General features: G+C 54.0%; 113 protein-coding genes, 1 tRNA gene and 1 riboswitch (2 of these 115 cut by a window edge). Of the genes, 44 read left to right on the forward strand and 70 right to left on the reverse strand.

All coding sequences use genetic code 11. The features are described from left to right. Positions 1-511, forward strand: partial view of an ATP-dependent protease ATPase subunit HslU gene (gene hslU, locus AAC620_RS07560; protein WP_340243958.1) — the final stretch only. It extends 803 nt beyond the left edge of the window; the window shows 511 of its 1,314 coding nt (coding positions 804-1,314); the start codon falls outside the window, past its left edge; it ends in the stop codon at positions 509-511. 3 nt (positions 512-514) lie between these two features. Here the strand turns inward: hslU and AAC620_RS07565 are convergent, their stop codons facing one another. The 3 genes from AAC620_RS07565 to AAC620_RS07575 are packed head-to-tail and all read right to left on the reverse strand — an operon-like array spanning position 515 to position 2,719. Beyond that, positions 515-1,099, reverse strand: coding sequence for a Smr/MutS family protein (locus AAC620_RS07565; RefSeq protein ID WP_340243960.1), 585 nt, complete (start codon positions 1,097-1,099; stop codon positions 515-517). Positions 1,100-1,102: 3 nt separating this feature from the next. Beyond that, entirely contained in the window at positions 1,103-2,038 is a 936-nt protein-coding gene (gene mltA / locus AAC620_RS07570; RefSeq protein ID WP_340243962.1) for a murein transglycosylase A, read from the reverse strand. A 21-nt stretch (positions 2,039-2,059) separates the two neighbouring features. Then, positions 2,060-2,719 carry a Tim44/TimA family putative adaptor protein gene (locus tag AAC620_RS07575; protein ID WP_340243964.1) on the reverse strand — a complete coding sequence of 220 codons (660 nt, stop codon included), beginning with the start codon at positions 2,717-2,719 and terminating at the stop codon, positions 2,060-2,062. A 146-nt stretch (positions 2,720-2,865) separates the two neighbouring features. Here AAC620_RS07575 and AAC620_RS07580 point away from each other — a divergent pair, with 146 nt between their 5' ends. After that, on the forward strand, positions 2,866-3,327 hold the full coding sequence (locus AAC620_RS07580; RefSeq protein WP_340243966.1) for an FxsA family protein: 462 nt from the start codon (positions 2,866-2,868) through the stop codon (positions 3,325-3,327). 56 nt (positions 3,328-3,383) lie between these two features. After that, entirely contained in the window at positions 3,384-3,890 is a 507-nt protein-coding gene (gene secB / locus AAC620_RS07585; RefSeq protein WP_340243968.1) for a protein-export chaperone SecB, read from the forward strand. A gap of 3 nt (positions 3,891-3,893) precedes the next feature. On the opposite strand, the gene dnaQ is transcribed toward secB, so the two are convergent. Genes dnaQ through AAC620_RS07605 form a run of 4 tightly spaced genes read right to left on the reverse strand, consistent with a single transcriptional unit; the run spans position 3,894 to position 6,593 of the window. Next, the gene (gene dnaQ, locus AAC620_RS07590) at positions 3,894-4,580 is read right to left on the reverse strand and encodes a DNA polymerase III subunit epsilon (protein ID WP_340243971.1); all 687 of its coding nucleotides are present in this window, start codon (positions 4,578-4,580) and stop codon (positions 3,894-3,896) included. Next, positions 4,580-5,170 (reverse strand): dephospho-CoA kinase, encoded by a 591-nt coding sequence (gene coaE / locus AAC620_RS07595; protein ID WP_340243972.1) that lies wholly within the window; start codon positions 5,168-5,170, stop codon positions 4,580-4,582. The genes dnaQ and coaE overlap by 1 nt, the downstream gene beginning before the upstream one ends. Next, positions 5,167-6,000: a shikimate dehydrogenase gene (locus AAC620_RS07600; RefSeq protein WP_340243973.1), complete on the reverse strand. Its 834-nt coding sequence runs from the start codon at positions 5,998-6,000 to the stop codon at positions 5,167-5,169. Before AAC620_RS07600 ends, coaE begins: the two co-directional genes overlap by 4 nt. Continuing rightward, complete coding sequence (locus AAC620_RS07605; protein WP_340243975.1) at positions 5,997-6,593, reverse strand: Maf family protein; 597 nt, start codon at positions 6,591-6,593, stop codon at positions 5,997-5,999. Before AAC620_RS07605 ends, AAC620_RS07600 begins: the two co-directional genes overlap by 4 nt. 529 nt (positions 6,594-7,122) lie before the next feature. Here AAC620_RS07605 and rho point away from each other — a divergent pair. The 6 genes from rho to AAC620_RS07635 are packed head-to-tail and all read left to right on the forward strand — an operon-like array spanning position 7,123 to position 13,922. Further along, the gene (rho, locus tag AAC620_RS07610) at positions 7,123-8,394 is read left to right on the forward strand and encodes a transcription termination factor Rho (RefSeq protein ID WP_317657073.1); all 1,272 of its coding nucleotides are present in this window, start codon (positions 7,123-7,125) and stop codon (positions 8,392-8,394) included. A gap of 1 nt (position 8,395) precedes the next feature. Next, the gene (gene mnmE, locus AAC620_RS07615) at positions 8,396-9,697 is read left to right on the forward strand and encodes a tRNA uridine-5-carboxymethylaminomethyl(34) synthesis GTPase MnmE (protein ID WP_340243976.1); all 1,302 of its coding nucleotides are present in this window, start codon (positions 8,396-8,398) and stop codon (positions 9,695-9,697) included. A gap of 10 nt (positions 9,698-9,707) precedes the next feature. After that, positions 9,708-11,582 (forward strand): tRNA uridine-5-carboxymethylaminomethyl(34) synthesis enzyme MnmG, encoded by a 1,875-nt coding sequence (gene mnmG / locus AAC620_RS07620; RefSeq protein ID WP_445322453.1) that lies wholly within the window; start codon positions 9,708-9,710, stop codon positions 11,580-11,582. Next, entirely contained in the window at positions 11,579-12,205 is a 627-nt protein-coding gene (gene rsmG, locus AAC620_RS07625; protein WP_340243980.1) for a 16S rRNA (guanine(527)-N(7))-methyltransferase RsmG, read from the forward strand. The genes mnmG and rsmG overlap by 4 nt, the downstream gene beginning before the upstream one ends. Next, positions 12,198-12,989: a ParA family protein gene (locus tag AAC620_RS07630; protein WP_340243982.1), complete on the forward strand. Its 792-nt coding sequence runs from the start codon at positions 12,198-12,200 to the stop codon at positions 12,987-12,989. The genes rsmG and AAC620_RS07630 overlap by 8 nt, the downstream gene beginning before the upstream one ends. A gap of 9 nt (positions 12,990-12,998) precedes the next feature. Next, positions 12,999-13,922, forward strand: a complete 924-nt coding sequence (locus tag AAC620_RS07635; RefSeq protein WP_340243983.1) for a ParB/RepB/Spo0J family partition protein — start codon at positions 12,999-13,001, stop codon at positions 13,920-13,922. Here the strand turns inward: AAC620_RS07635 and hemW are convergent. Genes hemW through rph form a run of 3 tightly spaced genes read right to left on the reverse strand, consistent with a single transcriptional unit; the run spans position 13,919 to position 16,393 of the window. Beyond that, complete coding sequence (hemW, locus tag AAC620_RS07640) at positions 13,919-15,082, reverse strand: radical SAM family heme chaperone HemW (protein WP_340243985.1); 1,164 nt, start codon at positions 15,080-15,082, stop codon at positions 13,919-13,921. The genes AAC620_RS07635 and hemW overlap by 4 nt on opposite strands. Beyond that, positions 15,069-15,680: an RdgB/HAM1 family non-canonical purine NTP pyrophosphatase gene (gene rdgB, locus AAC620_RS07645; RefSeq protein WP_340243987.1), complete on the reverse strand. Its 612-nt coding sequence runs from the start codon at positions 15,678-15,680 to the stop codon at positions 15,069-15,071. Before rdgB ends, hemW begins: the two co-directional genes overlap by 14 nt. After that, positions 15,680-16,393 (reverse strand): ribonuclease PH, encoded by a 714-nt coding sequence (gene rph / locus AAC620_RS07650; RefSeq protein WP_340243989.1) that lies wholly within the window; start codon positions 16,391-16,393, stop codon positions 15,680-15,682. Before rph ends, rdgB begins: the two co-directional genes overlap by 1 nt. Before the next feature lie 116 nt (positions 16,394-16,509). On the opposite strand from rph, the gene hrcA reads away from it, so the two are divergent. Both hrcA and AAC620_RS07660 read left to right on the forward strand, forming a co-directional pair. Beyond that, a complete protein-coding gene (gene hrcA, locus AAC620_RS07655) occupies positions 16,510-17,574 on the forward strand; it encodes a heat-inducible transcriptional repressor HrcA (protein WP_340243991.1) in 1,065 nt (354 codons plus the stop codon). Positions 17,575-17,584: 10 nt separating this feature from the next. Beyond that, positions 17,585-18,157 (forward strand): nucleotide exchange factor GrpE, encoded by a 573-nt coding sequence (locus AAC620_RS07660; protein ID WP_317657063.1) that lies wholly within the window; start codon positions 17,585-17,587, stop codon positions 18,155-18,157. Here the strand turns inward: AAC620_RS07660 and mutS are convergent. Then, the gene (gene mutS, locus AAC620_RS07665; RefSeq protein WP_340243993.1) at positions 18,154-20,787 is read right to left on the reverse strand and encodes a DNA mismatch repair protein MutS; all 2,634 of its coding nucleotides are present in this window, start codon (positions 20,785-20,787) and stop codon (positions 18,154-18,156) included. The two genes, AAC620_RS07660 and mutS, sit on opposite strands and share 4 nt — an antisense overlap. 119 nt (positions 20,788-20,906) lie before the next feature. Between mutS and AAC620_RS07670 the strand changes: the two genes are divergently transcribed. Next, on the forward strand, positions 20,907-23,168 hold the full coding sequence (locus tag AAC620_RS07670; RefSeq protein WP_317657061.1) for an NADP-dependent malic enzyme: 2,262 nt from the start codon (positions 20,907-20,909) through the stop codon (positions 23,166-23,168). Between the two features lie 29 nt (positions 23,169-23,197). On the opposite strand, the gene dnaJ is transcribed toward AAC620_RS07670, so the two are convergent. The 3 genes from dnaJ to AAC620_RS07685 all read right to left on the reverse strand — a co-directional run bounded on the left by dnaJ (position 23,198) and on the right by AAC620_RS07685 (position 27,306). Continuing rightward, entirely contained in the window at positions 23,198-24,349 is a 1,152-nt protein-coding gene (dnaJ, locus tag AAC620_RS07675) for a molecular chaperone DnaJ (RefSeq protein ID WP_340243995.1), read from the reverse strand. 76 nt (positions 24,350-24,425) lie between these two features. Then, on the reverse strand, positions 24,426-26,324 hold the full coding sequence (gene dnaK, locus AAC620_RS07680; RefSeq protein WP_317657059.1) for a molecular chaperone DnaK: 1,899 nt from the start codon (positions 26,322-26,324) through the stop codon (positions 24,426-24,428). Positions 26,325-26,511: 187 nt separating this feature from the next. Continuing rightward, the gene (locus tag AAC620_RS07685; RefSeq protein WP_340243997.1) at positions 26,512-27,306 is read right to left on the reverse strand and encodes an ABC transporter permease; all 795 of its coding nucleotides are present in this window, start codon (positions 27,304-27,306) and stop codon (positions 26,512-26,514) included. Positions 27,307-27,464: 158 nt separating this feature from the next. Between AAC620_RS07685 and cysQ the strand changes: the two genes are divergently transcribed. From cysQ to AAC620_RS07705, 4 genes are read left to right on the forward strand one after another with little or no spacing between them, the layout of a single operon-like run. Then, positions 27,465-28,262: a 3'(2'),5'-bisphosphate nucleotidase CysQ gene (gene cysQ, locus AAC620_RS07690; protein WP_340243999.1), complete on the forward strand. Its 798-nt coding sequence runs from the start codon at positions 27,465-27,467 to the stop codon at positions 28,260-28,262. Continuing rightward, positions 28,259-29,059, forward strand: coding sequence for a 3-deoxy-manno-octulosonate cytidylyltransferase (locus tag AAC620_RS07695; RefSeq protein ID WP_340244001.1), 801 nt, complete (start codon positions 28,259-28,261; stop codon positions 29,057-29,059). The genes cysQ and AAC620_RS07695 overlap by 4 nt, the downstream gene beginning before the upstream one ends. Then, positions 29,056-29,247 (forward strand): glycosyltransferase family 2 protein, encoded by a 192-nt coding sequence (locus AAC620_RS07700; protein WP_340244003.1) that lies wholly within the window; start codon positions 29,056-29,058, stop codon positions 29,245-29,247. Before AAC620_RS07695 ends, AAC620_RS07700 begins: the two co-directional genes overlap by 4 nt. After that, positions 29,234-29,437 carry a hypothetical protein gene (locus tag AAC620_RS07705; RefSeq protein ID WP_340244005.1) on the forward strand — a complete coding sequence of 68 codons (204 nt, stop codon included), beginning with the start codon at positions 29,234-29,236 and terminating at the stop codon, positions 29,435-29,437. The genes AAC620_RS07700 and AAC620_RS07705 overlap by 14 nt, the downstream gene beginning before the upstream one ends. On the opposite strand, the gene AAC620_RS07710 is transcribed toward AAC620_RS07705, so the two are convergent. The 8 genes from AAC620_RS07710 to AAC620_RS07745 all read right to left on the reverse strand — a co-directional run bounded on the left by AAC620_RS07710 (position 29,434) and on the right by AAC620_RS07745 (position 35,374). Beyond that, complete coding sequence (locus tag AAC620_RS07710) at positions 29,434-29,898, reverse strand: PTS sugar transporter subunit IIA (RefSeq protein ID WP_340244007.1); 465 nt, start codon at positions 29,896-29,898, stop codon at positions 29,434-29,436. The two genes, AAC620_RS07705 and AAC620_RS07710, sit on opposite strands and share 4 nt — an antisense overlap. Before the next feature lie 39 nt (positions 29,899-29,937). Beyond that, entirely contained in the window at positions 29,938-30,504 is a 567-nt protein-coding gene (gene hpf, locus AAC620_RS07715; RefSeq protein WP_340244009.1) for a ribosome hibernation-promoting factor, HPF/YfiA family, read from the reverse strand. Positions 30,505-30,708: 204 nt separating this feature from the next. Next, complete coding sequence (lptB, locus tag AAC620_RS07720; protein ID WP_340244010.1) at positions 30,709-31,470, reverse strand: LPS export ABC transporter ATP-binding protein; 762 nt, start codon at positions 31,468-31,470, stop codon at positions 30,709-30,711. A gap of 3 nt (positions 31,471-31,473) precedes the next feature. After that, positions 31,474-31,968, reverse strand: a complete 495-nt coding sequence (locus AAC620_RS07725; RefSeq protein ID WP_340244011.1) for an LptA/OstA family protein — start codon at positions 31,966-31,968, stop codon at positions 31,474-31,476. 8 nt (positions 31,969-31,976) lie between these two features. Beyond that, positions 31,977-32,570: an LPS export ABC transporter periplasmic protein LptC gene (gene lptC / locus AAC620_RS07730; protein ID WP_340244012.1), complete on the reverse strand. Its 594-nt coding sequence runs from the start codon at positions 32,568-32,570 to the stop codon at positions 31,977-31,979. A gap of 9 nt (positions 32,571-32,579) precedes the next feature. Continuing rightward, positions 32,580-33,191, reverse strand: coding sequence for a ribonuclease D (locus AAC620_RS07735; RefSeq protein ID WP_317657045.1), 612 nt, complete (start codon positions 33,189-33,191; stop codon positions 32,580-32,582). 150 nt (positions 33,192-33,341) lie between these two features. Next, the gene (locus AAC620_RS07740; protein ID WP_340244016.1) at positions 33,342-33,719 is read right to left on the reverse strand and encodes a diacylglycerol kinase; all 378 of its coding nucleotides are present in this window, start codon (positions 33,717-33,719) and stop codon (positions 33,342-33,344) included. Positions 33,720-33,727: 8 nt separating this feature from the next. Beyond that, a complete protein-coding gene (locus AAC620_RS07745; RefSeq protein ID WP_340244018.1) occupies positions 33,728-35,374 on the reverse strand; it encodes a phosphoethanolamine transferase in 1,647 nt (548 codons plus the stop codon). A gap of 207 nt (positions 35,375-35,581) precedes the next feature. Here AAC620_RS07745 and AAC620_RS07750 point away from each other — a divergent pair, with 207 nt between their 5' ends. From AAC620_RS07750 to AAC620_RS07760, 3 genes are all read left to right on the forward strand, one after another. After that, the gene (locus AAC620_RS07750) at positions 35,582-36,094 is read left to right on the forward strand and encodes a helix-turn-helix transcriptional regulator (protein ID WP_340244020.1); all 513 of its coding nucleotides are present in this window, start codon (positions 35,582-35,584) and stop codon (positions 36,092-36,094) included. Between the two features lie 374 nt (positions 36,095-36,468). After that, a complete protein-coding gene (locus AAC620_RS07755; RefSeq protein WP_340244022.1) occupies positions 36,469-36,837 on the forward strand; it encodes a hypothetical protein in 369 nt (122 codons plus the stop codon). A 208-nt stretch (positions 36,838-37,045) separates the two neighbouring features. Continuing rightward, on the forward strand, positions 37,046-37,936 hold the full coding sequence (locus AAC620_RS07760; RefSeq protein ID WP_340244023.1) for a hypothetical protein: 891 nt from the start codon (positions 37,046-37,048) through the stop codon (positions 37,934-37,936). Positions 37,937-38,318: 382 nt separating this feature from the next. Here the strand turns inward: AAC620_RS07760 and AAC620_RS07765 are convergent, their stop codons facing one another. Continuing rightward, a complete protein-coding gene (locus tag AAC620_RS07765) occupies positions 38,319-38,552 on the reverse strand; it encodes a hypothetical protein (RefSeq protein ID WP_340244024.1) in 234 nt (77 codons plus the stop codon). Between the two features lie 567 nt (positions 38,553-39,119). Between AAC620_RS07765 and AAC620_RS07770 the strand changes: the two genes are divergently transcribed. Beyond that, positions 39,120-39,794 (forward strand): endonuclease/exonuclease/phosphatase family protein, encoded by a 675-nt coding sequence (locus tag AAC620_RS07770; RefSeq protein ID WP_340244025.1) that lies wholly within the window; start codon positions 39,120-39,122, stop codon positions 39,792-39,794. A gap of 321 nt (positions 39,795-40,115) precedes the next feature. Continuing rightward, complete coding sequence (locus AAC620_RS07775; RefSeq protein WP_340244027.1) at positions 40,116-40,664, forward strand: recombinase family protein; 549 nt, start codon at positions 40,116-40,118, stop codon at positions 40,662-40,664. Between the two features lie 39 nt (positions 40,665-40,703). Here AAC620_RS07775 and AAC620_RS07780 read toward each other — a convergent pair whose 3' ends face one another. The 5 genes from AAC620_RS07780 to AAC620_RS07800 form a co-directional block, all read right to left on the reverse strand. Next, positions 40,704-41,180, reverse strand: a complete 477-nt coding sequence (locus tag AAC620_RS07780) for a hypothetical protein (RefSeq protein ID WP_340244028.1) — start codon at positions 41,178-41,180, stop codon at positions 40,704-40,706. 68 nt (positions 41,181-41,248) lie between these two features. After that, a complete protein-coding gene (locus tag AAC620_RS07785) occupies positions 41,249-42,394 on the reverse strand; it encodes a hypothetical protein (protein WP_340244030.1) in 1,146 nt (381 codons plus the stop codon). 386 nt (positions 42,395-42,780) lie between these two features. Continuing rightward, positions 42,781-43,461, reverse strand: a complete 681-nt coding sequence (locus AAC620_RS07790) for an outer membrane protein (protein WP_340244032.1) — start codon at positions 43,459-43,461, stop codon at positions 42,781-42,783. A gap of 261 nt (positions 43,462-43,722) precedes the next feature. Next, positions 43,723-45,411: a tyrosine-type recombinase/integrase gene (locus AAC620_RS07795; protein ID WP_340244034.1), complete on the reverse strand. Its 1,689-nt coding sequence runs from the start codon at positions 45,409-45,411 to the stop codon at positions 43,723-43,725. A gap of 124 nt (positions 45,412-45,535) precedes the next feature. Then, a tRNA-Leu gene (locus tag AAC620_RS07800) sits at positions 45,536-45,622 on the reverse strand. A 196-nt stretch (positions 45,623-45,818) separates the two neighbouring features. On the opposite strand from AAC620_RS07800, the gene AAC620_RS07805 reads away from it, so the two are divergent. Then, positions 45,819-46,799: a complex I NDUFA9 subunit family protein gene (locus AAC620_RS07805; protein WP_340244036.1), complete on the forward strand. Its 981-nt coding sequence runs from the start codon at positions 45,819-45,821 to the stop codon at positions 46,797-46,799. A gap of 3 nt (positions 46,800-46,802) precedes the next feature. Here the strand turns inward: AAC620_RS07805 and AAC620_RS07810 are convergent, their stop codons facing one another. Next, positions 46,803-47,606, reverse strand: a complete 804-nt coding sequence (locus AAC620_RS07810; RefSeq protein ID WP_340244038.1) for an undecaprenyl-diphosphate phosphatase — start codon at positions 47,604-47,606, stop codon at positions 46,803-46,805. Positions 47,607-47,820: 214 nt separating this feature from the next. Between AAC620_RS07810 and AAC620_RS07815 the strand changes: the two genes are divergently transcribed. Genes AAC620_RS07815 through gltB form a run of 3 tightly spaced genes read left to right on the forward strand, consistent with a single transcriptional unit; the run spans position 47,821 to position 54,565 of the window. Continuing rightward, the gene (locus tag AAC620_RS07815) at positions 47,821-49,254 is read left to right on the forward strand and encodes an NAD(P)-dependent oxidoreductase (RefSeq protein ID WP_340244040.1); all 1,434 of its coding nucleotides are present in this window, start codon (positions 47,821-47,823) and stop codon (positions 49,252-49,254) included. Positions 49,255-49,293: 39 nt separating this feature from the next. Further along, positions 49,294-49,968: a hypothetical protein gene (locus AAC620_RS07820; RefSeq protein WP_340244042.1), complete on the forward strand. Its 675-nt coding sequence runs from the start codon at positions 49,294-49,296 to the stop codon at positions 49,966-49,968. Positions 49,969-50,026: 58 nt separating this feature from the next. Further along, positions 50,027-54,565: a glutamate synthase large subunit gene (gene gltB, locus AAC620_RS07825; protein WP_340244044.1), complete on the forward strand. Its 4,539-nt coding sequence runs from the start codon at positions 50,027-50,029 to the stop codon at positions 54,563-54,565. Between the two features lie 43 nt (positions 54,566-54,608). Here the strand turns inward: gltB and serB are convergent, their stop codons facing one another. Then, positions 54,609-55,484 carry a phosphoserine phosphatase SerB gene (gene serB / locus AAC620_RS07830; protein ID WP_340244046.1) on the reverse strand — a complete coding sequence of 292 codons (876 nt, stop codon included), beginning with the start codon at positions 55,482-55,484 and terminating at the stop codon, positions 54,609-54,611. 150 nt (positions 55,485-55,634) lie between these two features. Between serB and AAC620_RS07835 the strand changes: the two genes are divergently transcribed. After that, complete coding sequence (locus AAC620_RS07835) at positions 55,635-57,140, forward strand: alpha/beta fold hydrolase (RefSeq protein ID WP_340244048.1); 1,506 nt, start codon at positions 55,635-55,637, stop codon at positions 57,138-57,140. Here AAC620_RS07835 and AAC620_RS07840 read toward each other — a convergent pair. The 16 genes from AAC620_RS07840 to AAC620_RS07915 form a co-directional block, all read right to left on the reverse strand. Further along, entirely contained in the window at positions 57,137-58,213 is a 1,077-nt protein-coding gene (locus AAC620_RS07840) for a lipocalin-like domain-containing protein (protein WP_340244049.1), read from the reverse strand. The genes AAC620_RS07835 and AAC620_RS07840 overlap by 4 nt on opposite strands. Continuing rightward, entirely contained in the window at positions 58,203-60,653 is a 2,451-nt protein-coding gene (locus tag AAC620_RS07845; RefSeq protein ID WP_340244051.1) for an ABC transporter permease, read from the reverse strand. Before AAC620_RS07845 ends, AAC620_RS07840 begins: the two co-directional genes overlap by 11 nt. Continuing rightward, positions 60,650-61,318, reverse strand: coding sequence for an ABC transporter ATP-binding protein (locus tag AAC620_RS07850; RefSeq protein ID WP_340244053.1), 669 nt, complete (start codon positions 61,316-61,318; stop codon positions 60,650-60,652). Before AAC620_RS07850 ends, AAC620_RS07845 begins: the two co-directional genes overlap by 4 nt. Before the next feature lie 64 nt (positions 61,319-61,382). After that, positions 61,383-62,135, reverse strand: coding sequence for a TonB family protein (locus AAC620_RS07855; protein ID WP_340244055.1), 753 nt, complete (start codon positions 62,133-62,135; stop codon positions 61,383-61,385). Beyond that, positions 62,132-62,557 (reverse strand): ExbD/TolR family protein, encoded by a 426-nt coding sequence (locus tag AAC620_RS07860; RefSeq protein WP_340244057.1) that lies wholly within the window; start codon positions 62,555-62,557, stop codon positions 62,132-62,134. Before AAC620_RS07860 ends, AAC620_RS07855 begins: the two co-directional genes overlap by 4 nt. Further along, positions 62,554-62,961: an ExbD/TolR family protein gene (locus tag AAC620_RS07865; protein WP_340244059.1), complete on the reverse strand. Its 408-nt coding sequence runs from the start codon at positions 62,959-62,961 to the stop codon at positions 62,554-62,556. Before AAC620_RS07865 ends, AAC620_RS07860 begins: the two co-directional genes overlap by 4 nt. Next, complete coding sequence (locus AAC620_RS07870) at positions 62,958-63,572, reverse strand: MotA/TolQ/ExbB proton channel family protein (RefSeq protein WP_340244061.1); 615 nt, start codon at positions 63,570-63,572, stop codon at positions 62,958-62,960. The genes AAC620_RS07865 and AAC620_RS07870 overlap by 4 nt, the downstream gene beginning before the upstream one ends. Next, complete coding sequence (locus AAC620_RS07875) at positions 63,569-64,240, reverse strand: adenosylcobinamide amidohydrolase (protein ID WP_340244062.1); 672 nt, start codon at positions 64,238-64,240, stop codon at positions 63,569-63,571. Before AAC620_RS07875 ends, AAC620_RS07870 begins: the two co-directional genes overlap by 4 nt. Next, positions 64,237-65,001, reverse strand: a complete 765-nt coding sequence (locus tag AAC620_RS07880; RefSeq protein WP_340244063.1) for an ABC transporter ATP-binding protein — start codon at positions 64,999-65,001, stop codon at positions 64,237-64,239. Before AAC620_RS07880 ends, AAC620_RS07875 begins: the two co-directional genes overlap by 4 nt. Next, positions 64,998-65,987 carry a FecCD family ABC transporter permease gene (locus AAC620_RS07885; protein ID WP_445322457.1) on the reverse strand — a complete coding sequence of 330 codons (990 nt, stop codon included), beginning with the start codon at positions 65,985-65,987 and terminating at the stop codon, positions 64,998-65,000. Before AAC620_RS07885 ends, AAC620_RS07880 begins: the two co-directional genes overlap by 4 nt. 5 nt (positions 65,988-65,992) lie before the next feature. After that, positions 65,993-66,784: an ABC transporter substrate-binding protein gene (locus tag AAC620_RS07890; protein ID WP_340244067.1), complete on the reverse strand. Its 792-nt coding sequence runs from the start codon at positions 66,782-66,784 to the stop codon at positions 65,993-65,995. A 16-nt stretch (positions 66,785-66,800) separates the two neighbouring features. Next, complete coding sequence (locus AAC620_RS07895) at positions 66,801-68,627, reverse strand: TonB-dependent receptor plug domain-containing protein (protein WP_340244069.1); 1,827 nt, start codon at positions 68,625-68,627, stop codon at positions 66,801-66,803. 143 nt (positions 68,628-68,770) lie between these two features. Continuing rightward, positions 68,771-68,971: riboswitch (cobalamin riboswitch) on the reverse strand. Between the two features lie 73 nt (positions 68,972-69,044). Continuing rightward, on the reverse strand, positions 69,045-69,962 hold the full coding sequence (locus AAC620_RS07900) for a metal ABC transporter permease (RefSeq protein WP_340244071.1): 918 nt from the start codon (positions 69,960-69,962) through the stop codon (positions 69,045-69,047). Then, a complete protein-coding gene (locus tag AAC620_RS07905; RefSeq protein ID WP_340244073.1) occupies positions 69,959-71,137 on the reverse strand; it encodes a metal ABC transporter permease in 1,179 nt (392 codons plus the stop codon). Before AAC620_RS07905 ends, AAC620_RS07900 begins: the two co-directional genes overlap by 4 nt. A gap of 11 nt (positions 71,138-71,148) precedes the next feature. Continuing rightward, positions 71,149-71,940, reverse strand: coding sequence for a metal ABC transporter ATP-binding protein (locus AAC620_RS07910; RefSeq protein ID WP_340244075.1), 792 nt, complete (start codon positions 71,938-71,940; stop codon positions 71,149-71,151). Between the two features lie 16 nt (positions 71,941-71,956). Continuing rightward, positions 71,957-72,904, reverse strand: coding sequence for a metal ABC transporter solute-binding protein, Zn/Mn family (locus AAC620_RS07915; RefSeq protein ID WP_340244077.1), 948 nt, complete (start codon positions 72,902-72,904; stop codon positions 71,957-71,959). Positions 72,905-73,055: 151 nt separating this feature from the next. On the opposite strand from AAC620_RS07915, the gene AAC620_RS07920 reads away from it, so the two are divergent. Further along, positions 73,056-73,892 (forward strand): alpha/beta hydrolase, encoded by an 837-nt coding sequence (locus tag AAC620_RS07920; RefSeq protein ID WP_340244078.1) that lies wholly within the window; start codon positions 73,056-73,058, stop codon positions 73,890-73,892. Here AAC620_RS07920 and AAC620_RS07925 read toward each other — a convergent pair. Next, a complete protein-coding gene (locus AAC620_RS07925; RefSeq protein ID WP_317657010.1) occupies positions 73,889-74,323 on the reverse strand; it encodes a MarR family winged helix-turn-helix transcriptional regulator in 435 nt (144 codons plus the stop codon). The genes AAC620_RS07920 and AAC620_RS07925 overlap by 4 nt on opposite strands. Positions 74,324-74,616: 293 nt before the next feature. Between AAC620_RS07925 and AAC620_RS07930 the strand changes: the two genes are divergently transcribed. Both AAC620_RS07930 and serA read left to right on the forward strand, forming a co-directional pair. Beyond that, positions 74,617-75,771, forward strand: coding sequence for a phosphoserine transaminase (locus AAC620_RS07930; RefSeq protein ID WP_340244082.1), 1,155 nt, complete (start codon positions 74,617-74,619; stop codon positions 75,769-75,771). 78 nt (positions 75,772-75,849) lie between these two features. After that, positions 75,850-77,445, forward strand: coding sequence for a phosphoglycerate dehydrogenase (serA, locus tag AAC620_RS07935; RefSeq protein WP_340244083.1), 1,596 nt, complete (start codon positions 75,850-75,852; stop codon positions 77,443-77,445). A 125-nt stretch (positions 77,446-77,570) separates the two neighbouring features. On the opposite strand, the gene AAC620_RS07940 is transcribed toward serA, so the two are convergent. Next, positions 77,571-78,593, reverse strand: a complete 1,023-nt coding sequence (locus tag AAC620_RS07940) for an asparaginase (protein ID WP_340244084.1) — start codon at positions 78,591-78,593, stop codon at positions 77,571-77,573. Between the two features lie 173 nt (positions 78,594-78,766). On the opposite strand from AAC620_RS07940, the gene AAC620_RS07945 reads away from it, so the two are divergent. Both AAC620_RS07945 and rlmN read left to right on the forward strand, forming a co-directional pair. Then, positions 78,767-79,297, forward strand: coding sequence for an invasion associated locus B family protein (locus AAC620_RS07945; protein WP_317657000.1), 531 nt, complete (start codon positions 78,767-78,769; stop codon positions 79,295-79,297). A gap of 73 nt (positions 79,298-79,370) precedes the next feature. Further along, positions 79,371-80,558: a 23S rRNA (adenine(2503)-C(2))-methyltransferase RlmN gene (gene rlmN, locus AAC620_RS07950; protein WP_340244087.1), complete on the forward strand. Its 1,188-nt coding sequence runs from the start codon at positions 79,371-79,373 to the stop codon at positions 80,556-80,558. A gap of 63 nt (positions 80,559-80,621) precedes the next feature. Here the strand turns inward: rlmN and AAC620_RS07955 are convergent, their stop codons facing one another. Together AAC620_RS07955 and AAC620_RS07960 are read right to left on the reverse strand one after the other, a co-directional pair. Beyond that, on the reverse strand, positions 80,622-80,801 hold the full coding sequence (locus tag AAC620_RS07955) for a hypothetical protein (RefSeq protein ID WP_317656996.1): 180 nt from the start codon (positions 80,799-80,801) through the stop codon (positions 80,622-80,624). Positions 80,802-80,949: 148 nt separating this feature from the next. After that, positions 80,950-81,555 carry a L,D-transpeptidase gene (locus AAC620_RS07960; RefSeq protein ID WP_340244089.1) on the reverse strand — a complete coding sequence of 202 codons (606 nt, stop codon included), beginning with the start codon at positions 81,553-81,555 and terminating at the stop codon, positions 80,950-80,952. A gap of 136 nt (positions 81,556-81,691) precedes the next feature. Here AAC620_RS07960 and AAC620_RS07965 point away from each other — a divergent pair, with 136 nt between their 5' ends. Beyond that, positions 81,692-82,252, forward strand: a complete 561-nt coding sequence (locus tag AAC620_RS07965; protein WP_340244091.1) for a CAP domain-containing protein — start codon at positions 81,692-81,694, stop codon at positions 82,250-82,252. Here AAC620_RS07965 and AAC620_RS07970 read toward each other — a convergent pair. The 6 genes from AAC620_RS07970 to AAC620_RS07995 form a co-directional block, all read right to left on the reverse strand. Continuing rightward, entirely contained in the window at positions 82,223-82,717 is a 495-nt protein-coding gene (locus AAC620_RS07970; RefSeq protein ID WP_340244093.1) for a L,D-transpeptidase family protein, read from the reverse strand. The genes AAC620_RS07965 and AAC620_RS07970 overlap by 30 nt on opposite strands. A gap of 88 nt (positions 82,718-82,805) precedes the next feature. Next, a complete protein-coding gene (locus AAC620_RS07975) occupies positions 82,806-83,663 on the reverse strand; it encodes an SDR family oxidoreductase (RefSeq protein WP_340244094.1) in 858 nt (285 codons plus the stop codon). After that, positions 83,660-84,694: a tRNA epoxyqueuosine(34) reductase QueG gene (gene queG, locus AAC620_RS07980; protein ID WP_340244095.1), complete on the reverse strand. Its 1,035-nt coding sequence runs from the start codon at positions 84,692-84,694 to the stop codon at positions 83,660-83,662. Before queG ends, AAC620_RS07975 begins: the two co-directional genes overlap by 4 nt. Continuing rightward, positions 84,691-85,362, reverse strand: a complete 672-nt coding sequence (gene fzlA / locus AAC620_RS07985; protein WP_317656987.1) for an FtsZ-binding protein FzlA — start codon at positions 85,360-85,362, stop codon at positions 84,691-84,693. Before fzlA ends, queG begins: the two co-directional genes overlap by 4 nt. 57 nt (positions 85,363-85,419) lie before the next feature. After that, positions 85,420-86,133: a monofunctional biosynthetic peptidoglycan transglycosylase gene (gene mtgA / locus AAC620_RS07990; RefSeq protein WP_445322454.1), complete on the reverse strand. Its 714-nt coding sequence runs from the start codon at positions 86,131-86,133 to the stop codon at positions 85,420-85,422. Between the two features lie 98 nt (positions 86,134-86,231). Continuing rightward, the gene (locus AAC620_RS07995; RefSeq protein ID WP_317656985.1) at positions 86,232-86,420 is read right to left on the reverse strand and encodes a YgaP family membrane protein; all 189 of its coding nucleotides are present in this window, start codon (positions 86,418-86,420) and stop codon (positions 86,232-86,234) included. A 121-nt stretch (positions 86,421-86,541) separates the two neighbouring features. On the opposite strand from AAC620_RS07995, the gene AAC620_RS08000 reads away from it, so the two are divergent. Genes AAC620_RS08000 through AAC620_RS08010 form a run of 3 tightly spaced genes read left to right on the forward strand, consistent with a single transcriptional unit; the run spans position 86,542 to position 88,991 of the window. Next, entirely contained in the window at positions 86,542-86,919 is a 378-nt protein-coding gene (locus tag AAC620_RS08000) for a hypothetical protein (RefSeq protein WP_340244098.1), read from the forward strand. Then, the gene (gene cobO, locus AAC620_RS08005; protein ID WP_340244100.1) at positions 86,916-87,536 is read left to right on the forward strand and encodes a cob(I)yrinic acid a,c-diamide adenosyltransferase; all 621 of its coding nucleotides are present in this window, start codon (positions 86,916-86,918) and stop codon (positions 87,534-87,536) included. Before AAC620_RS08000 ends, cobO begins: the two co-directional genes overlap by 4 nt. A 6-nt stretch (positions 87,537-87,542) precedes the next feature. Then, positions 87,543-88,991: a cobyric acid synthase gene (locus AAC620_RS08010; protein WP_340244101.1), complete on the forward strand. Its 1,449-nt coding sequence runs from the start codon at positions 87,543-87,545 to the stop codon at positions 88,989-88,991. Here the strand turns inward: AAC620_RS08010 and AAC620_RS08015 are convergent. Next, the gene (locus AAC620_RS08015; RefSeq protein WP_340244103.1) at positions 88,988-90,544 is read right to left on the reverse strand and encodes a Hint domain-containing protein; all 1,557 of its coding nucleotides are present in this window, start codon (positions 90,542-90,544) and stop codon (positions 88,988-88,990) included. The genes AAC620_RS08010 and AAC620_RS08015 overlap by 4 nt on opposite strands. 288 nt (positions 90,545-90,832) lie before the next feature. Between AAC620_RS08015 and dapE the strand changes: the two genes are divergently transcribed. Further along, a complete protein-coding gene (gene dapE, locus AAC620_RS08020) occupies positions 90,833-91,987 on the forward strand; it encodes a succinyl-diaminopimelate desuccinylase (protein ID WP_317656975.1) in 1,155 nt (384 codons plus the stop codon). 56 nt (positions 91,988-92,043) lie between these two features. Next, a complete protein-coding gene (locus AAC620_RS08025) occupies positions 92,044-94,953 on the forward strand; it encodes an error-prone DNA polymerase (protein ID WP_340244105.1) in 2,910 nt (969 codons plus the stop codon). Here the strand turns inward: AAC620_RS08025 and pip are convergent. Then, positions 94,948-95,937, reverse strand: a complete 990-nt coding sequence (gene pip / locus AAC620_RS08030) for a prolyl aminopeptidase (RefSeq protein ID WP_317656971.1) — start codon at positions 95,935-95,937, stop codon at positions 94,948-94,950. The two genes, AAC620_RS08025 and pip, sit on opposite strands and share 6 nt — an antisense overlap. Before the next feature lie 70 nt (positions 95,938-96,007). Between pip and ubiG the strand changes: the two genes are divergently transcribed. After that, on the forward strand, positions 96,008-96,751 hold the full coding sequence (ubiG, locus tag AAC620_RS08035) for a bifunctional 2-polyprenyl-6-hydroxyphenol methylase/3-demethylubiquinol 3-O-methyltransferase UbiG (RefSeq protein WP_340244108.1): 744 nt from the start codon (positions 96,008-96,010) through the stop codon (positions 96,749-96,751). Here the strand turns inward: ubiG and AAC620_RS08040 are convergent. The 3 genes from AAC620_RS08040 to AAC620_RS08050 all read right to left on the reverse strand — a co-directional run bounded on the left by AAC620_RS08040 (position 96,748) and on the right by AAC620_RS08050 (position 98,298). Further along, positions 96,748-97,203, reverse strand: a complete 456-nt coding sequence (locus tag AAC620_RS08040) for a MarR family winged helix-turn-helix transcriptional regulator (RefSeq protein ID WP_317656966.1) — start codon at positions 97,201-97,203, stop codon at positions 96,748-96,750. The two genes, ubiG and AAC620_RS08040, sit on opposite strands and share 4 nt — an antisense overlap. 63 nt (positions 97,204-97,266) lie before the next feature. Continuing rightward, positions 97,267-97,524 carry a glutaredoxin 3 gene (gene grxC, locus AAC620_RS08045; RefSeq protein ID WP_317656964.1) on the reverse strand — a complete coding sequence of 86 codons (258 nt, stop codon included), beginning with the start codon at positions 97,522-97,524 and terminating at the stop codon, positions 97,267-97,269. An 18-nt stretch (positions 97,525-97,542) separates the two neighbouring features. Beyond that, positions 97,543-98,298, reverse strand: a complete 756-nt coding sequence (locus tag AAC620_RS08050; RefSeq protein ID WP_340244110.1) for a ComF family protein — start codon at positions 98,296-98,298, stop codon at positions 97,543-97,545. A 44-nt stretch (positions 98,299-98,342) separates the two neighbouring features. Here AAC620_RS08050 and AAC620_RS08055 point away from each other — a divergent pair, with 44 nt between their 5' ends. Both AAC620_RS08055 and hemH read left to right on the forward strand, forming a co-directional pair. Beyond that, entirely contained in the window at positions 98,343-99,191 is an 849-nt protein-coding gene (locus AAC620_RS08055; protein ID WP_340244112.1) for a methyltransferase domain-containing protein, read from the forward strand. A 66-nt stretch (positions 99,192-99,257) separates the two neighbouring features. After that, a complete protein-coding gene (gene hemH, locus AAC620_RS08060; RefSeq protein WP_317657299.1) occupies positions 99,258-100,319 on the forward strand; it encodes a ferrochelatase in 1,062 nt (353 codons plus the stop codon). Here hemH and mutT read toward each other — a convergent pair. The 3 genes from mutT to AAC620_RS08075 are packed head-to-tail and all read right to left on the reverse strand — an operon-like array spanning position 100,316 to position 102,823. Beyond that, positions 100,316-100,714 carry an 8-oxo-dGTP diphosphatase MutT gene (mutT, locus tag AAC620_RS08065; protein ID WP_317656958.1) on the reverse strand — a complete coding sequence of 133 codons (399 nt, stop codon included), beginning with the start codon at positions 100,712-100,714 and terminating at the stop codon, positions 100,316-100,318. The two genes, hemH and mutT, sit on opposite strands and share 4 nt — an antisense overlap. Further along, positions 100,711-101,970: a bifunctional glutamate N-acetyltransferase/amino-acid acetyltransferase ArgJ gene (gene argJ, locus AAC620_RS08070; RefSeq protein WP_340244115.1), complete on the reverse strand. Its 1,260-nt coding sequence runs from the start codon at positions 101,968-101,970 to the stop codon at positions 100,711-100,713. Before argJ ends, mutT begins: the two co-directional genes overlap by 4 nt. Positions 101,971-101,992: 22 nt before the next feature. Next, positions 101,993-102,823, reverse strand: coding sequence for a peptidylprolyl isomerase (locus AAC620_RS08075; RefSeq protein ID WP_340244117.1), 831 nt, complete (start codon positions 102,821-102,823; stop codon positions 101,993-101,995). Positions 102,824-103,032: 209 nt separating this feature from the next. Between AAC620_RS08075 and secA the strand changes: the two genes are divergently transcribed. Further along, positions 103,033-105,735: a preprotein translocase subunit SecA gene (secA, locus tag AAC620_RS08080; protein ID WP_340244118.1), complete on the forward strand. Its 2,703-nt coding sequence runs from the start codon at positions 103,033-103,035 to the stop codon at positions 105,733-105,735. Between the two features lie 2 nt (positions 105,736-105,737). Here the strand turns inward: secA and radC are convergent, their stop codons facing one another. Beyond that, the gene (gene radC, locus AAC620_RS08085; RefSeq protein WP_340244120.1) at positions 105,738-106,418 is read right to left on the reverse strand and encodes a RadC family protein; all 681 of its coding nucleotides are present in this window, start codon (positions 106,416-106,418) and stop codon (positions 105,738-105,740) included. Positions 106,419-106,461: 43 nt separating this feature from the next. Next, the gene (map, locus tag AAC620_RS08090) at positions 106,462-107,289 is read right to left on the reverse strand and encodes a type I methionyl aminopeptidase (protein ID WP_317656950.1); all 828 of its coding nucleotides are present in this window, start codon (positions 107,287-107,289) and stop codon (positions 106,462-106,464) included. A gap of 127 nt (positions 107,290-107,416) precedes the next feature. On the opposite strand from map, the gene AAC620_RS08095 reads away from it, so the two are divergent. Both AAC620_RS08095 and AAC620_RS08100 read left to right on the forward strand, forming a co-directional pair. After that, positions 107,417-108,145 carry a competence/damage-inducible protein A gene (locus tag AAC620_RS08095; protein ID WP_340244123.1) on the forward strand — a complete coding sequence of 243 codons (729 nt, stop codon included), beginning with the start codon at positions 107,417-107,419 and terminating at the stop codon, positions 108,143-108,145. A 1-nt stretch (position 108,146) separates the two neighbouring features. Then, positions 108,147-108,896, forward strand: coding sequence for a GNAT family N-acetyltransferase (locus AAC620_RS08100; protein ID WP_340244124.1), 750 nt, complete (start codon positions 108,147-108,149; stop codon positions 108,894-108,896). An 8-nt stretch (positions 108,897-108,904) separates the two neighbouring features. On the opposite strand, the gene AAC620_RS08105 is transcribed toward AAC620_RS08100, so the two are convergent. Both AAC620_RS08105 and dapD read right to left on the reverse strand, forming a co-directional pair. Continuing rightward, on the reverse strand, positions 108,905-109,810 hold the full coding sequence (locus AAC620_RS08105) for a LysR family transcriptional regulator (RefSeq protein ID WP_340244126.1): 906 nt from the start codon (positions 109,808-109,810) through the stop codon (positions 108,905-108,907). Between the two features lie 245 nt (positions 109,811-110,055). Then, the gene (dapD, locus tag AAC620_RS08110; protein WP_340244127.1) at positions 110,056-110,886 is read right to left on the reverse strand and encodes a 2,3,4,5-tetrahydropyridine-2,6-dicarboxylate N-succinyltransferase; all 831 of its coding nucleotides are present in this window, start codon (positions 110,884-110,886) and stop codon (positions 110,056-110,058) included. Positions 110,887-111,022: 136 nt separating this feature from the next. Here dapD and AAC620_RS08115 point away from each other — a divergent pair, with 136 nt between their 5' ends. Continuing rightward, entirely contained in the window at positions 111,023-111,850 is an 828-nt protein-coding gene (locus AAC620_RS08115; protein WP_317656943.1) for an LOG family protein, read from the forward strand. Between the two features lie 11 nt (positions 111,851-111,861). On the opposite strand, the gene mepA is transcribed toward AAC620_RS08115, so the two are convergent. Further along, positions 111,862-112,776 carry a penicillin-insensitive murein endopeptidase gene (mepA, locus tag AAC620_RS08120; protein WP_340244128.1) on the reverse strand — a complete coding sequence of 305 codons (915 nt, stop codon included), beginning with the start codon at positions 112,774-112,776 and terminating at the stop codon, positions 111,862-111,864. A 13-nt stretch (positions 112,777-112,789) separates the two neighbouring features. Beyond that, positions 112,790-113,726, reverse strand: the 3' portion of a protein-coding gene (locus AAC620_RS08125; RefSeq protein WP_340244129.1) for an MFS transporter. The gene runs 410 nt beyond the window's last position; only the last 937 of its 1,347 coding nucleotides appear in the window; the start codon falls outside the window, past its right edge; it ends in the stop codon at positions 112,790-112,792.

Below are 113,726 nucleotides of genomic sequence, written 5' to 3' on the forward strand. Positions count from 1 at the left end.
CGAAGGGGTGCAGCGTGATCTATTGCCTCTGATAGAAGGGACAACAGTCTCAACAAAACATGGGCCCGTGAAAACAGACCATATCCTGTTCATTGCCTCTGGCGCATTTCACATCGCAAAACCCTCTGACCTGTTGCCAGAACTTCAGGGGCGTTTGCCCATACGGGTGGAATTGCAGGCACTCACCGAGGATGATTTCACCCGCATTTTGACGGAAACTGATAATGCCCTGACCCGCCAATATTCGGCTTTGATGGCGACCGAAAAGGTGACTGTTGAGTTCACCGAAGATGGAATCAAGGCCTTGGCCAAAATCGCGGCAGATGTGAATAAATCAGTCGAGAATATCGGTGCGCGGCGCCTTTATACCGTGCTGGAGCGTGTTTTCGAGGAGCTGAGCTTTACAGCGCCTGACAGAAGCGGCGAAAGCGTGGTCGTTGATGAAAAATATGTGCAAACCTATCTCGCCGACTTGGCAGGTAAGGCCGATCTTAGTCGCTATGTGCTATAGTCTCTATTTCCTGAGATAGACATAGAGCGCACCCGCCCCGCCATGACGAATATGCGCCTCACGAATATCAAGGATATAGCCCGCGATTGATGGGTGGCGCAGCCAACGTGGCACGTTTTGCCGCAATACCCCACGGGCGGGCGCAATCGGGTCATAATGGCGGCCGCTAGACAGATTGCCCTTGCCCGTAATCACAAGGGCCAAACGATATCCGCGCGCATGGCAGTCAAGGATAAATCGCTGCAACGCAGGATGGGCTTGGGCCTGTGTCATGCCGTGAAGGTCAATTTTCGCCTCTGGCTGCAACTTTCCCCGAACCATGCGGCCATGCAATTTTTTATCCATACGAACGCCGCGCTTTTCAGGCGGGTTTTGCGGTTTCTCAGATGGGGCTGTCAGCCCAATGTCAAAGTCACTGAGATCCAACTTTGGTGTGAGATCGACAATTTCACGCGGCGGAATTGTCGCCGTGTCGGGTTTTTCAAGATAGAAATTGGCGGCGGCACGTTTCAATGGCTTAGCACTGCGTGCCACGCGATCCCATAAAACGCGGTCTTCACTGCTTAGGTTTTTTGGTTTTTTTGCCATGGCTTATCCTGCCCATCGATTGGGCAAAGCATGACCCTTGGGCCAAAGCACGGTCAAGCTGGCGGGTTCATTTATTGCGCCCGCACTCCTACCCGCAGCATCACCTGATCCACAGAAAATATCGGCGCGCTGCGCGCCTTTAATGGCAGTTCCACAATCTTGGGCAAAATAAATCCGCGCTGCGCGCGTCTCTCCCGCAACCATGACGGGCAGTCCATAAGGGATATATGCAGGATCAATCGCGATCGAGCGGTTCGCGGTCAAAACCTGCCCTGCAGCACCGACCGCGCCATTTTCGTGACGCGGTTCAAAGAAGATATAAGAGGGGTTTTTCTGTAAAAGCGCATCCATTTGGTTTGGGTGGTGTCTGAGCCAATCTTTGACCCAATCTGCGGTGATCTCTTTCGCGCTGATTTCACCCATGGCAACCAATTCAGCCCCAATCGAACGATAGGGATGCCCGTTTTTTGCCGCAAACCCAAAGCGGCGCGTCTCACCATCTGGGTAGGTCACGGCAACAGATCCTTGGATATGGCAAAAATACTGGTCTATGCGCGAGTTGAGATAGGCCAGTTCCAATCCTTGCCCCGAAAGCAAATTGCCCGCTTCGATTTCGGCGCGTGTCGCCCAAATCTCCGGCATATTTTTTGGGGCGGCGTAGAGTGGGAACCTGTATTCTGCATCTGGCGCGGCGCGGGCGGGCAAAACGGGTTCGTAATATCCCGTGATATGCCCAGAAAGAGCGGGGCCAAATCTGAGAGGCTGAAAATTTGATTGAAAAAACGCGCGGGCCTGTGAGGGGCTAACCTTGCGGGCGGCCACAATAAAATCAACTATCGCCAAATCCGTTTGAGATTGGAAAATTGAAAGGATTTCGGCGTAATCCTCGTCATCCCAACCCAAAAGATCGGAAAATCCTATGGGTTGGGGATAAGTCACCACGCAGTCCTTACGCTAGGATCAGGCGCCTGTGGCAACCAAAACCCAATTTGGATTGCGGCTGCCCATTTCGCGGGCGAAGGTCCAAACGTCCCGCTGGCGTTTGATTTCAGTTGCGCTGCCTTCGACAATTTCACCATCGGAATTGCGCACCACAGAGGTCAGTTCTGCAGCGAAACGAACCGTGACCTCACCTTCGCGCGAGGTGGCGTCAAACTGGGCTTCTTGAACAGCTATATCATTGAGACCCACAAAATTTGCTTCAATCTCAAGGCCTTGTGCACGGCGCGCTTCGATAACCTCGTCAAAGCTCTCGGCAACCTCGGGGGATAGGAAATCGCGCACTTCCGAAATATCGCCACGTTCAAACGCCATGAGAATCATTTCATAGGCGCCGCGCGCACCAGTCAAAAATTCTCCCACCGCGAAACTGGGCTCTGCGGATTTCATCGCGGCCAAGGCACGGGCGCTTTCTGATCCTTCGGGAACATGATCGGTGATATCCCGATCAGGGCCGCCCTCGATCACCTCAAAATTACGGGATTGTGCGGATTTTGAGGTTTTTACGACTTCGGGCGATTTCTCAAACCCCTCACGCGTGCCAAGAACGGCGCGCAACCGCAGGATCAAAAAGATCGCGATTGCCGCGAGAACCAAAAGGGAAAGAAATGATGAGTTCATGTGGGTCTCAATCCAATTTTGATACAGGCTAATGTGGCCGCAGGGGTTTTAGACTGCGCTTGAGGTTCATATGTAGGGAGGGAAGGGGGCCAAGTCCATGAAGCTGGGCGCGGTTTTACCGACTATCTGCGGGAAAGGCTGAAAAAATGTGGTTATTTGTTCTTTTTCTGGCGATTCCGCTGATTGAGATTGGCTTGTTCATTCAAATTGGCGGATTTATTGGGTTATGGCCAACCTTGGCTGTGGTCGTTTTAACGGCAATTTTGGGAACATGGTTGGTCAGATCGCAAGGGTCGCTGGCGCTGTCGCAGATCCGCTCCAGCTTTAACGAATTAAATGACCCAACCGAACCGCTGGCCCATGGAGCCATGATCCTAATTGCGGGCGCCCTGTTGCTAACACCTGGATTTTTCACCGATGCGATTGGATTTTCCTTGTTGGTGCCGCCCGTCCGACAATTTTTGATCCTTCAGGTCAAATCACGCATAAAAACCACTAGTTTTCAAAGCCGAGCCAATTTTCGTAGCCAATCTGGCACAATCATAGATGAAGATGGCGAGATCTTGGATACAGACCCGCATGGCCCATCGGGATGGACACGGCATTGAGGCTTTTGGATCGGGCTGTTAAGACGCCTTAAAAATTTGCCTTTGGGAGATGAAAGATGGCGAAAAAAGATGCGGATGCCGCGCAGGACAGCGCAGCACAACAACAACCCGTAATGCCGCAAATGAAAATCTTGGGCCAATTCGTGCGAGATTTGTCGTTTGAGAACATCGCAGCGCAAAAATCGGTTCAAGGTGCGGGTCAGCCCGACATTCAATTGCGTGTGGCGCTCGATGGCGGAAAGCGGCCCACGGAAAAGCAGTATGACGTCATCGTAAAAGTGACGATTGAAGCAAAAACCAAAGGGGACACCCCCGAACCAATCTTTCGCGTAGACCTTGATTATGCTGGCATCTTCCACATCGACAACGTGCCCGAAGAACAGCTCCACCCGTATCTGATGATCGAATGCCCTCGGATGCTTTTCCCGTTCATCCGCCGCATCGTTTCAGACGTCACGCGGGACGGTGGGTATTTGCCGCTGAACCTCGACACAATTGATTTTGTTGCGCTTTATCGCAATGAATTGGCGCGGAAAATGACCGAACAAAAGGCAGATGCCTAAGCGTTAACGCATCCAAACAGCCTTGTCGCCCATCTCGGAGATGAAGTCTTGATGGGCGGCGATTTCTTCATCCGTCAAACGCGGCTTAAGGGGTTCTGGTCGCGCGGAGGCGCGGCGCATTGGCTGCACAACATCACGATCTTTGTCCTGATCATCTGGCGAGAGGGCAAAATCAGGTTGCTTGCCCCCGATCAACTCGAGATAGACTTCGGCCAAGATTTCCGAATCCAAAAGCGCGCCGTGTTTTTCGCGCATAGAATTATCGACACCAAAACGGCGACATAGGGAATCAAGACTTGCGGGTGATCCAGGGAATTTGCGCCGCGCTATAGCCAGCGTGTCGATCGCCTGATCATTTCGCAAAAGTGGTTTGTTCACCCATCCAAGTTCTGCATTCAAAAACTTCATATCGAAGCTTGCATTATGAATGACCAGCTTTGCATCACCGACAAAATCCAGAAAATCTTGCGCAATGGCGGCAAAAACTGGTTTATCAGCTAAAAACTCATCGCCCAATCCGTGGACATTAAACGCCTCTTGCGGCATCGCGCGTTCGGGGTTGATGTATTGGTGATATGTCTTACCTGTTGGCAGGTGGTTCCACAATTCAACCGCGCCAATTTCGACAATACGGTGCCCTTCGGACGGCTCAAACCCTGTGGTTTCGGTGTCTAGAACAATCTCGCGCATCACGTTGCCCTTGCCGTTAAATCGTTGATCAAATCATGCACGGCTTTGCGCGCACCCTCAAAACTATTCGTTTCTATCACATAATCCGCGCGGGCAATTTTGTCAGAATTTGGCATCTGGCGCGCAAGAATTCGATCAAAAAGCGCAGAATCCATTCCCGCCCGTGCCATGACGCGGGCTTTCTGCGTTTCGGCATCAGTTGTCACAACCAAAACGGCATCAAGCCATTGATCCGCGCCTGTTTCATAAAGAAGCGGAATGTCGCAAACAATCAGGGACTGTTCTGCATGGTCGTCAATGAATTCGGCCCGATCTGCAGCCACAAGGGGATGAATAAGTGATTCAAGCCGATTAAGCGCGTTCGGGTCTGTTTTGACCCAATTTTTCAACGCTTCCCGATCCACCGCATCATTTTGGATCAACCCCATATTCAACGCTGAAAGCGGTGCCACCGCAGCGCCACCTTTGCCATATAGCTTAGCAACTGTTGCATCGGCATCCCACACAGGAACACCCGCCTCACGAAACATATCTGCGGTGGTGCTTTTGCCCATCCCAATTGAGCCAGTAAGACCAAGAAGAAAACTCATTTTGCCAAAACCGCGCGACGCAGCTCATCGGTAACAGCGGGCTCTTTTCCGAACCATTTCGCAAAACCAGGCGCGGCTTGGTGCAAAAGCATCCCCAAACCATCAACCGCGCCTGCGCCCATGGCACGCGCTTGTTTTAAGAGATCAGTTTCAAGAGGGGCATAAACAATATCGTTCACAACGGCGGTTTTTGGTAAATTACTCAGATCCACCGCAAGGGGTGGCTGGCCAATCATGCCTAGGGATGTGGTATTGACCAGAAGATTACAATCCCCAAGAAGGTTTGGAAGATCTGACATCTCATGCACAGAAACGCGATCCCCAAATCGGGCAGATAGGTTTTTTGCGCGGTCAAGATTACGGTTCAGCACCCGCACCTGCGGTGCACCTGCCTCTAGCAATGCATAGATGACCGCCTTTGCCGCCCCGCCCGCACCAAGAATAACAGCAGGGCCATCCTTTGCATCGAATGCGGGCGCGTTTTGTTGAATATTGGCAAGAAATCCGTGGCCATCTGTATTATCAGCCTCGATTTTGCCATCTTTGTGAAAGGTTAGGGTATTGGCGGCGCCAATCGCACGCGCGCGATCAGTGACAATATCGGCCAATTCCAAAACAGTTTCTTTATGGGGAATCGTCACATTTGCGCCAACAAACCCCATCCGCTGCATCGCAGCCAGAACCTGTCCTAAGTCGCCAGATGTTACATGCAGCGGCACATAATGGCCCGAAATCTGATAGGCCCGCAGCCAAAACCCATGCAACAGGGGGGATTTGCTATGACCAATTGGGTCACCAATAACGGCCGCAAGTGGCACCGATGCTGTCATCTTTCTATAAACCCTCGCAGTGCCAAGAAGTTCAGAACTTCGGTTAATGGCAGGCCCAGAACATCAAAATAGCTGCCCTCGATCCGAGAAAACAGACGAATGCCCTCGGATTCAAGCATATAAGCGCCAACTGCCTGTGCGATATCGGGCCAATTTCGGAAAAGGTAGGCGTCAAGATAGCTGTCACTAAATTCTGCCATAAAGAGACGCACGACACCGATATGGCGCCAAATTGGCTGCGCCTCGTGATAGATCACCGCGGCGGACATGAGTTTGTGCGATTTTCCACGGAGCATTGTCAATTGCGCGCGCGCGTCTTCCAGACTGTCTGGCTTTGACAGAATATCGCCTTCAAATTCCAAAATCTGATCGCAGCCAATAACAACAGCATCAGGATTTTTTCGGGCAAGTTTGGCGGCTTTGGCCTCAGCCAATTGATCTACCAAATCGCGCGGCGGGGCACCTTCGGCCAACAATGATGTCTTTAATAACGATTCATCGATTCGCGCATTTTCTGCGATAAATGACACCCCAGCGTTCTGTAAAAGCTGCTGTCGGACTGCCGATTGGGACGCCAAGATGATTTTTTGCATTGGATAATTCCGTGGGAAGTCTTGGGGATAAGCCCTTGGATCAAGTGATGACATAGTCACATGCACCCCTTCAACCACAGGTCATTGTAACGTAGCGGAAAATTATCTGTCGGTTATCCACGGGTGTAAGTTCTATCCGAGTGGGTTGGAGAAGATACGACACACACGGAAATATCCCAAAGTTTTCCACAGTTGTTCATTCTTAATTTTTCACTAACTAATTGATATTACTTATTTTTATAGAATTTCGGCTTTTGGGGGTAAATATCATCCCCAACGGAAGGCCTGTTGATAAAGTAATGATAAATAAGTTTCCAAAGTTTTGCACTGCATAACCAAATCATCATCCTTTTCTTAAATTTATTATTTTCATTTTTAACACGGACAAAATTCTACGTGCTGTGCTTCAGATTGACTTGGGTTCCATCTGTGCGTAGAAGACAGACTAAGTGATCGTCCGATCACTATCCTTCCCAATTGTGCAAAAGCCCTTAAACGCGATGCGTCTCAAGAGGCATATGGAACCCTCATGACAGTTAACTCTCTCAATCTTGCTGATCTAAAGGCAAAATCACCTAAAGATCTTCTGTCCATGGCAGAAGAACTGGAGATCGAGAACGCCTCGACCATGCGCAAAGGCGACATGATGTTCGCCATTCTCAAAGAGCGCGCAGAAGAAGGGTGGGATGTTTACGGCGACGGTGTGCTGGAAGTTTTGCAAGACGGGTTTGGGTTCTTGCGCTCGCCCGAAGCAAATTATCTTCCAGGCCCGGACGATATTTATGTCTCCCCTGACATGATCCGGCAGCATAGCTTGCGCACGGGTGACACGGTCGAGGGTGTGATTGCTGCACCCCGCGAGACAGAGAATTACTTTGGCCTCACCAAGGTTTCCAAGATCAATTTTGAAGTGCCAGAAAAGGCACGCCATAAGGTTGCCTTTGATAACCTGACGCCGCTTTATCCTGATGAGCGGTTGAAGATGGAGATCGAAGATCCAACAATCAAAGATCGTTCCGCACGCATCATTGATTTGGTATCGCCCATCGGTAAAGGGCAGCGTGCCTTGATTGTTGCCCCGCCACGCACGGGTAAAACCGTGCTTTTGCAGAACATTGCGCATTCTATCGAAACGAACCATCCAGAGTGCTATTTGATTGTTTTATTGATTGATGAACGGCCCGAGGAAGTGACGGATATGCAGCGCTCGGTTAAGGGTGAGGTTGTATCCTCAACCTTTGACGAACCTGCAACGCGTCACGTTGCCGTGGCGGAAATGGTTATCGAAAAAGCAAAACGCCTTGTCGAACATAAGCGCGATGTTGTTATTTTGCTCGATTCTATTACCCGTTTGGGGCGCGCGTATAACACTGTTGTCCCATCATCGGGTAAGGTTTTGACAGGCGGCGTTGACGCAAACGCCTTGCAACGCCCTAAGCGTTTCTTTGGTGCGGCGCGTAACATCGAAGAAGGTGGATCGCTGACAATTATAGCAACCGCCTTGATCGATACTGGCAGCCGTATGGACGAAGTGATCTTTGAAGAATTTAAGGGCACGGGTAACTCGGAAATCGTGCTGGATCGTAAAGTGGCGGATAAGCGCGTCTTCCCAGCTATGGATATTTTGAAATCTGGTACCCGTAAGGAAGACCTTTTGGTCGATAAGGGCGATTTGCAGAAAACCTATGTCTTGCGCCGCATCTTGAACCCAATGGGCACTACAGACGCGATTGAATTCCTGATTTCTAAATTGAAACAGACCAAAACGAACTCGGAATTCTTCGATTCTATGAACACCTAAGATGTCAGGCTTTATTGCGGATACCATCTTCGCGCTCGCCTCGGCCAATGGTCGGGCGGGCGTTTCCGTTATTCGGGTATCGGGTGCGGAGGCAGTCGATTTATGCTCCATATTTCTTGGCGGCCTTCCAGACGTTGGTCAATTTCGGCTTCGACCTTTCAAGGATAAAGACCAAATTATTGACCATGTTTTGGCGTTGCGATTTCAGGCGCCACATAGTTTTACAGGCGAAGATGTGATTGAGCTCCATTGCCATGGCAGCCCCGCTGTTGTGAAAGCCATACTTGCAGCTTTATCCGAGAGTGGCCGCGCCCGTATGGCCGAACCTGGCGAGTTTACGCGCCGCGCCCTTGAAAATAACAAGCTTGATCTCGCTCAGGTTGAAGGGCTGGGTGATCTGATCAATGCAGAAACAGAGGCGCAAAGACGCCAAGCCAGCCGTGTTTTTTCGGGACATTTGGGAAAGCTGGTTGAAGAGTGGCGGCAGCATTTGTTGCGCGCGACAGTATTGATAGAAGTGACGATTGATTTCGCGGATGAGGAAGTGCCCACTGACGTGACCCCTGAGGTGCAGGGCCTTATCACTCAGGTGGTGCAGAGTTTGGATGTGGAAATTGCAGGCAGTTTGGTGGCTGAACGTATCCGTGACGGGTTTGAGGTTGCTATAATTGGTGCGCCAAACGCGGGGAAATCCACGCTGTTGAACGCTATTTCTGGGCGGGATATTGCGATCACCTCAGAAATAGCGGGAACAACCCGCGATGTGATTGAGGTGCGCCTCGATCTTGGTGGCCTGCCTGTGACGTTACTCGATACTGCTGGCATCCGTGACAGCACAGACACGATTGAATGCATCGGTGTTGAGCGGGCGATTGATCGTGCAAAATCCGCAGATTTGCGGGTTTTTCTGAAATCTAACCCAGAGGAACAGCCGCCCTTTGATTTAGATGCTGATGATATATCCATATTGGGTAAGGCCGACATGCAGCACGGCAGCGGGATTTCTGTGTCAGGACAGACGGGTCAGGGCGTGGATGAGTTGATCGCGCTAATTTCAGCGCGCTTATCGGATCGCGCCGCGAATGTTGCCACCGCAACCCATATGCGCCATCGCCAAGCAATGCTTGATGCGCGGCAAGGTCTGGATGACGCACAGATCGCCCTTGCAAAAGGCGACAGTCACACAGACATAGCTGCGGAATATGTGCGATATGCTATAAGAAAGTTGGATTCGCTGATTGGCCGTGTTGATGTTGAGATGGTCTTGGGCGAAATCTTTTCGCAATTTTGCCTCGGTAAATAAGAATAGCGGAGTGTTTCACGTGAAACATCATGATTTCGATGTTGTTGTGATTGGGGGTGGCCATGCAGGTGCAGAGGCCGCTCATACAGCCGCGCGGGCGGGCGCAAAAACCGCGCTAGTCACATTATCCTTCGATAATATTGGCGTTATGTCCTGTAATCCAGCCATTGGCGGCTTGGGTAAAGGCCATCTGGTGCGTGAGATTGATGCCCTAGGGGGTGTTATGGGTTTGGCTGCGGATCGCTCAGGTATTCAGTTTCGCTTGCTGAATCGCCGAAAAGGCCCCGCGGTTCAGGGCCCGCGCACGCAATCTGACCGCAAACTATACCGCGCTGCGATGCAAGATTTGCTCGCCAGAACAGAGAATTTGTCAATTATAGCGGGTGAGGTGGCCGATTTTCTTGGGACAGACGGGGCCGTGTCAGGCGTTGTTTTGGCGGATGGTGCCGAGATTTCAGCGAAATCAGTGGTTTTGACAACAGGCACATTCCTGCGTGGGGTTATCCATATTGGCGATAAAAGCATGCCTGGCGGACGGATGGGTGATAAGCCTTCGGTGAAATTGGCGCAGCGGATCGACAGTTTTGCCTTGCCACTTGGCCGTTTGAAGACAGGCACGCCGCCGCGTTTGGATGGGCGCACGATTAATTGGGATATTTTGGAAACCCAACCTGCGGATGATGATCCCGTGCTATTCTCTTTCCTATCGGATAAGCCACATGTGCGCCAAATTGCCTGCGGTATCACGCATACCAATGAAAAAACGCATGAGATTATCCGCAACAATCTTGGCCGCTCTGCGATGTATGGCGGGCATATAGAGGGGATTGGGCCCCGGTATTGCCCCTCTATTGAAGATAAGATTGTGCGCTTTGCCGATAAAACCTCGCATCAAGTGTTCCTTGAGCCTGAAGGTCTAGAGGATCACACTATTTATCCAAACGGAATTTCAACCTCGCTTCCCGCTGATGTTCAGGTGGATTATGTCCGCTCGATGGTTGGGTTAGAAGCGGTTGAGATCCTTCAACCAGGATATGCGATTGAATATGACTTTGTAGACCCCCGCGCGCTTGGGGCCGATTTGCAGGTTAAGACTGTAAAAAACCTTTATTTCGCTGGGCAAATCAATGGCACAACGGGATATGAAGAGGCGGCCGCGCAGGGGTTTGTGGCGGGTGTTAACGCAGCGCGTTCCGCGCAGGGGCGGGATGCCGTGATATTCTCGCGCCGTGAAAGCTATATCGGCGTGATGATTGACGACTTGGTGACCCGCGGTGTCAGCGAACCCTATCGCATGTTCACCTCGCGCGCCGAATTTCGTCTTTCTTTACGCGCGGACAATGCGGATCAGCGTCTTACACCGCTTGGTATTGATCTCGGCACAGTGGACGAGACGCGCAAGCGTTTATTCGAAGACAAGATGGCCCAGATTGACGCCTGCTACACCGTCCTGCGGAACCATAATCTGACGCCATCTGAGGGAAAGAAGCACGGATTAAATATGAACCAAGATGGTCAGCGCCGTAGCGGTGTCGAGCTTTTGGCCTTCCCCGACATAGAATTTTCCGATCTTGAGGCCATTTGGCCCGAATTGATCGACCACAGCGTGGCGACAAAGGCGCAGATTAACCGAGAGGCGCAATATGCCGCCTATATTGAACGCCAAGAGCGCGATGTTCAGGCGCTTAAGCGGGACGAGGCGCAATTAATCCCCGAAACCCTTAATTTTATGGAGATCGAGGGGCTATCAACAGAATTGCGGCAGAAATTGACCAAAGTGCAGCCACGTGATTTGGGGCAGGCGGGCCGAATTGATGGCATGACCCCAGCCGCCTTGACGTTGATCCTGACAAAACTGCGCCAGATTCAACGGAAATCCGCATGACCGAAGGCGAGGCGCAGGCATATCTTAGCACCTTTGTTTCACGTGAAACATTGGATCGATTGCAGATTTACGTTGATATGCTGGTGAAATGGCAAAAGGCGATCAATTTGGTCGCCCCTGCAACATTAGCTGATGCGTGGTCGCGCCATATCGTAGATTCTGCACAAATCTTTCCATTGGCGGCAAAATCCAGTGGAAAATGGCTAGATATGGGCAGTGGCGGCGGTTTTCCTGGATTGGTTTGCGCAATTATTGCAGCAGAAAAATCCCCAGATATCAGCTTTCATTTCATAGAATCTGATTTGCGCAAATGCGCGTTCTTGCGGGATGTCGCGCGTCAGGTCGGGATATCTATAAATGTGATGTCCCGCAGGATCGAAGAAGCGCCACTCCAAAACGCTGACATCATTTCTGCCCGCGCGCTTAGCGATTTGTCCAAGCTTTGCATGCTGTCCTATCGCCATTTAGCAACAGATGGGCAATGTTTGTTTTTAAAGGGCCAATCTGCCCCGCAAGAAATCGACACCGCAAAGGAATCGTGGCAGATGTCGATCAAGACTCATCCGAGCGTAACCAGTGACGACGGTCAAATCATAGAAATAAAGGAATTACGCCGTGTCTGAACGCGCCTCTCCACGAATTATCGCGATTGCCAACCAAAAGGGCGGGGTTGGAAAAACAACCACAACAATCAATCTTGGCGCTGCATTGGCCGCAATGGGCAAACGTGTTTTGCTGATTGACCTTGACCCACAGGGCAATGCCTCGACCGGGTTGGGTGTCGAAGATCGTGATCTCTCAAGCTATGATTTGCTCATTGAGGGCGCGAAACTTGCGGATGTGACCCAGAAAACCAAGGTTGATGGCATTGATGTTGTTCCCGCGACAACCGATCTCAGTTCGGCTGATGTTGAACTCAGCGATAATGAAAAACGTATTATCCTATTGCGCAACGCGTTTAGCGCGGCGGATTTGCGCGCCTATGATTATGTTTTCATGGATTGCCCGCCATCCTTAAGTCTTCTGACAGTCAACGCTTTGGTCGCTGCAGATTCTGTCTTGGTGCCCCTTCAGGCCGAATTTTTCGCATTGGAAGGTTTGTCACAGCTCATGTTGACCGTGCGCCAAGTGCGTGAAGGTGCAAATTCGGAGCTGCGCATCGAAGGCGTGGTTTTGACGATGTATGATCTTCGGAATAACCTTTCAAAATTGGTTGAAGATGATGCACGGCAAACCTTGGGGGAATTGGTTTATGAAACCAAAATCCCGCGCAATGTTCGCCTGTCCGAAGCGCCATCCTTTGCGCAAACTGTTTTGGATTATGATGCAACCTCAACGGGCGCTCTGGCCTATAAGGCGCTTGCAGAAGAAATTGTGGCGCGCCACGATGCGGTAAAGTCGCGCTAGGAGAAGATAATGAGTAAACGGGATAAACGCGGTTTGGGGCGTGGTCTGTCTGCATTAATGCAAGACATTGATGTGGGGACGAGCCCAGCCGTGAATGCCACGCCAGCGCAAGATATCGAGGGATCGCAACCCGCCCCAGTGCGCCGTGCGGATACCAAATTGCCGATTGAGCGTATTCGCCCCAATCCCGAACAACCGCGCCGTAATTTCACCCCAGAAGCACTGGAGGAGCTTGCCGCATCGATTAAAGAAAAGGGCATTATTCAGCCCCTTATCGTGCGCGCCGATCCAAACCACGATGGTGATTATCAGATTGTTGCTGGCGAACGCCGTTGGCGCGCCTCGCAAATGGCGCAACTGCATGAATTGCCCGTCATTATTCGGGATTTTACAGATGTTGAGGTTCTCGAGATTGCGATTATCGAGAATATTCAGCGCGCTGATCTCAATCCAATCGAAGAGGCGATGGGGTATCGGCAGCTGATTGATCGTTTTGGCCATACCCAAGAAAAACTGGCTGAGGCGATGGGGAAAAGCCGCAGTCATATCGCAAACTTAATGCGTCTTTTGCAGTTGCCTGATGATGTCCAGGCGATGCTGCGCGAAGGGCGCCTGTCAGCGGGTCACGCCCGCGCCTTAATTACAACGCCCAATGCTTCGGAACTGGCGCGCCAGATCATTGCCAAAGGGTTATCGGTGCGTGAGGCTGAGAAACTGGCAAGTGCGGCAGGCGATAAACCTAAATCACCGCGCCCAACAGCACCGACCAAAGACGCTGATACCCGCGCGATTGAGGCGGATTTGTCAGCCGCTTTGGGCATGAAGGTGGATATCAGCCATGATTCAGGGTCTGGGGCTGGTAAGATTTCAATCAGCTATAAAGATCTCGAAGCGTTGGACGAGCTGATGCGCCGTTTGGGTGGCGGGGCCTAGGCCAATAAGCCGCGTAATACCCCATTCAGCACGGGCCGTCCAGACGCGGTGCAACTCAGCCTGTCTCCATTTAGGTCGATTAATCCTAACTCTTTGAATTCATTTAACTTTTCCAGATTAACCGCAGTATTTGATAGGTTTCTGATCCGTGCAAGAGATACGCCTTCGCTGAGGCGTAACCCCATCATTAGCGCCTCAACGGCTTGATCATACGAGGAAATTTCTTCCCGTGCGGTTTCGCCTAAACCCGTTTGCTTCACTTGACCCAACCACAGATTTGGCGAAAGCGGTGTCGCTGTCGCGTATTTCACACCACCGAGCGTTAAACGCCCATGGGCCCCAGGCCCTATGCCGAGATAATCGCCGTAGCGCCAATAAACCAAGTTATGCCGAGACTGCGCCAAATCGCTGGCATGGTTGGACACCTCATATGCCGGCAATCCCGCATTATCGCAGAGTTCTTGGGTCACATCATACATATCAACGGCCAAGTCTTCAGTAGGTAGGCCATCGAGCTTGCCGATCTTGGCGCGTGCGCCAAAGGCGGTGCCCTCTTCGATTGTGAGCTGATAGGCGGATAAGTGATCCAATCCCAAGGATAGAGCGCGGCGCAACTCTGTGCGCCAATCCTCTAGGCTTTGATGCTGCCGCGCATAGATCAAATCAAAACTGACACGGGGAAAGATGCCGCGCGCGATGTCAAAGGCGCGCAAGGCTTCCTCGGCGCTATGTAGGCGACCGAGTGCTTTGAGATCAGGGTCATTGAGGGCTTGGATGCCCATAGATAGTCTCGAAACGCCCGCTTCGTGATACTGTTTAAATCGACTCGCCTCCGCAGAGGTCGGATTGGCCTCTAGGGTAATCTCTAGATCATTTGCCGCGGGCCAGTGCTGTAAAATGCGCGCGATAATGGCGTTGACCAGTTCTCCATCCATCAAAGATGGCGTGCCGCCGCCAAAAAACACCGACTGTAGAATGCGCCCGCCGCACTCAGCGGCCAATCGATCAATTTCACTCAGATAGGCATGTTTCCAGCGAGATTGATCAATGGACTGCGATACATGCGAGTTAAAATCGCAATAGGGGCATTTGGCCTGACAGAAGGGCCAGTGGATATAAATCCCAAAGCCGCCATTTTCCCAATCGTCACGCTTGTTCAAACAGGCTCACCAATTTCGTAAATGCATCAGCGCGGTGACTGATCTTATTTTTTTCCCAACGATCCATCTCACCAAAGGTGATGTCATAGCCTTCGGGTTGGAAAATCGGGTCATAGCCGTGACCTTGGTCACCACGCATTGGCCAAACCACCTGACCCGCCATCACGCCTTCGAATATCTCATCATGGCCATCGGGCCATGCCAGAACAAGTGCGCAACAAAACCGCGCAAGGCGTGGATGTGGGGCGTTTGCAGCCTCTAACTCATCATGGGCGCGCTGCATGGCCATCACAAAATCGCGCCCGTTCGGTGTTTCGGCCCAATCAGCCGTATAAACCCCAGGTGCATTTTCAAGCGCGTCAATTTCAATACCGCTGTCATCGGCCAAAGCGGGTAGACCTGTTGCCTTGGCGGCAGCATGGGCCTTGATCCGCGCGTTCTCGACAAAAGTTGTGCCTGTTTCTTCGGGTTCAGGCAGATCGTGATCTTTGGCGGATACGGTCTTGATGCCAAATGGCGTCAAAAGCGCCGATATTTCCTCAAGTTTGCCTTGATTATGGGTGGCTACAAGCAAAGTGTTTGAGGTGAATTTCCGCATCACGCAACCGCCGCGTTTTGCGCCAAAACAAGCTCTGCAACGCCTTTTTGAGCAAGTTTTTGCAATTCTGCGAATTCATCCAATGAAAAAGTCGCTGACTCTGCGCTGGCTTGAATCTCGATCAGCTTGCCTGCGCCAGTCATAACAAAGTTACTATCGGTTCCAGCCTCTGAATCTTCGGGATAATCCAGATCAAGAACAGGTTGGCCCGCGTAAATGCCGCAAGAGACGGCGGCGACATTATCCAAAATCGGGTCAGATGTAATGGCGCCAGAGGCAAGCAATCTGTTCACAGCAAGTCGCAATGCGACCCAACCCCCTGTGATAGAGGCGCAACGCGTTCCACCATCTGCCTGCATAACATCGCAGTCGATGGTAATTTGACGTTCACCCAAGGCGGAGCGATCCACGCCTGCCCGCAATGCTCGCCCAATCAGGCGCTGAATTTCCTGTGTGCGGCCCGATTGTTTGCCAACCGCAGCCTCACGCCGCCCCCGCGTATGCGTGGCGCGTGGCAGCATCCCATATTCTGCGGTGACCCATCCCAAACCTGAATTTTTCAAAAATGGTGGCACGCGCTCTTCGATTGTGGCGGAACACAGAACATGGGTATCGCCGCATTTGATCAAACACGACCCTTCCGCATGGCGCATCACGGCAGTTTCAATAGAAATTTTCCGCATTTCATCTAGGTTTCTGCCTGAAGGACGCATAAATATCTCCTTGTGATCCACCCCAGTGGGATAGTCGCAGTAACGGGGCAGTTGCAAGCAGGATTGACCATTTGCGGCCCATGCTGAGAAATAAGGTGATGATTTGGGGCTGAAGAATGAGTGAAACATCACAAATTCTCGCTGAGTTGAACGAGAGATCGCGCGAAGTTTTTCGCCGCGTGGTTGAGGGCTATCTTTCCACCGGTGAGCCCGTTGGATCCCGCAGCCTGACCCGCAATATGACCGAACAAATTTCAGCCGCTACAATTCGCAATGTGATGCAGGACTTGGAATATCTCGGCTTGCTCGACAGCCCCCATATTTCGGCGGGGCGTGTTCCGACCCATTTGGGACTGCGCATGTTCGTGGATGGGTTGCTTGAGGTCACTGAACTCGGCGAAGACGACAAAATCCACCTTGATGCGACAGTGCAAAGCAATTCCGACACGGTTTCAACGGCTTTGGATCGGATTGGCAAGGCATTGTCGGGCATCACCCATGGCGCCAGTTTGGTGCTTGCCCCGAAACACGAGGCGCCGATCAAACATGTTGAGTTTGTATCCCTTTCAACGGAAAAAGCCCTTGTTGTTTTGGTGTTCGCCGATGGCCATGTTGAAAATCGGCTATTCACCCCACCGCCTGGATTGACGCCAAGTGCGATGCGCGAGGCTGCGAATTTTGTGAACGCATGGGCAGAAGGGCGCACCGTTACAGATTTGCGCGCGGTGATGGAGCAAGAGGTCAAAACACGCCGCCGCGAGATTGATGAAATTGCAAAATCCCTAATTGAACAGGGTTTGGCGATTTGGGAAAATTCTGGTCATCGGGGCGAGCGCCTTATTGTTCGCGGGCGGGCGAATCTGTTGGACAATGCGCCAGAAATTGCAGATCTCGAACGGATCAAATCCTTGTTTGATGATCTCGAACGCAAGCGCGACATCGCGGAATTTCTCGATTTGACCGATCGTGGTGATGGTGTGCGCATTTTTATTGGGTCTGAGAACAAGTTATTCTCACTTACGGGTTCCTCTTTGGTTGTCTCTCCCTATATGAACTCGGAACGGAAAATTATCGGCGCTGTGGGCGTGATTGGGCCAACGCGCATCAATTACGGTCGGATCGTGCCGATTGTGGATTACACGGCACAGTTGGTTGGGAAATTAATCTCTGATCGTGCATAAGAGGTGAAAGATGGCAGAGCCACAGGAAGAGCAATTCCTTGATGATATTGACGCGCCTGAGGAAGATATCGACCTTGCCGAAGGCATTGGCGAAGATGTTGATACCAGCCCCGAAGGCGTTATTGCTGCGCTGACTGAGGAGCGGGATCAATTGCGCGATCGATTGTTGCGCGTCATGGCGGATTCCGAAAATCTGCGCAAGCGTGCCGAGCGGGATCGCCGCGAAGCCGAGCATTATGGCGGCACCCGTCTCGCGCGCGATTTGTTGCCTGTTTATGACAACCTCAACCGCGCTTTATCTGCCGTTGGCGATGAGCAACGTGATGTTGCGGGCAGCGTGATCGAAGGTATTGAGCTGACCTTGCGCGAGCTTTTGAATGTTTTCTCAAAACATGGCGTAACAGTCGTGAAACCCGAAGAGGGCGACCAATTCGACCCGCAAATGCATCAGGCGATGTTTGAGGCCCCCGTTCCAGGCACGACAGCGGGCCAGATCATTCAGGTTATGACCGAAGGATTCCTGTTGCATGATCGCCTTTTGCGCCCTGCGCAGGTGGGTGTGTCATCAACACCGAAATCCTAATCTTTCATCAACGCCTTTAGGTCGTAAATCAAATCAAGCGCCTCGCGTGCCGTCATCTCATCGGGATGCACGGCATGGAGGCGATCCTCAAGCGGGGATGATTTGGGGGCTTGTGGCGCAGGCTGCGCGGTAAAGAGCGGCAAATCATCAATCAGCGATTTCTGCGCGCCGCCCTCACGATCATTCTTTTCCAATTTTTTCAAAACTTCTTCGGCGCGATGGATCACCGCAGGCGGCAATCCTGCAAGTTTCGCGACCTGAACCCCATAGGATCGATCCGCGGCGCCTTCGCGTAATTCGTGAAGAAAGACAATCTCACCTTCAAATTCTTTGACTGCCACGGTTGCATTGCGCGCGCCCGATAGGGTGCCCGCAAGCGCGGTCAATTCGTGGTAATGGGTCGCAAACAGCGCGCGGCACTTATTAACATCATGTAGAAATTCTAACGTGGCCCATGCGATCGACAGCCCGTCATAGGTGGCTGTCCCGCGCCCAATTTCATCAAGGATAACTAAGGCGCGATGATCGGCTTGGTTCAAAATCGCGGCTGTTTCCACCATCTCGACCATGAAGGTCGACCTGCCGCGCGCAAGATCATCTGAGGCCCCAACGCGACTGAAAACTTGGCTGACCAACCCCAGGTTTGCCGATCTTGCAGGCACAAAACCGCCCATTTGAGCCAAAATTACAATCAAAGCGTTTTGCCGCAAATAGGTCGACTTACCCGCCATATTGGGGCCAGTCAGCAATTGTATGGCGGCGGCATCACTCTGCGGGGATAGCGCGCAGTCATTCGGAACAAAGCGATCTTTGCTGCCGCGAAGCGCGTCCTCAACCACGGGATGGCGACCTGCGACAATATCAAAATCGCGATCTTTTGTGATCTCTGGTCGCACCCAATCTTGTGCCCGCGCGATATGTGCTAAGGCCAGATACAAATCCGCTGATGCGAGGGCAAATGCGGCACGCATGACGGGATCAAACTGTGCTAAAATCTCGTGGCGCAGCGCCTCAAAGATTTGTTTCTCAATCTCAATCGCCCGCGCGCCAGAATTCAGGATCTTTGTTTCAAGTTCTGACAAGTCGACTGTGGTAAAGCGCACCGCATTGGCCGTGGTTTGGCGATGGATAAACTGCTCGGACAGGGGGGCAGATAGCATCTTTTCCGCGTGGGTGGCGGTCGTTTCTATGAAATAGCCAAGCACATTGTTGTGTTTGATTTTAAGGGATGGAATGCCTGTCGTGCTAATATAGTCGGCTTGCATTTTTGCGACAATTCCACGCCCCTCATCCCGAAGGGCGCGCATTTCATCCAGCTCAGGGTGATAGCCTGACGCAACAAATCCCCCATCGCGGGCGAGTAAAGGCGGCTCCTCAATCAGGGCATCTGTCAGCAGCCCAATCAGGCGTTCATGACCGACCAAATCAGTCACTAAATCGCGCCATAACGAGGAAAGCTCTATCCCGCTAAGCTGTGCTGCCACCTCCTGCGCTTGGCGCAGACCCGAGCGGATTGCTGCCAAATCCCGTGGACTGGCCCGATCCAAGGATAGGCGTGACAGCGCGCGTTCCATGTCAGGCACTTTTCGCAAAATCTCGCGCAGCCTTTCCGAAATCGAAGAATTCGACAGCGCGAAGGTCACCGCATCATGTCGGGCTGTGATTTCGTCAAAATCGGTGGAGGGGGCGGAAAGGCGCCGCTCCAACAGACGTCCGCCTGCGCTGGTCACAGTTTTGTCGATCACCGCCAGAAGGCTGCCTTTGCGCCCGCCCGAGAGCGATTGTGTAATTTCCAAATTTTTCCGCGTTGCGGCATCAATCAACATCACCCGCGTCAAAGATTGGCGCTGTGGCCGCTGCAAGAGGGGCAGATTGCCTTTTTGCGTGATGTCCAAATAATCGACCACCGCCCCCATGGCGGAGAGATCAGGACGCTCAAACTGGCCAAAGGCCTCTAGGCTGTCGACCTTGAACAAATCGGTAAGCCGTGCTTCTGCGGATCTGCTGTCAAAGCTTGACGGTGCAAGGCGTGTCACGCTTGCGCCTGTCTCTTCGATTAAGGCAATGCGGCTTGGATCAAGATTTTCCGAAATAAGAATTTCACGCGGTGCAAGGCGCGCCAATTCTGGGCCAAGCCGTGCGGGGGTTACGGGCATCACCCAAAAGCCCCCAGTCGACATATCGCACCATGCAAGCGCCGCTGATCCGTCCCGTGATTCAAAATAAGCCGTTAGATAATTGTGGCGCCGCGCGTCTAGCAGGCTGTCCTCGGTCAAAGTGCCTGGGGTGACAACCCGCACGACATCGCGCTTAACAACCGATTTCGACCCGCGCTTTTTCGCCTCGGCGGGGTCTTCGAGCTGTTCACAGACGGCAACGCGAAATCCCTTGCGGATCAATGTTAGCAAATAGTTCTCAGCGGCATGAACGGGGACACCACACATAGGAATGTCTTCGCCCAGATGTTGGCCGCGCTTTGTTAGGGCGATGTCCAATGCCTCGGCGGCGGCGACAGCATCATCAAAAAACATCTCATAGAAATCGCCCATGCGGTAAAACAATAACGCATCTGCGTGGCGGGCTTTCACCTCAAGATATTGCGCCATCATTGGCGTGACTTGGCCTGTCATTCCTGCCCCCTTCTTTGGGTTTACCCTACTGTCTCTGCGGCATTGTTTGAAGGGACAAAAGAGATGCGTTGTCGCCACGGTCAAGGGATTGTAAACCGAATGAAAGAGGAGGCGAATTTATGGCAAATAAACCAAAGGTCACGCGTGAAGAGGCTTTGGCCTATCACTTGGAACCCCGCCCCGGGAAAATTGACATTTCCGCGTCAACCGCGATGTCGACCCAACGGGATCTCAGCCTTGCCTATTCGCCAGGTGTGGCTGTTCCCTGTGAGGTGATCGCACAAAACCCCGAAACCGCTTATGACTATACGACCAAGGGCAATCTGGTTGCCGTGATCTCAAACGGGACAGCCGTTCTAGGTCTTGGAAATCTAGGCGCACTCGCCTCAAAGCCTGTGATGGAAGGTAAAGCGGTCTTGTTCAAACGCTTTGCCGATATCAATTCGATTGATATCGAGCTTGCCACGGAAGATGTCGATGAATTCGTGAACGCCGTGCGCCTGATGGGGCCCACCTTTGGCGGGATTAATCTTGAGGATATCAAGGCCCCCGAATGTTTCATGATTGAGCAGCGTCTCAAGGAAGAAATGGACATTCCTGTCTTTCATGATGACCAACACGGAACAGCGGTGATCTGTGCGGCGGGTTTGATCAACGCGCTGCATTTGACGGGCAAAAAAATCGAAGATGTCCGTATCGTTTTGAACGGTGCAGGCGCGGCAGGGATCGCCTGCCTTGAGCTGCTGAAATCCATGGGGGCGCAGCATCAGAATTGTATTATTTGCGACACGAAAGGTGTGGTTTACCAAGGCCGCACCGAAGGGATGAACCAGTGGAAATCGGCCCATGCGGTGAAAACCGATTTGCGCAGTCTTGAAGACGCGATGCGCGGCGCTGATGTTTTTCTTGGTGTTTCGGCAAAAGGGGCGGTCACGCAAGACATGGTCAAATCCATGGCCGAAAACCCTGTGATTTTCGCTATGGCAAATCCTGATCCAGAAATCACGCCAGAAGAAGCCCACGAGGTGCGCCCGGATGCGATCGTGGCCACGGGGCGCAGTGATTACCCCAATCAGGTGAATAACGTTCTTGGTTTCCCGTATTTGTTCCGCGGTGCGTTGGATATTCATGCCCGCGCCATCAATGATGAAATGAAAATCGCCTGTGCGCGCGCCTTGGCCGAACTTGCGCGCGAAGATGTGCCTGATGAGGTCGCAATGGCCTATGGTGAAAAGCTGTCTTTTGGCCGCGATTACATCATCCCCACGCCTTTTGACCCGCGATTGATCTATACGATTCCGCCCGCTGTTGCGCGTGCGGGTATGGATACGGGCGCAGCGCGGCGGCCAATTTTGGATCTCGATGCCTATGCCAATGATTTGCAGGCGCGGATGGATCCGACCTCTTCCATTATGCAGGGCATTTATGCCCGTGCCCGTAATGCGCAGGCGCGTATGATTTTTGCCGAAGGTGACGATATTCGCGTCTTGCGCGCCGCGGTGGCCTATCAGCGCAATGGTTTGGGCAAGGCATTGGTCGTTGGGCGTGAGGCTGATGTCGCGGAAAAACTTTCAGCGGCGGGTCTTGCGGATGCCGTGCGCGAGCTTGAGATCGTGAATGCCGCAAAAACGCGTCACTTAGATGCTTATAAAGATTTTCTTTACAACCGCCTGCAACGTAAAGGCTTTGATCGGCATGACATCCATCGTCTGGCCGCGCGAGATCGTCATGTGTTCTCGGCTTTGATGCTTGCACATGGGCATGGGGATGGTCTGGTCACAGGGGCCACGCGAAAATCCGCGCATGTTTTGGGCTTGATCAACCATGTATTTGACGCCTCCGCCAAGGATGGCGCGGTTGGTATCACGGTGCTGATGCATAAGGGCCGTGTTGTTTTGGTGGGCGACACGCTTGTCCATGAATGGCCCGAAGCCGAGGATCTGGCCCTGATTGCCAAGCGCGGGGCAAATGTTGCGCGTATCTTGGGCCTTGAGCCGCGTGTCGCTTTTGTCAGTTTTTCAACATTTGGCTATCCAGTCTCTGAGCGCGCGGTGAAAATGGGGGATGCTCCCGCGATTTTGGCGCGCGAAGGGGTCGATTTCGAATTTGATGGTGAAATGGCGGTGGATGTTGCGCTTAATCGGGACGCGATGCAGCAATATCCATTCTGTAAACTATCTGGCCCTGCCAATGTTTTGGTTGTTCCTGCGCGTCACTCCGCCTCGATTTCCGTGAAATTGATGCAAGAAATGGCGGGGGCTACGGTCATTGGCCCGATTTTGACAGGGCCAGATCGGCCTGTGCAGATCTGTTCAACTGTGTCGACCGCGAATGACATTTTGAATATGGCTGTCATGGCGGCGTGCGAAATCGGAAAATAAAAAAACCCCCGCAACAGCGGGGGTTTACGTTAGTTTTTCAGATCATCGAAAAAGCTTTTGACCTTGTCGAAAAAGCCTGACGCGTGGGGGTTATTCCCCTTATTCAGGCTTTCCTCGAATTTCCGAAGCAGGTCTTTTTGCTCGGAATTCAAGTTCACAGGCGTCTCAAGCGCCAATTCGATATACATATCCCCTGTGCCATTGCCGCGAAGTGCGGGCATACCTTTGCCGCGCAAACGCATTTGGCGACCAGACTGGGCGCCTTCGGCCACCTTCACGCGGCTGCGTCCGCCATCAATGCAAGGCACCTCGACATCCCCACCCAAGGCTGCGGTGACCATCGACACGGGCACGCGGCAGTAAAGATCAATGCCATCGCGTTTGAAAATTGGGTGTTCGGCCACTTCGATGAAAATATAAAGATCACCTGCTGGCCCGCCGCGCAGACCTGCCTCACCCTCGCCCGAGCGGCGAATGCGTGTTCCTGTTTCAACACCAGGGGGCACTTTGATGGAAAGATGACGATCTTTTTGTTCGCGACCCGCGCCCCCGCAGGATCGACAGGGGTTTTTCACAATTTGACCCACGCCTGAACAGGTGGGGCAAGTGCGTTCCACGGTGAAAAAGCCTTGTTGCGCGCGGACTTTGCCCATGCCCGAACAAGTGGGGCAAGTGACGGGTTCAGATCCGCCCTCTGACCCGCTGCCCGAGCAGCTTGAACACGTTACGGCGGTGGGAACGGTAATTTCGCGGCTGAAACCCGCATAGGCTTCTTCCAAGGTGATCCGCATATTATAGCGCAGATCAGAGCCGCGCGTGCTGCGCTGACGCCCACCGCGGCCACCGCCACCGCCCATGAAATCGCCAAAAAGGTCTTCGAAAACATCCGAAAAGGCGCTGGCGAAGTCGCCGCCTGCGTGAGGGCCGCCCGCACGGGGGCCGCCTGCCATACCGCCATCAAACGCCGCATGACCAAAACGATCATAAGCCGCTTTTTTGTCGGCATCTTTCAGAACTTCGTAGGCTTCATTCGCTTCTTTGAACTGCGCTTCCGCATTCGGATTGTCAGAATTGCGGTCGGGGTGCAGTTCTTTCGCCTTTTGACGATAGGCTTTCTTGATTTCCTCAGGCGAAGCGCCACGCGCCACACCCAAAACATCGTAATAATCGCGCTTCGACATCGGTAGACACCCTTTTCTTAACGCATAGACCAGCCAAGGCGCACCCCAGCTGGTCTATCGGGATCAAATTTCCCGATTAGGAGCGCTTTCTGTCGTCCAGATCTTCGAAATCGGCATCTACGATGTCATCATCGACACCAGATGGCTCATCACCGCCTTCGCCATCCTCGGCTTGGGCTTTGTAAATCGCCTCACCAAGTTTCATTGCAGCTTCGGTCACGTTTTGGATGCCAGATTTGATCTTGCCCGCATCATCGGTCGCGATCTGTTCTTCCAAGTTTTTGATTGCCAACTCGATTGCTTCGACTGTGGTCGGATCAACCTTGTCGGAGTGTTCTTCCAAGGATTTCTGGGTCGAGTGGATCAGGCTTTCCGCTTGGTTCTTGGTCTCTACCAATTCCTTGCGCTGCTTATCGGCATCAGAGTTTTCCTCAGCCTCTTTGATCATGCGATCAATATCCTCATCGCTGAGGCCACCCGATGCTTGGATGGTGATCTTTTGTTCTTTGCCTGTGCCTTTGTCTTTCGCAGAAACCGAGACAATCCCGTTCGCGTCAATGTCAAAGGTCACTTCGATCTGTGGCATGCCGCGCGGTGCCGGTGGGATATTTTCCAGATTGAACTGGCCCAACATTTTGTTGTCAGCGGCCATTTCCCGCTCGCCTTGGAAGACGCGGATTGTCACCGCATTTTGATTGTCCTCAGCGGTCGAGAAAATCTGGCTTTTCTTGGTTGGGATGGTCGTGTTGCGGTCAATCAGACGAGTAAAGACGCCGCCCAAGGTTTCAATCCCAAGGCTTAGTGGGGTGACGTCCAGAAGAACAACATCCTTCACATCGCCCTGCAAAACGCCGGCTTGAATGGCCGCGCCCATGGCTACAACCTCATCAGGGTTCACGCCTTTATGGGGCTCCTTGCCAAAGAAGTTAGACACTTCTTCGATGACCTTGGGCATACGGGTCATGCCGCCGACCAAAACCACCTCGTCAATATCACCTTTTGAGAGGCCCGCATCTTTCAACGCGGCTTGACATGGTTTCAACGAGCGTTTGATCAGATCACCTACAAGGCTTTCCAATTTCGCGCGGGTCAGTTTCAGCACAAGGTGCAAGGGCTGGCCGTTTGACCCCATCGAGATAAACGGTTGGTTGATCTCGGTCTGGGTCGAAGAGGAAAGTTCAATTTTTGCTTTCTCCGCCGCTTCCTTGAGACGCTGAAGCGCCATTTTGTCTTGCGTCAGATCGACATTGTTTTCTTTTTTGAATTCCTGCGCGAGGTAATTCACAATCGCCATGTCGAAATCTTCACCGCCAAGGAACGTGTCGCCATTGGTGGATTTTACCTCAAACAGGCCATCGTCAATCTCAAGAATTGTGATGTCGAATGTGCCGCCGCCAAGGTCATAGACCGCGATGGTCTTGGTGTCTTTTTTGTCCAACCCATAGGCCAATGCGGCCGCTGTTGGCTCGTTGATGATGCGCAGCACCTCAAGGCCTGCGATTTTACCCGCGTCTTTGGTCGCCTGACGCTGTGCATCGTTGAAATAGGCAGGAACGGTGATCACGGCCTGCGTCACATCTTCGCCCAGATAATTCTCGGCGGTTTCCTTCATCTTGGTCAGGATTTGTGCAGAAATTTGGCTGGGGCTGAATTTCTCGCCCTTTACCTCGACCCATGCGTCACCATTGCCGCCGTCAATGATTTTGTAGGGAACAAGGTTCTTGTCCTTTTCCACTTCGGCATCGGTCAAACGACGCCCGATCAGACGTTTTACAGCAAAAATTGTGTTTTCAGGATTGGTAACAGCTTGGCGCTTTGCTGATTGACCCACCAGACGTTCGTCATCGGTGTAGCCAACAATCGATGGGGTGGTGCGCGCGCCTTCAGCGTTCTCAATCACGCGCGGTTGCGCGCCGTCCATAATCGCAACACAGGAGTTTGTGGTGCCGAGGTCAATGCCAATTACTTTAGCCATCTTTTCTGGTCCCTTTTCTTCAAGCGAACATGCGGCAACGGCCCGATCTCGGCTCCGTCACTGCTTATGTATAGGCCGTTCAGAACAGCCTGTTTCGGTGGCTATATAGGCAGGCACATCGCCCCCTGCAAGCAGCGCAACGCTAGGAATTTGGGAAAGATCACAAGGAATTCTAAGAAATTCTTGGCTAGCGCCCCATATCCCACGACATTGAGGCCCGCTTGGTTGTGAAAAACTCAGCCATCAGGCCAACAATCAACAGGCCACAGGCCACATAAAGCGGGTATTCCCAATTCGTATGATGCGGAAAGTAATTCACGAACACGGCGCCGCGCATTTGGTCGACAATGTGAAACAAAGGGTTCCAATCAAACATCGAAATAATGAATCCCGGCACCATATTGGCGACAAACATCTTGCCTGACGCGACCATATTGATCCGCATATAGGCCTGTCGCGCAAATCGCGTTACTTCGGGCGACCATGGGCGCATCGCGCGAAACACCAGCCCAACGCCAAAGCCAGAAAACCACGCCAAAAGGTAAATCATCAAAGCGGCTTTCCAGTTGTGGAAGGTCACCGTGCCGCTGAACGTGTGCAGCGCGAATAAAATCACCAAGAGCGAAATGGTTTGCACGTAAAATGCCGAGATCAGTGAGGATGCAATCGCCACAATTGGATTCATCGGCCCATGTTGCATCAGGGATGAGGTGCCGCCTTCTGCGGCAGAGACAGCAGCCACCGCGCGGATATGGCAGAGATATAGATAGATCCCAGACAAGAGATACATCATGAAATCGCCGCGCAGTTTTGCCTCGCGCGCGCCGATGAAATAGAACATCAGATAAAATCCGCCGACAAACATGCCCGCCTGTAAAATGCTGGTCATGATGGCCCAAACGGCGTTGCGGTGCGATGAACGCACCTTTTGAACCGAGGCGTGATAGGTCACCTCAAGCATGGAAAAGAGGCTACGCCTCATCGTGTTCGTTTGTCGCGCTTCAAACATGGATGCTGGCCTTGATCCATAGATGTCGGTTTGTTTGGCAAGATATATATGATCTACTTGCCCCATCCAACGAGATTAGGATAACCGCAAACGGCCATTTAAGGCAATCTGGTTAAGGAAATTGTTACAAAATGGATTTTGACAAGATCGAGCGCGTGTTTCGAAGCCTCGCCTTGGGGGCAGGCGAAAAAATCATGGAGGTTTATGCCTCGGATGATTTTGGTGTTGAAAGCAAATCAGATGACAGTCCCGTAACCCGCGCTGATCAGGCGGCGGATGCCTATATCTCTGCGGGTCTGCGCGCAGCCTTTCCCGATCTTGCGCTTGTGACCGAAGAACAGGCCGAAACCCATCGGCAATCCTTGCGGGATTTCATCATTGTTGACCCGCTTGATGGCACAAAGGAATTTGTGCAGCGCCGTGGGGATTTTACGGTCAACATTGCCCTTGTTTTGGATGGCCGCCCTAAGCGTGGTGTTGTTTATGCGCCCGCGAAGCAGCGATTGTTTTACACCCGTGCGGATGGCCAATCGGTTGAAGAATTCACGCCCTTTAACCACGATGAAATTGGCCCGCAGAAATTGCTTTCCGTGGCAGAGGCCGACAATAGCGCCTTGCGCGTAGTCGCCTCAAAATCACATCGCGATGCCGCCACGGATGCCTATATCAGTGCCTATGAAATTTCCGATTTGCGCAGCGCAGGCTCATCCTTGAAATTCTGTTTGGTTGCTTCGGGTGAGGCGGATTTTTATCCGCGTCTTGGCCGCACGATGGAGTGGGATACGGCCGCGGGCGATGCAGTGTTGCGCGGTGCGGGCGGCCAGATGGTGGAGTTTTCGACCCATCAGGAATTTACCTATGGCAAGGCAGGTTTTGAGAATAGCTTCTTCATCGCCTATGCCCCAACCGTGGAGTTGATCGAGCCATGAGCGTCATTTGTGTCATACCCGCGCGATATCAATCCTCACGCTATCCGGGCAAACCCTTGGTGCAGCTGCGCGGGGTTTCGGGCAAATCTATGAGCCTGATTGAACGCAGTTGGCGCGCCGCTTGTGCCGTAAGCGGTTTTGACGCGGTCTATGTAGCCACGGATGATGATCGTATTCGAGATGCTGCCCAAGGTTTTGGCGCGCAGGTTGTGATGACCTCGTCCGATTGTGTAAATGGGACGGAGCGCTGCGCAGAGGCCCTCAATAATCTTGGACAAAATGTTGAGATGGTGGTGAACCTTCAGGGGGATGCGCCGCTGACGCCTGCATGGTTCTTGGAGGAGTTGATCACAGGCCTGCGCGCTGATCCGTCTGCGGACATTGCTACGCCCGTTTTGCGCTGTGATGGTGAAACCTTGGCCGCATTCAAAGCGGATCGTAAGGCAGGCCGCGTTGGCGGAACCACGGCCGTTTTTGGCAGCGCGCACCAAGCACTCTATTTTTCAAAGGAAGTGATCCCCTACACCACGGGTATTTCTGAGGACGCCGAAGAAACCCCCGTGTTTCATCATGTGGGTGTTTACGCTTATCGCCCCGAGGCGCTATTGGCCTATCCGACATGGCCGACAGGGCCGCTAGAGACACTTGAGGGGCTAGAACAATTGCGCTTCCTCGAGTCTGGTCGGCGTGTGTTATGTGTCGAGGTCGAAGCGCAAGGGCGCAAATTCTGGGAATTGAACAACCCTGAAGATGTGTCACGGATCGAAGCCATGCTTGCGGAGATGGGCCAAGAATGAGCCAGCCGCGCATCAGCGTGATCGTGGTCAGCCACGGACGCCCTGATCTTTTGTGTCGCGCCGCGCTGTCTGTATTTCATCAAAACTACCGCCCTGTGGAATTGATCACAAACGGGCCTTCCTGTCGATCCTGCTTGGGCCAGCCAGACTGTAATTTTGCAAGGTATGGCGCAGGTGAAATTGCCTGATATTTTGTTGCGGGCCGAAGAATTGCCAAATGCCCTTCCTGCTTTGGCGGGGCAAGATCAGGCCTTCGTTCTGCCCAATCCCTGCGATCCAATTTCGCTTTCCGAGATATACACGACCGAAATTGAGGATGTCTGCGCCGAGGCCTATCGGCGCGACTATGTCAGTTTTGGATCTGGGTCTTGGGCCTAGGCCGCTTGGCTTTCTGCGCCGCCTGTCAACAAGGTGTGCAGTGTCATTGGGTCAGAATTTGCCCGCAGTTTTTCGCAAAGATCCGCATCCCGCAATGTGCGCGACACGCGCGCCAGCGCCTTGAGGTGATCCACGCCCGTATCGGCAGGCGCAAACAGCGCAAAAACCAGATCAACAGGCTGTCTGTCTGCAGAATCAAAGTTGACGGGACGTTCAAGACGGAAAAATACGCCTGTGATTTTCGTGAGCGCCGACAAACGCGCATGGGGCAAGGCCACGCCATGCCCCACGCCTGTTGGCCCTAGGCTTTCACGCTCCTGCAGAGCTTCGAAAATTTCCGAGGCGTTGACGTCAAGAAAACCCTCAGCCACATCTGCCAGAGATTGCAGAAGCCGCTTTTTGCTTGTCACATCAGAAACAACCTTCACGCCTTGCGGCTCAAGGAGCATCGAAAGTTCCATTCGCGTGTATTCCTTACCCGATAGGGTCTTTATTTCGGTCTAGCGGGGATCAATCCAGCCGATATTTCCGTCTTCGCGGCGATAGACGATGTTTACGCCTGCGCTCGCTTCGTTTCGGAATACCAAGACAGGGGCGCCCGCCAATTCCATCTGCATTACCGCCTCACCCACAGAGAGCGAAGGGATTTTAGTTTCGGTTTCTGCGATGATGATGGGCTGCAAGGTGTCATCCGCATCATCTTCGTCTTTGTCTGTTGCCGCGAGGATATACGAGGCCGCAGCGAAATGTTCAACGGGTTCTGCGCGTTCGCGGTGATGATCTTTCAATCTGCGCTTGTATCGGCGCAGTTGCTTTTCCATTTTCTCACAGCACTTATCAAAGGCCGCGTAGATTTCTGTATCGCTGCCCTTGGCAGATGCGCTGAGTCCAGTGGAAAGGTGAACATTGGATTCGCATACGAACTCATGTCCACTTTTTGAGAAAACGACATGTGAATCCGTTGGTCTTTCAGCATATTTTGCAACTGCCGCGCCAAGCCCGTCTTTCACATATGTTTGGAGTGCTTCGCCAATATCGATTTGTTTCCCACTGATTTGATAGCGCATGTTACCTCCATTACGTAAAGATAGCGTTGAAGCGAGGCTGCAACGCTACACTATAAAATAAGATGTCAGGGATACCGCCTGCCCAAATCTATTTCTGCCTGCGGTCAGCAGCGCGACAGGAAAGAAGAGGGTGTTGGCTCTGTCAAACATCACCCCTATTTGGCGACGAATCTCCGCCATCTGTCAACGTAAAGCAGAAGACGATCAGCCGATTTTGAAATTTTGGCCCAAATAGACGCGGCGCACATTCTCGTCTTGCACGACATCTTTGGAGGTGCCGCTCATTAAGATTTTGCCGTCATGCAGAATATAGGCGCGATCCACAATTTGCAGCGTCTCGCGCACATTATGGTCGGTGATCAAAACACCAATGCCGCGCGTTTTGAGATCGGAAACAAGGCTGCGGATATCGTTCACAGCAATCGGATCAACGCCCGCGAAGGGCTCATCCAGCAACACATAGCGCGGATTTGATGCCAAGCAGCGCGCGATCTCCACCCGCCGGCGTTCCCCACCTGACAAGGATAGGGCGGGCGCGCGGCGCAAATGTTCAATCGAGAAATCACTCAGCAAATCTTCAAGCCGTTTGCGCCGTGTTACGGCGTCTTTCTCGGATATCTCCAAGATTGATAGAATGTTTGCCTCAACTGATAGGCCGCGGAAAATCGACATTTCCTGTGGCAAATATCCGATGCCCGCCCGTGCGCGGCGATACATTGGCAAACGCGTCACATCGTGGCCATCCAACATTACTTTGCCACCATCAGGCGTGACCAAGCCCGCAATTGCATAGAAACTTGTGGTTTTGCCTGACCCGTTTGGGCCAAGCAAGGCCACGACCTCGCCTCTGCGCAATTCCATGGAAACATCACGAATGACGGGTCTGCGGCGATAGCTTTTGCGGAGGTTTGAAACGATCAAACCCGCTGCGCCCTCTTCGACCTTTAATGACACTCGCTTTGCCATGACTTACTGGTTTGCCCCCTGCAAAGTTGTGCGCACACGCCCATCCACCGTGCCTTGCCCCGTGGCAATATCCAGTAGCATCCGCTCGCCCGCAATAACACCGCTCTGTTGACTGACCAAAACATTGCCAACCATTTCCATTTCGTTGCGAGCGACGAAATAGGTGGCGGTTTCGGCCTCGGCCGCGTCCACACCGCGGGTAATCAAAACCCCACCCAGAGCTTGCACTTGGTCGATATCGTTTTGACCGTCGGTTTCGGCATTGGTTTGATAGAGGACGTGGATTTCAGCCGCAGAGATGCGCAAATCGCCCTGCACAGCAATCACATTGCCGCGAAATATTGCATTTCCGTTAGTGTCATCGACCTCAAGACTGTCGGAGACAACTTCGATTGGGGCGCTGCTGTCATGCGGGGTGCCGCCAAAGCCCACTTGTGTCTGCGACTGCGCAGGCAGGCCTATGGCCATCAAGAAAATAGCGATGAAGAATTGCCGCATATGCCCCCCTATTTCCCTTCGTATAGCAGCCGCACGCCACCCTGAAAATGCACAACCTGATGATCTGACGGGCCAGTGATTGCCATTTGCCCCGCTTCAAGGCGAATCCCGTCCGATGTGATCAAAACCGCCGCAGGCGCGATAATGTCACCAGATGCGGCATTTATAGATAATTCCTCAGTATCTAGCCTATAGCCTTCGGGTGATGTTGCAACAATATTTCCAGTTAATCGTGTGTCAGAGCTTTGGCTATTCCATAAGGCTTGATCAGCCGTGATTTGATCGCGCCCGCCCGTTAACCGCGTTATTTCTGCCGTTACATTGGTGGCAAGAATTTGATTGGCATCTCCATCACTTGGCTCTGCGGAAGATGCGATCAATTCCACCGCATCGCCAGATCCTGTAACCATCCTAAAGCGGGGGTTGGTCATCCCTTGCTGGCCCAATTGGCCATCGGCGCTTCGCGCGGCAAGAGGCAAAGCTTGGTTCGGATCAGGGCGCCCCGAAAATAGAAACATCAGAGACAAAACCACCAAAGCGGCAAGCGGAAGAACCAACTTGCTGAATGTTATGATCCGAGAATAGGTGGTACCTTGGCGCATGGGGTTGGATCAATGCGCAAAGATGTCAATCTCTGGCCATCCCGCCAAATCAAGCTTGGCACGGGTTGGCAGGAAATCGAAGCAGGCCTGCGCCATCTCTTGGCGGTTCTCACGGGCGAGCATGGCGTCAAGTTTATCTTTGATCTGGTGCAGATACAGCACATCTGAGGCCGCGTAATCCTTTTGGGCATCGGTCAAATGGCTTGCCCCCCAATCGGAGGTTTGTTGATATTTTGACATATCCACGCCAATCAATTCTTGGGCGAGGTTCTTCAGACCGTGCCGATCTGTGAAGGTGCGCACCAGTTTTGAGGCGATTTTTGTGCAATAGACAGGGGCGGCCAAAGCACCAAAGCGATGATACATCGCCGCGATATCGAAACGTCCGAAATGAAATAATTTCAGCGTGTTCGGATCCGTCAAAAGCGCGCAAAGATTTGGGGCTGCTGTTTGATCTTGGGTGATCTGCACCAGATGCGCGTTTCCATCCCCGTCAGACAATTGCACCAAACACAGGCGGTCACGATGTGGGTTTAACCCCATTGTCTCGCAATCAATCGCCACAATCGGCCCCAGTTTTAGACCGTCAGGAAGGTCGCCAAGATAAGTATGGATGGTCACGTGTCTAGCCTTTCACGGGCGGAAATGGTGATGCCCTCTTGCGGCCATCTTTGCCCATTTCCCATCTGATTACGAATAAAAATTGGGTATAGGCGGTGCCCATTGGGGTCAAGGCAATGATCTGTGAATTTATGCCCAGTGATGCAGAGGTTACAGGCTGAGGAAGATGAACGCGATATAGCCAGCCACGACCAAAGACACGAGGCCAACGGCGAGCGATCCCAAATCCTTGGCATTGCGTGCAGCCAGCGACCATTCTGGAGAAATGCGATCAACAATTTCTTCAATGGCTGTGTTCAGGGCCTCTGTCGCGAAAAGCATTAAGAATAAACAGCCAAGTGTAAAAATTTGCGCAGACGCCGCGCCAGAAAAACCAACCGCCCCAATCGCAAGAACGGCAGCGCCGACCTCTAATTTAAAGGCGGTTTCGCGCCAAAGGCGGCGCAACCCCGCCATAGAAAAACCCGCTGCGTCAATGATATGCAAAAGACCCTGTCGGTTTTGGATCTGTTTTTCAGGCTTTTTCATCGATGTCCTCATCCCGCATCTGCACTGCACGCTGTCGTGATATCAAGACGTGGGTTGCGCGCTTCGGTGTCCAAATTCAACAGGCCGAGCATAGAGTGGAAAACCATATCTTGAGATGTGCCTGAGGTGCGGTTGCTTTCCAAACAAGTCTGATCAATTCCAAAGCGCGATTGATAGGATTGCCCAAGCCAAACAAGAAACGGCACATGGGTCTGCACATCAGGGGCCATGAATCGGGGCAACCCGTGCAAGAATACGCCACCCTCGCCAAGACTTTCGCCATGATCGGAAATATAGAGCATGGCTGTGTCGACATTCTGCGCTTGGCTCAAGCGTTCGATGGCACCTGCAAGGACATAATCCGCTTCTATGATGGTGTTATCATAGGCGTTGATAATCTCTTGGTCCGTGCAATCCGCAAATTCAGCAGATCGGCAATCTGGTGTAAACTGTGCGCGACTTTCTGGATAGCGCATGAAATAGGCGGGGCCGTGGCTGCCGATCATGTGCAGAATCAACAAGGTATTGCCCGTGGCAGTCTCTAAAACCTGATCAATGAGGGGCAAAAAGATGGCGTCTGTGCATTCGCCGGCTGCACAGGCATCGGGGTCCCATGTTGCGTCAACCTTGGCCCAGTCTAGGCGCTGCATCACGGTTTGATCGCCCGTGTTATTGTCCCACCATTGCACATCGAACCCCGCGCGCGAGATCACATCCACAAGGTTTTCCGATGCAAAATACTGATCCCGCGAATAGTCGTCTTGGCTGAAGGGCGAAAACATACAAGGCACAGAAACGGTCGTGACGGTGCCGCAAGATGTGGTGTTCGGAAAATAAATTACATCCTCGCGAGCAGCCAGATTGGGCGTTGTGTTTCGTGCATATCCTTCAAGGCCGAAATTCGCGGCCCGTGTCGTTTCACCAACAAACAGGACAAAAACCAGTGGTTTGTTCGAATTTGAAAGCTGCGCCCCTTGCGCCACATCTTCGCCAAGGGGGGCGACCTCAATTCTGCCCGTAGCATATTCATTTTTGATAAACTTAGCCACCGATAGCAGCGTTGCCCCTGGCTGATAGGATTGCATCAGCGCATGATTTTCCCGCAACACGGATGAGTAGTTTTTATAGTTGGTAAAGAGAAACCCAATCACCAAGGCAAAGCTAACAACGACCCCGAGAGGATATCGCCAAAGTTGATGGATAACCCGCGCCCGCCGCACGGGAATTTTCCACAAAACCACAACGGGCAGGACGCCTGTCAGCCCGATCTTCAGAACCATAGATGCCGTTATAAGATGGCGCGATTCTGTGACTGTCGTTTCCAAAGTGCTGCGCACCATTTCTTCATCGATGAAAACGCCAAAGGTCGTTTGGAAATAATTTGCTGAGGCGGAAATCAGGATCACGACCGCCAAAATGGGCTTTTGCAGAACGCTTGGCCCGATCAATTCAAGCAGCAATAAGGTCAAGGCGCCCACAGCCGCGGCCAAGCCGATGGCGGCAAGAAGATCTCCCTCGAACAGGGTCATCAGTCTTTGCAAAAAGGCGGTATTGAGCAGCGCCATAATATAGGTCGCCCCAGCTAAGTTGAGGGCAAAATGGGGAAGGCCGTTGCGCAACATAGTATTGCGCGTCTCTGGTGTCGGGTCTTGCACGGGCTGCACCTTGCGTGGTCGTTTCAGGATGGGGCGTGTCGCAGGCTTGCAGATACTTATGGCTTTTGGTCACGCCAACTGAACCACGGTCGTAAAACCCATGGATTATATCTTTGGTTTAGTCCGATCTTAGGCTACCGATGGCGGCAAGATTTCAGTATACAGAAGACGTCGCACAGAGTTTCGGGATCCCTTATGCCAAAACCCATGTTTCAAGAAGAAAAGACCCTGAAATTTACGTCTTTATTTCTGTTTGGTAGCGTTTTGTTTTTCCTATTCGACATCGTAAGTGACCTTTATGAGCGGTTGATAGCCCGCAACGCGCCGAGTTTTCTTGATTTGGTGCATCTCACCTTCGAAGTTGCATCGGCGGCCGCATTGATCTTGGCCATTCGCGTTTTGTTGCGGCAGCTGCGCCTGATGCAGGAGCGTAATATCGCTCAAACAGAATCGCTGCGCTTGCTACGCGGTGAAATGGATCATTTCGTGCGCAATAAATTTACGCATTGGGGGCTTAGCCCCGCAGAGCGTGATATCGCGATGTATATGCTGAAAGGTTTGAGTATTTCCGAGATTGCCACCGCCCGCGCCACCGCTGAGGGCACAATCAAGGCGCAAAGCTCGAGTATTTTTCGGAAAACAGGCGTAAATTCCCGCACCGAATTGATGAGCCTGTTTATGGACGAATTTCTAGACGTCGCACCAGAGAGCAATCTCTGAGCGATTTGCGGCATTTCAATTTTTGGGATTGGTGCCCAGGAGAGGCATCTAGCAAACTATCATAAGCTTTATAAATAGGGGAATCATGCGCCTACTATCCAAGCGTTGTGTAGCAATTTGCAAAACGTTGTGTAGCAAAAAGCTTGACATCAGATAGCATTTGTGATATAACTATACGCATAAACCATCCCCCTAAATCGCTATAACTAAGGAGCCTCCCCCATGAGAGCTTTATCAGTCGATTCCTTTGCTGATGCACTTGCAGTCAGGCGCCAATTTCCGAACTGGTTTTACACAAATCGCTACCAACAACTGATCGTTGATGCAGCCAAAACTAACCCAGCATTCTTTGAGTTGAACAATAAGGAGAACGAATGAACATAGTCGCAGCAATTCAACAGGCTCAGGATAGAGCCGCTCTGAAACCCGCCTTCGCAGAAAAAGTGGAAATCGTAACCTGTCTTCTTCGTGCCAAACAGGTTTTGCCTTTTCGCAGATCAATACAGAACGGACACAGGCATCATGAACTCGCAGGCGCTATAGCCCTTGCCCATGAGCTAAACACAACCCTTGATATTCGACATCGCTCTGCCGCCCTGTATCACGCTGATGGTCAGAGTACGATGATACCTAAATGGCTTACTCGATGCCTAGAAACTGGAATTCTCGAAGCGGATAATGACAACAACGTGCCGCACGGAAAGCTGAAAGTTACTAATCTTGTCAGCAGGTTTATTGCCTGACACGGCTGTCAAACATTTGGCCTATTTGGACAGAACACCGTGAAGCCGTATTCATCTGTCCACTAAGTTACATATCAAACATATCTACTTAATCTGCCTATTATCAGTAGTCTTTTGCTGCTGTCTTCGCACCCTTTGTTTTAGCAGCTCTGGTGCAACCCCTCCCCCCCCCACAACACAACAAAGAAAGGCCAGAAGAATGGCTATCATGAGCAAACCAACAGGCACTCCCTCCCCGTCAATCATCGAAGACTTGCGTACTCGCTTGGCTTCAAATGTGTCACGTGATCCAGAAGCACTCTTGCAGGCCATGAGTGAAAGTGAACGCAACGTGGTGCTGCATGTGGTCAAACAGATCGACCAATTAAGCCGTGTTTCGGGCGCATCACCTGCCGCCATCCTCAATCAGTATTTCCCTCATATGGGCATGGAGCGGCGCAAAGTCTTTCTGGCCATCTTAGGAGCACAAGAAGAACGTCCTGATTACTCCGCTCAAGATGCGGCACGTGAACAGGCTTGGGCTGAATGGGATAAGCTCAGGCCAATCGAAGAAGTGTTAGCTGCAGGCAGAGCTTCCCGTGAACGCCTGAATGCCCAGACACAAGCTGCGCTATCAGAGCCTGAGCAACTTAGCTTCCTTGATCAGCTAATCCCGCCAGAACAGCCTCACAGCCCTGCTACGGGGCAGTCAGACTTTATGAGTTCCCTAATGCGCAGCGAGTCAGGCGGACGTGCTGATGCTGAGTATGTGACACGGGATGGACGCAGACATGTCGGGTTGCTGCAATTCTCTGATGCACGGTTGCAGGACTATCGCAACGCTACAGGCGAGATGTTCACGCAGGACGAGTTCGTGCAGGATGTTGAGCTACAAAGTCGTGTTGGACGGTGGCATGTAGCGTCCATTGATGCCGCCATTGATGATCTTGGAGAAGCTGCTGCTGGCTTAGATCGTGATGGCCTTCGTGCTGTGGCGCATCTAGGTGGAGAGGCTGGGATGCGCAGGTTTGTCAGAACCAATGGCGGCTACAACCCATCTGATGAACTTGGCACATCATTGTCTGACTACTACGCTAGATTCAGCAGTGGTGCGTCCTGATGAAACACGAAGCAAACTTTGAAGCTGAGTCCGTCCATGAATGCTCACCGTACTATCATGACGTAATCTTGGAGCGTAACGGTTACAGGATAATCAGAGGCAGAGAGACCAGAGATTATGCTAAACAATGGATCGTACAAAGGCGGCAAGGTCATGGGTATCGCAGCATCTCTTACCATTTAGACTGGCATTCAATAGGTAAGGTTCACGGCCCGTGGTTAATCAATCCTGACAGTGGTGGGCCTACCCCTACACTGTAATGGCCTCGTAGAGACTCTCAGAGGTATCTATACACGGTAGTAGAGCATTTCAGGTAGGGTGACGGCCCAGAGCGTGTAAATGTACTCAGAACTGCATTATATTCAGGGGCGATACTGGACAGTCAGTTTCTTCTGCCTTTGGCGATCTTGGCGAGCAAGCCAAGAACAATACTACCGACAATGTATAATGCTCCACGATCAACCGCTTCACCAGAAGGGCTACCTAAATAGCGCATAGAAAAGAACATCCATTCTGTTGGATCATCAAAGGCGAAACCCACCCAAAGCCCTACCCCAACTTGGTAAAGCCCTATTGCAATCAGGATTGCCGCTATGACGTTTGCAACTTCTACCATGCTTGGATGTTAGAGCTTAGGTCAGGCTCCAGCAAGTCGTTATAAGCGGCAGAATTCATCTCGCAATAATGTAGCTGCTCAACGCTTGACCCGTGCCTAAACTACGCCCAAGCTGTGGTGAAACAGGAGCCACGCTATGAAGCACCTCATCTTAGCCACAACCATTGCAGCCAGCACTTTGGCAGGAGCCGCTTCTGCTGAGTTGGTATGCTAGGATGCCCAACCCTTATGGTTTATCAGAAGAAGCATTAGCTAAACTTCGAACACGTGATCGCCTATGCGTGTATTGCCACAAAGAGATGATCTATCCGTTTGACACTAAGCGTAGATCAGACTCTGCAACGATAGAGCATTTCAATCACGAGCCACCTTGGAACAACATTGAGACTGTGGCCTATGCTTGTGGCTCTTGTAACAGCAGTAAGGGTGCAATGCCTCTTATAGAATGGCTACAAAAGTCTTACTGCGCTGAGCGCAACATAACGTTGGATACCGTTGCTCAGCCTGTACGTGAGTATTTAGCTAATCACACCAGCAACCAAGCAGATCAAAAGCGAAGTTGAGTAAATGAAAATAGTGTCTTGGAATATGAACAAGAGGAAATCAGGTTGTTGGGAGTGGCTGCTTGAAACTCACAACCCTGATTATGTTCTTGCTCAAGAAGCCAGTCCGATTCCGCAAGGCCTCACCGCTACGATCCAAACAACAACTAAAAAGAGCAATAGGTCAGCATTCTATTCCAGAAATAGCGACCACTTGAAAATCAAGATTGATCGTGATCATGGCATGGGCCTTGTTGTCACCGAAGCCAACGGTATTCACTTCATTTGCGTGTATGCAAATCTTGATTTCAAACCAGTAAATCCCCCACTACTTGGCATGATTGCGTCATCAGTTAGTTACCTGCGGAGGTATAGGTCAGCTAACGAAATACTCATTGCTGGCGATTTCAACATGGATCGGCGCATGGATGATAATCCAACTGGTTCAGTATTTGCGCTCAAAGACACATATCCGCACAATAACTTCTTCAATGCTATTGAGGATATGGGCTTCCACGACTGCATGAGGAAGTTCCGTTCAACACCAGTCCAAACACATCGAAATGCGAGAAGCGATTACCCTTGGGAGTTAGACCATATGTTTGTGACTGAGGGTCTGTATTCGAAATTAATCAAGATAGATGTAGTAAGTGCAGACGCTTTGAGTGATCACGATCCAATAATTGCGGAGTTTGCCTGATAGCAGCAGAGTTAGGCAGCTAAACACGCCAAGCCTTGTAGCTATCTGAATGCAAAACCTCGTGCGTGTGTGACAGCGTATATACATATCCGTGTAGGGGTGGGTGGCCCATGCGTGGCTCCCTTGAACCCAACTGAACGCTCCAGATAAGCAGCAGGTGTTACTACTAAACCTGTGTCTTATTTGAGTATGCTCACACGAGAGACTGTCAACGCTGAGCTAATATGTATTACTTGAATGTCTTGTAATGTCTTATATAAAGTTCTATTTAGACTCTAAAACCATATAACCCCATATGCAGAGACACGTAAGGATACACCCATGATAATAGGCTACAGGCGTATTAGTTCTGCAGTTGGACAGAAGTTAGATAGGCAAGAGCTTCCTCAAGCAGAGCGTATCTATGAAGAGACAGAGAGTGGTGCAAAGAGAGACAGGCCAGCCTTACAGGAACTGCTTCGTACATTGCGTGAAGGTGATGAAGTCGTAGTGCATGAACTTTCACGGTTAGCTAGATCACTTCGTGACCTTCAGGAGATCGTATCCACGATACTTGAGAAGGGCTGCAGTATCACATTCCTAGCTGAGAACCTGACCTTCAAACCTAATAGTGAAGACATCTTTGCTACCTTCCAGATGCAGGTGCTTGGTGCATTTGCTGAGATGGAACGCAAGCTCACACATCGTAGGCAGACTGAAGGTATAGCCAAAGCAAAAGCTGCAGGACGCTATAAAGGGAGGCAAGCTAGTATTGATGGTGACAGAATACTTGAACTTCAGGCTAAGGGGCTGTCAGCTACTGAGATAGCCAAGTTTATGAGTATCTCACGAGCTAGCGTCTACAGGTACTTGGGGCAACAACAGGTGTAGGGGGCAAAAATTACAGAATTTGCCCCCTTGAAAAACTGATTAAAAAGTTTCGAGGCGCAAAGTTGCATCACAATATTGCCCGTCATAGGTACCAACCCAAATGTCCATGTAACCGTCTGATGGACGAGTGAGGATGATTTTTGGGTCTAAGTTCCCATTGTCATCATCATCATAGTACCAGTTTGCACTCCCTGTATTTATGAGAAGTGCAGAGTCGCATTGGCTCACCACGCTAATGTGAAGTTCATAGCCTCTCATGCCTCTTAGATCGAAGGTGAAGTCTGGCGCAGTTGTGAAATAACCTGGCCCTCGGTCCGTTCTGGGGTTTATGTGTCTGCAGTTTTGCAGATAGTTTTCTCCCCCAGCGACAACATTAAAAAACTGCGGCTGATAGAGTTGATTGCCGCTGGCGCTATAGCTTTCACGGCCCCACTGTGAGTAATCAGGACATGCTAAAGCTACGTTTGCCATAAGTGTTATTGCGGCAGCGATACTGAGTGATGCTAATAATTTCATTGCCATCTCCGTTCTTCTTTTATGATCGAACACCAAGAAGTGTAGCTCATGGGATGGTGATATCCAAACTAAATGAGAGTTTGGTTGTTTATTGACCCATACCAAACTCGATGCCTCTCTCTCCACGCTGACACATCATCATCAGCTTTAACGATAGCTTCTACATCCAAGCTGGCAGGTTCTTCTGCCGTATCATCTTTGCGGTAAGACCAAGAGAGTATCTCAGTATCTACTTTGCTGATGTGTTCACCTACTTCCTCAAAGTAGGCTCTACGCATGATCTCTTCTACCTCACCTGTCCATGCATAACCGTGATGCACGATGAAGCTGTCATGCACAGGTAGGGCAGGTGCATCCATATCCGTGAACTGCAGCATGACCTTCTCAGCAATACAGCTATCCTTAAACTGTAGCTTAGTGCCAATGCCCTTGAAGAACTGATCTGCTATGGGCTTGTGTGCAGCAAGGATTGCATCACGCAAGTCAGCCCATCCTATCTCAGCTTCAGATAAGTTTATCGTTCTTGGACACGTCTTCAGGAAGCTGTCTGACATAAGCATCGCATTGAAGGCTTGCTTAACTAGCTGGCGATGATCGCCTTGTAGAACACGGCTGTAGGCATCTTCTGAGCCTAACTCTTTGTAGCAGCTCTGGTAGAGCAGGTGAGGGTTAAGCTGAGAGAAGTCCACCTCTGCAGTACGCTTCTCGTCTATCGTGATGTATTGCCTGTACTCACTTGGTACGTTCTGCCACCAGCCACGATAGAAGCGTCCACCCTCTTTGAATGAGCCATTACTGAAGATACGCACCAGAGTTCTGTTAGCAAAGTCTACAGGCTCTTTATCGGTATGGTTAGCTACATGATCAGCAAGCTTTGGTAGCTCAGCATCTTCAACTTCTAGGTCAGCCCAGTGGCGTAACAGGCAAGAGTTTATCTTAGCTAGATTGCCACGATAGCGGTCAGTAGCAGGTGTGTCCTTGTACTCTTGTAAGACCCTCTTACCATCCACCCAGTTACGCAGAATGATAGTCTCACCAGCAGTTAGGCGAGGGGCTGATATAGCAGGATGACCTTCTAGTTCAGCCAGTCTCTCCTGCAGTTCATCTTTAGCTACAAACCTTGTGAGTTCACCCTTGCCAGTCTCACGATCTAGGTAGCCTTCTCTTGTCACCTCTATGAAGCCTAGCCTCAGTAGACCCTCATAGGCAGCCATAGTTTGCTTATAGGTTAACAGAGGGTCACGGTATCTAGGGTTCTCTGAGTAGTAACCACTACGCTTGGAGATGGAGCATTCTCTTGCTGGTATTGAGTAAGCTGACTTCCATAAGTCTAGAAGCAGGAGCATTACAGCATGTTCAAAGCTAGCCTGTGCTTTAGTGTCTCTTGAGCGTGTCCTACCCTCAGTAGCTTCAATACGCTTGATGGTTTCTTCTACTAGATCAGTAAACATGAGATCAGCTTAACTAGGATGGGTGTTACATTGGTAAGCTATTGAATAGCATGGACATAGGTTAGTTAAACTACCAAGCCACGCTCCAAGCTACCCTATACTAGTAACGATAAGGTCTGGCAGTGTTGGACAAACAACTGAGGGTGTTTTTAGAAGTGATAACGAATGCCGACACTGACGCTTCGTACATCAGGGTCTATCCAAGTTGGGCCGCTAAATATTGATCCTTCATAAAGCTCTTCATTGATTTCAGTGTGACTAACTTCAACACGCAGCGATAGGTTGTCAGAGACCTTTTGATCCATGCCAGCAACAATAATGTGACCAGTCAACGTGTCAGCATGGTTGTAAACTGTTCCAGCCCCAACCCCAAAAAGAGTTGTTTCTCGAAAGCTGAAGTGAACTTTGTTAATGCCAGCACCCACATAGAATAGCGAGCTGCTGGAGGGAGCTACGGCGATCTTACCTAACAGCCGCAAACTTCTCTCAGCGTCTACTCGCCATCGGCTAACGTCGACATTTAGGTTGTTATATTGGGTAATGCCCTCAGGAGCGTTAACGTTGTGAGCGTACATTAGCTCTATGCCAGCTAAGATGTTTGGTGTGAGGGATGCCAAATATTCTAGAGACAGGTCTATTCCCATCTCGTTGCCAGTTGGCTCAGCATGTAAACCTGGTGCAGGGAAAACAATTCTATTCGCCAACTCTAGCTGCGAAACATTGACACCGAAACTGAGACCTTGCCACTCGTTAGCTGGATTTTCTTGTGCGGTTACGGCTGCTGCGCTGATAAAAGTCGTAAGTGTAAACGCTATAATGTGCCTTATCATCTTAAGTTCTTTGCTCCGTTTAATCTAAGCCGCACACTATCAAGCTTGAGTTAGCGTTAGACATTCCCATGTTTCCTAAAGCTCACCATAAACATATTGAGACACCAAACGCTAGACGCAAGCTGCGGTGGAAACCGAAGAGCTAGAGTTCATAGCGGTGGACGCCGCTTTACACTTCTACCGATGCTGAGAAGTCTATATGGGCTATGAGGCAAAGGCTTTTCAAGGAGCGGCTTTAGCCGCGCCACTGAATAGTCGAACCTATTGGCCCTGCATTTGGTCAATCCTGCTTTGCAACGCTGCGTCCATATCCGCATCGCCCCACGACTTGGCAGCATGAGCCTTCTTCAATCCATCAATGAGCGCTTCAGGCGGTATGCCGTGCTTTACATATTCAGATTGCTTGCCGACCAACCCTGTAAGTTTCCATCCACTGATATAACCTGCGAATTGCGTGTTCTGCCCAGCCGCTAAATACTTGTGTTGCAGCGTGTGGCGGAAGCTGTGGAAGGTTAGCTTTAGGTCGCCATCACGCAGATGATGAATGTGTTTCTGATTAATGAGATTGCTCACGGCATCTGAACCTTTTTGGCCTCTTCCATATCGTGGGAATAGGGCCGCATTAAGGATGTCACTATCATCTGCGCGAAGCGCACTGATCCGCTTGTCGTGATATTCAATCAGCCTATCAAGAACATCACCAAACAAAGGCACACGGCGTTGAACGCCGTCTTTTGTAAGCTGCCTAATAGTGTTGTCACGGAAGAAGATAAACGGAATGGGGTGCTCATTATTTGGATGCAGATAAAGATCGTTCATCTTCAAACCAGCCGCATCGCCAATACGGCAGCCAGTATGATTGCCAATAAGCGCTATTAGCTGAGCTTCTTCGTTCATGCGTGGCAGGTGTTCAAACATGAATATCTCAAGCTCATGTGGTGAGAATGGTCTACGATCCTTGTCAGGTACGAGCCCTGCCTTCTTTTTGTCATCGTGCTCTTTGTTCAGCTTTGACCGCTTTTTTGCAAAAGGGCTCTCAGTCTTTACGTCAGTAGGCCAATCTTCTTTGCGCTCCTCATACGCCATGTTCCAGATCGAATTCATGGTTTGCAATTCACGCCCAACGGCTGAGGGTGATTTGGGAATGTCAGAGCCATTCTCTCTAATGGCCAGACGAGCCAAGAATTGTTTCACATCGCCACTGCGTATGGATGCTATAGAGCGCTGTAGCCCAGCTTTTGGATCACCGTTGCCCAACACAAAAGCAAGGTGGCCAACTATCCGCTCCACTCTTCTAGATTCATCTTTTTTGGCGTCAGTGCTTTTGGCTTTATTTGCGATGTACTGAAGGTATTCTTCCTTGGCGACACCGATGGTTGGCACACTGATTTGAATCCCAACATCTTTAGTTTTGCCCAGTGTAATGTTCAGCTTGTAAACCGCATCGTCCAGCTTTTGTTTGGTAGCGGGGTCGCCTGAGTGATCATATTCCATCGCAAGTTCGTGGACTTCGTCATACAAACCGCCTTCGAATTGGCCGTGTTCGCCATCTATCTGAATCCATGATCCGTATGCAAAGGCTTGCCTATCACGCAGAAACTGGCGGATTACCTCTGGTGGACTGTCGATACTTGGTACTTGCGAATGGTGAAGGCCAGCTTCCCTGAGCCGATGCTCGAAGTACTGAAAGTTTCGTATTCTTGTTTCATCAAGGCTCTCACTGGCAGCAAGCTCTTCTTCTTTGAGATTAAGCTTGTCCTCAAAAAGCCTATCTTCAAACTTGGATCGCCTCTTTGCTTCAGCTTCGTCCTTCGTTTTGAGTGCGAGAATATGTTCTGTCTGGCGACCACCATGATCACGCCACACGCCCTGTAAATGCTTCGGGATTCGCCTGCGGTAATACCACCAGCCGTTTGCTCTTTGCGTGGGATTCTCGTGTTTCTTCGGCATAGTGAAACATCTATCACGAACAACGTTGTGTAGCAATTCGCAAAACGTTGTGTAGCATTAAGCATACCTAGGGTGTTGATATACTCAATGTTTCGAAATATGCTGGGAAAAGTAGCACTGATAGTGGTGCCCAGGAGAGGACTCGAACCTCCACGTCCATACAGACACTAGCACCTGAAGCTAGCGCGTCTACCAATTCCGCCACCTGGGCCAGTGTCGTGAGGCTGTCTGTTATATATCGGCATGGGTGCTGTCAACGGCTGTTGCATGGCTGTGGCGGATTTGGATGGGGGGATGTGGATTGCGCGCATGTGACGCTTGAGCGTGATATAATTGCGCCTTGTTTCGCTTGGGTTTGCCGCGTATCAATCGCGCAAATCCAGACCAGACGACCGAAAGGCAGAACGATGTCCAAGCTTGTGACAATTTTTGGCGGCTCAGGTTTTGTGGGGCGCTACATCGCAAGACGTATGGCTAAGGAAGGTTGGCGCGTGCGTGTTGCCGTGCGCCGCCCTAATGAAGCAGGTTTTGTGCGTCCTTATGGTGTGGTTGGTCAGGTCGAGCCTGTCTTGGCCAATATCCGCGATGATGCTTCGGTGCGTGCCGCGATCAAAGGGGCCGATGCGGTTGTGAATTGCGTGGGTATTCTCGTTGAATCAGGGAAAAACAGGTTTGATGCCGTTCAGGCCGAAGGGGCTGCACGCATTGCGCGGATTGCGAAAGAGGAGCGCGCCGCGCGGCTTGTCCATGTGTCCGCTATCGGTGCGGATGCAGACAGCGATAGCCTTTACGCGCAATCCAAAGCCCAAGGTGAAGCAGGCGTTAAGGCGGCTTTCCCAAAGGCGGTGATCTTGCGGCCTTCGATTGTGTTCGGGCCTGAAGATCAGTTTTTTAACCGCTTTGCAGCGATGGCGCGGCTGTCGCCTTTCGTGCCTTTGATGGGGGCGGGCAGCAAATTTCAGCCTGTCTATGTGGATGATGTGGCCCAAGCGGCTGTGACCGCCATTCTTGATGATCGGTTTAGCGGAATTTACGAATTGGGCGGGCCAGAGCAGCTGAGCTTCCGCGCGTTGATTGAAAAGATGCTCAAGGTGATTGGTCGCCGCCGTGTGATCTTGAGTTTCCCAAGCCTTGCTGCGGCGCCCTTGGCCTTTGGCCTTGATATGGCGCAGGCGGTGACATTTGGCCTTTTCACCAATGGTGTCCTCACCCGTGATCAGCTGCGTCAGCTCAAGCGGGATAATGTCGTGTCACCAAAGGCAAAAACCTTGGCAGATTTTGGCATTACACCAACTGCGCTTGATACGGTTTTGCCAGAATATTTGTGGCCTTATCGCGATGGCGGCCAATATGCAGCAATCCGCGATAGCGCATCTAAGCTGCGATAAGCCCTAGCTATACGCGATCATCAACAGCACCACGCCCAAGATCACCCGATAGATCACATAGGGCGTGTAGCTGATGGTTTTCAAAAGGCGCATCATCACAGACAGGGCCAAAAGTGCCGCAACAAAGGCGAACCCTGCGGCGATGGCACCATCGCGTGCGGCGGCCATGTCAGCTGTGCCAATCACCTCAAGCCCCAATAGTGCGCCTGAGGCGATGATCACTGGAATTGACATGAGCATCGACAACCGCGCCGCATCTTCGCGCCCGTATCCTAGTTTTCGTGCGGCAGTGATGGTAATCCCTGAGCGGGATGTGCCAGGGATCAGTGCAAGAATTTGCGCACACCCCATAACCAGCGCATCTTTTAGCGTCCATGCCGTGGCAGGCTTCGTTTCTGTGCCTGTGCGGTCTGCCCAATAAAGCACAATTCCGAATCCGAGCATCGTCCACCCGATGACCGCCGTTGAGCGCAGCAGGTCAGAGAGGCCTGTAAGCTTGAACACCAATCCTGCCAGAACCACGGGCACTGTGGATATGATGAGGCACAGCGCGAGAAACGCGCCGCGCGTGTCAATCTGGCCGCGCAGGAGGCGGAAAAATCCAAACAGCGCCTCTTTTACATCGGCCCAGAAATACAAGATCACGGCGCCCAATGTGCCGACATGCACGGCCACATCAATCACCTGACCTTGGTCGGCATGATTCATCAGCGCGGGCAATAGAATCAGGTGACCAGAGGAGGATATCGGCAGAAATTCCGTGATCCCTTGGATGGTAGCGAGAATAAAAAGATAAAACAGGCTCATGAGTTCTATGTCCCAATAAAAACGAGTCTTCTCTAAAGACTTGAATTAATGTGATATTTTTCAGAATAGGTAATGATGCGATACCTATTTTTGTAAATCAAAGTTGCAAATTGGCCGCCAGAAATGAAAACAGCATTATATAGGTCAGTATTGCTGTCTTTTATGTGGTGCGCTTTCGGAATATGAGAAGCGCGTTGAAGATGGGAGTAGTTCCGTGGCTAAGCAACCGATGTTAAAATTTGTCTCCGTGGCTAAAGAAACGCCCGAGAAGAGATCCGCCGAAGAACGCCGTGCGGATTTTCGCGAGATCTATGCCGAGTATGCCGAGCAAAAAGCCGCGGAGCAAGCAGGCCGTTGCAGTCAATGTGGCGTGCCCTATTGCCAGTCGCATTGCCCGCTTCACAACAATATTCCCGACTGGCTCCGCCTGACTGCCGAAGGGCGCTTACGCGAGGCCTATGAGATCAGCCAAGCCACAAACACATTCCCTGAAATCTGTGGGCGTATCTGCCCGCAAGATCGCCTGTGCGAAGGCAATTGTGTGATCGAACAATCTGGGCATGGCACCGTCACCATCGGCTCGGTCGAGAAATACATCACCGATACCGCATGGGATGAAGGTTGGGTGATGCCCATTGCCCCCACAACTGAGCGGGCAGAATCCGTGGGCATCATTGGCGCAGGGCCAGGCGGTTTGGCTGCCGCAGATCGTCTGCGCCGCGCAGGGCTTCAGGTGACAGTCTATGATCGTTATGACCGCGCGGGCGGGCTTTTGACCTACGGGATTCCAGGGTTTAAATTGGAAAAACCCGTGGTGATGCGCCGCAATGAGCTTTTGGAAAAAGGCGGGGTCAAGTTCGAGTTGAACACCGATATTGGCCGCGACATCACCTTTGAGGCGCTGCGCGAAAAGCACGACTTCATCGTGATCGCGACAGGCGTCTATAAATCGCGCGACTTGGACGTTGCGGGGCATGAGGCTTCGGGGATCGTCAAGGCATTGGATTATCTCACCGCGTCCAACCGCAAAAGCTTTGGCGATGCTGTGCCTGATTTTGACACTGGCGCATTGAATGCCGAAGGCAAAAAAGTTGTCGTAATCGGCGGTGGTGATACTGCGATGGACTGTGTGCGCAGTGCGATTCGACAGGGTGCGACCTCTGTGAAATGCCTGTATCGCCGTGACCGAGCGAATATGCCTGGCAGCCAGCGCGAAGTTCAGAACGCCGAAGAAGAGGGCGTGGAATTTGTCTGGCTGTCCGCGCCAAAAGGTTTTGTTGGCAATCCTGTAACAGGTGTCGAGGTTCAGAAAATGCGCCTCGGCGCGCCTGATGCGACAGGCCGTCAAAGCCCCGAGGTGATAGAGGGTGCCGATTATGTTGAGGACGCGGATTTGGTGATCATGGCCTTGGGCTTTGAGCCAGAAGATCTGCCCACGCTTTGGAATTGCGCGGATTTGCCTGTCACCCGTTGGGGGACAGTAAAGACCGACTTCCGCAGCCATGAAACGGCATTGGAAAACGTCTATGCTGTTGGTGATATTGCGCGCGGGGCGAGCCTTGTTGTTTGGGCGATCCGTGATGGCCGTGAAGCAGCGGATGCGATCCTCGCAAAAGTTGCAGGCCACGGCGTGATTGCGGCTGAGTGATCCGATATGGCCCGTCTTGCGCATAGCATCGCACGTCACTTGACCCTTCTCGCATCGGCGGGCGGGGTCATGGGTGTTGCGGCGATGGCGCAAGCGGCGCAAATCACACCGCCCGCGGGGTGCGAAGCCTTCCTCACGGTTCAAAGCCGCGGATGCATGGTCTCGCATTATTGGACCTGTGAAGGTGATGCTGCGGGCGAGCATTGGCGCCTCAGCCTAGATGTCGATGGGCCCATGTCATTATCCCATACGGATCGAGAGTTTCGGTGGCTTGAATCGCTTGATCTTCGCACGGGCCTTCGGTCGCGTTTGGTCCAACCTGAAATTGACCCTGCAAGCCTTAGCGAATTGCTTGAGACGGGGCGGGACAGTTTCACCTTTTCGCTGTCTGTCTCAGAAGGGGACGCGCCCTTTACCCGCGATTACAGCGGTTTTGACGCTCTTACGGGCGACACAGTTGAGATTGACGGTGAGGTTTTGGCACGCACGGAATTTGCCTATACCGAAACCACGCCAGACGGCGCACGCAGCACTGTGGGCAACCAATATGTAAGCCCCTCTTTGCGGATGTTCTTTGGCGGCACCGAGACGCTGACCCTGCCCAGCGGGGAGGAAATCTCCTATGACGCAAGCCCCGTTGATTTTGCCCGTCCCAATGAGGCGGGATTTCTGAATGCACTGCCGCTTTATGATTGCGGTGATGTTTTATCCTAGGGCTTTGGCCCGTTTCGCGCATCCCGATGATGCCCCTTCCGAAAGAAAGGTATGAGTGATGACCAAGTTTGATGCCGAATGGGTGGCCGCAGAAGAGGCCAAGCGCGCGTTTATGGCCGAGCATGGTATGTATTCCCTTGAGGAGGAACATTCCTCTTGTGGTGTAGGTTTGGTCGTTGCTGTCGATGGCAAACCTTCACGCCGCGTGGTGGAAAACGGGATCAACGCGCTTAAGGCCGTTTGGCATCGCGGTGCTGTGGATGCCGATGGAAAGACAGGCGATGGCGCAGGCATCCATGTGCAAATCCCTGTGCAGTTTTTCTATGATCAAATTCGCCGCACAGGCCATGAGCCTGCTTCTGACAAATTGATTGCAGTCGGTCAGGTGTTCTTGCCGCGTTCGGATTTTGGTGCGCAAGAGCGGTGCCGCACGATTGTCGAAACCGAAGTTTTGCGGATGGGGCACTATATTTATGGTTGGCGCCATGTGCCTGTTGATACCGCTTGCCTTGGTGAAAAGGCCAATGCAACACGGCCAGAGATTGAGCAAATCTTGATCCGGAACGAAAAGGGCATCGATCACGAACAATTCGAGCGTGAGCTTTACGTCATCCGCCGCCGTATTGAAAAAGCTGCTGCGGCCGCAGGCGTGGGGCAACTTTATCTGTGCTCTCTTTCCTGCCGTTCCATCATCTACAAAGGTATGATGTTGGCGGAACAGGTGTCGGAATTCTATCCCGACCTTCAGGATGCGCGGTTTGAATCCGCCTTCGCGATTTACCACCAGCGATATTCAACCAACACATTCCCACAATGGTGGTTGGCGCAGCCATTCCGCATGTTGGCCCATAATGGCGAAATCAACACGCTCAAGGGCAATGTGAACTGGATGAAGAGCCATGAGATTCGCATGGCATCCACCTATTTCGGGGATATGGCCGAAGATATTAAGCCGATCATCCCGCAAGGGTCGTCTGACTCTGCCGCTTTGGACGCTGTGTTCGAGGTTTTGGTGCGCGCAGGTCGCAATGCGCCAATGGCAAAAACCATGCTCGTTCCCGAGGCTTGGAGCCAAACCGCCAGCGAATTGCCGCAGGCATGGCAGGATATGTATTCCTATTGCAACTCCGTGATGGAGCCATGGGATGGCCCCGCTGCCCTTGCAATGACCGATGGTCGTTGGGTTTGTGCGGGTCTTGACCGAAACGGTCTGCGTCCAATGCGCTATGTGGTGACGGGCGATGGGATGCTGATTGCGGGTTCCGAGGCGGGCATGGTGCCTGTTGATGAGGCGCGCGTGATCGAAAAAGGCGCGCTTGGGCCTGGTCAGATGATTGCGGTCGATATGGAAACGCAAAAGCTATTCCACGATACCGAGATCAAGGATGCCTTGGCCGCGGCGCGCCCGTTTGGCGACTGGGTTGGCAAGATCACGGATTTGGCCAAGGAAACCGAAGGCCTTACGGAAACAGCGATTTTCTCAGGCGAAGACCTGCGCCGCCGTCAGGTAGCTGCGGGCTATACGATTGAGGAATTGGAACATATCCTTGCACCAATGGCCGAAGATGGCAAAGAGGCCTTGGCCTCTATGGGCGATGATACGCCAAGCGCGGTTTTGTCGAAGAAATATCGTCCCTTGAGCCACTTCTTCCGCCAGAATTTCAGTCAGGTGACGAACCCCCCGATTGACAGTTTGCGCGAATATCGGGTGATGAGCCTTAAGACGCGCTTCGGTAACCTGAAGAATGTGTTGGACGAAGATAGCAGCCAGACAGAGATTTTGGTTCTCGACAGTCCTTTCGTGGGCAATGCGCAATTTGACGCGATGGTAAAGCATTTTGGCGATGCCGTGGTGACGATTGACGCGACCTTTGCTGCGGGTGCGGATAAAAATGGCTTGCGTGATGGGCTGGAGCGCATTCGCCAAGAGGCCGAGGATGCAGTGCGTTCGGGTGCAGCGCATATCGTGCTGACCGACCGTTTCCAAAGCGCAGACAAAGTCGCGATGCCAATGATCTTGGCGACAAGCGCGGTGCATTCGTGGCTGACGCGCAAGGGCTTGCGCACATTCTGCTCGCTCAACATCCGATCAGCGGAATGCATTGACCCGCATTATTTTGCGGTTCTGGTGGGCTGTGGGGCAACCACAGTGAACGCCTATTTGGCCGAGGATTCGCTAGCAGATCGCATTGAGCGCGGTCTGTTGGAGGGCACTTTGACCGAAGCGGTCGCACGCTATCGCAACGCGATTGACCAAGGCTTGTTGAAAATCATGGCCAAAATGGGGATTTCGGTGATTTCCTCATATCGTGGTGGTTTGAACTTCGAGGCTGTGGGTCTGAGCCGCGCCATGGTTGCGGAATATTTCCCCGGCATGACGAGCCGCATTTCGGGCATTGGCGTTTCGGGCCTTCAGAAAAAATGTGAAGAAGTTCACGCGCTTGGTTGGTTGCAGGGCGATGGAATCCTTCCAATTGGCGGTTTCTATAAATCGCGCCGTTCGGGGGAAACCCATGCTTGGGAAGCGCAGTCGATGCATATGATGCAGATGGCCTGCAACAAAGCCTCGTTTGAATTGTGGAAACAATATTCCGCCAAGATGCGCGCCAACCCGCCCATTCATCTGCGCGACTTGTTGGACATTAAGCCTTTGGGTCAGCCCATTGCGATTGAAGAAGTGGAATCCATCACCTCAATCCGCAAGCGATTTGTCACGCCGGGCATGAGCCTTGGGGCGCTTAGCCCCGAGGCCCATAAGACGCTCAACGTGGCGATGAATCGCATTGGCGCGAAATCCGATAGTGGTGAAGGCGGCGAAGATCCCGCACATTTCACACCAGAGCCCAATGGCGACAACCCAAGCGCCAAGATCAAACAGGTCGCATCGGGCCGCTTTGGCGTTACAGCGGAATATCTGAACCATTGCGAGGAGTTGGAGATCAAGGTCGCACAAGGCGCCAAGCCGGGTGAAGGCGGTCAGTTGCCTGGTATGAAGGTGACAGATTTGATTGCGCGCCTTCGTCACTCGACCAAAGGTGTGACGCTGATCTCGCCGCCGCCGCATCACGATATCTATTCAATCGAAGATTTGGCGCAGCTGATCTATGATCTCAAGCAGATCAACCCCCGCGCGAAAGTCACCGTGAAATTGGTGGCCTCATCGGGCGTTGGCACGATTGCGGCGGGTGTCGCCAAGGCAAAGGCGGATGTCATCCTAATCTCGGGCCACAATGGTGGCACGGGTGCAAGCCCCGCGACCTCGATCAAATATGCGGGTCTGCCATGGGAGATGGGTCTGACCGAGGCGCATCAGGTCTTGTCGATGAACAACCTGCGCGACCGAATCACCTTGCGCACCGATGGTGGCCTGCGCACAGGTCGTGATATTGTCATGGCAGCCATGATGGGGGCCGAGGAATATGGTATCGGCACGGCTGCGTTGATTGCCATGGGATGTATCATGGTGCGCCAGTGCCAGTCGAACACCTGCCCCGTGGGCGTTTGCACGCAAGACGAAAGCCTGCGCGCAAAATTCACAGGAAACGCAGATAAGGTTGTCAATCTGATCACCTTCTACGCGCAAGAAGTGCGCGAGATTCTGGCAGAGATTGGCGCGCGCAGTCTTGATGATGTCATTGGCCGCGCCGATTTGTTGACACAGGTCAGCCGTGGTTCGGCGCATTTGGATGATCTTGATCTTAACCCCATGCTGATCACAGTCGATGGGGCGGATAAGATTGTTTATGATCGCAATAAGCCGCGCAACTCTGTGCCTGACACGTTGGACGCACAGATCGTGGCGGATGCAGCGCGCTTTTTGCAAGATGGCGAAAAGATGCAATTGTCTTACGCTGTGCAGAACACGCTACGCACCATTGGCACGCGGACATCTAGCCACATCGTGCAGAAATTCGGGATGCGTAACAGCCTTCAACCAAATCACCTGACGGTGAAATTGGAGGGTTCGGCAGGGCAGTCCTTAGGGGCCTTTGCAGCGCCTGGATTGAAGCTTGAGGTGTCGGGTGATGCCAATGACTATGTGGGTAAGGGCCTGTCGGGTGGCACGATTGTCGTGAAACCCGCTCAAGTCAGCCCTCTGAAGGCCTCTGAAAACGTCATCATCGGCAACACTGTTCTTTATGGCGCCACCGATGGCTATCTCTTTGCAGCGGGTCGCGCGGGTGAGCGCTTTGCGGTGCGTAACTCAGGCGCCAAAGTCGTGGTCGAGGGCTGTGGCTCGAACGGGTGTGAATATATGACGGGCGGCGTTGCCGTGATCCTTGGGTCAATTGGGGCCAATTTCGGCGCGGGTATGACGGGCGGTATGGCCTATCTCTATGACCCAAGCGGCGAGGCTTTGATCAATATGAACCTTGAGACATTGGTGACTTGCCCCGTCACAGTCGCACATTGGGAAGAGCAGTTGCTTGACCTGATCACCCGCCATCATGCGGAAACGGCCTCGCAGAAAGCGGATATGATCCTCAAGAATTGGGAGAGTGAGAAGGCAAACTTCTTGCAGGTTTGCCCCAAGGAAATGCTCAATAAGCTGGCCCATCCGATCAGCCTTGAAGCGGCGGCTGTGCCTGCTGAATAAACCAAAAAAACCGCGCGCAAAGAGATTTGCGCGCGGTTTTACTTTAGGCCTTGATAAAATCTGTTGCGGCGTAGCCTTGCATGTAAAGAAGCGCCGTTAGATCACCGTGATTGATCCGATGCTTGGCTTGCGCTTGCACTGTAGGTTTCGCGTGTAATGCGACCCCCGCCCCTGCAAGTTGCAGCATCCCTAAATCATTTGCGCCATCGCCGACCGCCAAGACATCGGCAGGGGTAATCCCAAGCCGTGCTGTGATGTCATTCAAGGCCTCCACTTTGGCCTCGCGTCCCAAGATTGGGTCAGTCACCTTGCCTGTCAGCTGAGCGCCTTCGGCGCAAAGCGTGTTTGCGCGGTGTTCGTCAAACCCAAGCCTATCTGCAATGGCCGCCGTGAAGGCCGTAAACCCTCCAGATACAAGCGCGGCATAGGCGCCATTTGCCTTCATAGTAGCCAAAAGAACGGGGCCGCCCGGCATAAGGTGAATGCGCTTTTCCAAAACATGGCTGATCACCGCGACATCGAGGCCCTTGAGCAGGCTCACACGTTCGCGAAGCGCGCCTTCGAAATCCAATTCGCCATTCATCGCGCGGGCGGTAATCTGAGCCACGCGCGGGCCAACACCCGCCTCGGCGGCCAATTCATCAATGCATTCTTGGCGGATCATGGTCGAATCCATATCCGCGAGCAGCATTTTCTTGCGCCGCCCCTCTTGGGGTTGCAAAACCATATCTACACCTTCGGCCTGAAGGCTGGCCCAGATGTCTTCGAAATTGGTGGGCGCCTCCGGAATAGTGAATTCTGCCGCTGTGTTTGGGTTCAACCACACTGCATCACCGCCGCCCAATGCATTGCGGAGGCTTGCCACCAATTCTGGTTCCAAATGGATTGCGGGATTGGTGATTAATGTGACAACAAACATGGCTTTGTCCCTTTGGGGATATGGCGAAAGTCCATTGATCCTATAGGAAATGTCCTTGGTCTTGGCCAGTCAACAATCACTTTGGGTGCGCAAGCGGCAATTTTGCGTTAGCTTGGGCCAAAGATTGGCTTGGTAAGGGGCAGACTTGGCATGATCCGCGCTGTGATTGGCCTGATACTGGGCGCGCTTCTCGCATTGAGCGCCGTGATCTTCCTCGAGCGGGATCGCGCAGATATCGTGCAGCAGCAGATGCTATGGGGTGACACCCCAGTGACTTGGATGCAGCGCCCTGCATCCACGGGGCCGGTCATTATACTTGCGCATGGTTTTGCAGGGTCACGTCAACTGATGCAGACCTACCAAATATCTTTGGCCAAAGCGGGTTATGTAACTTTTAGCTTCGATTTTGAGGGGCATGGCCGCAATCGCCAACCGATGCGCGGCGATGTCACCGCGATAGATGGCACAACCCGCTATTTGATGGAGGAACTGGCCCGCGTCACGGATCGCGCGATTGACGCGGTCGGGCGGGCAAACGGGCTGGCCTATTTGGGCCATTCCATGGCCAGTGATATCATCATCCGCCAAGCGATAGAGGATCCGCGTGTTGCGACCACCGCTGCATTATCGGTCTTTTCCTTGGCGATTACGCCTGACGAGCCGCGCTCGCTCCTGATGATCAATGGCCAATGGGAGGCAGGATTGCGCGCGGCTGCGCAATCAGTGATGCAACAAATTGGCGCCAGCGAAGGTGATCGCATTCGTGATGTGACAGGTTTCGCCCGCGCGGCCCTTGTTGCGCCGATGACCGAGCATGTTGGTATTCTCTATTCCCGCGCGGCCATTGCCGAGGTGATTGCGTGGTATGATGTAGAATTTGGCATCACCCGCGCAAGCCCGCCCTCTATCGCGCCTTATGGCGCAATAATTTTGGGCGGGTTTGCGGGGATTGTGATGGCCCTCGGCGGGCTTGCGACCTTGGGATTTAGCGGCAAACCAAGGCGGGTTTTGCCAATTGCGCCGCGTGCCTTTTGGTTGGCGGCGCTTCTGCCCGCGCTGATAACGCCTGTGGTTTTACGGGGGGCATCTCTGCCATTTTTGCCTGTCATTCTTGCCGATTACCTTGCGCTGCACCTTGCCCTTTATGGGGGGCTTGCGATTGCGATTTTGCTGATCACAGGTCATGGTTCGGTGATTTTTCCAACCCCGCGCCGGGTTTTGCGCAGCCTGTGGATTGGGATCGGGTTTGGCGCTGTCGCACTTGGTCTTATGGGTCTTTATCTTGATCGTTATGTCGGCAGTTTTTGGGCAGGGGGCGCACGCCTGCTGCCATTTGTGATGATTTTAATCGGCGCATTGCCCGCGATGATTGCGGATGCGGCGCTGATTTCCGCCGCCCGCGCGCCAATATGGAAACGGATTTTGGTGCGTTTTGCCTTTTTGGCATCGCTTGGCCTTGCGGTCGCATTGGATTTTGATCGGATGTTGTTTTTGATCCTGATCTTGCCTGTGATTCTATTGTTTTATGCCAGTTTCGGCTTTGTCTATGGCCGATTGGGGCGGGGACAGGCGGCAGTTCTTGGCATGGGTTTGGCGCTTGGGCTGTCTTTGGCTTGGGCGCTTGCAGCCAGCTTCCCGCTGTTTCAGGCGGGTTAATACCCCGTCATCTCCAGATATCCGCGCCCTAGATGGCTGCCTGTGCTAAAAATCGGCCCTTCCCAATAGGGGATTGTGCCGCCCATCCATGCATCGGGGTTGAGCGCGTTGGTGCGGATATCTAGTCTCTGTTCTGGCAGGGTGATGTGCCACCCGACAGGTAAAACCCGCCCTGCCACCTCATGTGTCACAATAGGCGTCATGCGCAGTGCGCCATCACCATAAGCGGTGGGTTGGCCATTTGCCGAGATCCATGTGGCCGAGGTAAATCGGGTCTCATCGCGGCTGCGCAATGAGAACCCCATGAGCTTTTCACCCGTTTCAAAATGAAGCGACACCCAATCCCATCCCGCTTGATCTGCCGCCAATGGCTGCGATGACCATTCGCGATCAAGCCATGCTTGTCCTGACACTTGTCGTGCCCCATCGGGCAAGGTGATGGTTCCGCTGACCTCGTAAAACGGTTGGGAGTAGTAATAGCTTGCCTGACCTTCATTCGATTTCACTGAAAACCCATTCACCCCGTGGCGCACGAGCGGGCCATGAGCCGTGAGGGTGAGGTCATATGCAAACGTGTCGCCGCGCGCGCTGACAATGATCTGGTCAAGTGCATCTGTCTCTGATGCCGAGTTCAGAGACTGCAATCCCCAATCATCTATCCAGACCTCAAGCAGATTTTCGGTTAGTAAAGCCCCAGCTTGGCCTGTGCCGCCACGGGCATAGCGTTCGCCGTGATAATGCTGATCAGGCAGGGTGACAGCGGCATGGCCGAGCCAGATTTGCCCGTCTTCCCACGCATTGCTTTGGCCATCGGCGGGGCGGGTTGCATTGCGAAACACAGTCCATTGCGCCCCAAGCGGGTTTCCTGCGGCATCGGTTAGATTGGCGGTCAGATACCACCACTCGATTCGATAATCGGGGTGAGCCGTGTGATCCTGTGGAAATGTGATCGGTCGGTTCGGATCGACCGCCGCATATCCTTCGGCGCTGAGGCCAAGCCCCGCGAAACCCTGAGCATGGGCGACAGGGGCAATCCATATAAAAACCAATGCAAGTAGCGATCTAACGTTCATGGGCGAATAGTCCAAGCAACCGATGGGGTGAGAGACGCGCCAATTGCCATGCGGGCCATAAGGCTGCAATCGCCGCAGCCCCTGCCGACAAGGCGCATAGTTTGATCAGATCCGCAGGGAAGATTTGCAGTGGCAGGCGCCATCCAAAGGCCTCAACATTGATGATCGCCAAAAGGTAATGTGCCAAAGCAAGACCCAGAGGCAGCGCAAAAATGGCGCAGAAGCTCGCAAAGGCGATAACCCGCAAAAATTCGGCCCAGGCAAGGTTCCGCCGCCGCTGTCCTGCAGCCCAGATCGGGGCTATTTGCGCAAGACGCATTTCAGACAGGGTCAAGAGGCTTGTGAACATGGCGAACCCTGCCACCCCAAGGGTCAGCGCATTCAGCGCGTAGGTCACTTGAAAAGTTTGTTCGAACACCCGCAGCGAGATGTCTTTCACCGCCGCTTGATTGATCATGGATTGCGGAGAAAGGCCTGTAGCCTCTGTGATGTCAGCCGCTAAATCTGTGACCGTTGCAGGATCAGTGCGCAGCGCAAAGCGCAAAGGCGGGGATTCGGGGAAGAGCGTCTTAAACAGATCAAGTCCAATGATCGCCTGCCCCTCGGGGTTTCCATAATCTGAATAAATCCCAAGGATTGGCAGGGTTAGGCTTGGGGTTACATTAAAATCCTGACCCAGTTCCAACATTTCGCGGCGGGCGAGTTGTTCGTTGATCACAACAGCTTGGCCTTTGGCCATCTGTGACCACGCGTCAGGCAGGGCCTCGAGAAATGGCCAGTGATCCCGATATGTGGCGTGATCCACCAGCCCATGCAATTCGGCGGGCAATCCACCAAATCGCGTGTCTACTAGGGCGAAGGGCAAAATCGCGTCAACACGCGGTGTAAGATAGTCGGTGACACGCGCCGCTTGTTCGGGGGAAGCGGTGGTCAAATACAGCTCGGACGCCAACCGTTGATCCAACCAGCCTGTAAAGGTGGCTCGAAACGAGCCAACCATGGTGGATACGCCAATATTCGTTGAAAGCGCCAATAAAAGCGCCATCAAAGATAGGGATAAGGCAGGCAAAGACAGACGCATATCAGCTAAGGCCCAGTGCATAAACGGGGCCCTGACCCGTGTTGCGATGCCCGCCAAAAGCACCGATAGGCCAAAGGGCAAAACCAATGCGCCCCCCAATAAGAGCGCAGCCAAACCGATAAAACCCATCATTAGGCCGCTGCCAAAGATCACAACAAGGCCAGATAGGGCCAAAAGGCCTAGGCCTAAAAGGGCTTGGATAAGGCGCAAGGCGGCACTGGTTTGTGCCCATGAATTCGGTGTCGCTGATCGCAAGATCGGCAAGCGCGCCACCCGCCAAAGCGCAGATGCCCCCGCAATCGCGGCCCCGATCACAGACATGGCTAGGGCAGCAACGGCCCACATCGGATCAAATTGCAGCACTGCGCCGATATCGGCGCCGTATAGCCCTCGAAGGCTTGCGGAAACCTCTGGCAAAAGAGTTGCGGCCAAACCATATCCTAAACCAAGACCAAGGATGCCTGACACAAGTGCGAAAACCCCAAGCTCTACAGCCAAAAGCACAATCAACCCACCCAATGGCACGCCAAGCGCGCGCAAGGCCCGCAGGCTTGTGCGGCGTTGCTCAAAGGCCAGACCAATGGTGGCGTGGGTGATGAACAAACCCACGGCAAAGGCAAGAAAGCCAAAGGCCGTCAGGTTGAGATGAAAGCTATCTGTCAGCCGTGCCAGATCATTGCTGGTTTCGGCCTGCTGAAGGATCAAGTCACCGCGTGAGGCAAGCCAAGTGTCAATCGGCGCAAGGCCAAAAGGCTGGGGTGCTGAGACAATCAACGCGGTTGGCCCCATCTTACCCACAAGCTGTGCGATTGTTGCGATGTCGCCGATGACCAAGCCCGTTGCGAGCGTGTCATCATAGCGGGCATTGCCCAAGATCCTGCGCGCGTGTTCGGTCAAATCAGGGGGCAGGCCGCGGGATGCCGTGTCTGATGTCATCAACACCTGACCGTCCAAAAGGATATCCGTAACGGCGATGCTGCCAGATTGCAGGCGTTCGGGAAGTGCCGCGACTGGCAGGGTCAGAGGATCAATTCCAAGCACACGTAAGGCATTCGGGCCAGAGCCAAGCCGTGCCTCAAGAAGCGGTGAAACAAGATAGCCCGCGCGGCGCAGTTCGGAAAAGATCGCTTGATCCATCGCGCGGCCATCTTGGCGCAAGATGCGGTCAAATTGATCTTGTCCCAATAAATTCGCGGCGCGGGCATAGCTTGCGCGCGCTTCAGCGTTGAGGGCCTGAACCCCCGACCACAGTGCCGTTGCCAGTGCAAGCCCCGCAATCAGCGCAAAAACCTGCAAGGGATGTCTGCGCCAATGGCCCAAAAGTGCCGATAGGGTGGTCAGGATCAAGGCGCGGTTCATGGATCGAATGCCTGCAACTGCCCGCGTGAGAGATGTCGGCGCGTCTCGCAGGCGGCGGCAATGCGCGCCGAATGGGTGACCATCAAAAGACCCGCCCCGCTTTCCGCGATCAGTCGTAAAAAAAGTGATAGCACTGCTTGGCCATTTTCTTCGTCAAGGTTTCCCGTTGGCTCATCCGCAAGGATAAGGTCAGGGCGCAGTGCCAAGGCACGGCCAACGGCAACCCGCTGTTGTTGTCCGCCTGAAATCTCCTCTGGATAGCGCGCCAAAAGCGTCTCTAAGCCTAGGTTTTGTGACAGATGCGCGATCCAATCGCGATCATATCGACCCGCGAGCCGCGCTTGAAAGGAAAGGTTGTCACCAATGGTCAAAGCGGGGATCAGGTTGAACTGTTGAAAGACCAGGCCAATCGACTGACGCCGAATGGCCGCCAAGCCCCCATCATCCAATTTCGTAATATCTTGGCCCTTGATCAGAATCTCGCCCTGATCGGGCCGTTCCAGACCTGCCACCAAGTGAAGCAGGGTAGACTTTCCCGCCCCGCTTTCCCCCGTCAATGCAAGGCTCTGGCCTGCGCCCAGTTGTAAGGACAGGTCGCTCAAGACGTTGACCTGACCTTCACCGCTCTCAAAGGATTTTGAGACATTGCCCAGTTCTAATAGCATAATTCACCCGTGAGCTGTCGTGACAAAACATAGGCCGTTTTGCCCCGTTGCACAGCGCGGCGGGCTAGCGCAGGCGCAAGGGCAGATCGAAATTATATCGTGCGGCGCTAATCCCGTCTGGTGCGGGTGGATATGGGCTTGCCTCTGCCACAAAAGCCAAGAGGGCTGTGTCCAAATCAGCTTGGCCCGTGCCCGCCAGAATTCGAACATCATGAAGGCGGCCATCGGCATCAATCACAAGCCGCAAGGTTGCTGCGCCGCGCCCGCGTGGGCGGCTGGGGCTGCGTTCTAATTGACGTAAAATTCCGCTGCCCCAATGGGACATCAAGCGCATGATCACATCCTGATCTTCGCTGTTTGTGACGGCGGTTGTGGTGGTTGGTGCGGCCTCGGCCCCACCGCTTGCGCGTGTTGCAGGGCGCGGTGCGGGGGCGGTGGGCGGTGGTGCGTTTGGAACCTCAGGTTCTAGCGCAGGTGCCACCTCTTGCAGTTGCGGTGCCAAATCAGGACGGCGTTCGGTCAGGTTTGGCGGTGCAAGCGGTGCAATTTCTGGGCGCATGGGCGCAAATGGGGCAGCCATCGGTGGGACGTCTGGTATGACTTGGCTGAGTTCGGGCGGCCGTGACCATTGATCAACAAGGGCCGCCAAATCTTGCGGGGCCGCCGAAAGCGACAGTTGCGCATGCCCGTGATCGCCTGCCGCTTCATCCCCGACCATGTTTTGCGGCGCCCCTGCGCCAATCCAAGTGGCCGCACCCAGATGCAGCCCAAGCGATAGGGTAAGAAACCCAAATATTTGCGCGCCAAGTCGGATCATGGGGCACCCCCTGCGCGGGTGATGAGGTCGACACGCCCCACACCAATCGCGGCAAAATCCGCCAAAGCGCGCGCCAAATCTTGGGCGGGTAAGGTGGCATCCATCGCTAGTTTCAGGGTAAATTCAGTCTCTGCACCTTGTAACAGAGCCGATTGAAGTTCCGCCAACACAGCCTCGCGGCCCTGTTCGGCCCCATAGTGCCACTGACCATCCGCCGCGATATACAGCACCGCATCGCGCGCGGGATCTGATGCTTCGGCTAAGGGTGACACGGGCAGGGTCAGTTCCACAGGCGGCTTAGCGCGTAAGGTTGCGCTGGTGAGAAAGAAGATCAAAAGCAAAAAGACGACATTGATCATCGGCACCATATCAAGATCGGCCAAGTGTCGTCTGCTGCGGCTTTGTGGGGGGGTAAGTCTCATTCAATCACCGCAAGATTGTCTAAACCGCCTGCCCGCAATGCGGCCATCAAGGATAACAACTGTTGAACCGTTGCACCCGCCTCAGGACGCAGAATGATTTTTTGTGCGGCTTCGGATCCATCTTCTTGGATCAGGTTGTGCAATGCGGGGATGAGATCAGCGGCATCTATGACCTGCCCGTTTAGCATCAGATGATCGGCCCCGAGTGTAACCAAACGCGGTGGGCCTTCATAAATCATGGTGGTGCTTGCGTTGGGCGCGGCGGGACGCATAGATACGGCGCTGTCGCGGCCCATTTGTGCGGCGAGCATGAAAAAAATCAATAACAGGAACACCACATCAATCATCGGCGCAAGGCTAGCCTTGCGTCTGCCGATGCGGGGTTGGTGAAAGTCTAACCTCATGCCGCGGGGCCTTTGATTGCAAAAATACGCGTGGCGATATCTTCAAAGCTGTGGCGCATTTTGTCATGGATGGTGTCGAACCATGTCAGGCACATCGCAACTGGGATCGCCACGGCCATGCCTGCGGCGGTGGTTAAAAGGGCGGCCCAAATCCCCCCTGCAAGCGTGGCAGGGTCGGCATTCCCTCCCTCAAGCTGAAGGGCTTGGAATGCGTCAATCATGCCCAAAACCGTGCCCAACAGGCCCAAAAGTGGCGCAATCGTCACAACCAGTTCCAAGGCACGCAACCCTGCGCTGATCTCTTGAAGCCGCGCGCGGGCGATGCGGGCAATTTCTTCCTTGCGGCTGCTTTCATCCCAGTCGGCGCTTTCGCGCAGGCGGATCGCATCACTGGCAAATTCTGCGCGCATCCCGCTGCGCGCCGCAAGCACGGCGCTGACATCCTCACCTGCGCACCACCGCGAGATTGCCGCATCGGTGTTTTGCCCTGAGCGAAGCGCGCCAAGGCGCAAAAGCTGACTGATCTTCCACAGGATCACCGCAAGGCTGACCACAGAAAGCGCTGCAATCAACATAAGGATTGGGCCGCCTTTGAGAAGTAATTCGATCATGCCGTTGCCTCTTCGCTGAGATAGGTGTCGCAGGCTGTCCGCACAGCATCATAAACCACGCGTCCCAATGCGTGACCGATTTCTGTGTGCAGTCCTGCATAGGCGTGTTGCAGATCTTCGCCTTGGACGCAGGCCAAGGTCAGGCAATCCGTGCCTGTTCCTGTGGCAATGACGGGCGCGCCGCTGACCATGACCTCATAGCGCGCCTCCATGACGGCGGCTGTGCGCGCCTCGGCCATAATGGTCAGTGCTTCAATCATCGCGGTTTCGCTTAGGCACTGATTGAGACGGGCAGCAATGTTGATCGTGCCATACTCTTCAGGGTGGGCAAGGCGGCGGTGGCCGATGCGTTCAGCATTTGAAAGGCCAAGGGTCACCAATGCCTCTGCTTTTGTCTCACCAACCACTGCCGTGTCAAAATGGTGAAAGCGGATATCGCGCGATGTCAGCATCGCGATTGCCTGATCCGCGTGGTCAAGCCTCTCGTCAACCTGGCCCTCCAGCCACGAGATCACATCAAAATCGGGCGGCAAATCTGCATTGCGCACCTCGCGCCACGCAATCTGTTGGGCAGAGACGAAACCGCCCCGATAGGGGGCAAAGCTGAGACAGGCATGCGGTTTGCCGAGATCCCAAATCAGCCATGGATGAGTCAGGGTCGCGGTCATTCGACAACCTCCAAGGCTTGGAAGATCAGGCCCTGTTCTGATTGGGTGATATGCGCGGTGATGCCGAAAACGCGGCGAAGATGATCTTCGGTCAACACATCCTCGGGCGGGCCTTCGGCAATTTTTTGGCCGCGATCCATGAGGATCAATCGATCACAAAACCGCGCCGCAAGGCCCAGATCATGCAGCGAGACCAGCGCGGCCTTGCCGCTTTGCGTCAGGCTTTGCAGATGGGCAAGCGTGGCAATCTGGTGACGCGGATCAAGCCCTGCAACGGGTTCATCGGCCATGATTAGTGGGCAGTTTTGTGCAAGTGCCCGCGCCATAAGCACGCGTGCCTGCTCACCGCCTGACAAGGCCGTGGCAGGGCGGGTGGCAAACCCTGTTAAATCCATTGCGGCCAAGGCCTCAGAGACGGCGGCGTGATCATCGGCCCGTGGGGATTGCCCCGCGCCTAAATGTGGAACGCGGCCCAGCATCACCAAGGTTTCCACTGATACAGGCCATGCAATTTCGCGGGTTTGCGGCAGCCATGCGACAGCGCGGGCGCGCGCATTGGCGGGCAATGCGCTCAGCGATGAGTGGCCTTGATGCGGCAAAAGTCCAAGCGCGCCACGCATCAAGGTGGTCTTTCCTGCGCCATTGGGGCCAATCAGGCCAACCAAATCGCCTGCCCGCAATTCAGTGCTGACCCGATCCACAACAGGGCATTCCCCGCGATGGACCGTGAAATCCTGCAAGCTGAGACATGATGTGGTCATAGCTCGGCCCGCCTTGTGCGATAGATCAAATGCAGGAAAACGGGCGCGCCGATGATGGCCATGACCACACCCAATTTTAGGTCACGATCAGGCAAGATGATGCGCGCAGCGATATCGGCGGCCAAGACAAGTGCTGCGCCCCCAAGCGCCGATGCGGGCAAAAGCCGTGAGGGGCGTGCGCCCACAAATGGCCTAAGGATGTGCGGGACAACAAGACCAACAAATCCAATCGCCCCAACCACGGATGTCGCCGCCCCTGTGCAGGCCGCGACCCCTAAAACCAAAACCCACCGCAAGCGGGTCAGGTTGATGCCCAAAGATGCGGCCGCATCTTCGCCCAAGATCAGCGCGTCTAGCCCGCGTGACGTGGACAAGATCAATATCCATCCCAACACCATAAAGGGCAGGGCAATGGTGATATGAGAAAAGCTGCGATCTGCCAATGATCCCAACATCCAAAAGACGATTTCAGACGTTGCAAAAGGGTTTGGCGACAGGTTCAACACAAGTGACGTCAGGGCCGCAGCCAAAGCGCTGATTGCGATCCCCGCAAGGATAAGGGTAAGTGACCCACCCCGTGGTCCCGCCAAAAGCAGCAGCAGCACCACGGCAACGCCTGCCCCGAACAGGCCAAAAAACGGCAAAGCAAACATCACCTGTGCGGCCAGACCCGTTTGCAAAGTGACCACTGCCCCCAATGCGGCCGAGGAGGATACACCGATCAATCCAGGTTCGGCCAAGGGATTGCGCAGATAGCCCTGCAAAGCCGCTCCTGAGAGCCCCAAACTTATCCCAACCATGATCGCAAGTAAGGCGCGAGGTAGGCGAATTTCTTGCATCACAAGGCTGACAGCATCGCCTGTGCCGCCGAAGAGCGCGGAAAGGCTGTCGGAAATAGAAAACCCAGCGGGGCCGATCAAGAGCGAGGCCAAAGTCAAAAGCCCCACCACCAGGCCAAGACCTGTGAAAAGCAGTTTTTGCGACACCCCGCTCATCCTTCCATCCTCGCGCGAAGGGCGCGCAAATCTTGGATCGCGCGCAGGACGACAGGGGTGCCACAGACCCAATCCGCATTGGATTGCGTGCGCATCGCGCCAAGATGGGCGAGGGCGGGATGTGACATGACCTCTTCGGAACGGGAGTTGCCTGAATAAAGCTCGGCATGGATGAGCAGATCGGGCTGCGCCAATGTTAACAATTCCAGATCAAGCCGCCCTGATCGGCTGCGTCCCATTTCTTCGGCAATGTGACGAAACCCTGCAATCGTGATGATTTCATGGCTGAGCGTGCCTGTGCCAAGGCTATAGCTGTTGGGGTAGTAAAACGCTGCACGCGGGCCAGTCGGGGCCGCGCGCAATCGTGCCAAATCTGCCTCGAATGCATCTGCCAACTCGCCCGCGCGGGCAGTTTGGTGAAGAATTTCCCCCATCTCGCGGATGCGGTCGCTAACCTGATCCAGATTGGAGACAATATCAATCTGCGCTGTGGCAATGCCAAGCCGGCGTAGCATATCCAAGACCACAGGATCGGAATATCGCCCCGCCACAACCAGATCAGGACGCATGAGGAAGATTTCCTCTGCCTGCCCGTGGTTGATGGGATAGGCCCGCGCCGCCTCTGCCATAGGTGACATATTGGGATCGGTCGCAATATCGGACACCGAGATCAACTGCCCCTCATCGGCAAGCATCATGGCCAGTTGATCGGTGCAAAGGTTCATAGACACCACACGCAAAGGTGCGGTTTGGGCATCGGCGGCACTGGTAACCATCAGCGCCGCCATGCAAAGCGATATGAGCCTAAAACGTGCCACGAACCCCGATATAAAATGCGCGGTCGGAAGCACCGTAACCGCGGGTGGTTTGGTATTGCTCATCTGTTAGGTTATCAATGCGCATGAACAGATCAGCACCATTGGCCAAGGTATAGGTCAGGTTAGCGTTGAGAACTGTGTAGTCTTCAAGCGGTGTTGTCGTATCAAGGCGATCAGAGACTGATTGCAGCGACAGGCCCGCAGTGGTTCGTTGCCCCAAGGGCGTGGACGCGCTCAACGATACATCATGGCGCGGCACGCGGGCGAGCCTTGCGCCATCTGCCGCGCGGGCATCTGTGGATGTATAATTCAGATCAATTCCTGCATCATTCAGGAAGATGTAAGAGAGGCCCAACTGATACCCATCGGTGCGACTTGTTCCAGGCACTTGGTTATAACCTGTTGTATATTGGATCAAATCCGTAATGCGGGTCTGAAACAGCCCTGCTTCAAATGTTACTCTGCCTATCACGTGTTCAAATCCAATTTCAGCGGATTGGCTGGTTTCTGGCTGCAAGGCGGCGTTCGCGCCAAATGGCCCATATAGCTCGTTTAATGAAGGTGCGCGGAACCCCGTGCTAAGGGAGGCGCGCAGAAGGCTTGATGGGCCCGCTTGCCATGCAATCGCAACGCGACCAGTGGTTTTTGACCCATAGTGGGAATTGTCGGTCAACCGCGCAGAGATTGAGATATCAAGGTCTGTCAGGGGTGAGGTGAGCCATTCTGTAAAAACAGAATTGCTTTCGTAATCGGCGTGGATGGGGCTTGTATTATCGGTAGAAAAATACCGCTCCGTCATGGCCTCCGCGCCAAAGCTGATCGTGTCACCATTGTCTAGCGATTGCACCCCCAAATAGGTTAGCTTCTCGCGCTGCCCCTCAAACAAGAAGCGCCGTCCAGCGGGCGCAGAGGGATCAGTGCGGGTTGTGCGCGAGGCTTCAATTCCAAATTCATGGGTGCTGCTGCCAAAATCAGCGAGGGCAAAAAGACGCGCCGCAAGCAGTTCATACTCGCTGAAACGTGCAGCGTCCCCACCAACACCGCCCGATGCGTCAAATTCAAAATTGGCATTCTGCGCCAAAACACTGGCGCCAAATGTTAGAGTATCTGTCGCCTGATACTCGCCGCGCAGGTTCAAGTCGGTCGATTCAAATCCATCCGCCTCCGCGTTGCCTGCGTTCTCATCTGCGGCTGAATAGCCTTCTGTATTTGTATTGCTCAGGCTCACGGCTAAGAACCCGCGCTCAAATCGGGTTCCATAAGTCAAACCTGTGCGCATTGTTTCGAAGCTGCCCACCTCAAGATTGTAACCAATTTCGCTACCAATTTCGTCAGGCGCATCGACTGTCGTGATGTTAACCGCGCCGCCAATGGCCCCAGAACCAAGAATTGCAGACTGTGATCCGTAGAGAACCTCAGCCGAGGCGATGCCAGAAGAGGTCAACTTTCCAAAGTCAAATTGCGTCTGCGTTGAGGACGGATCTGTCACGTCAATTCCATTGATCCGGACAGGGATATATTTGCTGTCCAAACCACGAATGCGGAGGGTTGCGCTGGTTCCGATGGGGCCTGATTGCGTTACGTTGACACCGGCCAGCGTTTCGAGAAATTCAGAGAATTGCAGACGACCTCCATTGGCCAAGTCGCGCGCGGTTAAGCGACTCACTCTAACCCCCGTCCGATCCCGCGCGACATCGGTGAGGCTTGCGGAAAAGACCAGTTCATCAAGGGTGAATACATTTTGTGCGGCCAAGGGTGTGGCGGCGAGACCTGCGCACAGCGCGGCGAGGCTCAGAGTGGAAGAGGGGCGCATTTTTGCTCTCCAATTACGAATGGGTGGCAAGGCACATGCCTTGCGCAAAAGTGAATGGTCATTGGAGGGTTGGCCCTTCCGCAGACGGCGATTTGTGCCACCACTACGGAATTGTCCGTTGCCCGCTGCGCCCACCGCGCTTGGACAGGGTGATCACCTCGGCAGGTCTCCTGACTCGCGGGTCGTTGTTTGATCGGGCCTTCCCGTGGCCCATCTGGGGCCGCAGTGGCATATGCCAATCGCACTCGCCGCTTACAGTTGCGGGGGCAGTCGCGGATTTACACCGCGTTCCCTTTTCACCCAATGTTGTCACCAACACTGAGACCGAAGCGAGATCGGTGTAACCTTTGGGGCCCTGCAACTCAAGGGTGAAAGCGACTGTCTGCCTCGGGAAAGCGGCGGCAAACTGTCTTAGGCTTAGGCGGTGGCTGCGCGCCGTTTTGGGCCGAACACGGCGGTAAGCGCCAAGATCAATCCCGAAACTGCCGCAATCATACCAGCGGCGCTGACGGAGTTCTCGAGGCCGATCCAAAGCGGGCCATATCCCGCCAAAACATATCCCAAACTTGCCGAGAGCGTGGCAAAACCCACGCTCCACCAAATTTGACTGCGCAAACGATCCGTCATCAAACGTGCGGCGGCGGCGGGGCATATGAACATTGCGATCACGATGATAGAGCCCACGGCATCAAAGGCCGTGACGGCGGCCAAAGCAGCGACCATCACAAGGCCAAGACTGATGGCGCGCACGGGTAAGCCAAGGCTTTCGGCATAGCCTTCATCAAAGGTTGATAGGGTCAAAGGCCGCCAAAAGATGATTAAAAGCACCACAATCAGCACCAAAGTCAGGGCCAGGCGGGGTAGTTCTGGTGGCAGGCCCGCAAGCGCCACAGGATCAAGCAGCGAGGCCCATCCCCGTGCCTCAAGCCAGATCAGGCTTTCAAGGTTTCCCATCAGTGCGTGTTCGACATCCAAATGAACCGAAGACGCGCTGCTTTGCTCGAGAAGTAAAACACCAAGCGCAAATAAGGTGGTGAAGACCACGCCCATGATTGCGCCCACCTCAATGCGCGAGACACGTTTGATCACATCAATCATCACGACCGCGAAGAGGGCCGCAGCACCTGCACCCAAAAGCATCGCCCAAGCGTCTAGGGCTTGTGTCACCAAAAAGGCCAGCACGATCCCAGGCAGAACCACATGGCTGATGGCATCGCCAATCAAGGCCTGCTTGCGCAGCACCAAAAAATTTCCAGGCAGGGCACAGGCGATTGCCGCCAAGATGCCGATGAGAATCGGCGGAAGCGAAAGGGGCACGAATTCAGCGCCGTTCATGACGCGTCCTCCAATCTTGTGTCGATATGGGCTAACTCATCGCGGGTGAAGGCGCGGGATAGGTCGCTCAACCCGTCATGGCGCGACAGAAATTCGGCATAATCGGGTTTGCTGCGCAAATAGGCCAGACGCGCCTCATCGCGCTGTGCTGCTATGGCTGCAGACTGGCCGCGTTCGGTCATCACCCCATCGGCGCGCACATAACCTTCGCGCTGTAAAAGCTTGCGGGTATAGGGCTCCAGAATGCGATAGCCTTGGGCCAAGGAAAGCAAGCCCTGTCTGCGATGCACACGGCGTTGAAATTTGCGGTGCCGCATCGCGGAGGCCAAGACCCCGCGTGCGGGCGCAACCAAAAGCGAAATGAGAAAAAATCCCGCAGCCACCAAAACGATAATGGCGCCAGTGGGCAAATCGGGGGCAAGGCTTGAAAGGCCCGCGCCAATCAGGCCCGATGCCCCGCCAATTGCGCCCGCAATGGGCCAGATATAGGCGGCGCGGTTGCTCCAGAGACGCGCGGTGACAGGGGGGATGATCAGCAAGGCAACGATCAAGATCAGACCCACGATTTTCAACCCCGCAACGGTTACGGCTAAAACCAATGCCATGGCCGCCGCATCAATCAGGGGCACGTTCAATCCCAACGCGCGGGCAAAGTTTTCATCGAACGCCGTGAGGGTCATCGCCCGATGCAGAACAAGACCCGCCATGAAAACCAACGCTGCCCCGATTGCAATCATTTCAGCATCTTCACGCAGCATTGCAGCGGTTGAGCCGAGTAAGAGTTGGTCTAAGCCTGCTTGGCGGCCCGCGCTCATGTTTTGGATCAGGGTCAACATGACGACCCCCAACCCAAAGAAACTCGACAAGACCGCGCCAATTGCGGCGTCCTCGGATAATCTTGTTCGAGATTTCAGGAAATTAACCGCCAATAGGCCAAGTGCCGCGCTGATCGCAGAGCCAAGCAATAAGCCCTCTAATGCGCGCCCAGTGCCGCCCAAGGCGACCATCACCATAAACCCCCCGCAGAGGCCAGGTAGGGTGGCGTGGCTGATCGCGTCCGATAGCAAGGCGCGTTTGCGCAGAAACATAAACGTTCCTGTCACCCCTGCGGCAACGCCCAAAACGCCTGCGCCAAACATGACCAAAGCGACATTATAGTTCAGTGTGAAGGCCATGATACCCATGTCTAATAGTGACCCGCTTCCCGCAATCGATCAATTTGCGCTGTCGCCAATCGCCCGCCATAGGCCTCTTGCAAATGGGCGGTGGTAAAGGCTTGGTCCACAGGCCCTTCTGCAATGAGGCGTGTGTTGATCATCGCGACATGGTCAAAATATGTGGTTACAGTTGAAAGATCATGATGCACCGCAACAACCGTTTTTCCCTCATCTTTCAGCTTTTTGAGAACGGCAATGATGGCCGCTTCGGTCGCAGCATCAACGCCTGCAAAAGGCTCATCCAAAAGGTAAAGATCAGCATTTTGGGCCAAGGCGCGGGCCAGAAAGACCCGCTGTTGCTGTCCACCTGACAATTGGCCGATTTGACGATGAGCAAAATCCTGCATCCCGACCCGTGCCAAAGCATCTTCGGCTATGGCCTGATCGTCACGGCTGATACGGCGCAGAAGCCCTATTTTTCCATAAAGGCCCATCAACACCACATCGCGCACATTCGCAGGAAAATCCCAATCGACACTGGCGCGCTGTGGCACATAGGCAATGCGGTGGCGTTCAGAGGCCAGTGCGCGTCCGAAAATCGACACTTGCCCTGAGAGACGCGGAACGACCCCCAGCGCCGCTTTAAGCAAGGTCGATTTGCCCGCGCCATTTGGCCCGATGATGGCCGTCATCGAGCGGGGCGCCACCGTAAGATCGACCGAGAAAAGCGCGGGCTTTTCCCCATAGCTGACGCTGAGGCCGCGTATGGCCAGCGGGCTTTGCGGATCGAGGGGTTGGTCGTTCTGATGAAGCCGTAACATGGCCAATTCCTTGCCGCTAAGGGGTTAATGCGCCATTCATCCCACCTTCAGGGGCTGTGCCCCCAAGGGCGCGGGTGATGGTGGTGATGTTGTGATCCAACATCCCGATGTAGGTGCCTTCATAGCTGCCTGCTGGCCCCATCGCGTCTGAATAAAGCTCGCCCCCGATGGCGACCGCGTGACCTTGGGCAGCCGCACCTTCTTGGAGGGCGCGAATATTGCGGTCAGATACAGAGCTTTCAACAAAAATGGCCCCAATTTGGCGCGCCACCAGCGTGTCGACCAAGGTTGAGATTTGCAAAAGCCCGGCTTCTGATGCGGTCGAGATGCCTTGGATGCCCAAAACCTCGAAATCAAAAGCGCGGCCAAAATAGCCAAAGGCATCATGGGCTGTGACCAGAACCCGTGCTGCTTCGGGAACGCTTGAGAGGCTGCTTTGGGCATAGGTGGCTAGGCGATCAATTTCGGCCAAATGCTGTGCGGCATTCGCTTCGAAAATCGCCGCGCCTGCGGGATATGACGCACTCAATGCATCGCGCACGGCTAAAACAACTGTGCGCCATAGGGTCGGATCCATCCAGACATGGGGGTCAAATCGATCCTCATACTCTGGATGACTGCGCAATCTGTCTTGTGGGATAGCCTCTGCCACCGCGACAACAGTGCGGGATTGCCCAAGATCAAGCAGGAGCGGCTCAAGTTGCGCCTCAAGATAAAGCCCATTCCATAGGATTAGATCCGCATTCATTAATGCAAGAATATCCGAACGGGTTTGCCGAAAAGAATGCGGATCAACGCCCGCACCCATGAGGGTCTTTAATTCGATCAAATCCCCCCCGATCTGACTGGCGGCATCTGCGATCATCCCTGTGGTAGCGACCACTTTGATGGGTGCAGATTGCGCAAGGGCGGGGGCGGCCAGAACGGGCAGCATCATCATTGTCAAAATGCGTAGGAAACGCATGAAGGCTTCTCCAATATCGAAAGACATAGGCCCTTGCGGGCAATCATTGCTGCCACGAAGATGATATTGATAATCATTCGCAAAAAGTCAAGAAGTTGCGAATGACTCGCAACTAGTGCTTGCCCTTGCCAATTTCTTATCCTGTGCAAAAGTGAGGCGAATTCACGCAGACGAGGCGGCCATGGTTAAGATTACAGATTTCGATGATGCCTATCAAAACGGGGCCTATATCCCTGATGCAGATGGGTTCATCACACGTTGGACAGAGGCCGCAGCCAGTTTTCGCGCGGCATATCCGCCCGTCACGCATCACTACGGGACAGGCCCGCGCCAGTATTTTGATCTATTCATGCCTGATGGCGCGTCCAAAGGCCTGACTATTTTTATTCACGGTGGCTATTGGCGGCGGTTCTCGCCGCGCGAATTTAGCCATTTGGCCCGCGCCCTGCGAGACGCGGGGCAAGCCGTGGCCCTGCCGTCATACACACTCGCACCCGAGGCGCGGATTTCTCAAATCACCGATGAAACGATGCGCGCTGTTTGCCATGCGGCGGGTTTGGTGGAGGGGCCAATCCGAATCACGGGCCATTCGGCAGGCGGGCATTTAGCCACCCGTATGATGTGCGAAGGCGTTTTGCCTGACGCGGTCGCCTCTCGCGTGGTTCAGGTGATGTCAATCTCGGGCGTGCATGATTTACGGCCTTTGCTGAACACAGAGATCAACCAAGACCTGCGTTTGACCTTAGAGGAAGCCATGCGGGAAAGCCCCGCATTGTTGCTGCCGCGAAAGACCGCGCGATTCGTTGCCGCCGTGGGGGGCGATGAGCGGCCCGAATTCATCCGTCAAAATGATCTTTTGGCGAATATTTGGCATGGCGCTGGTGTTGAAATTGAAGCGATGCATCTAGCGGGCTTGCATCACTTCGATGTGATCGAGGAATTGGAGCGGCCAGACGGGCGGCTGTTGCAGAAAATCTTGGCTGATTAGCCGCGCGCGTAAAGATCAGAGACGACTGTGCGCAATTGGGCGCGTTCATCTGGGCCGAGGCGGTCTAGAAGATCGGTTTCCGCTTCTAGAGCGGCGGCTTGAAGGCGGCGGATTTCCTCATTCCCTTTTTCGGACAGGCGCACCACCAAACGGCGGCGATCCACGGCATCGGTCGAAACATTGATCATATCGAGATCTTCGAGGCGACGCTGTGCGCGGCTGACGCGTGCGGCATCCATCGCGGTCAAAATGCATAGATCATGCGAGGAACAGGGTTGATTCTCAGGCAAAGCCATCATGATGCGCCATTCTGGAACCTGTAAATCTGCATCCCGCATCAGGTTCTGAAACAGGGCGCTTGCGATGACAGCCATTTGGAAAGGCACAAAATCCTTGAGGCTGAACTGGCGTGTTTGTGAGAAATCTTCCACTTTGCACCCAAGGCGTGAATAAGCATCTACCGCTCATCTTTAGCGCGAAATGCCCCGTTGGTGCAAGGAAAACCTGTAAATTAAATCTGACATATGATTGTCACAATTTAAAGACATTGGCTTACTTGTTTATTTTTGCGCTGCGCATCTCCGCTTTTGGCCGTTTGAGGCAGTCATCAACTGCGACTCTTTTGATTTATTTTCCGACTTGCGCGCCGTGCAACATAGGTATAGCAGCGCAGGTGGGACACCCCTCCCCAACGAGGGGCATATATCTGTGAGGGTATCACATCATGGCTTTGACCACTCCGGCAACGCGGCCGGCTAATCCGCGTTTTTCGTCTGGCCCCTGCGCCAAACCCCCCGTCTGGACATTGGATAAACTGGCTGACGCCCCTTTGGGTCGGTCGCACCGCGCTGCGATTGGCAAGGCAAAGCTTGCTGCCGCGATTGACCAGACTCGTGAAATTCTGGGCGTGCCTGCTGACTATCGCATTGGCATCGTGCCCGCTTCTGACACAGGCGCGGTTGAGATGGCCATGTGGTCGCTCTTGGGTGCGCGCTCCTGCACAATGGTCGCTTGGGAAAGCTTCGGTGCAGGTTGGGTCAGTGATGTTGTCAAACAACTGAAACTCGATGCGACTGTTCTGAACGCCGATTATGGCCAGATCGTTGACATGGGCGCGGTCGATTATGACACGGATGTTGTGTTCACATGGAACGGCACGACCTCGGGTGTAAAGATGCCCAATGGCGACATGATCCCTGCCAATCGCGCAGGCTTGACCATTTGCGATGCAACCTCGGCGGCCTTTGCGCAGGATTTGCCGTGGGACAAGCTCGATGTCACCACCTTCTCTTGGCAGAAGGTCATGGGCGGTGAAGCGGCTCATGGCATGTTGATCCTCAGCCCGCGCGCGGTTGAGCGGCTTGAAAGCTACACACCTGCATGGCCGTTGCCCAAGATTTTCCGTATGACAAAAGGCGGCAAATTGATTGAGGGCATCTTTAAGGGGGAAACGATCAACACCCCGTCCATGCTCGCCGTTGAAGATTATTTGGTCGCGCTTGATTGGGCCAAATCCATCGGTGGATTGCCTGCCTTGATGGCACGGGCCAACGCGAACGCGCAGGCGATTTTCGATTTCTGCGCGTCTCGCGATTGGATTGACAATCTGGCCGAAGATCCCGCGACACGCTCGAACACGAGCGTTTGCCTGAAATTCACGGATCCGCGCATTACGGATGGCGCAGCCTTCGCCAAGGCGGTTGCAAAACGTCTCGAAGGCGAAGGTATCGCGCTCGATATCGGGGCCTACCGAGACGCACCTGCGGGTCTGCGTATTTGGTGCGGTGCCACGGTGGAAACCGCCGATATCGAAGCCATGCTGCCATGGCTTGATTGGGCGTTTGAAACTGAAATCGCGGCGCTTTCTGCTGCGGCTTAAACCCCTTTTTCTGGCCGCAATGCGGATGTGATCCCTGCGGCCAGACCCTTTCCCATTTCGAACATATGAGGCCCTATCATGGCTCCTAAAGTATTGATTTCCGACAAACTCTCCGATGCAGCCGTTCAGATTTTCAAAGATCGCGGCATTGATGTGACCTTTGACCCAAGCATTGGCAAAGACAAAGACAAGCTGCTTGAGGTCATCGGCCAATATGATGGTTTGGCAATTCGTTCTGCGACCAAAGTTACGGAAAAGATCATCGCGGCTGCCGATAACCTAAAGGTCATTGGCCGCGCAGGGATCGGCGTAGATAATGTGGATATCCCCGAAGCCTCGAAAAAAGGCATCATCGTGATGAATACGCCGTTCGGCAATTCCATCACCACCGCAGAGCATGCAGTTGCGATGATGTTTGCCGTTGCCCGCCAAATCCCCGAGGCCAACGCCTCGACCCATGCGGGCAAATGGGAGAAATCCCGCTTTATGGGGGTTGAGCTGACAGGCAAAACCTTGGGCGTTATTGGCGCGGGCAATATTGGGGCGATCGTCTGCTCACGTGCGCTTGGCCTCAAGATGAAGGTTGTGGCTTATGACCCGTTCCTCTCTGAAGAACGCGCCACGCAAATCGGTGTCACCAAGGTAGAACTGGACGAGCTGTTGGCGCGCGCTGATTTCATCACGCTGCATGTGCCCTTCACCGAAAAGACGGCAAATATCCTATCGGCTGAAAATTTGGCCAAAACCAAGAAAGGGGTGCGCATCATCAACTGCGCCCGCGGTGGTTTGGTGGATGAGGCTGCTTTGGCTGAATTGATTAAATCAGGCCATGTGGCAGGCGCCGCCTTTGACGTTTTCAAAGAAGAACCTGCAACCGCGAACCCATTGTTCAATCTTGAAAACGTGGTCGTGACCCCGCATTTGGGCGCTGCCACGACCGAGGCACAGGAAAATGTGGCGCTGCAAGTGGCCGAACAAATGGCGGATTACCTGCTGACAGGTGCCGTAACCAACGCGCTGAACATGCCCTCTGTGACAGCGGAAGAAGCGCGTGTCATGGGGCCATGGTTGAAGTTGGCCGAGCATTTGGGCAGTTTTGTCGGTCAGCTGACCGAAGACGCGATTGAGACAATCGAGATCACCTATAATGGCGTTGTCAAAGATATGAACCTCAAGGCGCTGAATTGTGGCGCGATTGCAGGTGTCATGAAGGCGACCAACCCTGACGTGAATATGGTGTCTGCACCAATTATCGCCAAAGAGCGCGGCATTGAATTGTCGACTGTTACACAGGATAAATCAGGTGTGTTTGATGGCTATATTCGCCTCAATGTGAAATCAGCTTCGAAAGAGCGGTCTATTGCAGGCACGGTGTTCTCGGATGGCAAGCCACGTTTCATTCAGATCAAAGGCATCAACATTGATGCCGAGATCGGTGAACATATGCTCTATACCACCAATGAGGACGTTCCAGGCATCATCGGCACATTGGGCCGCACGATGGGTGAGATGAACGTCAACATCGCTAATTTCACCTTGGGCCGTGCCTCAAAAGGGCATCAGGCGATTGCGATGCTGTACCTAGACGAACAACCCCCCGTTGCTGCGGTTGACGCACTCAAAGCGACTGGGTTGTTCCAGCAGGTGCGCCCGCTTCGCTTTAGCGCACATTAATTTGCATCAGATATCAGAAAATTGCTGTCCCGCCTCCCATCTTGGGAGGCGGATTTTTCAGTAGTTTTTTGTATAAATCTGCACAATCCAACGCGGATGGTTTTTCCTAAAAATTGGGCAAAGACTTAGGATAATCGCCAATCTCGCACGCTTGCGACAGGGCGAATAAAACCTGTTTCGACATCACGGCGATTGGTGATTGGGCCATGGGTTAAGCGTTTTGCAACGGGGCTGGCTGCATCCAACACACCTGCCCCGATCAGCAATTGCGTGATCATGGCTTCTGAGGCGCGGGTGCCGCCATCTTCGATTTTCAGGGCAATGCCGATTTTCTTTTCGGGAATGATTGCCACAAAAACGGCCTCGGCCCCGGTTTTTACCGCAACGCGGCCCCCCATCGCCGCCATCAGGTCGGTGCAGGCGCGCCCTTCACCCGCAACCAAAATGGGGTGGGTGGCCATAGCGCGATGCAGTTTTGCCATTGCCGCCTCGCGGGCCGCGCCATTAGGGTTTGCACCTGCATAACGCGCCATCGCCCGACCAAGCCCCAAAAGGGAGCAGGCAAAATTTGGGGCAGAGCAGCCATCAATCCCATAGCCTGCACTGGTTTCGCCTGTCACATCTTCAAAGGCTTCAAGAACCGCTTTTTGCACAGGATGATCAGCTTCAATATATTCGCTGCCGCCGCCCAAATGTTTGTTGAGCGTCAAGAATCCTGAATGTTTGCCCGAGCAATTATTGTGCCCTTGATCTGGCGCACAGTCGCATTTGATCAAATCCTCTCGCGCGGCGCGATCATCGGGCATTTGTGGGCCACAGCGCAAATCTGCCTCTTGAAGGCCCAAATGATCCAACCATGCTGCGACCATATCTGTATGCACCTTTGCCCCGTTATGGGAGGCACAAGACAAAGCCAGCTGCGCTTGGCTCAGGCCAAAGTGATCCGCCGCACCGCTTTCAATGAGAGGTAAGGCTTGGATCATCTTGCTGCTTGAGCGGGGCAAAATAATTTTGGACGGATCGCCCCACGCCCCCAAAATTGTCCCTGCATGATCCACCACAACAGCATGGCCGCGATGTTGGCTTTCGGCAAAAGGGCCGCGATGCAATTCAACGAGAATTTCCGCCGTATCATCTGGCTGGGGCATGAGCGCTTCCTTTTGATCAAGATTTTGGAGTTTCACGCGCGAAGGGCTTTCCCGGGATCGTGATTTCAGGTTATTCTGCGTCCGAGTAATGGTAAAGGCGCAATAGAAGGGATGATGGCGACATACATCTCGCGCTTGAGGCAGTAACAAGCAGATCAGGAGGCGTATCGGCAATGGCTGGTCGTAGAATAGCAGTTTTGGTGGCAGCAGCATTGGCTTTCACGCCCGCAGCCATCGCACAAGAGACATCGGATAACCGTGTTAACGCGCAAACGGATTGGAGTGTCTTTGTCCAATCTGACCCTGCCGTGTGTTGGGTTGTGAGTGCGCCGCGCGAAACCGTCAATACGCGTGACGGAAACCCAGTTTCGGTGAACCGCGGCGAAATTTTGCTGTTTGTCAGTTTCTGGCCGAATCAAGATCGCCGGTTTGAGGTATCCTTTACTGGTGGCTATCCTTTTGCCGAAAATTCCACTGTTGAGATGGAAATTGGCGATGCGTCCTATTCGCTGTTTACCCAAGGTGAGATGGCATGGGCCGCGTCCCCGCAGGATGATCAATCCATTGTGACCGCGATGAAGCGCGGCGCAGAAGCGGTTTTGACCGCTCGTTCTAGCCGCGGCACGCAGACAGAGGATACATTCTCGCTCTTGGGCTTTACCGCTGCGGTTGAGGATGCGGAAACACGCTGCCAAGGCAATTAAGCCAAACATGTTCTTTGATTTGCTTTGAGGCGGATTTGCGGCTATGTGTGCGCCGCCTCAAAGGACAATGAAAATGACCCAAGCCAGCGCCCCGATCACGCAGGATGTTTTGACCATTCCGCGCAAACTGCCCGAAACAGGCCTGACGAATATCGTTGGCCTCAGTCGTGATGCATTGCGCGCGGCGTTAATCGCAGCAGGCACGCCCGAGAAACAGGCCAAGATGCGGGTTAATCAAATCTGGCAATGGGTCTATGTCTGGGGGGCGCGGGATTTTGACGGGATGACCAACCTCGCCAAGTCTTATCGCGCTGAATTGGCGGAAAATTTTTACATTGGCCTGCCTGACATGGTCAGTCGTCAAATCTCAAGCGATGGCACGCGGAAATATCTGGCGCGGATTGCGGGCGGCCATGAGGTTGAGGTCGTCTATATCCCCGAAGAAGATCGCGGCACATTGTGTATCTCAAGCCAAGTTGGCTGCACCCTGACATGTTCTTTCTGTCACACGGGCACGCAGAAATTGGTGCGCAATCTGACGGCGGCTGAGATTGTTGGGCAGATCATGATGGCGCGCGATGATTTGGATGATTGGCCGCGTCCAGGCGAGGCCTATGGCGAGCGGCCGCGTTTGATCTCAAATATCGTGCTGATGGGCATGGGTGAGCCGCTCTATAATTTCGATGCGGTGCGCGATGCGATGAAAATCGCAATGGACGGCGAGGGGATCAGCCTCAGCCGCCGCCGCATTACCCTTTCGACCAGTGGCGTTGTGCCAGAAATTGCACGCTGTGCCGAGGAAATCGGCTGTATGTTGGCCATCAGCTTTCATGCCACGACAGACGAGGTGCGCGATCGTCTTGTTCCGATTAACAAGAAATGGCCTATCGCGGAGCTGCTTGAGGCCTTACGGCAATATCCAAAAGCCTCAAATTCTGAGCGGATTACGTTTGAATATGTGATGCTCAAGGATGTGAATGATAGTGACGAAGATGCGCACCGGTTGATCAAGCTGATCAAAGGCATCCCCGCGAAGATCAATTTGATCCCGTTCAACGAATGGCCTGGCGCACCTTATCAGCGGTCAGATTGGGCGCGGATCAAGCGGTTTGCAGATATTATTTACAAGGCGGGCTATGCCAGCCCCATTCGCACGCCCCGTGGTGAAGACATCATGGCGGCCTGTGGTCAGTTGAAATCTGCGACTGAACGCGCGCGCAAATCCCGCGCTGAAATTGCCGCCGAGATTGGCGAAGCCTAAGGCACAAAAAAAGACGGCTCCCTGACCAGGAAGCCGTCCTTTGTTCTGCAGCCGAAGGCTAAATTAGTTTGCAGCTGCTGCTGCAAGCAAAATCAGAGCAAGAACTGGAACGAGAACGCCACCAGCAGAAGACGAAGTGTCGCCTGCGATAGTTGCGGGTTCCATTGCCGGAGCAGCGGTGCCACCAGCGAAAGCGCCAGTTGCGGCAACCGAGAGAACGGCGGCGAGTGCGAGTTTCTTCATTGTATCCTCCAAGATACGCCCAAATGCGCATTATTGCGCGTTATACGGGCACCCAAGACTGTACCTCGTAAATATGTCTATATTCAGGATTGCACGCAAAATGCAATGGAATCCGCATCTGTTCGTCTTTGCGATTTTTGTGGTGTCATCAAATTAGCAACACTTGCGTGCCAATGCGCGCCAAATTGTAAAGTTCCGCAATATGTTCGTTATAAAGCCCAATACATCCGTTTGACGACCGCCGACCAATCTTGCGCGTGTCATGCGTTCCGTGGATGCGATAGAATTGCCACGACAGATAAAGTGCGTGTGTTCCTAATGGGTTATCTGGGCCAGGTGGCACATAATCGGGCCATTCTGGGTTGCGTTCCTTCATGGCTGGGGTCGGGCTCCAATCGGGACCTTCGACACGGCGCACCACCTCCGTGCGACCACGGCGGGTCAGGTCTTCGCTCATTGGAACCGATGTTGGATACAGCCGATAGATAGATTGATCGGCGCTCCAGAAGTGCAGTGCGCGCGAGGTCAAATCCACCAAAATCGCCCCGTTTTGGGTATTGGTGAAATAGGGCCGCCAATCCAAGGTCCGAAAACTAGAGATATTTCGTGGCACAGAATGCGAGATATCCGCTTCAATTTCGGTGCTATCCGCAAGGCTTTGCGCCAAGGCGGGATTACCTGCGCTCAGCGTCAATGCGCTTGCGCCAAGCCCCACCATAAATGGCCTTCGTTTCATAGGCTTTGACTTTGCCATGATGCTCTACCTCTTGCGAAACTGCTTATTTATATTTTAGGTATGATTTACTTCTATTTTTGCAATTTCGAGATCGCATTTGTGACCGATGTCGCGCTTTTGCGAAGCTTGGGATGATTAAAAGGCCGCAGGCGTGATGCGAATAATCTTCCTCATGGGGCTGACAGTGTTGGTTGCGGGCTGCCAAATTGGTGCGCCCACGCGGCCTGACCCAAACTCGGTGCGGATTTATCGGCTGGATCAGGCGGATCGTGCTGAAGTGCAGTTTCGGGTCTTGGACGCGGTCAATCTTCTGCACGCCTCCGCTCAAGCCCCTGCGCTCGGGCTTGATAGTGGGTTGATTGCAGCCGCATCGACCCATGCCCGCGATATGTCTGTGCAAAATCGACCATGGCATTTTGGCTCGCACGGTTCATCACCCATAGATCGCGCAAGGCGCGCGGGTTATGCGGGGGCGGTTTTGGGTGAAAATATCTCGGAAACCTATGAAGGCGAGCTTGAAACCCTGCGGGCATGGATGGCGCAGCCTGACACAAGGGCCGTCATTCTTGACCCAAGTGGCCGCGACTTGGGGCTTGGGTATTTCCAAGAAGATGCTGGAAAATTTGGTGGGTGCTCATGGTCGGTGACAGCCGCCGTGCGGCCTTTGGCCCCCGTGGGTGACGGATCACGGATAGATGTCAATCGGTGTGCGTAGGTTCACCATTGAATAAATCTCACGCATTTCGGCGTTTGAGACAGCAATACACCCCGCCGTCCAATCATTGCGAAACATCACGCTCGCCGGGGTCCCGTGGATGAAAATATCGCCCCCAGGTGATCGCCCACGCGCGCGCGCGAAGGCGCGGTCTTGGGCGTTCGGATAACTTAGCCCGATTGACAGGTAAAAGGCTGAATTGGGATTGCGGCGGTCGATGTAATATCGCCCTTCTGGCGTGCGACCATCGCCTTCGAATTGCTTATGCCCTTCGGGTGCAAAGCCCAGTTCCACATCATAGCTGCGCAGCACTTGGTCATTATGTAACAGCGTCAATTCGCGCTCGTTTTTGTCGAGGACAATGCGCGTTACCTCAGGGCCTGTATAAGTCGGAATTGATTTTGACACACACCCGCTCAGGGCAGTGGCAAAGACAAACACGATAAAACCGCGGCGTATACTCATGACGGGCCTGAAATATGAAAAGCTGCTCTTGTGGCTGCGCATACTTGAATTTGGGCGCTCGCAAAACTGAAATTTTGCGCGCTAAAGATTACCCGCCTGCCGCAAGAATGGCCTTTAGCCCTGATTTATAGTCGGGATAGAGCCATGAAAGGCCAAGATCAGCTTTCACATGGTCATTCTTGACCCGCTTATTTTCTGAATAAAAACTGGTTGCCATCGGCCCCAAATCGGCGTGTTCAAACGCGATTGCAGGTGGAATTGGCAGGCCCAGTAACTCGGCCCCATAGGCAATCACATCTTCGGGAGGGGCGGGCATGTCATCGCATATATTGTAAACAGCCCCGCGCTTTTGCGCCGTCATCGAGGCCTCTAGCGCCATCGCGATATCCTCAACATGGATCCGTGAAAACACTTGTCCCTCTTTGATAATGCGCCGCGCTGTCCCGTTTCGCAGTTTTTCAAACGGGCCACGATGGGGGCCATAAATTCCTGCCAGACGGAAAATATGTAACGGCGCCTTGGTTTGGCGGCAAACGGCGGCCCATTCGCTTTCCGCCGCAACGCGGGCGCGTCCGCGATCCGTGTTGGGGGTGAGCGGGCTGGTTTCATCCACCCACGCCCCCCCGTGATCGCCATAAACGCCCGTGGTCGACAGATACCCAATCCATGCTTTTTCATCCAAGCAAGGTGCAAGCGCCCCGCCCCATGCGCCCAAAACAGGATCGCGCCCGCCCTCAGGGGCAATGGATGATAGAATATGAGTAGCACGCGCGATATCGGCAGAGAGATCATCACGCCCCCAAACCCGTGCAGATAACCCCCGCGCGCGCAGTGCCTCTGCCTTTTTGGGGTCGCGTGTCGTGGCGATAATCTCCGAGCCTTGTGGCAGCAATCGCTGTTCAAGCGCGCTTGCGCTATAGCCGTGGCCAAAAGACAAGAGGATCATGGTCGTTGCTCCAAAGCCCATTTGGCGGCATCCGATACGGCCGCGTCAGGATCATCCACCAAACTGCGCGCCATTTCAATCAAGCCTGCATCGCCACTATTGCCAATTGCATAAAGCACATTGCGCACAAACCGATCCCGCCCAATGCGTTTAATCGGTGATCCTGAAAACCTATCGCGGAACCCTTGATCATCAAGCTGCACCAACTCCGCTAAATTGGGCGCGCGCAGATCATCGCGCGGGGCATAGCGCATTTCAGTCGCTGTTTGAGCAAATTTATTCCACGGGCAAACGGCAAGACAATCATCACAGCCATAAATACGATTTCCCAAAGCCGATCTCAGGTCAGGATCAAGCGGGCCTTTATGTTCGATTGTGAGGTAAGAAATGCACCGCCGCGCATCCAATTGGTAGGGCGCGGGGAAGGCTTTTGTTGGGCAAATATCAAGGCAGGCTGTGCAACTTCCGCAATGGCTGACTTCTGGGCTGTCTGGTTCGAGAGGAACCGTTGTGAAAATCGCACCCAAGAAAAAGAAATTGCCCAAATCCCGCGCCAAGAGATTGGTATGTTTGCCCTGCCACCCCAGCCCTGCAGCCTGCGCAAGGGGTTTCTCCATCACGGGGGCCGTATCAACAAATACCTTGATCTGATGGTCTTCGCCTGCTTGTTCCAGCAGCCACCGCCCGAGGCGTTTGAGCCGTTTCTTGACGACATCATGATAGTCTTTGTTTTGCGCATAGACCGAAATCGCAGCGCGGGATTTCTCTTGCAAAATCGCAAGCGGGTCATGGTTTGGCGTGTAAAGATCAGCCAACATGATCACCGATTTCGCTTCAGGCCAAAGCGCGCTTGGATCAGAACGCCACGCAATGCGATCTGCCAACCATCCCATTTGGCCATGATGCCCTGCCGCCACAAACGCGTGCAACCGCGCCCCTGCTTCAGCGATATCTGTGGGTCGACAAACACCAATTTTGGCAAAACCTATGGCTTTGGCCTCGGTCGTTAGGGTTTGCTTCAGCGCGCTCAAAAGTCCAAATTCGCGTAATGGGGCGGCTGCGGGAAACCCGAGATTTGATCCGCCAAAATGGAACGGAATGCAGGACGCGATTTGACCTTTGCATACCAGTCTTTGACGATCTCAGATCGGTTCCAATCTACATCTGAGATGTAATCAAGACAGGATAGGTGCGCCGCTGCGGTGAAATCGGCCAAGGTCATGCGATCCCCCGCCAACCAACGGCGATGATCCAACAGCCATGCCATATAATCCAGATGAAACTTGATCTGGCTTGCGCCAGTTTTGACTGCCCGCCCATCGGGATATCCCGCGCGCATCAGCTTTTTGTTCACGCGTTCATAGACGAGGTTCTTGGTCACATCATGGTGGAATTTATCATCAAACCAGAAACACAGGCGGCGCACTTCGGCGCGGGCTTTGATGTCTTCTGGGATCAGTTCTGGCTCAGGATGTTTTTCCTCAAGATATTCGCAAATGGCTTGGCTTTCACTCAGGAAGACGCCGTCAATCTTGAGAACGGGCACCTTACCTGCAGGGTTGCGGCGCAGGTGATCCGGCGAGCCTTCCCAATAGCGTTCTTCCACCAACTCAACTTCGATTTTTTTCTCCGCCAAAACCAAGCGCACTTTGCGGCAAAAGGGCGATAGGGCGAAGTGGTAGAGGCGCGGCGTGTTCATTTGGGTTTTGCTCTAACTCATTGGTTGCGAAGGTTTTGCCCTGTCTGGGTGGGGAATTCAATTCGCAAAGCAATCATCACGCCCATCATTGGCGATGGTCGCCGCCCCATCGGCAATGCTTGCAGCGCGCTCCAACAGCCATGGGGAGGGGTTTGCAGCAGATCGATCCTTTGGCGCTGGCAGCACCGCTGCGAGGCGCGCGGCTTGTGCCAATGTCAAATCAGCGGCACTCACCCCAAAATAATGCTGTGCGGCGGCCTCTGCCCCGAAAATGCCCGCATCAAATTCTGCGATATTGAGATAGACCTCTAACACCCGCGATTTTGGCCAGATCAGCTCGACCACGGGGGTCAGTGCCGCTTCAAGCGCCTTGCGCCCCCAATTTCGGCCATGCCACAAAAACGCATTTTTCACAGTTTGTTGGCTGAGCGTGGATGCGCCGCGCTGTGCGCCATCTGAAATTGCGTCACGAATTGCGCTCATGTCGAACCCCCAATGGGCGCAAAAATTTGCATCCTCTGCCGCGACCACGGCCCGTTGTAAATTTGGGGAAATCTCTTCTAGCGGGCGCCATGTCTGGTCGATTGTGCCGATGCGCCGCGCCTCGCTGACCATATAGGCCGTGGTTGGCACAGGAAGAAAGCGATAGGCAATGATCCACAGCAGCACCAGGGCGACCGCCAAAAACCCCACACGCCACAAAACGCGACCCACGCGCCGCGTCAGGCCACGATCCTCGTGGGATTTTTTATCTTTGCGTTTGCGGGCCAACCTGCTTGCTCTGCCAATTTATCTGGTTTTTGACAAACTACGCGGATCAGCCCGCAAGGTAAAACAGTTTTACCTTGTCCCGTCTGGCGGAAAACGCCTTAGCAGGCCTTACAGGTCTTGATGCCCAAGATCGTATAAAGAGGGCAATTGCCTACCAAACCTGTCAAGAGAGGCACCAGACCCACCCAACCCCAAGCGGTTTGCGGGCCAACAAATACAATGGCAATAAGAGCCACGCCTAAGATCACGCGAAGCGCGCGGTCGATCATCCCAGCATTGCGAGTCATATCTAAACTCCTTTCTATAGCCGATCACAGATCATCGCATACTGGCCCCTGATGGTCTGTGACCATGTCACATGTGCTGGTTTGCTTGACTTGTGCTGTGAAATCAGGCCATGCCGCAGCCATGAGCAAAGACAATACACCAAAACCAAGCAAAGATGCCGCTGCCAAGCCTAAGCGCGCGCAGGATGTTTATACGCTTGTTGTTGAACTAGGTCGCCGCGAGGGGGATGGCCTGCCTGCCAGCGCAACGGGGGCGGGGCTGTTGTGCTATGCGTCAGGCGTGGACGAGGCCGAAGCGGTGCGCGAGACGGTTGCAGTGCTGAAAACGGCGGATATGAACCCGCTTGAGGTCACGGGCTATGGCACCTTGACCGAACGCGAGGCGCAGGGGCTTGAGATTGATGAAGAAGAGCGCTCTTTGATGATGCGCGCTTTGGAAGAAAACTCGGTCATAGTCGCGCAGATGACACCCTATTTTGCCGAGGATGATGAGACATGAGCGAGGAAGACCTTAACGCGCGCCACAAGGCAAAGATGCAGAAGATTAAGGCCGCGCGCGATCGTATGATGGCGGAGAAAAAGCGCGAGAAGAAAGGTCTGGTGATTGTTCATACAGGCAATGGCAAGGGCAAAAGCTCGTCTGCTTTTGGGATGATTATGCGCTGCATCGCCCATGGGATGCCTTGCGGTGTCGTGCAATTCATCAAAGGCACATGGGTGACAGGCGAAAAGGAATTCCTTCGCAAAAATTTCGCGAATGAATGCAAGTTTGTTGTGTCGGGCGAAGGATTTACGTGGGACACCCAAGACCGCGAGCGCGATATTGCAGCGGCGCGTGCGGGTTGGGAAGAAGCCAAAGCGATGATCAAAGACCCCAATATGTCATTGGTTGTTCTAGACGAGATCAATATCGCTCTGCGCTATGATTATCTTCCGATCCTAGAGGTGGTAGAGTTTTTGGTCACAGAGAAGCCAGAAATGACCCATGTTGTGTTGACGGGTCGCAATGCCAAGCCCGAATTGATTGAGATTGCCGATCTTGTGACCGAGATGACCGAGGTCAAGCATCCATTCCGTGAGCAAGGCATTGTTGCGCAAAAAGGCGTGGAGTTCTAAGCTCTTATGCCCGCTGTCATGATCCAAGGCACAGGGTCGAATGTGGGCAAATCATTGCTTGTTGCGGGGCTTTGCCGTGCTGCGCGCAAGCGCGGGATCAATGTCGCGCCGTTTAAGCCGCAAAATATGTCGAACAATGCGGCTGTCTGCCCTGAAGGGGGCGAGATTGGTCGCGCACAGGCCGTGCAGGCTGAGGCCGCAGGTCTTGCGCCTCATGTTGATATGAACCCTGTTCTGATCAAACCCGAAAGCAGCACAGGCGCGCAGATTGTGGTGCAAGGCGCGCGTCTGACCCGCGCCGAGGCGCAGGATTACCAAGGGTTGAAGCCGCGCCTCTTGGCGGCCGTGCAAGACAGTTTTGCGCGGCTGTCCGCGCAGCATGATCTTGTGATTGTCGAAGGGGCAGGCAGCGCTGCCGAGGTCAATTTGCGTAAAGGTGATATCGCCAATATGGGCTTTGCCTGTGCTGAAAATATCCCCGTGATCCTCGCAGGCGATATTGATCGTGGTGGGGTGATTGCACAGATCGTTGGAACGAAAGCCGTATTGGACGACCAAGATCGCGCTCAAATTGCGGGGTTTTTGATCAACCGCTTTCGGGGTGACCCGCGCCTCTTTGATGACGGCTATCGCTATATTGCCGAGCAAACAGGATGGCGTGGGTTTGGAGTGGTGCCTTGGTTTGGCGATGCTTGGAAATTACCCGCCGAGGATGGCGTAGATCTGGGCAAAACCCCGACCCATGCTGGCGCGTTTCATGTTGCGGCCCTCGCATTTCCACGGATATCAAATTTCGATGATCTTGATCCGATTGCCCAAGACCCCAAGCTGCGCCTCACTTGGGTTGAAGCGGGGCGTGTGATTCCAGCGGATGCTGATTTGGTCATCCTGCCTGGATCAAAAAGCACGCGGGCCGATTTGGAATTTTTGCGCGCGCAGGGTTGGGATGTTGATCTGGCCGCACATCGGCGGCGCGGCGGCGCGATCTTGGGCCTATGTGGCGGCTATCAAATGCTTGGCCGCAGGATCAGCGACCCTGAGGGGCTTGATGGCGCGGTTGGGGTCACCGAGGGCTTGGGTCTGTTAGAGATTGAAACCCTGATGCGCCCCAAAAAGCGTCTGGCGCTCAGCGCGGCGCACCATGTTCCAACGGGGGCCGCCGTTTCGGGCTATGAAATCCATATGGGCGAAACCTCAGGCCCTGATTGCACGCGTCCCTTTGCTGCTTTGACCGGCCACAAGGATGGCGCGATAAGTGCCGATGGGCGGGTGATGGGCAGTTACCTACACGGGCTTTTCCAAGAGGATGGGTTTCGCACCGCGTTCTTCGCGGGTCTTGGTGCCGAGATTAGCGCGGTCGGCTATCGGGCGCAGATCGGTGCAGTCTTGGATGATTTGGCACAGCATCTGGAGACGCATTTGGATGTTGATGCCATTTTTGATCTGGCCCGCTAAGCCATCATGGCCCGCGCCTCATAGCTGCGCAGCGGCATCCGCACTAATTCGCCATAACCCGCGCCACAGCTGTCTTGCAGGGCAGGAAAGAGGTCGAACAATTCGGCGCGGATTGCATCATCAAATTCGGGCAAGACCTGTTTTCCGGGGTAAAAGCTTTCGGTCAAAAGCCCCTCGGATGTGATGATCTGGTGGTGGTCAAACAGGATGTGAAAATATTCCACATCCCCGCCTTCGCGGCGATAGATCGTGACATCATTGATCAAGTCCTTGGCCGCAACCAAGACCTCCTCCTCGCCAAACATCAATTGCGCGCGAATATCGCGGACAAGCACACGGTGTTGGGGCGATAATACCAGCGTGCCGTGAAACCCAAGGCTGCCTTTCTCAATGACAATCGGGGCGTGATTGCCGATCGCGGGCACTTTGCGGCTGCCAATCCAACGGATTGGCTGCGGGCCACCATCATGGGTTTCGACCATCATACCGACCCTCAGATATTCAATCGCGATATCCCCTTCGGTCGTTCTGATTTTTGTGCCGCGGGCAAAGCAAGGCACAGTGGTGATTGTGACAAAGGCGGTGTCGGTGATGCCGTCTGAATTGGTCGCGGTATAGGTGAAATTACGGATAACTGTGTCACCCCCAGGAAGGGCGGGTGCTGTGACCGACAATCTGCCATCGGGCAAGAGTGTGATCTGATGACCAGAGGCAAGGGTTATTGTTTCCCCCGCGCGAATGTCTTGGCCGTTGATTTGGGTGACAGCCATTGTTGCGCTGTCATTGGCCAAAACATCTAAAGTGCTGGTGGCGCGCTGTGCGATGCGCAGGCTGTCATCAGCACTCAGCGCCATGCCTTGAATACTGCCACCCGCAATGAGGATTGCTGAATCAAGGGTTGGATCACCAACATCGGTGATGCCAATTTTGAGCGTGTTGATCGCACCGACCGAGACAGGAAAACTCACGCGAAGCGTGGCGGTGAACCCATCCATTTCGGTATTATAGGTGCCGCTGGCATTGTCGATGTAGAGCGTGCTGTTAGAGTTGTCAGAAACAGAATTGATTGAGGCCAAGGTAAAGACAGGGGACGTAACTTTGGTGCCGTTGATCCAAATGCCGACCTGATCATTGAAGATCGAGCCTACAAATTCGGGATATTCTTCTGAGGCGAAGGTAAATTGCAGCGACATTTGCGCATTGTCGGGGATAAAATCCACCTCCAAGATGCTTGCGTCATATGTGCGCCGCGCGGCGATGGTTTCAAAATCGGAATCACGCCCGCCGCCCGTTATGCCTGTCGTATCAAGGGATTGGTTGGTGGCCCCTGAGCCATTGGTTAAATCGCTGACAAAGCCCGTAGACAGAACAACGCCCGTATCGGATGGGGTCAGGCGCGATGAGGTGCTGTCACCCCCCATCCAAATCGCTGACGAGGCATTATTGCCATAATAGCGGGCATCCACGATGGAAACGTCATCGTGGAAGATGGTATACGCCATCCTGAGCGCAGATGCGCCTGTATTGAGCGCCAGTTCCTGTGCGCTTTCCATTCCCCTAGCCCATGCCCCGTGCCAAGGCATGGTAAATTCAGGCAAATCAGGCGCCCCTAAGCACCTTCATGTTCGTCTGATTTACAGCGGATTTTCCGCTCGGCCTGCCTCGGCTTATTGTTATTGGCATGATGCTATCACAAAATTATCTCTATTGTTAATATATTTATGCGATGCGCCCTGCAATTCTTCTGCATATAGTGGTTTGACCAAGATATCGGTTTTCTGTTTGTCTCTTGGCCAAGGGGCGCGTAACCCTAGCGCCTGACGCCTTTGGAGAAATCGGATATGGCCGACACCCGCCTTGATCCCGTTCTATTGACCGCAGATTTGCTGCGTTGCCCCTCTGTCACTCCAGAGGAAGGCGGCGCATTGGTGCTGTTGCAAACTGTGTTAGAGGCGGCAGGGTTTGAGTGCCACCGCGTAGATCGAAATGGCACAGCAAATCTTTTTGCACGCTTTGGGCCCAAAGGTCATGCGCGCAGTTTTGGATTTAATGGACATACCGATGTTGTGCCAATTGGGGCCGAAGCGGATTGGAGCCACCCGCCCTTTGGCGCGGTGCGCGAGGGGGATTGGCTTTATGGGCGTGGCGCGACCGATATGAAATCGGGCGTTGCGGCCTTTGTCGCGGCTGCGGTCGATATGGTGCAAACCGCCCCACCTGATGGTGCGATTATTCTGGCCATTACGGGCGATGAGGAAGGCCCCGCCACGGATGGAACAGTGGCGCTTTTGGAGTGGATGGAGTCTCAAGGCGAAGCGATGTCGGTTTGCCTTGTGGGCGAGCCGACCTGCCCAGAAACCTTGGGCGATATGATCAAAATCGGGCGGCGCGGGTCAATCAATGCGCAAATTACAGTGGCGGGGAAGCAAGGCCATGTCGCCTATCCGCATAAGGCGCAAAATCCAATGCCTGCCATGGCCGCGCTTGCGGATCGTCTGTCGCGCCATGTTCTGGATGAGGGGACAGCGCATTTTGACCCGTCCAACCTACAAATTACGGCGATTGAGACAGGGAATCCCGCCAGCAATGTGATCCCTGCGCGCAGTGAAATGCGGCTTAACATTCGTTTTAATGATTTGCATTCAGGCGCATCTTTGGATGCATGGTTGCAACGTGAATGCGCCGAAGTTGCGGCTGTGCATGGCGTTCAGATTGCCTGCGAAACCCGTATTTCGGGCGAGGCGTTTTTGACCGAGCCTGGCGCGTTCTCTGACCTGATCGCGGCGGCAGTGGCGCAGCACACTGGACGACAGCCCGTTTTGTCGACCACAGGCGGCACATCGGATGCCCGATTTGTGCAGCGCCATTGCCCCGTGGTGGAATTTGGTCTTGTCGGCCATCGGATGCATGAGGTTGATGAGCGGGTATCTTGTCAAGATATCCAAGGCCTGACCGTGATCTATTCCGACATTTTGCGCCGCTATTTCGAAGGCTAAGGCTGGCCTCAAAAAACCCTCTCGAAAAAAGAACAAAACGTGAATATCCTTGCGGTATGGGATTCGCAGAGCTTGCCGCATTGTCCAATTTTTCTTTTCTTCGGGGTGGATCGCATCCTGAAGAATATGCTGTGCGCGCGGCGGATTTGGGGCTTCATGCTTTGGCGATTGCCGATGTGAATTCGGTTTCGGGCATCGTGCGGGCGCATAGCGAATTGCGCCGTATCGCGCGTGAGATTGCGGCGCGGCGCGCGGCGGATGCTGATTTGCATGGGCCACCGCGCCCCGCCCATATTCCCCCCGCCCCGCGCGCACCAATTTTCACCTGTCCGCGGCTTTTGCCTGCCGCGCGATTGGTTTTCCCTGATGGGCTAGAGATGATTGCCCTCGCCCGCACGCGGGAAGGTTGGGGAAATCTGTGCCGTATTCTGTCCAAGGGCCAATTGCGCGCAGAAAAAGGGCAGTGCTTGCTTGCTCTTGAGGATTTGCTGTCGCATGCAGCAGGGCTGGAATTGGTTGTGCTCAGTGATCGAAACGCCCATTTCCCACCGCATCATGCAGGGGCTTGGCATAATGCGCTGCCCCAATTGGCGGCGCGGTTCGCGGGGCATATTTGGCTTGCCCTTACCCCCTATTATGACGGGCAGGACGCGTTACGTTTTGCCGCGATTGCACGGCGGGCAGAGGCGCTATCCCTGCCGCTTGTGGCCTCTGGTGCGCCGATGATGCATCACGCCCGCCGCCGCCGTTTGGTGGATGTCCTTAGCGCCATTCGCAAAGGCATTCGTTTGGTTGATCTCGGACGTCATGCGCAGGTCAATGCCGAACAGCGGTTGCGCAGCTTGTCGCAGATGCGCCGCTTGTTTCACGATTATCCCCGCGCTCTTGCGGCAACGCGCTTGATCGCGCGGCGCTGCCAGTTTCAACTGGATCAATTGCGCTATGAATACCCATCCGAGATTTCTGATGGCGAAACCCCACAGTCCCGCCTTGAGAGATTGGCTTGGAAGGGGCTTGCCTGGCGCTATCCAAGGGGCATCCCTGAGCGTGCGCAGACCCTCATGACCCATGAATTGGCGCTGATCGACAAGCTTGGTTATGCGCCCTATTTTTTGACAGTGCATGATGTTGTCGCTTTCGCGCGCGGGCGTGGGATTTTGTGCCAAGGGCGCGGGTCTGCGGCCAATTCCATCACATGTTATGCTTTGGGCGTGACCTCTGTCTCTCCTGAAATTGGCACGATGGTGTTTGAGCGATTTGTCTCAGAGGCTCGTGATGAGCCACCCGATATTGATGTTGATTTCGAGCATGAACGCCGCGAGGAGGTGATCCAATGGATTTACACCCGCTATGGTCGTCACCGTGCAGGGATTTGCGCCACAGTGATCCATTATCGCGGCAAGCGTGCCATTCGTGAAGTTGGCCGCGCAATGGGTTTGAGCGAAGATATCCTATCCGCGCTTTCAAGCCAGATTTGGGGATCATGGGGGTCAGGTGAATTGCAGGATGCCCGACTGCGCGAAATCGGTCTTGATCCTGATAACCCGCATTTGCGCTTGGTGATGGATTTGGTGGGCCAGATTATCGGCTTCCCCCGCCATCTCAGCCAGCATGTGGGGGGATTCGTGATTACCGAAGGGCGGCTTGATGCGCTTGTGCCCATAGAAAATGCCACGATGGAGGATCGCACCATCATCGCATGGGATAAGGATGATATTGACGCCTTGGGCATTTTGAAGGTCGATGTTTTGGCCTTGGGAATGCTCAGTTGTTTGCGCAAATCCTTTGATCTTTTGCGGGGTCATTATGGACGGGATTTTGATCTGGCCACCCTGCCCGCTGAGGATGGCCGCGTCTATGATATGCTGTGCAAAGCAGACAGTCTGGGTGTGTTTCAGGTGGAATCGCGCGCGCAGATGAATTTTTTGCCGCGTATGCGCCCACGTTCTTTCTATGATCTGGTGATCCAAGTGGCGATCATCCGACCTGGGCCTATTCAGGGCGATATGGTGCATCCCTTCATTCGCCGCCGCAATGGGGAGGAGGCGGTCGAGTTTCCCTCTGATGCGTTGGGCGCTGTGTTGCGCAAGACCTTGGGCGTGCCCTTGTTTCAAGAACAGGCAATGCAAATCGCAATTGTCGGGGCCAGTTTCACCCCGACCGAGGCCGATGCGCTGCGCCGTGCCTTGGCCACGTTCAAGAAAAAGGGTCATGTCTCGGAGTTTCGGGCGCGGTTTTTGCGAGGCATGCAGAATAACGGATATGATCCCGATTTCGCCGCGCGCTGTTTTGCGCAGATCGAAGGGTTCGGTGCCTATGGTTTCCCTGAAAGCCATGCCGCAAGTTTCGCGCTTTTGGTTTATGCCAGCGCATGGATCAAATGCCATTACCCTGCCGTTTTTGCCTGCGCTTTGCTGAACAGCCAACCGATGGGGTTCTATTCGCCTGCACAGATTGTGCGTGATGCGCAGGCGCATGGGGTGGAGGTGCGACCTGTCTGCGTCAATCTCAGCGCATGGGATCACACGTTAGAACCAGATGGGACGGGCGCGCTTGCACTAAGATTGGGGCTGCGGCAGATCAGAAGCCTGTCCGAGGAGGACGCGCATTGGGTCGTTGCCGCGCGTGGCAATGGCTATCTCAGTCCGCGTGATTTATGGCGTCGTGCGGGTCTGTCGCAAAAACCTTTGCGGGCCTTGGCCGAGGCAGATGCTTTTGCCGCGCTTGGGTTTGATCGCCGCGCGGCACTTTGGGAATTGCGCGGGCTTGGCCCTGCACAAGATTTGCCGCTTTTTGCCCGTGACCTTGAGGGCGAGGCGCATAACGAGGCCACGCCAAATTTGCCACAGATGACCGAAGGTGAAGCCGTGATCGAAGATTACGCGAGCCTGCGGTTGACGTTGAAACGTCATCCCGTTGCGTTTTTGCGTGGAAAACTGAGCCCAAATTGGGTGGCGCGCTTATAGGCCGAATTTTGTGGCGTGCTCGCCCACAGATTTCATCACCCGCACCAATTCTTGGCTGATACCAGGCTCGGACAGGGCATGGCCCGCAGCCTTGACCATCTGCAAACGACCCGAAGGCCAACGCGCGGAAAGGCTATAGGCGGATTGGGGCGGACAAATCATGTCATAGCGCCCTTGCACGATCACACCGTGAATATGGGCGATACGATGCATATTCTTTAAAATCTGTCCGTCTTCTTCGAGAAAGCCGCGATTGACGAAATAATGGTTCTCAAGCCGCGCGAAGGCACGGGCGTAATCGGCGGGGCAATCGCCCCCTTGGCCATCGCTTTCGATAGAGGCCAATGCGTTTTCCCATGCGGCCCAAGCCCGCGCATAACGGGTTTCCACCATCATATCGCCTGAGAAAAGGCGGCGGTTATAGGCGGCAATTAAATCGCCACGCTCATCTTCGGGGATCAGCGAGACAAAGCGCTGCCATTGTTCTGGCCAGAATTGACCCGCGCCGCCGCCATAAAACCAATCCAACTCGCGTTGCATCGACAAAAATACACCGCGCAAGGCCAAATAGGCCACGGATTGCGGATGGGTTTGCGCATAGATCAAGGCAAGGGTCGCACCCCAAGAGCCGCCAAATACGGCCCATTTCTCGATGCCAAGCGTATTGCGGATGCGCTCAATATCTTCGACCAGATGCCATGTGCTGTTGCCCCGAATAGCCGCATGGGGCCGCGAGCGGCCACAACCGCGCTGGTCAAACAGGATAATTCGCCAGACCGAAGGGTCAAAATAACGCCGCATAGCGGGGCTGCACCCGCCGCCTGGGCCGCCATGCAACACCACAACGGCAGGGCCGTTTGGGTTTCCGCATTGCTCCATATAAATCTGGTGACCTTCGCCAACATCCAACATGCGCTGATCGAACGGGTCGATCGGCGGAAAGAGATGCTGCACTGCGCGCTTTTGGCCCGTGAACTTATCCATAAGCTTCCTATATAGGACGTAAGACCCAACCTAACAGCCCCAAACCCCTTGGCAAGGCTTTGAGCATAGAATGACGGACAAGACTGGCACAATTGACCCTGCGGAAATCGCAAAATTCGAGGCGATGGCCGCCGAATGGTGGGATCCAAACGGGAAATTCCGACCGTTGCACATGATGAACCCTGTGCGGCTTGACTATATCACGCGCCAGATCGCAGCCGAATTCGGACGGGATCTAACGGCTGAGCGACCCTTTGAGGGGCTGCGTCTCTTGGATATTGGCTGTGGGGGTGGGCTTCTATCTGAACCCATGGCACGGCTTGGCGCCGATGTGGTGGGCGCAGATGCGGCTGAGCGCAACATTCCTGTGGCACGGGTTCATGCCGAGCAATCAGGCCTGACGATTGATTATCGCCACACAAGCGCTGAGGCCCTTGCCGCAGCAGGTGAGCAATTCGATGTCGTCCTCAATATGGAAGTGGTTGAACATGTGGCCGATCCGCAGGCCTATTTGACTGCTTGCCATGATTTGCTGAAATCAGGCGGGCTAATGCTGTGCTCAACCATCAACCGCAATCCCAAAAGCTTTGCCATGGCGATTGTGGGCGCGGAATATATCATGCGTTGGCTGCCAAAAGGCACGCATGAATGGTCAAAATTCATCACGCCCGATGAGTTATTCAAAATGATCGAGATTGCAGGGCTGAGGCCCGTGGATCGCAAGGGCTATGTGTTCAATCCGATTTCTCGGGGTTGGTCGATCTCGGATCGTGATTTGTCGGTGAATTACGTCACCGCATCCATTCGCCCCTAACCGCGTAGGTCGGCATCATCTTCAAGGCGCACCCGCATCTCGCGCAAAACAGGCAGGGCTGCGCGAACTTTGGCCGCACCGATGGCTTCGATCGTATCCGACAAAATAGGTGCAATCGCCTGTAGCGCTGCATCGCGCGCGGAACGCCCCGCGGGGCTGATGGTCACAAATTTACGGCGGGCATCGTCCCAATCGGGACGGATATGGATATGTCCCGCCCATTCCAAGCGGTTCAGCGTGTTGGTCATGGCACCACGGGTGACGTGAAACAGCCGCGCAAGCTGAGCAGGTGTGCGTTCCTCATTGGCACGGGCCAAGTGGTTCAGCACAGAAAAATGGCTCAATTCCATACCTTTTGGCAGGGCTTTAGACAGGCGGTTTCGGGCCAATTGATCAGCCATGAACAATTCGCTGAACAGCGCGATAGAGAGGGGATCACTGGTGTCACTCATGGCGCGGACTAGACCCCATGCCAGCCTTTTGGTGCAAGGGAAATCGTTAAAAACACTAGAAATTTACGCAGAAAGCAACGGATCAAGCTTGCCCTGACGTTCAAGTGCCGCAAGATCATCGTAACCGCCTATATGTTGGTCATTGATAAAAATCTGCGGCACAGTGTGACGACCATGGGCGCGTGCCATCATATCTTGGCGCAGTTTTGGGTCACGGCTGACATCAGTCTCGACAAAGCTGACATCCTTGCTTGCCAAAAGGCGTTTGGCAGCGTGGCAATAGCCGCAAAGTGGGCTTGTGTAGATTTCAATCTGTGCCATCTGCCTGTCTCCTATCTGCTACGCTGCTTTTGTCGCGCGGGCCATAACCAGCACATATATCGGCCCTGCGCCGCCCAAGCGCAAGGCGTGGGTTGCAGACCATAGGGTCGCGCCTGAGGTCATCACATCATCAATCAAAATGACGGCCCGTCCCCGCAGTCTTTCACCATGGCGCGGGGTTAGGGCCAGCGCCTCGTCCAAATTGGCAAAACGGGCTTCCGCGCCCAGCCCATCTTGGGGGGCCGTTCTGCGCAGACGAGATAACGCATCAGGCAGGCAGGTGATTGCGTGTTCACGGAACTGGGGCGTTCTACAGATATGCTGCGCGAGGAGAGCGGATTGATTGAACCGCCGCTGCAGCAAGCGCAGCGGGTGTAGGGGGATGGGAACCAGAAGCGGGTTTTGATCAAGCCAATCTTGTGCCTTCTCGGCCATCCAAGAACTGGCCGCACGGCAAATATCGGCGCGGTCGCCATGTTTGAGGGCAAGCACAAGTGCGCGTCCTGTCCCCTCATATCGCAGCACGGCGCGGCCTGCATCCCATGGCGGTGGGCGCATGAGACATGCATCACAAAGATCACTAGGCGCAGCCTCCTCGCCAATCAATTCATCGCCGCAGGCGTGACAGCAGGATTTGCCAATAAATTGAGCCTCCGCCCAACAGGGGCCACAAAGACCATAAGGGATTTCAACCCTGTCACCGCAGCGCAGGCAATCAGGCGGAAAGGCCCATGTTTTGGCCCGATCAAGGATTTGCAAACGGGACGCAAACACTTACATAAACCCCCTAAGTTTTCACAAAGCCTGAGCCCATAGTCGTGACTGAACCCTTTCCGCCAAAATTGACCGACCCGAAGGCCTTGGCCCGTGCCCGTGCGCGTGCGCGGTTGGATCGGGCTGGGTTCTTGCATGACGAGGTCAAGCTTGAGCTTGAAGAAAGACTGGCAGACGTTAACAGGCGCTTTACCGCGCCCGTTTTGATCGCGCCTTTTTTGGAGTATTGGGCAGATTTTATGCCCGAAGCCCCCCGCGTTTTGCCCCAAGATGACTTGGGCTTGACCGAAGGGGCCCATGATCTGGTGATCCACGCAATGGCGTTGCATTGGGCCGATGACCCCGTGGGGCAACTTGTGCAAGCGGCCCGTGCGCTGAAACCTGATGGGCTGTTTCTCGGGGTGTTTTTTGGCGGCGAAAGTCTGACCGAATTGCGAGATGTTCTGCGCCAAGCCGAAATTGCGGTAATGGGCGGCTTGTCGCCGCGCGTGGCCCCGATGGGGGATTTGCGTGATATGGGCGGGCTCTTGGGGCGTGCGGGGTTTGCCCTGCCTGTGGCCGATACATTGCGCAAAACCATCAGTTATCGGGATATTTTTCATCTGATTGGCGATTTGCGCGATATGGGGGAAACCAATGTGCTTGACGCGCGTCACCGCGCCGCCCCCCCGCGTGATTTATTCACGCGCGCCGATGAGATTTACAAAAAAACTTATCCGTTCGAAGAAAATCGCATCCGATCCACGGTTGAGATCGTATTCCTTTCAGGATGGAAACCAGATGCCAGTCAACAAAAGCCGCTTCGACCTGGATCGGCGCAGGCGAGATTGGCAGACGCGCTTGGCGTGACCGAATTTGATGAAACCGCCCGACCCGTGGAAAACGGGTCGTAAAAGGGTGGCCGTTTTTTGTTGTCTGGGTTAGTCAGGCTGAAGAAAGAAGTGCGATAAAAGATGAATATGATGCAAAACGCGACCGAAGCTGCTCTGCCCCATGCGCCCGCTGATCACCCAAAGGTGAAGTTCGGCAAGATTGGTGTGCTTTTGGCAAATTTGGGCACGCCAGATCATTATGATTACTGGTCAATGCGCCGCTATTTGAACGAATTCCTCTCAGATCGCCGCGTGATTGATTACAGCCCGTGGATTTGGCAACCGCTTTTGCAATTGGTGATTTTGACCAAGCGTCCCTTTTCTTCGGGGGCGGCTTATAAATCTATTTGGAATGAAGAGCAGGGCGAAAGCCCGCTGATGACCATTACCAAAGATCAGACCGCAAAGATTAAGTCTGAAATGGCGGCGCTTTATGGCGATCAGGTCGAGGTGGATTTCTGCATGCGGTATGGCAACCCATCGACCAAGTCCAAAGTGGATGAACTGGTTGCAAAAGGCTGCACGAAAATCCTGTTTTTTCCTCTTTATCCTCAATATGCGGGCGCGACATCAGCCACAGCTTGCGACCAATTCTTTCGCGCACTGACGGATATCAAATGGCAACCGACCGTGCGCACAGTCGAGGCCTATTACGAGCACCCGCTCTATATTGAGGCCTTGGCGCAGTCGGTTGAGCGGGCCTATGCAAAGATTGAAGACCGCCCTGATGTCTTGGTGGCCTCCTATCACGGCGTTCCCAAACGGTATTTGATGGAGGGCGATCCCTATCATTGCCAGTGCCAAAAAACCTCACGCCTGCTGAAAGAGCGTTTGGGTTGGTCTGACGGTGAGATTGTCACGACATTCCAAAGCCGTTTTGGCCCCGAAGAGTGGCTCAAGCCCTACACAGTCGAAGAAGTGGCGCGATTGGCCGAAGCGGGCAAGAAAAAGATTGCGGTGATTGCCCCTGCATTCTCGGCCGATTGCATCGAGACTTTGGAAGAGATCAACGAAGAAATCCACGAAAGCTTTGAAGAGGCGGGCGGCGAGCAGTTTACCTATATCCCCTGCCTCAACGATGATGATGCGCATATCAAGGCCTTGGTTGCTGTCGCGCAGGATCACCTCAAAGGGTGGATTGGCGGCTAAAGCCAGTCGCGCAGGATCGGAATCAAAGGGATATCTGCAGGTGGCATCGGGTAGTCGCGCAAATCTTTTGCGCGGACCCATTTCAGCGCCTGCCCTTCGCGCGATTGCGGGATACCGCCCCATTTGCGGCAGGCAAAAAGCGGCATAAGCAGATGGAATTTCTCGTAGCTGTGGCTGGCAAAGCATAACGGCGCAAGGCAGCTTTGCCACGTTTCAATGCCCAATTCCTCGTGCAATTCTCGGATCAAGGCGGCCTCGGGCGTTTCGCCCTCTTCGACCTTACCGCCCGGAAACTCCCAAAGACCGGCCATGGATTTCCCCTCAGGCCGTTGCGCCAAAAGCACACGGCCCTCGCCATCAATCAACGCCGCTGCAGAGACAAGCACCGTTTTCATGAGCGATAATCCGCATTGATGCTGATATAGCCATGGGTCAGGTCACAGGTCCAAACTGTGGCCGCCCCCATGCCAAGGCCCATATCCACGGCGATCCGCAATTCCTGCTGTTTCATATAGGCGGCCCCTTGTTCTTCGCGGTAATCGGGGCTGACCCAGCCATTTTCGGCCACCAAAATATCACCGAACTTGATGGTCAGGCGGTCACGATCCGCGACTGCGCCAGATTTCCCGACCGCCATGACAACACGGCCCCAATTTGGGTCCTCGCCCGCCGCCGCGGTTTTCACAAGTGGGCTGTTGGCAATCGCGCGGGCAACACGATCTGCATCCGCGTCATTTGCCGCGCCTGTGACCTGCACTTCAATCAGTTTGGTTGCGCCTTCCCCATCGCGCACCAATTGCAAGGCAAGGTCTTTGAGAACCGCCTCAAGGGCCGCATAAAATGCCTTTGCATCTGTGCTGTCCAAATCGGCAATTTGGGGATTACCTGCCTTGCCTGTCGCGGCCACCATCAAACTGTCCGAGGTTGAGGTGTCGCTGTCCACTGTCACCGCGTTAAAGCTGCGTTTGGTGGCTTGCGATAACATGGATTGCAGCGCGGCACGCGAAATTGCGGCATCGGTAAAGACATAGGCCAACATTGTGGCCATATCTGGCGCGATCATGCCCGAGCCTTTGGCAAAGCCCGCGATCTTCACCTCATGGCCCGAGAGGGTCAGGGTTTCTGTCGCGCCTTTGGGGAAAGTGTCGGTGGTCATAATCGCCCGCGCCGCACCATCCGCCCCGTCAGCATCCAGTTTGCCCGCCAATTCCGCCAAGATATGCGTAATTTTTTCGGGGGCGAAGGGCTCACCAATCACCCCCGTTGACGCGCTGAACACATGAGCGGCTGGAATACCCAGAACACGGCCCGCTTCGGCGGTTACCGCCTCGACCGTTTGATCACCTGCGCGGCCTGTAAAGGCGTTGGAATTTCCAGAATTTACTACAATTCCAAAGCCTTGATCGCTGCTTTCCGTCAAAGCGGCCAACTTGCGCTCACAATCAAGGACAGGTGCGGAGCGCGTGGAGGATCGGGTAAAGACACCTGCCACTGACGCCCCTGCACAAATCTCGACCAACATGACATCGGTGCGGTTTTGATACCGCACCCCCGCCGCGCCACTGGCAAAGCGCACCCCATCAATGCGGGGCAATTCAGGAAACCCACCTTTTGGGGCGAGGGGGGAGACAGGAAGCGGGGCTTTTGCCATGATCGGGCCTATGTAAGAGGGGTTACTGTGTTAAAAGATCAATGTTGCGGATGAGGCTCATGTCAATCTCAACCTCTGGCCGCGCGATCTCGGCCGCTTCGGTCAATTCCGCAAGATAGGCGTCAACGCGCTGACGGCGCAATTCTTCCTCAAGATCGGCGCGCACATCTTCTAGCGCGGGGGGCGCACTGATGCGCGACTCGTTCAATTTCACAACGTGCCAACCAAATTGGGTTTGGACAGGCGCGGAAATTTCCCCCGCCTCTAGGCCTGCTACGGCAGTTTCAAATTCTGGCACCATCATGCCCGTGCCGAACCACCCCAAAGCGCCGCCATTTGGGCCAGAGGGGCCTGTTGAGAATTCTTGCGCCAAAGCAACGAAATCAGCGCCATCATTCAATTGGTCAATCAGGTTTTGCGCCTCTTCTTCGGTTGCGACCAGAATATGGCTTGCATTCCATTCCAGATCACCGCCTGCATCCGCGAAATTTGCGTCATAGAGGGTTTGGACATCCGCATCTGCGATTGTGTCAAAGGCAATCGCATCAATGGCGACACTGGCCAAAAACGCACGATCTTCGTTTTCCATAGTCAGTTTGGTGCGCGCGTCTTCCGAGCCGCGCAGCGAGTCTGCGACCACCTCCTGTTGGATCAGCTGATCCAACATTCCATTATAAAGAACCTCGTCTGGCAATTCTTGATATTGCGCGGGCAGCATCGCGCGCATTGCAATCAAATGACCCAAAGTGATGTCGGTGCCGTTGACCGTTGCCAAGACCGTGCTGGCGTCTTGCGCCGCCACTGGGGCTGCGAGGGAGAGGGAAATTGCGGCGGAGACAAGCAGGCGTTTCATAGAACAGTCCTTTTATTACGGGCGTAATCCTTCGCGCCCACGTTGACAGGCCAAAAGCGGGCGCTTATGTCCCATTGCGGTTGGGGACGTTGGCACAGCTTCCTTGATGGGTCTTCTAGACCGCCGCGCGGATGCAAACAACCCGAGCGGAGATCACATTCTATTGGGTCTGCCACAGCGTGGATCAATTCTGACATAAGGCGTTTTGCATGCTTGGGCTTGGATCTATCGCAAAGAAGATTTTTGGCAGTTCAAATGATCGATTGGTCAAGGCTCAAAGGCCGCTTATTGCAAAGATCAACGCACTTGAGCCCGAGTTTGTCGCGCTCGATGATGCAGGGCTGATCGCAAAGACCGAAGAACTTCGCCAGCGCCACGCCAATGGTGAGAGCCTTGATGCGCTATTGCCCGAGGCCTTTGCCAATTGCCGCGAAGCCGCCAAGCGCGCTTTGGGTTTGCGCGCCTTTGATGTGCAGTTGATGGGCGGCATTTTCCTTCACCAAGGGAATATTGCCGAGATGAAGACAGGCGAAGGGAAAACTTTGGTTGCGACCTTTCCCGCCTATCTCAACGCTCTGAGTGGCGAAGGTGTGCATGTTGTCACTGTGAACGATTACCTTGCACGGCGAGATGCGGAATGGATGAGCAAGGTTTTCGCCGCGCTTGGCATGACAACGGGCGTGGTTTATCCGCGCCAGCCCGAAGCCGAAAAGCGCGAGGCCTATGCCGCCGACATCACCTACGCCACCAATAACGAGCTTGGGTTTGATTATTTGCGGGACAATATGCGCGGATCGCTGCCTGAGATGGCGCAACGCGGTCACAATTTCGCGATTGTGGACGAGGTCGACTCGATCCTCATCGATGAGGCGCGCACGCCATTGATCATTTCTGGCCCATCTCAAGATCGTTCCGATCTTTATGTGGCGATTGACAAAGTGATCCCTGAGCTGACCGAAGAGCACTATACGCTGGACGAGAAAACGCGCAACGCGACCCTGACCGAAGAAGGCAATGACTTTCTTGAGCAGCGCCTTGCAGAAGCGGGCCTCTTGCCTGAGGGGCAAAGCCTCTATGACCCTGAAAGCACATCGCTTGTGCATCACGCGACCTGCGCGTTGCGGGCGCATAAGGTGTATCTCAAAGATCGCGATTATCTCTTGCGCGGTGATGAGGTGGTCTTGGTCGATGAATTCACGGGCCGTATGATGCCGGGTCGGCGCCTGTCTGATGGTCTGCATCAGGCCATCGAAGCCAAGGAAGGCGTTGCGATCCAACCTGAGAATGTGACCTTGGCTTCAGTGACATTCCAAAATTACTTCCGCCTCTACAAAAAATTGGGTGGCATGACGGGCACAGCGGCAACCGAGGCCGAAGAATTTTTTGAAATTTACAAACTTGGCGTTGTTGAGGTTCCGACCAACCGCCCTGTGGCGCGGATTGATGACCATGATCAGGTCTATCGCACCGCCGCCGAGAAATATAACGCCATCGTAGAGTCGATCCGCGAAGCGCATGAAAAGGGCCAACCTGTTTTGGTCGGCACAACCTCGATTGAGAAATCCGAGATGCTGAGCGGCCTTTTGACCAAGGCAAAGTTGCCGCATAATGTTTTGAACGCGCGTCAGCACGAGCAGGAAGCGCAGATTGTGGCAGATGCGGGCAAATTGGGTGCGATCACTATTGCGACCAATATGGCGGGGCGCGGCACCGATATTAAACTGGGCGGCAATGTCGAGATGAAGGTGATGGATGCCATCGCCGCAAATCCTGATGCTGACCCTGAAAAACTGCGCGCTGAAATTGAAGAAACCCACAAAGCCGATGAAGAGGCCGTGAAGGCCGCAGGTGGTCTGTATGTTTTGGCAACAGAGCGTCATGAAAGCCGCCGTATTGACAACCAGTTGCGCGGTCGTTCGGGCCGTCAGGGCGATCCGGGTCGTTCAGCGTTTTACCTGTCGCTCGAAGATGATCTGATGCGGATTTTTGGGTCAGAACGTCTTGAAAAGATGTTGACCACGCTCGGTCTGGCCGAGGGTGAGGCCATTGTGCATCCTTGGGTCAACAAATCCCTGGAGCGCGCGCAGGCCAAGGTTGAAGGGCGCAACTTCGACATCCGCAAGCAGTTGCTGAAATTCGATGATGTGATGAATGAACAGCGCAAAGTCATCTTTGGCCAGCGCATGGATATCATGGCCTCCGATGATATTGAGGATATCGTCAAGGATATGCGCTATGAGGTGATCGCCGATATGGTCGACACTTATATGCCACCGCGATCCTATGCAGATCAGTGGGATGTTGAGGCGATGGCACAGGCTTGCCGTGAGACATTGTCACTCGATCTTCCGATCCCCGCATGGGCCGAAGAAGACGGCGTAGATCAGGACGTGGTGATTGAACGGCTTGAGGAAGCCGCCGATAAATTCATGAACGACAAAGCCACTGCCTTTGGTGCCGAGCAGATGCGCAATATTGAAAAACAGGTATTGTTGCAGACAATCGACCAGAAATGGCGCGATCACCTATTGAAATTGGAACATTTGCGTTCAGTTGTGGCATTCCGTGGGTATGCGCAGCGTGATCCTTTGAACGAATATAAATCCGAGGCGTTTCAATTGTTCGAGGGCCTGTTGGATGGGCTTCGTCAGGAAGTGACGCAGAAACTTGGCCGCATCCAACCGCTCAGCCCCGAGCAGCAGGCAGAATTGATCCGTCAATTGCAGGCACAGGCCGCAGCGCAGCAGCAAGCCGCCTTGAAAGCCGCGGATGAGGCTGAAGCAAAAGCAAGCGGTGATGATACAGGCTTTGATGAGACGCGCCCAGAAACATGGGGCAATCTTGGCCGCAATGATGCCTGCCCCTGTGGATCGGGAAAGAAGTTCAAGCATTGTCACGGGCGTTTGGCCTGATTTTAAATCAGACCCTCCGCGCGAAAGCTAACCTCGCCGCTTGGCGTGATGATGATGTGGTCATGCAGGGTCAGACCCATCATTTTGCTTGCCTCACCCAACTGTCGGGTCAGGGCAATATCGCCTGTGCTTGGGGTCGGGTCGCCTGACGGATGATTGTGAACCACAACCAGTGCCGAGGCGCTCATCTCAAGCGCGCGCTTGATAACTTCGCGGGGATAGAAGGGCGCGTGATCCACGGTGCCGCGGCTGTGCTGTTCGTCTGCGATCAGGTGGTTTTTGCGGTCAAGGTAGAAAACCCGCACCTCCTCAACATCACGGTGCGCCATGGTTGCGCGGCAATACTCCATCACCGTTTGCCATGAGCCCAAGATCGGGCGGTGATCAAGCTGTTTGCGGGTAATCGTTTCCGCCACAGCCTGCGTTAGGCGTAAATGGGCAATCGTATCTTCGGTCATATGGCTGACAGATTTCAGGCGTTGGTCACTGGCGCACAGAACGCGTGCAAGGCTGCCATGTTGTCGTAATAGCGTGGCCGCCATCCGCGCAGAGGGTGCGTTTGGCGCCGCCGCCGCCAATAGCCGCGCGAGAAGATCATGCTGTGCGGCATCAACCGCAACCCTGCGCAATTTCGGCAGGGGCGCGGTGCGGCTATGGGCAAGGGTCAACTCGGGCTTTGTCATGCCCGCACCATCCATCAGAATGGTTAATCAGCAATTAAGCAGATCACCCCCAAGTGGGGTGGAATTTCCCAGAGGGTGACAGGGTGAAAATTTCAAACCCGTCCGCTGTCACGCCAATCGAATGTTCAAACTGTGCGGAGAGGGATTTATCCCGTGTCACGGCTGTCCATTCATCTGCCAAAACTTTGGTTTCGGGACGGCCAAGGTTCACCATGGGCTCAATGGTGAAGAACATCCCCTCTTCCAAGACGGGGCCAGTGCCCGCGCGGCCATAATGAAGAACATTTGGCGGTGCGTGAAAGACCTGACCCAACCCATGACCGCAGAAATCACGCACCACGCTCATGCGATTGGCTTCGACATAGGTTTGAATCGCATGGCCAATATCCCCGAACGTGGCCCCAGGACGCACGATCTCAATCCCTTTGAAGAGGGCGTCATGGGTCACTTGGATCAGGCGTTCTGCTTTGCGGTTCAGATTGCCGGCCACATACATGCGGCTTGTGTCGCCAAACCACCCATCCACGATGACGGTTACATCAATGTTCAGGATATCCCCATCTTTAAGGGTTTTGGGGCTAGGGATGCCGTGGCAGACCACATGGTTCACCGAGATGCAGCTTGCATGTTTATATCCACGATATCCGATGGTTGCTGATTTCGCGCCCGCCGCATTGACCATATCCTCAATCGCTTGATCTAAGGCTTCGGTCGTGACGCCTGGCTCTACCATGGGCGCGATGTCGTCAAGAATGCGCGCGGCCAGTGCGCCCGCTGCATGCATCCCAGCAAAGCCTGCATCATCGTGAATGCGAATTCCGTCTTTGGTCACGCGGCCTTTGAAATCGTCCAAAACATCTGCTCCTGTCATCTCGCACCAGATTACGGTTTTTGGCGCTTGAATTCTAGCCAAGCCCGCCACGCGATGACGCGTTGCGGCATGACAGGGCTTGGCCTATACCGCAGGCAGGGTGCATGACAAGTGGGGGGTTCTCAAAATGGCACAACCAACCGCAGCGATGTTGGTGATCGGGGATGAAATCCTATCGGGACGCACACGCGATGCAAATATGCACCATTTGGCCAATGAATTGACCGCAAAAGGGATTGCGCTGAAAGAGGTGCGCATCGTCTCTGATGATCATGCGGGCATTGTTGAGGCCCTCAATGCGCTGCGCGGGTCTTATGATCATGTGTTTACTTCGGGCGGTATTGGGCCAACGCATGACGACATCACCGCTGATGCGGTTGCGGCGGCTTTTGACGTGCATATCGATGTCCGGGCGGATGCGCGGGCCTTGTTGCAAGCCCATTATGATGCCCGCGGGCAAGAGTTGAACGAAGCCCGCCTGCGCATGGCGCGCATTCCTGATGGCGCGGCCTTGATCGATAATCCCGTCTCCACCGCACCTGGGTTTCAGATCGAAAATGTCTATGTGATGGCGGGGGTGCCTTCGGTCTTTCAGGCGATGGTGGCTTCGGTCATGCCGCGCTTGACAGGTGGCGCGCCCTTGATCAGTCACAGCATCCGCCTAGAGATGGGCGAAGGCGATATTGCAGGGCCATTGGGCCAAATTGCGGCCCAATTTCCCGATGTTTCAATCGGCTCTTACCCCTATCAATTGAATGGGGTGTATGGGGCAAATATCGTGCTGCGCAGTTCTGATGAGGGGATGCTTCAACGTGCCATTGCGGAAATGGTGCGCGCTTTTCCGCAGGGCGTTTGATATGGGCGCGGCCTGTTCCGACATGCTGCCTGATGAGGGCCGTTTGTTTATGGCGTTAGATGCCACTTGGCCCGCCAAAACTTACCAAACTGATGGGCTTTTGACCTTTCGTGAGGGGGCAGGCGGCGGCAGTCGTGTATCTGCGGCCAGTTGGGACGGCCAAGATGCGCCCGATGAGGCAACGCTCAACAAGGCCGAGGCCCGTATGCAGGCTATGGGACAGCCGCGCTTATTTATTATTCGCGAAAGCCAATCCGCTTTGGATGCGGCCCTCGCGGCGCGCGGCTATCAGATCAAAGATCCTGTATGGTTTTACGCGATGGATCTGCGCGGGCGGGATCTGCCTGCGCTGTCTGAGTGCTTTGCCCTTTGGCCGCCCTTGGCCGCGCAAGCGGCAATTTGGGCTGATGGTGGGATAGGGCCCGCGCGCCTAGAGGTCATGGCGAGGGCCTGCGCCCCGAAAACCACAGTTTTTGCGCGGCAGCAGGATCGCATTGCCGCGACTGGCTTTATCGCCTACGATGGAGATATCGCCATGCTGCACGCGGTCGAAACCGCCCAATCGGCCCGCCGTCAGGGCGTGGGGCGGCGTGTTATGTGGCACATGGCGCATTGGGCGCAGGCGGAAGGGGCGAATTGGTTAACACTTGTGACGACCAAGGCCAATCAAGCGGCAAATGGGCTCTATCAATCCATGGGCTTCGAGGTGGTCAGTGCTTATCACTATCGAATCCACCCCGAAGATGCCTGAGAGATTGATCACCAATCCATTGGGCCTTTGTCTTTGAACTGATCAACCAGAAAATCAATGAAGGCGCGCAATTTGGGCTGTGTATAGCGTCCAGGTGGGTAAACTGCGTGCAGGCTTTGTATTTCCATCGGCAGATGTGGCATCGCTTCTTCCACTTCGCCTGCCCGCAGCGCCTCGCCAAAGAGGAAGCTTGGCAAAAAGGCGATACCAAAACCGCCGATTGCCGCTTTCAACAAGGCTTGCCCGTCATTGACGGTCAACGCGCCAGTGGAGCGCACAAAACGCCGCTCCCCTGATGGGGCCAAGAGTTTCCAAACATTTCCCTGCGCTTCATTCGAGAAGTGCAGCAAGCGATGTTCATTGAGGTCTTCAATCCGTTCGGGATGACCATGTGCCGCGAAATAGGCAGGGGATCCGATCATGCGCATTGTGGTGTCACAGATACGGCGGGCTTTGAGTGTGCTGTCCTCCATCTCACCCATGCGGATAGCAACATCAAACCCCTCAGAAATCAGTTCTACATGACGATTTTCCAAAACCATGCTGACGGACACTTGCGGATAGGCTTTGAGGAAACCGCCAATGAGGGGCGAGAGATGACCAGACCCAAAATCAGTGGGGACGGTCACGCGTAACAGCCCCGATGGTGCAGACTGCATAGAGGAGACCATCGCATCAGCATCGCCCGCATCATTGAGAACGCGACAGGCGCGATCATAATAGGCCAGACCGATCTCGGTCGGGCTGACGCGGCGGGTGGTGCGATTTAATAGCCGCGCACCCAAACGGGATTCGAGCGATGAAATATGCTTGGACACGGCGGATTTCGAGATACCCATCTTGCGCGCCGCATCGGTGAAGCCACCTTGGTTCACAACCATGGCGAAGGCTTCCATTTCGGTCAATCTGTCCATCTTTCGTCCTTTGGGCATTGTTCGACTTCCCTCGCAGCATCGTTTCCAAATGGGGCGCTATTGGGGAAAAGAACGGACTAAAGGCGGGAATTATGAGGGAGTGTTGAGGGCAAAAAGGCAAATTTGGGCGTAATTTCCGTGATTTGCCGTAATCCTGCCGATTTTGTTGCCGCATCGTTAACAGTTGCCGCAAAAAAACGGGCCGCGCCTGCGACCCGTTTTGAATGTGATACCTGCTTCGCGATTTAGTCCCGCAGCAGCTCGTTGATACCCGTTTTAGAGCGGGTTTTCTCATCAACGCGTTTTACGATGACAGCACAGTAGAGGTTGATCCCGTTCTTTGAGGGCATAGAGCCTGCAACAACCACCGAATAAGGTGGAACCTCACCGTAAAAGACCTCGCCTGTTTCGCGATCCACGATCTTGGTGGATTGGCCAATGAAGACGCCCATCCCTAGAACCGAGCCTTCACGCACGATCACGCCCTCGACCACCTCGGAGCGCGCGCCGATAAAGCAGTTATCTTCGATGATGGTGGGGCCTGCCTGCATTGGCTCCAAAACGCCGCCAATACCCACGCCGCCCGACAGATGGACGTTCTTGCCGATTTGCGCACAAGACCCGACCGTGGCCCATGTATCAACCATTGTGCCGCTGTCGACATAGGCGCCAAGGTTTACGAAGGACGGCATCAGAACAACGCCGGGCGCGATATAGGCAGACCGGCGCACAACACAATTTGGAACCGCACGGAAGCCTGCGGATTTCCAATCGCTGTCTGACCAGTCCTTCCACTTGCTGTCGACCTTATCCCACCAGCTGCCGCCTTGAGGACTGCCCGATTGCATTTCCATATCCTTCAGACGGAAGCCCAAAAGAACGGCTTTCTTTGCCCATTGATTGACATGCCATGTGCCATCACCGCCGCGCTCTGCAACGCGCAAGCTGCCTTGGTCGAGGGCGCTGAGGGTTTCTTCAATCGCATCACGGGTTTCGCCAGTGGTTGCAGGCGTGATGCTGTCGCGCGCGTCCCACGCGGCTTCAATCGCCGTTTCCAGTTTCTGAATATCGGTCATAAGCTTTATCCTTAGCTCGGGCTGTTTGACAGGCGCTATAGCGCCAAGGGGGGCTTTGCGCAACGCGCCGCCCTCTGGCCGCATGGTGCGAATATTGGTATGAGATAAATATGGCCAGAACAGGGGGAGACAAGCGATGAGCAGCAAGAAACATCTGATGCGGGATGCAGGTTTGGATTTGCGCGAAGCCGACCGCACGCCAGACACGCCGCAAACCCAAAGTCCCGCCTATAGGCTTGCCTTCGCAGACCCTGATTTTCTGTGTCAGGACGCGCTGCGCCCTGTGCGCCTTCAGCTTGAGCTTTTGAAGACCGAAATGGGGATGGATGCAGAAGGCATTCGGTCAACCATTGTTCTGTTTGGCGGTGCGCGCATTCCTGCGCCTGACGCCACAGACGGCAAACCCCCCGCGATTGCCGCAATGGCCCGTTATTACGAGGAGGCCCGCCGTTTTGCCTATCAAATCACCCAGCGCGGTGCGCGCGGTGAGAATGTCATTGTCACGGGCGGTGGCCCGGGCGTGATGGAGGCAGGCAATCGCGGCGCGCATGAAGCGGGCGGTGTTTCCGTTGGGCTTAATATCGTGCTGCCCCACGAGCAGGCCCCCAATGCTTATGTCACACCTGAATTGAGCTTTAATTTTCACTATTTCGCCATTCGCAAAATGCATTTCCTGCTGCGCGCGCGTGCGCTTGCGATTTTTCCAGGCGGTTTTGGCACGATGGATGAGCTGTTCGAAAGCCTGACCTTGATCCAAACAGGGCGAATGGAGCAGGTGCCTGTGCTGCTGTTTGGCCGAGATTATTGGACGCGCCTTGTCGATTGGGACATGCTGGTTGAGATCGGCACGATTTCACCTGAGGATCTCGACCTCTTCCGTTTCGTGGAAACCGCGGAAGAGGCGCTAGATGTCATCGACACATGGCCCCTATCAGGACGGCGCGGCGGCATTCCAGGCCGTTAAGGTTTCGGGCGCTACAACTGACTGATTGCCTGACATTGTGCAGGCAAATCACCAAGCCGCAGGGCGCGGCGCGGTTCGGGATCAGGCGCATCGGGGTCAGGGGGCGGCGGGTTCAAAATATTGTTGACCCAAGCCTGCGCATCTTCGCAGCCATCCCCCACAGGCGGCGCATCTTGCGCCTCGCAATCGCTTGCGCCACGCGGGCAGTTCAGGCGCACATGGATATGGTAGTGATGGCCAAACCACGGCCGGATTTTCCGCAGATAGCTGCGATCCCCTGTCTCATTTTCGCACATCCAGACCTTTGCGGCTGGAAAGACGAAAATGCGCGACACGCGCGGATCACTGGCGGCAAGGCGGATGAGCGTGGCGTGTTCCTCCGTCCAATTTTCATTCACGGCTGCCCCGCGTTGCGCCTGCATCGAAATAGAGGACAGGTTTTCACGCGCTGCTCGCGATAGGTTCAGATTGCGCGCGGGCAAGAGCCAGATATCCGCATCAAGCCCCGATTGATGGCTGGCATGGCCTGACAGCATAGGCCCGCCGCGCGGCTGGCTCATATCGCCAATATATAGACCGCTCCAAGAGGTTGCAGCCGCCATTCTTGCGCTTAGGTCTTGGACGAACGTCACTGTGTCAGGGTGGGCCCAGTTGCGATTGCGCGACAGGCGCATTGCCTGCCATGTCGGCCCTGTTTCGGCCAGTTGCACGGCCCCTGCCACGCATCCGCCTGCATAGGCGCCGAACACATTTGCGGCTGTTGTGGTGGGCGTTGGCAGATTGCCAAAGACAAGCCGTGCTTCGCGGCTCAGATCAGCACTTGAGAGTGTCACCTGCGGCAGATCATTGGCCACAGGCGGTGCGCTTGGGGCGCAGGCCGTAATGGCGATGAGACACAAACCGATAGAGGCGATATATTTGCGCATGGCCTGATTTCCCCTATTCATGCTGCCGCGGATCGGCACTCACCCCGCGCAACAGCCATAACCCCAGTAAGAATAGCATAATCAGCGGCGTTACACCCCAATTTTGACTGTTAGTGAGGGAGGTCATCACCGCAATGAGAAATGGGGCGAGGAAAGCTGTGGCCTTTCCTGCGAGGGCATAAAGGCCAAAATGTTCGGTTATTGCGGCAGGATCCGCTTGGCGCAGCATCATATGGCGGGATGCGCTTTGCACGATACCGCCTGCCGCGCCAATGCCGATGCCGATCAGGTAGAACATTAGGCTTGGCAGGTTTGAGCCTTCGGCAAGCACAAGACCAAATAGGCTATCGCGCCCGATAAAGGGGATGAGAAGAGATAGACCGGTTAGGCAGAGAACTGACCACCAAATGATCTTGTATGGCCCGAAATGATCATCCCATTTGCCGCCTATCCATGCCGCAACGGCCCCCGAGATGATGGCAAGAATCCCAAAAATTCCGATATCTGTGATCGACCAACCCAAGACACCCGCCGCATAAATGCCGCCAAAGGCATAAAGACCGTTCAAAGCATCGCGGTAGAACATAGATGAGAGCAGATAGCGCAGCAGGCTTGGATGATGGCGCAAGGATTTCAGCGAGCGTGCAAGCTCAGGCAGTGCTTGGCGCATGGTTTGACCAAGGCTTGGGCCAGAGTGCGGCTTGGGCTTGTGCGGTTCTCGCACCCAAAGAAAGAAGGGGATCATAAAGATCATATACCAAAGCGCGGTAAAGGGCCCCACGGCGCGTGTCCCTTCGCGCGCGGCGGCGTCCAGACCAAAAGCGGGTGATAGGCCAAAAAGCGTGCGCCCCGTTTCGGCGTTTTCGGCAAAAAATCCGAGCATCAGGATTATCGCCACCAATCCGCCCAGATACCCAAGGGCCCATCCTGTCCCAGAGATGCGCCCCATT

It is taken from the genome of Roseobacter sp. HKCCA2468, assembly GCF_037805105.1.
Classification (GTDB): Bacteria; Pseudomonadota; Alphaproteobacteria; order Rhodobacterales; family Rhodobacteraceae; genus M30B80.

Excerpts from the sequence above, each read along its gene's own strand:
- AAC620_RS07565 (WP_340243960.1), bottom strand. The coding sequence starts at position 1,099 with ATGGCAAAAAAACCAAAAAACCTAAGCAGTGAAGACCGCGTTTTATGG.
- AAC620_RS07575 (WP_340243964.1), bottom strand. The coding sequence starts at position 2,719 with ATGAACTCATCATTTCTTTCCCTTTTGGTTCTCGCGGCAATCGCGATC.
- AAC620_RS07580 (WP_340243966.1), top strand. The coding sequence starts at position 2,866 with ATGTGGTTATTTGTTCTTTTTCTGGCGATTCCGCTGATTGAGATTGGC.
- secB (WP_340243968.1), top strand. The coding sequence starts at position 3,384 with ATGGCGAAAAAAGATGCGGATGCCGCGCAGGACAGCGCAGCACAACAA.
- dnaQ (WP_340243971.1), bottom strand. The coding sequence starts at position 4,580 with ATGCGCGAGATTGTTCTAGACACCGAAACCACAGGGTTTGAGCCGTCC.
- coaE (WP_340243972.1), bottom strand. The coding sequence starts at position 5,170 with ATGAGTTTTCTTCTTGGTCTTACTGGCTCAATTGGGATGGGCAAAAGC.
- AAC620_RS07600 (WP_340243973.1), bottom strand. The coding sequence starts at position 6,000 with ATGACAGCATCGGTGCCACTTGCGGCCGTTATTGGTGACCCAATTGGT.
- AAC620_RS07605 (WP_340243975.1), bottom strand. The coding sequence starts at position 6,593 with ATGCAAAAAATCATCTTGGCGTCCCAATCGGCAGTCCGACAGCAGCTT.
- rho (WP_317657073.1), top strand. The coding sequence starts at position 7,123 with ATGACAGTTAACTCTCTCAATCTTGCTGATCTAAAGGCAAAATCACCT.
- mnmE (WP_340243976.1), top strand. The coding sequence starts at position 8,396 with ATGTCAGGCTTTATTGCGGATACCATCTTCGCGCTCGCCTCGGCCAAT.
- rsmG (WP_340243980.1), top strand. The coding sequence starts at position 11,579 with ATGACCGAAGGCGAGGCGCAGGCATATCTTAGCACCTTTGTTTCACGT.
- AAC620_RS07635 (WP_340243983.1), top strand. The coding sequence starts at position 12,999 with ATGAGTAAACGGGATAAACGCGGTTTGGGGCGTGGTCTGTCTGCATTA.
- rdgB (WP_340243987.1), bottom strand. The coding sequence starts at position 15,680 with ATGCGGAAATTCACCTCAAACACTTTGCTTGTAGCCACCCATAATCAA.
- rph (WP_340243989.1), bottom strand. The coding sequence starts at position 16,393 with ATGCGTCCTTCAGGCAGAAACCTAGATGAAATGCGGAAAATTTCTATT.
- hrcA (WP_340243991.1), top strand. The coding sequence starts at position 16,510 with ATGAGTGAAACATCACAAATTCTCGCTGAGTTGAACGAGAGATCGCGC.
- AAC620_RS07660 (WP_317657063.1), top strand. The coding sequence starts at position 17,585 with ATGGCAGAGCCACAGGAAGAGCAATTCCTTGATGATATTGACGCGCCT.
- mutS (WP_340243993.1), bottom strand. The coding sequence starts at position 20,787 with ATGACAGGCCAAGTCACGCCAATGATGGCGCAATATCTTGAGGTGAAA.
- AAC620_RS07670 (WP_317657061.1), top strand. The coding sequence starts at position 20,907 with ATGGCAAATAAACCAAAGGTCACGCGTGAAGAGGCTTTGGCCTATCAC.
- dnaJ (WP_340243995.1), bottom strand. The coding sequence starts at position 24,349 with ATGTCGAAGCGCGATTATTACGATGTTTTGGGTGTGGCGCGTGGCGCT.
- dnaK (WP_317657059.1), bottom strand. The coding sequence starts at position 26,324 with ATGGCTAAAGTAATTGGCATTGACCTCGGCACCACAAACTCCTGTGTT.
- AAC620_RS07685 (WP_340243997.1), bottom strand. The coding sequence starts at position 27,306 with ATGAGGCGTAGCCTCTTTTCCATGCTTGAGGTGACCTATCACGCCTCG.
- cysQ (WP_340243999.1), top strand. The coding sequence starts at position 27,465 with ATGGATTTTGACAAGATCGAGCGCGTGTTTCGAAGCCTCGCCTTGGGG.
- AAC620_RS07695 (WP_340244001.1), top strand. The coding sequence starts at position 28,259 with ATGAGCGTCATTTGTGTCATACCCGCGCGATATCAATCCTCACGCTAT.
- AAC620_RS07700 (WP_340244003.1), top strand. The coding sequence starts at position 29,056 with ATGAGCCAGCCGCGCATCAGCGTGATCGTGGTCAGCCACGGACGCCCT.
- AAC620_RS07710 (WP_340244007.1), bottom strand. The coding sequence starts at position 29,898 with ATGGAACTTTCGATGCTCCTTGAGCCGCAAGGCGTGAAGGTTGTTTCT.
- hpf (WP_340244009.1), bottom strand. The coding sequence starts at position 30,504 with ATGCGCTATCAAATCAGTGGGAAACAAATCGATATTGGCGAAGCACTC.
- lptB (WP_340244010.1), bottom strand. The coding sequence starts at position 31,470 with ATGGCAAAGCGAGTGTCATTAAAGGTCGAAGAGGGCGCAGCGGGTTTG.
- AAC620_RS07725 (WP_340244011.1), bottom strand. The coding sequence starts at position 31,968 with ATGCGGCAATTCTTCATCGCTATTTTCTTGATGGCCATAGGCCTGCCT.
- lptC (WP_340244012.1), bottom strand. The coding sequence starts at position 32,570 with ATGCGCCAAGGTACCACCTATTCTCGGATCATAACATTCAGCAAGTTG.
- AAC620_RS07740 (WP_340244016.1), bottom strand. The coding sequence starts at position 33,719 with ATGAAAAAGCCTGAAAAACAGATCCAAAACCGACAGGGTCTTTTGCAT.
- AAC620_RS07750 (WP_340244020.1), top strand. The coding sequence starts at position 35,582 with ATGTTTCAAGAAGAAAAGACCCTGAAATTTACGTCTTTATTTCTGTTT.
- AAC620_RS07755 (WP_340244022.1), top strand. The coding sequence starts at position 36,469 with ATGAACATAGTCGCAGCAATTCAACAGGCTCAGGATAGAGCCGCTCTG.
- AAC620_RS07760 (WP_340244023.1), top strand. The coding sequence starts at position 37,046 with ATGAGCAAACCAACAGGCACTCCCTCCCCGTCAATCATCGAAGACTTG.
- AAC620_RS07765 (WP_340244024.1), bottom strand. The coding sequence starts at position 38,552 with ATGGTAGAAGTTGCAAACGTCATAGCGGCAATCCTGATTGCAATAGGG.
- AAC620_RS07770 (WP_340244025.1), top strand. The coding sequence starts at position 39,120 with ATGAAAATAGTGTCTTGGAATATGAACAAGAGGAAATCAGGTTGTTGG.
- AAC620_RS07775 (WP_340244027.1), top strand. The coding sequence starts at position 40,116 with ATGATAATAGGCTACAGGCGTATTAGTTCTGCAGTTGGACAGAAGTTA.
- AAC620_RS07780 (WP_340244028.1), bottom strand. The coding sequence starts at position 41,180 with ATGAAATTATTAGCATCACTCAGTATCGCTGCCGCAATAACACTTATG.
- AAC620_RS07785 (WP_340244030.1), bottom strand. The coding sequence starts at position 42,394 with ATGGCTGCCTATGAGGGTCTACTGAGGCTAGGCTTCATAGAGGTGACA.
- AAC620_RS07790 (WP_340244032.1), bottom strand. The coding sequence starts at position 43,461 with ATGATAAGGCACATTATAGCGTTTACACTTACGACTTTTATCAGCGCA.
- AAC620_RS07795 (WP_340244034.1), bottom strand. The coding sequence starts at position 45,411 with ATGCCGAAGAAACACGAGAATCCCACGCAAAGAGCAAACGGCTGGTGG.
- AAC620_RS07805 (WP_340244036.1), top strand. The coding sequence starts at position 45,819 with ATGTCCAAGCTTGTGACAATTTTTGGCGGCTCAGGTTTTGTGGGGCGC.
- AAC620_RS07810 (WP_340244038.1), bottom strand. The coding sequence starts at position 47,606 with ATGAGCCTGTTTTATCTTTTTATTCTCGCTACCATCCAAGGGATCACG.
- gltB (WP_340244044.1), top strand. The coding sequence starts at position 50,027 with ATGACCAAGTTTGATGCCGAATGGGTGGCCGCAGAAGAGGCCAAGCGC.
- serB (WP_340244046.1), bottom strand. The coding sequence starts at position 55,484 with ATGTTTGTTGTCACATTAATCACCAATCCCGCAATCCATTTGGAACCA.
- AAC620_RS07835 (WP_340244048.1), top strand. The coding sequence starts at position 55,635 with ATGATCCGCGCTGTGATTGGCCTGATACTGGGCGCGCTTCTCGCATTG.
- AAC620_RS07840 (WP_340244049.1), bottom strand. The coding sequence starts at position 58,213 with ATGAACGTTAGATCGCTACTTGCATTGGTTTTTATATGGATTGCCCCT.
- AAC620_RS07845 (WP_340244051.1), bottom strand. The coding sequence starts at position 60,653 with ATGAACCGCGCCTTGATCCTGACCACCCTATCGGCACTTTTGGGCCAT.
- AAC620_RS07850 (WP_340244053.1), bottom strand. The coding sequence starts at position 61,318 with ATGCTATTAGAACTGGGCAATGTCTCAAAATCCTTTGAGAGCGGTGAA.
- AAC620_RS07855 (WP_340244055.1), bottom strand. The coding sequence starts at position 62,135 with ATGATCCGACTTGGCGCGCAAATATTTGGGTTTCTTACCCTATCGCTT.
- AAC620_RS07860 (WP_340244057.1), bottom strand. The coding sequence starts at position 62,557 with ATGAGACTTACCCCCCCACAAAGCCGCAGCAGACGACACTTGGCCGAT.
- AAC620_RS07865 (WP_340244059.1), bottom strand. The coding sequence starts at position 62,961 with ATGAGGTTAGACTTTCACCAACCCCGCATCGGCAGACGCAAGGCTAGC.
- AAC620_RS07870 (WP_340244061.1), bottom strand. The coding sequence starts at position 63,572 with ATGATCGAATTACTTCTCAAAGGCGGCCCAATCCTTATGTTGATTGCA.
- AAC620_RS07875 (WP_340244062.1), bottom strand. The coding sequence starts at position 64,240 with ATGACCGCGACCCTGACTCATCCATGGCTGATTTGGGATCTCGGCAAA.
- AAC620_RS07880 (WP_340244063.1), bottom strand. The coding sequence starts at position 65,001 with ATGACCACATCATGTCTCAGCTTGCAGGATTTCACGGTCCATCGCGGG.
- AAC620_RS07890 (WP_340244067.1), bottom strand. The coding sequence starts at position 66,784 with ATGGCGGCGCTGATGGTTACCAGTGCCGCCGATGCCCAAACCGCACCT.
- AAC620_RS07895 (WP_340244069.1), bottom strand. The coding sequence starts at position 68,627 with ATGCGCCCCTCTTCCACTCTGAGCCTCGCCGCGCTGTGCGCAGGTCTC.
- AAC620_RS07900 (WP_340244071.1), bottom strand. The coding sequence starts at position 69,962 with ATGAACGGCGCTGAATTCGTGCCCCTTTCGCTTCCGCCGATTCTCATC.
- AAC620_RS07905 (WP_340244073.1), bottom strand. The coding sequence starts at position 71,137 with ATGGCCTTCACACTGAACTATAATGTCGCTTTGGTCATGTTTGGCGCA.
- AAC620_RS07910 (WP_340244075.1), bottom strand. The coding sequence starts at position 71,940 with ATGTTACGGCTTCATCAGAACGACCAACCCCTCGATCCGCAAAGCCCG.
- AAC620_RS07915 (WP_340244077.1), bottom strand. The coding sequence starts at position 72,904 with ATGCGTTTCCTACGCATTTTGACAATGATGATGCTGCCCGTTCTGGCC.
- AAC620_RS07930 (WP_340244082.1), top strand. The coding sequence starts at position 74,617 with ATGGCTTTGACCACTCCGGCAACGCGGCCGGCTAATCCGCGTTTTTCG.
- serA (WP_340244083.1), top strand. The coding sequence starts at position 75,850 with ATGGCTCCTAAAGTATTGATTTCCGACAAACTCTCCGATGCAGCCGTT.
- AAC620_RS07940 (WP_340244084.1), bottom strand. The coding sequence starts at position 78,593 with ATGCCCCAGCCAGATGATACGGCGGAAATTCTCGTTGAATTGCATCGC.
- AAC620_RS07945 (WP_317657000.1), top strand. The coding sequence starts at position 78,767 with ATGGCTGGTCGTAGAATAGCAGTTTTGGTGGCAGCAGCATTGGCTTTC.
- rlmN (WP_340244087.1), top strand. The coding sequence starts at position 79,371 with ATGACCCAAGCCAGCGCCCCGATCACGCAGGATGTTTTGACCATTCCG.
- AAC620_RS07955 (WP_317656996.1), bottom strand. The coding sequence starts at position 80,801 with ATGAAGAAACTCGCACTCGCCGCCGTTCTCTCGGTTGCCGCAACTGGC.
- AAC620_RS07960 (WP_340244089.1), bottom strand. The coding sequence starts at position 81,555 with ATGGCAAAGTCAAAGCCTATGAAACGAAGGCCATTTATGGTGGGGCTT.
- AAC620_RS07965 (WP_340244091.1), top strand. The coding sequence starts at position 81,692 with ATGCGAATAATCTTCCTCATGGGGCTGACAGTGTTGGTTGCGGGCTGC.
- AAC620_RS07970 (WP_340244093.1), bottom strand. The coding sequence starts at position 82,717 with ATGAGTATACGCCGCGGTTTTATCGTGTTTGTCTTTGCCACTGCCCTG.
- AAC620_RS07975 (WP_340244094.1), bottom strand. The coding sequence starts at position 83,663 with ATGATCCTCTTGTCTTTTGGCCACGGCTATAGCGCAAGCGCGCTTGAA.
- fzlA (WP_317656987.1), bottom strand. The coding sequence starts at position 85,362 with ATGAACACGCCGCGCCTCTACCACTTCGCCCTATCGCCCTTTTGCCGC.
- AAC620_RS07995 (WP_317656985.1), bottom strand. The coding sequence starts at position 86,420 with ATGACTCGCAATGCTGGGATGATCGACCGCGCGCTTCGCGTGATCTTA.
- AAC620_RS08000 (WP_340244098.1), top strand. The coding sequence starts at position 86,542 with ATGAGCAAAGACAATACACCAAAACCAAGCAAAGATGCCGCTGCCAAG.
- cobO (WP_340244100.1), top strand. The coding sequence starts at position 86,916 with ATGAGCGAGGAAGACCTTAACGCGCGCCACAAGGCAAAGATGCAGAAG.
- AAC620_RS08010 (WP_340244101.1), top strand. The coding sequence starts at position 87,543 with ATGCCCGCTGTCATGATCCAAGGCACAGGGTCGAATGTGGGCAAATCA.
- AAC620_RS08015 (WP_340244103.1), bottom strand. The coding sequence starts at position 90,544 with ATGGAAAGCGCACAGGAACTGGCGCTCAATACAGGCGCATCTGCGCTC.
- dapE (WP_317656975.1), top strand. The coding sequence starts at position 90,833 with ATGGCCGACACCCGCCTTGATCCCGTTCTATTGACCGCAGATTTGCTG.
- AAC620_RS08025 (WP_340244105.1), top strand. The coding sequence starts at position 92,044 with ATGGGATTCGCAGAGCTTGCCGCATTGTCCAATTTTTCTTTTCTTCGG.
- pip (WP_317656971.1), bottom strand. The coding sequence starts at position 95,937 with ATGGATAAGTTCACGGGCCAAAAGCGCGCAGTGCAGCATCTCTTTCCG.
- ubiG (WP_340244108.1), top strand. The coding sequence starts at position 96,008 with ATGACGGACAAGACTGGCACAATTGACCCTGCGGAAATCGCAAAATTC.
- AAC620_RS08040 (WP_317656966.1), bottom strand. The coding sequence starts at position 97,203 with ATGAGTGACACCAGTGATCCCCTCTCTATCGCGCTGTTCAGCGAATTG.
- grxC (WP_317656964.1), bottom strand. The coding sequence starts at position 97,524 with ATGGCACAGATTGAAATCTACACAAGCCCACTTTGCGGCTATTGCCAC.
- hemH (WP_317657299.1), top strand. The coding sequence starts at position 99,258 with ATGATGCAAAACGCGACCGAAGCTGCTCTGCCCCATGCGCCCGCTGAT.
- mutT (WP_317656958.1), bottom strand. The coding sequence starts at position 100,714 with ATGAAAACGGTGCTTGTCTCTGCAGCGGCGTTGATTGATGGCGAGGGC.
- argJ (WP_340244115.1), bottom strand. The coding sequence starts at position 101,970 with ATGGCAAAAGCCCCGCTTCCTGTCTCCCCCCTCGCCCCAAAAGGTGGG.
- AAC620_RS08075 (WP_340244117.1), bottom strand. The coding sequence starts at position 102,823 with ATGAAACGCCTGCTTGTCTCCGCCGCAATTTCCCTCTCCCTCGCAGCC.
- secA (WP_340244118.1), top strand. The coding sequence starts at position 103,033 with ATGCTTGGGCTTGGATCTATCGCAAAGAAGATTTTTGGCAGTTCAAAT.
- radC (WP_340244120.1), bottom strand. The coding sequence starts at position 106,418 with ATGACAAAGCCCGAGTTGACCCTTGCCCATAGCCGCACCGCGCCCCTG.
- map (WP_317656950.1), bottom strand. The coding sequence starts at position 107,289 with ATGACAGGAGCAGATGTTTTGGACGATTTCAAAGGCCGCGTGACCAAA.
- AAC620_RS08095 (WP_340244123.1), top strand. The coding sequence starts at position 107,417 with ATGGCACAACCAACCGCAGCGATGTTGGTGATCGGGGATGAAATCCTA.
- AAC620_RS08100 (WP_340244124.1), top strand. The coding sequence starts at position 108,147 with ATGGGCGCGGCCTGTTCCGACATGCTGCCTGATGAGGGCCGTTTGTTT.
- AAC620_RS08105 (WP_340244126.1), bottom strand. The coding sequence starts at position 109,810 with ATGGACAGATTGACCGAAATGGAAGCCTTCGCCATGGTTGTGAACCAA.
- dapD (WP_340244127.1), bottom strand. The coding sequence starts at position 110,886 with ATGACCGATATTCAGAAACTGGAAACGGCGATTGAAGCCGCGTGGGAC.
- AAC620_RS08115 (WP_317656943.1), top strand. The coding sequence starts at position 111,023 with ATGAGCAGCAAGAAACATCTGATGCGGGATGCAGGTTTGGATTTGCGC.
- mepA (WP_340244128.1), bottom strand. The coding sequence starts at position 112,776 with ATGCGCAAATATATCGCCTCTATCGGTTTGTGTCTCATCGCCATTACG.